Source organism: Pseudomonas sp. YQ_6, from assembly GCF_043103245.1.
GTDB classification, from domain to species: domain Bacteria; phylum Pseudomonadota; class Gammaproteobacteria; order Pseudomonadales; family Pseudomonadaceae; genus Aquipseudomonas; species Aquipseudomonas alloputida.
Map to the genome: position 1 here is coordinate 1 of NZ_JBICJR010000056.1, position 111,531 is coordinate 111,531.

108 protein-coding genes (1 of these 108 only partly in view) are annotated in these 111,531 nt (G+C 63.0%); 59 read left to right on the top strand and 49 right to left on the bottom strand.

Annotated elements, in window-relative coordinates:
* The 3 genes from ACF8FG_RS19345 to ACF8FG_RS19355 form a co-directional block, all read right to left on the bottom strand.
* Positions 1-323: nitronate monooxygenase (locus tag ACF8FG_RS19345; protein WP_392519140.1), on the bottom strand; the 323-nt coding region annotated here is incomplete at its 3' end.
* A 51-nt stretch (positions 324-374) separates the two neighbouring features.
* On the bottom strand, positions 375-545 hold the full coding sequence (locus tag ACF8FG_RS19350) for a hypothetical protein (RefSeq protein ID WP_012051910.1): 171 nt from the start codon (positions 543-545) through the stop codon (positions 375-377).
* Between the two features lie 7 nt (positions 546-552).
* Positions 553-855 carry a DUF1883 domain-containing protein gene (locus tag ACF8FG_RS19355; RefSeq protein WP_003250918.1) on the bottom strand — a complete coding sequence of 101 codons (303 nt, stop codon included), beginning with the start codon at positions 853-855 and terminating at the stop codon, positions 553-555.
* A gap of 159 nt (positions 856-1,014) precedes the next feature.
* Here ACF8FG_RS19355 and ACF8FG_RS19360 point away from each other — a divergent pair, with 159 nt between their 5' ends.
* The 5 genes from ACF8FG_RS19360 (at position 1,015) to gorA (ending at position 5,542) form a co-directional block, all read left to right on the top strand.
* Complete coding sequence (locus ACF8FG_RS19360; protein ID WP_019438771.1) at positions 1,015-1,374, top strand: hypothetical protein; 360 nt, start codon at positions 1,015-1,017, stop codon at positions 1,372-1,374.
* A 77-nt stretch (positions 1,375-1,451) separates the two neighbouring features.
* On the top strand, positions 1,452-2,102 hold the full coding sequence (locus tag ACF8FG_RS19365) for a cytochrome c (RefSeq protein ID WP_019438772.1): 651 nt from the start codon (positions 1,452-1,454) through the stop codon (positions 2,100-2,102).
* Complete coding sequence (locus ACF8FG_RS19370) at positions 2,099-3,013, top strand: c-type cytochrome (protein WP_014590483.1); 915 nt, start codon at positions 2,099-2,101, stop codon at positions 3,011-3,013. The genes ACF8FG_RS19365 and ACF8FG_RS19370 overlap by 4 nt, the downstream gene beginning before the upstream one ends.
* A gap of 236 nt (positions 3,014-3,249) precedes the next feature.
* A complete protein-coding gene (gene galU, locus ACF8FG_RS19375; RefSeq protein ID WP_014590484.1) occupies positions 3,250-4,089 on the top strand; it encodes a UTP--glucose-1-phosphate uridylyltransferase GalU in 840 nt (279 codons plus the stop codon).
* 97 nt (positions 4,090-4,186) lie between these two features.
* Positions 4,187-5,542, top strand: coding sequence for a glutathione-disulfide reductase (gorA, locus tag ACF8FG_RS19380; RefSeq protein WP_003256243.1), 1,356 nt, complete (start codon positions 4,187-4,189; stop codon positions 5,540-5,542).
* A 133-nt stretch (positions 5,543-5,675) separates the two neighbouring features.
* On the opposite strand, the gene ACF8FG_RS19385 is transcribed toward gorA, so the two are convergent.
* The 6 genes from ACF8FG_RS19385 to ribBA form a co-directional block, all read right to left on the bottom strand.
* Positions 5,676-6,983 carry a substrate-binding domain-containing protein gene (locus ACF8FG_RS19385; RefSeq protein ID WP_014590486.1) on the bottom strand — a complete coding sequence of 436 codons (1,308 nt, stop codon included), beginning with the start codon at positions 6,981-6,983 and terminating at the stop codon, positions 5,676-5,678.
* Between the two features lie 155 nt (positions 6,984-7,138).
* Positions 7,139-8,287, bottom strand: coding sequence for an ABC transporter ATP-binding protein (locus ACF8FG_RS19390; RefSeq protein WP_014590487.1), 1,149 nt, complete (start codon positions 8,285-8,287; stop codon positions 7,139-7,141).
* A 17-nt stretch (positions 8,288-8,304) separates the two neighbouring features.
* Positions 8,305-9,111 carry an ABC transporter permease gene (locus ACF8FG_RS19395; protein ID WP_003256236.1) on the bottom strand — a complete coding sequence of 269 codons (807 nt, stop codon included), beginning with the start codon at positions 9,109-9,111 and terminating at the stop codon, positions 8,305-8,307.
* A 6-nt stretch (positions 9,112-9,117) separates the two neighbouring features.
* Positions 9,118-10,035 carry an ABC transporter permease gene (locus ACF8FG_RS19400; protein WP_014590488.1) on the bottom strand — a complete coding sequence of 306 codons (918 nt, stop codon included), beginning with the start codon at positions 10,033-10,035 and terminating at the stop codon, positions 9,118-9,120.
* Positions 10,032-11,057 carry an ABC transporter substrate-binding protein gene (locus ACF8FG_RS19405; RefSeq protein ID WP_004576593.1) on the bottom strand — a complete coding sequence of 342 codons (1,026 nt, stop codon included), beginning with the start codon at positions 11,055-11,057 and terminating at the stop codon, positions 10,032-10,034. The genes ACF8FG_RS19400 and ACF8FG_RS19405 overlap by 4 nt, the downstream gene beginning before the upstream one ends.
* Positions 11,058-11,386: 329 nt before the next feature.
* Positions 11,387-12,508, bottom strand: a complete 1,122-nt coding sequence (gene ribBA, locus ACF8FG_RS19410; protein ID WP_014590489.1) for a bifunctional 3,4-dihydroxy-2-butanone-4-phosphate synthase/GTP cyclohydrolase II — start codon at positions 12,506-12,508, stop codon at positions 11,387-11,389.
* A gap of 78 nt (positions 12,509-12,586) precedes the next feature.
* Between ribBA and ACF8FG_RS19415 the strand changes: the two genes are divergently transcribed.
* On the top strand, positions 12,587-12,880 hold the full coding sequence (locus ACF8FG_RS19415; RefSeq protein WP_014590490.1) for a DUF1330 domain-containing protein: 294 nt from the start codon (positions 12,587-12,589) through the stop codon (positions 12,878-12,880).
* 205 nt (positions 12,881-13,085) lie between these two features.
* Here the strand turns inward: ACF8FG_RS19415 and ACF8FG_RS19420 are convergent, their stop codons facing one another.
* Positions 13,086-14,105 (bottom strand): alpha/beta hydrolase, encoded by a 1,020-nt coding sequence (locus tag ACF8FG_RS19420; RefSeq protein WP_019436714.1) that lies wholly within the window; start codon positions 14,103-14,105, stop codon positions 13,086-13,088.
* 146 nt (positions 14,106-14,251) lie between these two features.
* Between ACF8FG_RS19420 and ACF8FG_RS19425 the strand changes: the two genes are divergently transcribed.
* From ACF8FG_RS19425 to ACF8FG_RS19450, 6 genes are all read left to right on the top strand, one after another.
* Positions 14,252-15,136 (top strand): LysR family transcriptional regulator, encoded by an 885-nt coding sequence (locus tag ACF8FG_RS19425; RefSeq protein ID WP_010954640.1) that lies wholly within the window; start codon positions 14,252-14,254, stop codon positions 15,134-15,136.
* Positions 15,137-15,162: 26 nt separating this feature from the next.
* Positions 15,163-15,564, top strand: a complete 402-nt coding sequence (locus tag ACF8FG_RS19430; protein WP_010954639.1) for a hypothetical protein — start codon at positions 15,163-15,165, stop codon at positions 15,562-15,564.
* Between the two features lie 134 nt (positions 15,565-15,698).
* Positions 15,699-15,920, top strand: a complete 222-nt coding sequence (locus ACF8FG_RS19435) for an MbtH family protein (protein WP_003256222.1) — start codon at positions 15,699-15,701, stop codon at positions 15,918-15,920.
* On the top strand, positions 15,917-16,636 hold the full coding sequence (locus ACF8FG_RS19440) for a thioesterase II family protein (protein ID WP_019436716.1): 720 nt from the start codon (positions 15,917-15,919) through the stop codon (positions 16,634-16,636). The genes ACF8FG_RS19435 and ACF8FG_RS19440 overlap by 4 nt, the downstream gene beginning before the upstream one ends.
* A gap of 57 nt (positions 16,637-16,693) precedes the next feature.
* Positions 16,694-17,245: a hydrolase gene (locus tag ACF8FG_RS19445; protein WP_019436717.1), complete on the top strand. Its 552-nt coding sequence runs from the start codon at positions 16,694-16,696 to the stop codon at positions 17,243-17,245.
* A gap of 26 nt (positions 17,246-17,271) precedes the next feature.
* Positions 17,272-18,324 (top strand): DUF1615 domain-containing protein, encoded by a 1,053-nt coding sequence (locus tag ACF8FG_RS19450; protein WP_014590496.1) that lies wholly within the window; start codon positions 17,272-17,274, stop codon positions 18,322-18,324.
* A 166-nt stretch (positions 18,325-18,490) separates the two neighbouring features.
* Here the strand turns inward: ACF8FG_RS19450 and ACF8FG_RS19455 are convergent, their stop codons facing one another.
* From ACF8FG_RS19455 to ACF8FG_RS19495, 9 genes are all read right to left on the bottom strand, one after another.
* Positions 18,491-19,354, bottom strand: a complete 864-nt coding sequence (locus tag ACF8FG_RS19455) for a metal ABC transporter solute-binding protein, Zn/Mn family (protein ID WP_014590498.1) — start codon at positions 19,352-19,354, stop codon at positions 18,491-18,493.
* Positions 19,351-20,250: a metal ABC transporter permease gene (locus ACF8FG_RS19460; RefSeq protein WP_014590499.1), complete on the bottom strand. Its 900-nt coding sequence runs from the start codon at positions 20,248-20,250 to the stop codon at positions 19,351-19,353. The genes ACF8FG_RS19455 and ACF8FG_RS19460 overlap by 4 nt, the downstream gene beginning before the upstream one ends.
* The gene (locus ACF8FG_RS19465; protein ID WP_014590500.1) at positions 20,250-20,996 is read right to left on the bottom strand and encodes a metal ABC transporter ATP-binding protein; all 747 of its coding nucleotides are present in this window, start codon (positions 20,994-20,996) and stop codon (positions 20,250-20,252) included. The genes ACF8FG_RS19460 and ACF8FG_RS19465 overlap by 1 nt, the downstream gene beginning before the upstream one ends.
* On the bottom strand, positions 20,993-21,895 hold the full coding sequence (locus ACF8FG_RS19470; RefSeq protein ID WP_019436719.1) for a metal ABC transporter substrate-binding protein: 903 nt from the start codon (positions 21,893-21,895) through the stop codon (positions 20,993-20,995). The genes ACF8FG_RS19465 and ACF8FG_RS19470 overlap by 4 nt, the downstream gene beginning before the upstream one ends.
* Positions 21,896-21,911: 16 nt before the next feature.
* Entirely contained in the window at positions 21,912-22,481 is a 570-nt protein-coding gene (locus ACF8FG_RS19475; protein ID WP_014590502.1) for a DUF6162 family protein, read from the bottom strand.
* Positions 22,478-22,798 (bottom strand): hypothetical protein, encoded by a 321-nt coding sequence (locus tag ACF8FG_RS19480; protein WP_014590503.1) that lies wholly within the window; start codon positions 22,796-22,798, stop codon positions 22,478-22,480. Before ACF8FG_RS19480 ends, ACF8FG_RS19475 begins: the two co-directional genes overlap by 4 nt.
* Positions 22,795-23,328 carry a thiamine pyrophosphate-binding protein gene (locus ACF8FG_RS19485; protein WP_119713947.1) on the bottom strand — a complete coding sequence of 178 codons (534 nt, stop codon included), beginning with the start codon at positions 23,326-23,328 and terminating at the stop codon, positions 22,795-22,797. The genes ACF8FG_RS19480 and ACF8FG_RS19485 overlap by 4 nt, the downstream gene beginning before the upstream one ends.
* Positions 23,325-24,518 carry a PepSY domain-containing protein gene (locus ACF8FG_RS19490; protein WP_014590505.1) on the bottom strand — a complete coding sequence of 398 codons (1,194 nt, stop codon included), beginning with the start codon at positions 24,516-24,518 and terminating at the stop codon, positions 23,325-23,327. Before ACF8FG_RS19490 ends, ACF8FG_RS19485 begins: the two co-directional genes overlap by 4 nt.
* 175 nt (positions 24,519-24,693) lie before the next feature.
* The gene (locus ACF8FG_RS19495) at positions 24,694-26,028 is read right to left on the bottom strand and encodes a lysine N(6)-hydroxylase/L-ornithine N(5)-oxygenase family protein (protein WP_014590506.1); all 1,335 of its coding nucleotides are present in this window, start codon (positions 26,026-26,028) and stop codon (positions 24,694-24,696) included.
* 174 nt (positions 26,029-26,202) lie between these two features.
* On the opposite strand from ACF8FG_RS19495, the gene ACF8FG_RS19500 reads away from it, so the two are divergent.
* The gene (locus tag ACF8FG_RS19500; RefSeq protein WP_392519145.1) at positions 26,203-26,649 is read left to right on the top strand and encodes a hypothetical protein; all 447 of its coding nucleotides are present in this window, start codon (positions 26,203-26,205) and stop codon (positions 26,647-26,649) included.
* A gap of 332 nt (positions 26,650-26,981) precedes the next feature.
* Here ACF8FG_RS19500 and pbpG read toward each other — a convergent pair whose 3' ends face one another.
* Positions 26,982-27,908: a D-alanyl-D-alanine endopeptidase gene (gene pbpG / locus ACF8FG_RS19505; RefSeq protein ID WP_019438360.1), complete on the bottom strand. Its 927-nt coding sequence runs from the start codon at positions 27,906-27,908 to the stop codon at positions 26,982-26,984.
* 265 nt (positions 27,909-28,173) lie between these two features.
* Positions 28,174-28,848, bottom strand: a complete 675-nt coding sequence (locus ACF8FG_RS19510; protein ID WP_014590509.1) for a polysaccharide lyase family 7 protein — start codon at positions 28,846-28,848, stop codon at positions 28,174-28,176.
* A gap of 236 nt (positions 28,849-29,084) precedes the next feature.
* Here ACF8FG_RS19510 and ACF8FG_RS19515 point away from each other — a divergent pair, with 236 nt between their 5' ends.
* Positions 29,085-29,408, top strand: a complete 324-nt coding sequence (locus tag ACF8FG_RS19515) for a DUF1654 domain-containing protein (RefSeq protein WP_019438359.1) — start codon at positions 29,085-29,087, stop codon at positions 29,406-29,408.
* Positions 29,409-29,446: 38 nt separating this feature from the next.
* On the opposite strand, the gene ACF8FG_RS19520 is transcribed toward ACF8FG_RS19515, so the two are convergent.
* Entirely contained in the window at positions 29,447-30,271 is an 825-nt protein-coding gene (locus ACF8FG_RS19520) for a S24 family peptidase (protein WP_019438358.1), read from the bottom strand.
* A 164-nt stretch (positions 30,272-30,435) separates the two neighbouring features.
* Here ACF8FG_RS19520 and ACF8FG_RS19525 point away from each other — a divergent pair, with 164 nt between their 5' ends.
* Positions 30,436-30,750 (top strand): hypothetical protein, encoded by a 315-nt coding sequence (locus ACF8FG_RS19525; protein ID WP_014590512.1) that lies wholly within the window; start codon positions 30,436-30,438, stop codon positions 30,748-30,750.
* Positions 30,751-30,839: 89 nt separating this feature from the next.
* Here ACF8FG_RS19525 and ACF8FG_RS19530 read toward each other — a convergent pair whose 3' ends face one another.
* Both ACF8FG_RS19530 and ACF8FG_RS19535 read right to left on the bottom strand, forming a co-directional pair.
* Entirely contained in the window at positions 30,840-31,022 is a 183-nt protein-coding gene (locus tag ACF8FG_RS19530) for a hypothetical protein (RefSeq protein ID WP_014590513.1), read from the bottom strand.
* Between the two features lie 94 nt (positions 31,023-31,116).
* Complete coding sequence (locus tag ACF8FG_RS19535) at positions 31,117-31,467, bottom strand: hypothetical protein (RefSeq protein WP_014590514.1); 351 nt, start codon at positions 31,465-31,467, stop codon at positions 31,117-31,119.
* 161 nt (positions 31,468-31,628) lie between these two features.
* Here ACF8FG_RS19535 and ACF8FG_RS19540 point away from each other — a divergent pair, with 161 nt between their 5' ends.
* Positions 31,629-32,450 (top strand): shikimate 5-dehydrogenase, encoded by an 822-nt coding sequence (locus ACF8FG_RS19540; RefSeq protein ID WP_014590515.1) that lies wholly within the window; start codon positions 31,629-31,631, stop codon positions 32,448-32,450.
* Between the two features lie 56 nt (positions 32,451-32,506).
* Here the strand turns inward: ACF8FG_RS19540 and ACF8FG_RS19545 are convergent, their stop codons facing one another.
* From ACF8FG_RS19545 to ACF8FG_RS19555, 3 genes are all read right to left on the bottom strand, one after another.
* Positions 32,507-32,749, bottom strand: coding sequence for a hypothetical protein (locus ACF8FG_RS19545; protein ID WP_019438356.1), 243 nt, complete (start codon positions 32,747-32,749; stop codon positions 32,507-32,509).
* 97 nt (positions 32,750-32,846) lie between these two features.
* The gene (gene gloA / locus ACF8FG_RS19550) at positions 32,847-33,374 is read right to left on the bottom strand and encodes a lactoylglutathione lyase (RefSeq protein WP_014590517.1); all 528 of its coding nucleotides are present in this window, start codon (positions 33,372-33,374) and stop codon (positions 32,847-32,849) included.
* A gap of 224 nt (positions 33,375-33,598) precedes the next feature.
* Positions 33,599-33,958: a histone-like nucleoid-structuring protein, MvaT/MvaU family gene (locus tag ACF8FG_RS19555; RefSeq protein WP_014590518.1), complete on the bottom strand. Its 360-nt coding sequence runs from the start codon at positions 33,956-33,958 to the stop codon at positions 33,599-33,601.
* A gap of 361 nt (positions 33,959-34,319) precedes the next feature.
* On the opposite strand from ACF8FG_RS19555, the gene ACF8FG_RS19560 reads away from it, so the two are divergent.
* Both ACF8FG_RS19560 and cobF read left to right on the top strand, forming a co-directional pair.
* A complete protein-coding gene (locus ACF8FG_RS19560) occupies positions 34,320-35,609 on the top strand; it encodes an OprD family porin (protein WP_019438355.1) in 1,290 nt (429 codons plus the stop codon).
* Positions 35,610-35,676: 67 nt separating this feature from the next.
* Entirely contained in the window at positions 35,677-36,426 is a 750-nt protein-coding gene (gene cobF, locus ACF8FG_RS19565; RefSeq protein WP_019438354.1) for a precorrin-6A synthase (deacetylating), read from the top strand.
* Between the two features lie 69 nt (positions 36,427-36,495).
* Here the strand turns inward: cobF and ACF8FG_RS19570 are convergent, their stop codons facing one another.
* On the bottom strand, positions 36,496-36,846 hold the full coding sequence (locus ACF8FG_RS19570; RefSeq protein ID WP_019438353.1) for a response regulator: 351 nt from the start codon (positions 36,844-36,846) through the stop codon (positions 36,496-36,498).
* Positions 36,847-37,094: 248 nt separating this feature from the next.
* On the opposite strand from ACF8FG_RS19570, the gene ACF8FG_RS19575 reads away from it, so the two are divergent.
* From ACF8FG_RS19575 to ACF8FG_RS19595, 5 genes are read left to right on the top strand one after another with little or no spacing between them, the layout of a single operon-like run.
* On the top strand, positions 37,095-40,562 hold the full coding sequence (locus ACF8FG_RS19575; protein ID WP_023389376.1) for a response regulator: 3,468 nt from the start codon (positions 37,095-37,097) through the stop codon (positions 40,560-40,562).
* Complete coding sequence (locus tag ACF8FG_RS19580) at positions 40,559-41,380, top strand: protein-glutamate O-methyltransferase CheR (protein WP_010954591.1); 822 nt, start codon at positions 40,559-40,561, stop codon at positions 41,378-41,380. The genes ACF8FG_RS19575 and ACF8FG_RS19580 overlap by 4 nt, the downstream gene beginning before the upstream one ends.
* The gene (locus ACF8FG_RS19585) at positions 41,377-41,952 is read left to right on the top strand and encodes a chemotaxis protein CheB (RefSeq protein WP_014590523.1); all 576 of its coding nucleotides are present in this window, start codon (positions 41,377-41,379) and stop codon (positions 41,950-41,952) included. The genes ACF8FG_RS19580 and ACF8FG_RS19585 overlap by 4 nt, the downstream gene beginning before the upstream one ends.
* Complete coding sequence (locus ACF8FG_RS19590; protein ID WP_010954589.1) at positions 41,946-43,172, top strand: hybrid sensor histidine kinase/response regulator; 1,227 nt, start codon at positions 41,946-41,948, stop codon at positions 43,170-43,172. Before ACF8FG_RS19585 ends, ACF8FG_RS19590 begins: the two co-directional genes overlap by 7 nt.
* A gap of 44 nt (positions 43,173-43,216) precedes the next feature.
* Entirely contained in the window at positions 43,217-43,594 is a 378-nt protein-coding gene (locus ACF8FG_RS19595) for a response regulator (protein WP_003256176.1), read from the top strand.
* A 48-nt stretch (positions 43,595-43,642) separates the two neighbouring features.
* Here ACF8FG_RS19595 and ACF8FG_RS19600 read toward each other — a convergent pair whose 3' ends face one another.
* Genes ACF8FG_RS19600 through ACF8FG_RS19610 form a run of 3 tightly spaced genes read right to left on the bottom strand, consistent with a single transcriptional unit; the run spans position 43,643 to position 46,283 of the window.
* Positions 43,643-44,224 (bottom strand): TetR/AcrR family transcriptional regulator, encoded by a 582-nt coding sequence (locus ACF8FG_RS19600; protein ID WP_010954588.1) that lies wholly within the window; start codon positions 44,222-44,224, stop codon positions 43,643-43,645.
* Positions 44,225-44,236: 12 nt separating this feature from the next.
* Entirely contained in the window at positions 44,237-45,085 is an 849-nt protein-coding gene (locus ACF8FG_RS19605; protein WP_014590524.1) for a 3-hydroxybutyryl-CoA dehydrogenase, read from the bottom strand.
* Between the two features lie 13 nt (positions 45,086-45,098).
* Complete coding sequence (locus ACF8FG_RS19610; RefSeq protein WP_003256172.1) at positions 45,099-46,283, bottom strand: acetyl-CoA C-acyltransferase family protein; 1,185 nt, start codon at positions 46,281-46,283, stop codon at positions 45,099-45,101.
* Positions 46,284-46,451: 168 nt separating this feature from the next.
* Between ACF8FG_RS19610 and ACF8FG_RS19615 the strand changes: the two genes are divergently transcribed.
* Positions 46,452-47,540: an AraC family transcriptional regulator gene (locus tag ACF8FG_RS19615; RefSeq protein WP_144180446.1), complete on the top strand. Its 1,089-nt coding sequence runs from the start codon at positions 46,452-46,454 to the stop codon at positions 47,538-47,540.
* Between the two features lie 79 nt (positions 47,541-47,619).
* Here the strand turns inward: ACF8FG_RS19615 and ACF8FG_RS19620 are convergent, their stop codons facing one another.
* The gene (locus ACF8FG_RS19620) at positions 47,620-48,057 is read right to left on the bottom strand and encodes a carboxymuconolactone decarboxylase family protein (RefSeq protein ID WP_144180444.1); all 438 of its coding nucleotides are present in this window, start codon (positions 48,055-48,057) and stop codon (positions 47,620-47,622) included.
* 200 nt (positions 48,058-48,257) lie between these two features.
* On the opposite strand from ACF8FG_RS19620, the gene ACF8FG_RS19625 reads away from it, so the two are divergent.
* The gene (locus ACF8FG_RS19625) at positions 48,258-49,454 is read left to right on the top strand and encodes a CynX/NimT family MFS transporter (protein ID WP_144180442.1); all 1,197 of its coding nucleotides are present in this window, start codon (positions 48,258-48,260) and stop codon (positions 49,452-49,454) included.
* Here the strand turns inward: ACF8FG_RS19625 and ACF8FG_RS19630 are convergent.
* From ACF8FG_RS19630 to glcD, 6 genes are all read right to left on the bottom strand, one after another.
* Positions 49,447-50,880, bottom strand: a complete 1,434-nt coding sequence (locus ACF8FG_RS19630; RefSeq protein ID WP_076402907.1) for a PLP-dependent aminotransferase family protein — start codon at positions 50,878-50,880, stop codon at positions 49,447-49,449. The genes ACF8FG_RS19625 and ACF8FG_RS19630 overlap by 8 nt on opposite strands.
* Before the next feature lie 91 nt (positions 50,881-50,971).
* Entirely contained in the window at positions 50,972-51,310 is a 339-nt protein-coding gene (locus ACF8FG_RS19635) for a hypothetical protein (protein WP_012051955.1), read from the bottom strand.
* 139 nt (positions 51,311-51,449) lie between these two features.
* Positions 51,450-51,848, bottom strand: coding sequence for a heme-binding protein (locus ACF8FG_RS19640; protein WP_014590529.1), 399 nt, complete (start codon positions 51,846-51,848; stop codon positions 51,450-51,452).
* Positions 51,841-53,076 (bottom strand): glycolate oxidase subunit GlcF, encoded by a 1,236-nt coding sequence (glcF, locus tag ACF8FG_RS19645; RefSeq protein WP_014590530.1) that lies wholly within the window; start codon positions 53,074-53,076, stop codon positions 51,841-51,843. Before glcF ends, ACF8FG_RS19640 begins: the two co-directional genes overlap by 8 nt.
* A 9-nt stretch (positions 53,077-53,085) precedes the next feature.
* Positions 53,086-54,138, bottom strand: a complete 1,053-nt coding sequence (gene glcE, locus ACF8FG_RS19650) for a glycolate oxidase subunit GlcE (RefSeq protein WP_014590531.1) — start codon at positions 54,136-54,138, stop codon at positions 53,086-53,088.
* Positions 54,138-55,637: a glycolate oxidase subunit GlcD gene (gene glcD / locus ACF8FG_RS19655; protein ID WP_019438348.1), complete on the bottom strand. Its 1,500-nt coding sequence runs from the start codon at positions 55,635-55,637 to the stop codon at positions 54,138-54,140. Before glcD ends, glcE begins: the two co-directional genes overlap by 1 nt.
* A 195-nt stretch (positions 55,638-55,832) precedes the next feature.
* Here glcD and glcC point away from each other — a divergent pair, with 195 nt between their 5' ends.
* Positions 55,833-56,597 carry a transcriptional regulator GlcC gene (gene glcC, locus ACF8FG_RS19660; RefSeq protein WP_014590533.1) on the top strand — a complete coding sequence of 255 codons (765 nt, stop codon included), beginning with the start codon at positions 55,833-55,835 and terminating at the stop codon, positions 56,595-56,597.
* Between the two features lie 60 nt (positions 56,598-56,657).
* On the opposite strand, the gene ACF8FG_RS19665 is transcribed toward glcC, so the two are convergent.
* Positions 56,658-56,975 (bottom strand): DUF2388 domain-containing protein, encoded by a 318-nt coding sequence (locus ACF8FG_RS19665; RefSeq protein ID WP_014590534.1) that lies wholly within the window; start codon positions 56,973-56,975, stop codon positions 56,658-56,660.
* 281 nt (positions 56,976-57,256) lie between these two features.
* On the opposite strand from ACF8FG_RS19665, the gene ACF8FG_RS19670 reads away from it, so the two are divergent.
* On the top strand, positions 57,257-57,883 hold the full coding sequence (locus ACF8FG_RS19670) for a glutathione S-transferase family protein (RefSeq protein WP_019438347.1): 627 nt from the start codon (positions 57,257-57,259) through the stop codon (positions 57,881-57,883).
* A gap of 42 nt (positions 57,884-57,925) precedes the next feature.
* On the opposite strand, the gene mrdA is transcribed toward ACF8FG_RS19670, so the two are convergent.
* Positions 57,926-59,821: a penicillin-binding protein 2 gene (gene mrdA / locus ACF8FG_RS19675; RefSeq protein ID WP_014590536.1), complete on the bottom strand. Its 1,896-nt coding sequence runs from the start codon at positions 59,819-59,821 to the stop codon at positions 57,926-57,928.
* Positions 59,822-60,382: 561 nt separating this feature from the next.
* Here mrdA and ACF8FG_RS19680 point away from each other — a divergent pair.
* The 3 genes from ACF8FG_RS19680 (at position 60,383) to ACF8FG_RS19690 (ending at position 64,069) form a co-directional block, all read left to right on the top strand.
* The gene (locus ACF8FG_RS19680; protein ID WP_144180438.1) at positions 60,383-61,723 is read left to right on the top strand and encodes an MFS transporter; all 1,341 of its coding nucleotides are present in this window, start codon (positions 60,383-60,385) and stop codon (positions 61,721-61,723) included.
* Between the two features lie 102 nt (positions 61,724-61,825).
* Positions 61,826-63,079 (top strand): OprD family porin, encoded by a 1,254-nt coding sequence (locus ACF8FG_RS19685; RefSeq protein WP_144180436.1) that lies wholly within the window; start codon positions 61,826-61,828, stop codon positions 63,077-63,079.
* Positions 63,080-63,355: 276 nt separating this feature from the next.
* Positions 63,356-64,069 (top strand): GntR family transcriptional regulator, encoded by a 714-nt coding sequence (locus tag ACF8FG_RS19690; protein WP_003256147.1) that lies wholly within the window; start codon positions 63,356-63,358, stop codon positions 64,067-64,069.
* Positions 64,070-64,075: 6 nt separating this feature from the next.
* Here the strand turns inward: ACF8FG_RS19690 and ACF8FG_RS19695 are convergent, their stop codons facing one another.
* Together ACF8FG_RS19695 and ACF8FG_RS19700 are read right to left on the bottom strand one after the other, a co-directional pair.
* Entirely contained in the window at positions 64,076-65,026 is a 951-nt protein-coding gene (locus ACF8FG_RS19695; RefSeq protein WP_014590539.1) for a PDR/VanB family oxidoreductase, read from the bottom strand.
* A 12-nt stretch (positions 65,027-65,038) separates the two neighbouring features.
* Positions 65,039-66,106: an aromatic ring-hydroxylating dioxygenase subunit alpha gene (locus ACF8FG_RS19700; RefSeq protein WP_019438345.1), complete on the bottom strand. Its 1,068-nt coding sequence runs from the start codon at positions 66,104-66,106 to the stop codon at positions 65,039-65,041.
* Positions 66,107-66,386: 280 nt separating this feature from the next.
* Here ACF8FG_RS19700 and ACF8FG_RS19705 point away from each other — a divergent pair, with 280 nt between their 5' ends.
* Genes ACF8FG_RS19705 through ACF8FG_RS19715 form a run of 3 tightly spaced genes read left to right on the top strand, consistent with a single transcriptional unit; the run spans position 66,387 to position 70,556 of the window.
* A complete protein-coding gene (locus ACF8FG_RS19705) occupies positions 66,387-67,052 on the top strand; it encodes an ABC transporter ATP-binding protein (RefSeq protein WP_041166917.1) in 666 nt (221 codons plus the stop codon).
* On the top strand, positions 67,052-69,511 hold the full coding sequence (locus ACF8FG_RS19710; protein ID WP_318081872.1) for an FtsX-like permease family protein: 2,460 nt from the start codon (positions 67,052-67,054) through the stop codon (positions 69,509-69,511). Before ACF8FG_RS19705 ends, ACF8FG_RS19710 begins: the two co-directional genes overlap by 1 nt.
* Positions 69,501-70,556: a lipocalin-like domain-containing protein gene (locus ACF8FG_RS19715; RefSeq protein WP_076402913.1), complete on the top strand. Its 1,056-nt coding sequence runs from the start codon at positions 69,501-69,503 to the stop codon at positions 70,554-70,556. The genes ACF8FG_RS19710 and ACF8FG_RS19715 overlap by 11 nt, the downstream gene beginning before the upstream one ends.
* A gap of 53 nt (positions 70,557-70,609) precedes the next feature.
* Here the strand turns inward: ACF8FG_RS19715 and ACF8FG_RS19720 are convergent, their stop codons facing one another.
* Entirely contained in the window at positions 70,610-71,356 is a 747-nt protein-coding gene (locus ACF8FG_RS19720; RefSeq protein ID WP_119713936.1) for an enoyl-CoA hydratase-related protein, read from the bottom strand.
* Positions 71,357-71,472: 116 nt separating this feature from the next.
* Here ACF8FG_RS19720 and ACF8FG_RS19725 point away from each other — a divergent pair, with 116 nt between their 5' ends.
* The 17 genes from ACF8FG_RS19725 (at position 71,473) to ACF8FG_RS19805 (ending at position 92,773) form a co-directional block, all read left to right on the top strand.
* Positions 71,473-72,117, top strand: a complete 645-nt coding sequence (locus ACF8FG_RS19725; RefSeq protein WP_119713935.1) for a TetR family transcriptional regulator C-terminal domain-containing protein — start codon at positions 71,473-71,475, stop codon at positions 72,115-72,117.
* Positions 72,118-72,191: 74 nt separating this feature from the next.
* On the top strand, positions 72,192-72,908 hold the full coding sequence (locus ACF8FG_RS19730; protein WP_014590546.1) for a response regulator: 717 nt from the start codon (positions 72,192-72,194) through the stop codon (positions 72,906-72,908).
* A complete protein-coding gene (locus ACF8FG_RS19735; RefSeq protein WP_076402914.1) occupies positions 72,905-73,687 on the top strand; it encodes an ABC transporter substrate-binding protein in 783 nt (260 codons plus the stop codon). The genes ACF8FG_RS19730 and ACF8FG_RS19735 overlap by 4 nt, the downstream gene beginning before the upstream one ends.
* Positions 73,684-75,936 (top strand): ATP-binding protein, encoded by a 2,253-nt coding sequence (locus tag ACF8FG_RS19740; protein WP_076402915.1) that lies wholly within the window; start codon positions 73,684-73,686, stop codon positions 75,934-75,936. The genes ACF8FG_RS19735 and ACF8FG_RS19740 overlap by 4 nt, the downstream gene beginning before the upstream one ends.
* A 196-nt stretch (positions 75,937-76,132) precedes the next feature.
* A complete protein-coding gene (locus ACF8FG_RS19745) occupies positions 76,133-77,539 on the top strand; it encodes an amino acid permease (RefSeq protein ID WP_014590549.1) in 1,407 nt (468 codons plus the stop codon).
* 239 nt (positions 77,540-77,778) lie between these two features.
* Positions 77,779-78,573 (top strand): enoyl-CoA hydratase/isomerase family protein, encoded by a 795-nt coding sequence (locus ACF8FG_RS19750; RefSeq protein WP_014590550.1) that lies wholly within the window; start codon positions 77,779-77,781, stop codon positions 78,571-78,573.
* A 33-nt stretch (positions 78,574-78,606) separates the two neighbouring features.
* Positions 78,607-79,767, top strand: coding sequence for an acyl-CoA dehydrogenase family protein (locus ACF8FG_RS19755; RefSeq protein WP_014590551.1), 1,161 nt, complete (start codon positions 78,607-78,609; stop codon positions 79,765-79,767).
* A gap of 17 nt (positions 79,768-79,784) precedes the next feature.
* The gene (locus ACF8FG_RS19760) at positions 79,785-81,902 is read left to right on the top strand and encodes an acetate--CoA ligase family protein (RefSeq protein ID WP_076402916.1); all 2,118 of its coding nucleotides are present in this window, start codon (positions 79,785-79,787) and stop codon (positions 81,900-81,902) included.
* Positions 81,895-83,502: a 5-guanidino-2-oxopentanoate decarboxylase gene (locus ACF8FG_RS19765; protein ID WP_014590553.1), complete on the top strand. Its 1,608-nt coding sequence runs from the start codon at positions 81,895-81,897 to the stop codon at positions 83,500-83,502. Before ACF8FG_RS19760 ends, ACF8FG_RS19765 begins: the two co-directional genes overlap by 8 nt.
* 34 nt (positions 83,503-83,536) lie before the next feature.
* On the top strand, positions 83,537-84,766 hold the full coding sequence (gene alr, locus ACF8FG_RS19770) for an alanine racemase (RefSeq protein WP_019438337.1): 1,230 nt from the start codon (positions 83,537-83,539) through the stop codon (positions 84,764-84,766).
* 24 nt (positions 84,767-84,790) lie between these two features.
* Positions 84,791-85,981: a pyridoxal phosphate-dependent aminotransferase gene (locus ACF8FG_RS19775; RefSeq protein ID WP_014590555.1), complete on the top strand. Its 1,191-nt coding sequence runs from the start codon at positions 84,791-84,793 to the stop codon at positions 85,979-85,981.
* Between the two features lie 98 nt (positions 85,982-86,079).
* On the top strand, positions 86,080-86,781 hold the full coding sequence (locus ACF8FG_RS19780) for an NAD(P)H-dependent oxidoreductase (RefSeq protein WP_014590556.1): 702 nt from the start codon (positions 86,080-86,082) through the stop codon (positions 86,779-86,781).
* Positions 86,782-87,036: 255 nt separating this feature from the next.
* A complete protein-coding gene (locus ACF8FG_RS19785) occupies positions 87,037-88,140 on the top strand; it encodes a polyamine ABC transporter substrate-binding protein (protein ID WP_019438335.1) in 1,104 nt (367 codons plus the stop codon).
* Positions 88,141-88,174: 34 nt separating this feature from the next.
* Positions 88,175-89,587 (top strand): aminotransferase, encoded by a 1,413-nt coding sequence (locus tag ACF8FG_RS19790; protein WP_019438334.1) that lies wholly within the window; start codon positions 88,175-88,177, stop codon positions 89,585-89,587.
* A gap of 53 nt (positions 89,588-89,640) precedes the next feature.
* Entirely contained in the window at positions 89,641-90,489 is an 849-nt protein-coding gene (locus ACF8FG_RS19795; RefSeq protein WP_318081761.1) for a helix-turn-helix transcriptional regulator, read from the top strand.
* A 194-nt stretch (positions 90,490-90,683) separates the two neighbouring features.
* Complete coding sequence (locus ACF8FG_RS19800) at positions 90,684-91,346, top strand: hypothetical protein (protein ID WP_148236304.1); 663 nt, start codon at positions 90,684-90,686, stop codon at positions 91,344-91,346.
* On the top strand, positions 91,343-92,773 hold the full coding sequence (locus ACF8FG_RS19805) for a tetratricopeptide repeat protein (RefSeq protein ID WP_158284462.1): 1,431 nt from the start codon (positions 91,343-91,345) through the stop codon (positions 92,771-92,773). The genes ACF8FG_RS19800 and ACF8FG_RS19805 overlap by 4 nt, the downstream gene beginning before the upstream one ends.
* Before the next feature lie 45 nt (positions 92,774-92,818).
* On the opposite strand, the gene ACF8FG_RS19810 is transcribed toward ACF8FG_RS19805, so the two are convergent.
* From ACF8FG_RS19810 to catR, 4 genes are all read right to left on the bottom strand, one after another.
* On the bottom strand, positions 92,819-93,550 hold the full coding sequence (locus ACF8FG_RS19810; protein WP_041166920.1) for a hypothetical protein: 732 nt from the start codon (positions 93,548-93,550) through the stop codon (positions 92,819-92,821).
* Positions 93,551-93,672: 122 nt separating this feature from the next.
* Entirely contained in the window at positions 93,673-97,413 is a 3,741-nt protein-coding gene (locus ACF8FG_RS19815) for a hypothetical protein (RefSeq protein WP_076402919.1), read from the bottom strand.
* Between the two features lie 72 nt (positions 97,414-97,485).
* On the bottom strand, positions 97,486-97,809 hold the full coding sequence (locus ACF8FG_RS19820) for a hypothetical protein (protein WP_014590562.1): 324 nt from the start codon (positions 97,807-97,809) through the stop codon (positions 97,486-97,488).
* A gap of 226 nt (positions 97,810-98,035) precedes the next feature.
* Positions 98,036-98,908: an HTH-type transcriptional regulator CatR gene (gene catR, locus ACF8FG_RS19825; RefSeq protein ID WP_014590563.1), complete on the bottom strand. Its 873-nt coding sequence runs from the start codon at positions 98,906-98,908 to the stop codon at positions 98,036-98,038.
* 135 nt (positions 98,909-99,043) lie between these two features.
* Between catR and ACF8FG_RS19830 the strand changes: the two genes are divergently transcribed.
* The 5 genes from ACF8FG_RS19830 to ACF8FG_RS19850 all read left to right on the top strand — a co-directional run bounded on the left by ACF8FG_RS19830 (position 99,044) and on the right by ACF8FG_RS19850 (position 104,329).
* Positions 99,044-100,165, top strand: coding sequence for a muconate cycloisomerase family protein (locus ACF8FG_RS19830; protein WP_014590564.1), 1,122 nt, complete (start codon positions 99,044-99,046; stop codon positions 100,163-100,165).
* Between the two features lie 21 nt (positions 100,166-100,186).
* The gene (gene catC, locus ACF8FG_RS19835; protein ID WP_003256111.1) at positions 100,187-100,477 is read left to right on the top strand and encodes a muconolactone Delta-isomerase; all 291 of its coding nucleotides are present in this window, start codon (positions 100,187-100,189) and stop codon (positions 100,475-100,477) included.
* A gap of 43 nt (positions 100,478-100,520) precedes the next feature.
* Positions 100,521-101,456 carry a catechol 1,2-dioxygenase gene (catA, locus tag ACF8FG_RS19840; protein ID WP_076402920.1) on the top strand — a complete coding sequence of 312 codons (936 nt, stop codon included), beginning with the start codon at positions 100,521-100,523 and terminating at the stop codon, positions 101,454-101,456.
* Positions 101,457-101,571: 115 nt separating this feature from the next.
* A complete protein-coding gene (locus ACF8FG_RS19845; RefSeq protein WP_014590566.1) occupies positions 101,572-102,066 on the top strand; it encodes a GNAT family N-acetyltransferase in 495 nt (164 codons plus the stop codon).
* Between the two features lie 163 nt (positions 102,067-102,229).
* A complete protein-coding gene (locus tag ACF8FG_RS19850; RefSeq protein ID WP_019438328.1) occupies positions 102,230-104,329 on the top strand; it encodes a bifunctional diguanylate cyclase/phosphodiesterase in 2,100 nt (699 codons plus the stop codon).
* Between the two features lie 14 nt (positions 104,330-104,343).
* Here the strand turns inward: ACF8FG_RS19850 and ACF8FG_RS19855 are convergent, their stop codons facing one another.
* A complete protein-coding gene (locus tag ACF8FG_RS19855) occupies positions 104,344-105,168 on the bottom strand; it encodes an aldo/keto reductase (protein ID WP_014590568.1) in 825 nt (274 codons plus the stop codon).
* Positions 105,169-105,412: 244 nt separating this feature from the next.
* Here ACF8FG_RS19855 and ACF8FG_RS19860 point away from each other — a divergent pair, with 244 nt between their 5' ends.
* Positions 105,413-106,291 carry a DMT family transporter gene (locus ACF8FG_RS19860; RefSeq protein ID WP_019438327.1) on the top strand — a complete coding sequence of 293 codons (879 nt, stop codon included), beginning with the start codon at positions 105,413-105,415 and terminating at the stop codon, positions 106,289-106,291.
* A gap of 58 nt (positions 106,292-106,349) precedes the next feature.
* Here the strand turns inward: ACF8FG_RS19860 and ACF8FG_RS19865 are convergent, their stop codons facing one another.
* On the bottom strand, positions 106,350-107,255 hold the full coding sequence (locus tag ACF8FG_RS19865; RefSeq protein WP_019438326.1) for a LysR family transcriptional regulator: 906 nt from the start codon (positions 107,253-107,255) through the stop codon (positions 106,350-106,352).
* A gap of 386 nt (positions 107,256-107,641) precedes the next feature.
* Between ACF8FG_RS19865 and katG the strand changes: the two genes are divergently transcribed.
* From katG to ACF8FG_RS19880, 3 genes are all read left to right on the top strand, one after another.
* Positions 107,642-109,897 (top strand): catalase/peroxidase HPI, encoded by a 2,256-nt coding sequence (gene katG / locus ACF8FG_RS19870; protein ID WP_019438325.1) that lies wholly within the window; start codon positions 107,642-107,644, stop codon positions 109,895-109,897.
* 157 nt (positions 109,898-110,054) lie between these two features.
* Positions 110,055-111,266: a M24 family metallopeptidase gene (locus ACF8FG_RS19875; protein WP_014590572.1), complete on the top strand. Its 1,212-nt coding sequence runs from the start codon at positions 110,055-110,057 to the stop codon at positions 111,264-111,266.
* Positions 111,267-111,428: 162 nt separating this feature from the next.
* On the top strand, positions 111,429-111,531 hold the beginning of the coding sequence (locus ACF8FG_RS19880) for an MFS transporter (protein ID WP_010954505.1). The gene runs 1,232 nt beyond the window's last position; 103 of the gene's 1,335 nt are visible here — the first part of the coding sequence; its start codon is at positions 111,429-111,431; its stop codon lies beyond the right edge, outside the window.

Consider the following 111,531-nt stretch of genomic DNA (forward strand, 5'->3'; position numbering starts at 1 on the left):
GCCGTGAAATCGGCGCCCACTTCGCTGTAATAAGGCTCAAGCGCCTGCTTCCAGCGCGCATCGCGCTCGGCATCGGGCGCTGGCGGCTGGTGGCAGAAGAAGTTCAGGTTCAGCGGGCGCCCCGGGCAGCCGGCGCGGAATGCAGCGATCTCGGCGCGCACCTGTTCGCCGCTGAGCATGGCGCAGGGCAGGGCGCCCAAGCCACCTGCCAGGCCCACGGCAATGGCCATGGCCGAGCCGGTCGCCCCCGCCATGGGTGCCTGCAGAATGGGCAGCTCGATGCCCAGCAGGTCGAGGATACGGCGGTCGGGCCAGTGGCTCATGCGATTCTCCTTGCGTGGGGCGAGCGATGCGGCGGGGGCTTGCGGCGAGTCTTACAGGGCCTTGCTGACCTGGATGTCGCTGATTTTCTCGGCGTCTTCGCCGTGGATCTTGCGCAGGGCCTCAAGGGCTTGCTCCTGCGAGGCATCGGGCATCAGCGCGAAATCCCAGCGACGCTGGCCGTCGAGCTTGTATTTGATGACGTACTTGATGGTCTGGGTCATGGTGGCCTTATCTGAGTTTCGACGACGAGCGACGGATGATCTTGATCTTGTGGGTCAGCGTTGGCTTGCGGGTGACCGAGATCGGGCGAGTGGTGACGGTATCGATGGTGATGTTCCAGAAGCCGGTGCTGGGTACGGTGATCTTCGCCGGAAACTTCTCGAAATGGCCGCCGTGGTAAGTATGACGGCCGCCGTTCTTGAAGCTGCGGAAGTTGGCGTCGTTCATCAGGCGGATATTGCAGCGCTGGGAGCACTCGATGACGACAATATCGTCCTCGTTGAGGTGCTCGCGCTGGTGTACGAATTTCATGTGATGCTCCGCAAGGTTTGGATCTGCAAAAGCAAAAGATACCACGATGTGCCGTTACACTGCCGCGTTGATCGCCGGGCGTAGATAATTCTGCCAAAGCAGGGAGCAAAACCGCCTGGATGTGGTCGAAGCGAATTCTTGAAGGCAGAGGTGCAGCAAATGAAGTGGATGGTGGCGGCGTTGTCGGTGACGCTCGGTGGCTGCGTGAGCGTCGCGGAGCTGGAGCAATCGCGTGAAACGATGGATGTGATCTCTGGCAAGAGCCCACGCGCCTATGCCGATTGCGTAAAGGAGAAGCTTGCCGATACGCGTGACCCGCTGACCGAAGAGCAGCGTGGCGATGGCCTGCGGCTGATCGTACCGCAGAAAATCACCTCAGGTGCCGGCCCGGCCGCGCTGGTGGATATCGACAAGCGCGGCAGCGGCAGCAGCATCAAACTGCACGAGCGGCTGAATAACTTCCCGCTGCGCCTTGGCGATGTGCGCACTGCCGCAACGCAGTGCATCTCCGGAAGTTGATCTGAAGCAACGGGTCCTCCTTTCTCTGCTTATATGTTTTAAGCCTAAACATATAACAAAAGAAAAGGAGATTCGTGATGACACCGTTGAGACGCGTGATGATCGGCAGCTTGCTGATCCTGATCTGGCCCACGGCACATGCCGCTGATGGTCAGAAGGTCTTCACCCAGGGTGGGGCCAACCCCGCCGCCATGGCCTGTCTGGGATGCCATGGCCCGGACGGCAATGGCATTGCGGCTGCCGGCTTTCCACGTTTGGCCGGGCTACCGGCCGGGTACCTTGCCAAGCAGTTGCAGGACTGGCGCAACGGCAGCCGCAAGCAGCCAGTGATGGAACCTTTGGCCAAGGCCCTGAGCGACGACGAAATCAAGGCCGTCAGTACCTACCTGGCCAGCCTGCCGGCAGCGCCCGCTGGCGACCTGCACCGCCAGCAGATTGCCGATGACCCGACTATCCGCATAGCCCTGTACGGCGACTGGAGCCGGCAGATTCCTGGCTGCGTGCAATGCCACGGGCCGGGTGGCGGCGGGGTGGGCGAACACTTCCCGCCCTTGGCCGGCCAGCCCGCCAGTTACCTGGTGGCACAGCTCAATGCCTGGCGCGACGGCAGCCGCAGCAATGACCCCAACCAGCTGATGGTCGGCGTGGCCAAGGCCATGACCGATGAGGAGATCAAGGCCGTTGCCGAGTTCTTCGCCCGCCCCGCCAGTCAGGAGGTCACGCCATGAATAACCTGATTCCCGTCTTGTTGCTGCTGGCCGTGGGCAGCGCCCAGGCCACGCCGATCGCCATGGAAGACCAGTCGCAGTTGAAGGTTCCCGGTGTGCAGGCGACACCGCAGTTCGTGCCGCCTGCTGAGCGTGAGTTGCCCGATAATGCCTTTGGCAAAATGGTGCGTGAAGGCCACGCCTTGTTCGTCGACACCCGCCGACTGATGCCCGAGGCGGTGGGCAACGGCATGAACTGCAGTAACTGCCACCTCGATCAGGGGCGGTTGGCGCACTCGGCGCCGCTGTGGGGGGCCTACCCGATGTACCCGGCCTATCGTAAGAAGAATGACAAGGTCAACACCTTCGCCGAGCGTATCCAAGGGTGTTTTCAGTTCAGCATGAACGGCAAGCCGCCGGCCGCTGACAGCCCGCAGATGACGGCATTGGCGGTGTATTCATACTGGCTGTCGACCAAGGCGCCGACCGGTGTGGAGATTGCCGGACGTGGTTATCCGGAGGTGGCACAACCCAAGGGCGGTTATGACTTCAAGCGCGGCCAGCAGGTTTACCGTGAACAATGCGCGATTTGCCATGGCGATAACGGTGAAGGGCAAAAGGTCGCAGGCGAGTACGTAATGCCGCCGCTTTGGGGCAAGGACTCCTACAACTGGGGGGCCGGCATGCACCGCATCAATACCGCGGCGTCGTTCATCAAGTACAACATGCCGCTGGGCAAGCCGGGCAGCCTCAGCGATCAACAGGCCTGGGACGTGGCGGCGTGGATCAACCGCCACGAGCGGCCACAGGACCCGCGGTTGGTAGAGGGATCCATCGAGAAGACGCGGGTGAAGTTTCATGCCAATGATGGGGTTAACCTGTATGGTCAGCAGGTTGATGGGGTGCTGATCGGGCAAGGGACAGGTAGCTGAGGTAAGCCGGTGGCGGCCTCTTGGCGCGTGAGCCCGTCGAAGAGGCCGCCACCGGCACGCTGATTTTCCTGTCATCCAACGGTCATGTATGACAGCAATATTTACGATCCCTCGGAACTATCTACACTGGGATATCTCTATGATGGCAACGGTCGTTGTCGGGGGCATTGTAAGGTGACTGCCGCCTGATTAGACTGCGCCGAATTCCACAGGCCTAGCCTTTTGTAAGGACGTATATGATCAAAAAATGCTTGTTCCCGGCAGCCGGCTACGGCACGCGCTTCTTGCCTGCTACCAAAGCCATGCCCAAGGAAATGCTGCCGGTGGTCAACAAGCCACTGATCCAGTATGGCGTTGAAGAAGCATTGGATGCGGGTCTGAACGAGATCTCCATCGTTACCGGGCGCGGCAAGCGTGCCCTGGAAGACCACTTCGACATCAGCTACGAGCTGGAAAACCAGATCAAGGGCACCGACAAGGAAAAATACCTGGTCGGTATTCGTCGTCTGCTCGACGAGTGCTCCTTCTCGTACACGCGCCAGACCGAAATGAAGGGCCTTGGCCACGCGATTCTTACTGGCCGCCCACTGATCGGCGACGAGCCGTTCGCGGTGGTGCTGGCGGACGACCTGTGCGTCAACCCGGAAGGTGACGGCGTACTGACTCAGATGGTCAAGCTGTACAAACAGTACCGCTGCTCGATCGTCGCCATCCAGGAAGTCGACCCGCAGGAAACCAACAAGTATGGTGTGATCGCCGGTGAGATGATCCGCGACGACATCTTCCGTGTGACCAACATGGTCGAAAAACCGGCACCGGAAGACGCGCCTTCGAACCTGGCGATCATCGGCCGTTACATCCTGACCCCGGATATCTTCGACATCATCGCCAATACCAAGCCAGGCAAAGGCGGTGAAATCCAGATCACCGATGCCCTGCTGCAGCAGGCGAAGGATGGGTGCGTGATTGCCTATAAGTTCAAGGGCAAGCGTTTCGACTGCGGTGGCGCCGAAGGCTACATCGACGCGACCAACTTCTGCTTCGAGAACTACTACAAGACTGGCAAGGCTTACTGATAAGCCCTGCTGGCCTCAAAGCCATCCTTCGGGGTGGCTTTTTTGTTTGCGGCGGCCAACGGCGGTATGCTGGACGCCTGCCTGGGAGAGTGAATACATGGCCTTCGATTTTGATCTGTTCGTGATTGGCGCCGGGTCCGGTGGTGTGCGCGCAGCGCGTTTTGCTGCCGGTTTTGGCGCAAAAGTGGCAGTGGCTGAAAGCCGCTACCTGGGGGGCACCTGCGTCAACGTCGGTTGTGTGCCGAAAAAACTGCTGGTGTACGGCGCGCACGTTGCTGATGAGCTGGAGCAAGCCGCAGGTTTCGGCTGGACGTTGGAAGAGGGGCATTTCGACTGGGGCACCCTGATTGCCAACAAGAATCGGGAAATCGAGCGCCTCAACGGCATCTACCGTAACTTGCTGGTCAACAGCGGGGTGACCCTGTTGCAAGGCCACGCGCGTCTGACGGGCGCCAACGAAGTGGAAGTGGACGGTCAACGCTACACCGCCGAGCATATCCTTATCGCTACCGGTGGCTGGCCGCAGGTACCGGACATCCCTGGCAAGGAACTGGCCATCACCTCCAACGAAGCTTTCTACCTCAAGGACTTGCCGCGCCGCGTGCTGGTGGTGGGTGGGGGTTATATTGCCGTCGAATTCGCCGGCATCTTCCAGGGCCTGGGGGCCGACACCACACTGCTGTACCGTGGCGACCTGTTCCTGCGCGGCTTCGACGGCTCGGTGCGCACCCACCTGAAGGAAGAGCTGGAAAAACGCGGCCTCGACCTGCAGTTCAACGCCGACATCCAGCGCATCGACAAGCTTGAGGATGGTCGCCTCAAAGCCACGCTCAAGGACGGCCGCGAGCTGGTAGCCGACTGTGTGTTCTATGCCACCGGCCGGCGCCCGATGCTGGACAATCTGGGCCTGGAGAACACCGGCGTCGAGCTGGATGCGCGCGGCTACATCCGGGTCGATGAGCAGTACCAGACCACCGCGCCCTCGATTCTCGCCATTGGCGATGTGATCGGCCGTGTACAGTTGACCCCAGTGGCCTTGGCTGAAGGCATGGCCGTGGCGCGGCGCCTGTTCAAACCCGAGCAATACCGCCCGGTGGATTACCAGAACATCCCCACCGCGGTGTTCAGCCAGCCACCCATCGGTACCGTAGGCTTGACCGAAGAGCAGGCGCTGGAGGCCGGGCACAAGGTGCAGGTATTCGAAAGCCGCTTCCGGGCCATGAAGCTGACCCTGACCGACATTCAGGAAAAGACCCTGATGAAGTTGGTGGTCGATGCCGAGACCGACAAGGTGCTGGGCTGCCACATGGTCGGTCCTGACGCTGGCGAAATCATTCAGGGCCTGGGCATTGCGCTTAAAGCCGGTGCCACTAAGCAGCAGTTCGACGAAACCATCGGCGTGCACCCGACGGCGGCTGAAGAGTTCGTGACCATGCGCACCGTCACCCGCTGATGACGCGGAGCCTGCTGTGCAGCCTGTAGACGCAGCCTTGTGCTGCGACGAGGCCCTTGCAGACAGAGAAACGCTTCTGTCATTCGGGCCTCGTTGCAGCACAAGGCTGCTTCAGGGGGGGTGCAAGGCCGGATCAATACACCCACACCTCGACCCGCCGGTTGCGCAGCCGGCCTTGCTCCAGTTCATTCCCGGCCACTGGCAGTTCATCGCCCATCCCGGTCACCTGCAGCACCTCCACGCCACCGCGCGCCAGTTCGCGGCGCACCGCTTGCGCACGCAGGCGGGAGAGCAGGGCTGCGCGCCCAGGGGTTTCCTTGGGATCGCCGAACCCCACCAGCACCGCCTTGCCCTGCAGCTTCCCGGCCTGGCGTAGGTACTCTGTCACCCGCTGCACGTCGCGCAGGGCCTTGTTATCCAGGCTGGCGCTTCCTTCCTGGAAGCGGAAGTTCACACTCAGCCGCTGCGCCTGCCGGGCCAGGGTACGATAGGGCGGTGGCATGTCGCCTTGGGGGGCGACAGAAAGGGCCTTGATCTGCTGCGAAACGAAACCCTGCTGGGCGATGATCGCCTGGCCGGCCGGGCTCTGGGCAAAATCGACCAGGGCCTTGGCCTGGGGCTTGGGGTTGGCCGGCAGGTAAAAGTACAGGCGCCGTGAGAGCGGGTAGTCCTCGCTGGCCACCCGTGCGCGCTCCGGCAGCATGGCCGGCGCGTCGCCTTCGGCCACCGCCAGCACCTTGGCCCCGTGTGCGGTGGCCAGGCTGCTGAAACCGATGGCCTGGCGGTCGGTACCCACGCGTGCCGCCAATTCGTCACTGGACTCGAAGCGCCTGGCCTTGGCCGAAAGCTCGCCATGCTGAGGTTCCAGCACCAGCGCCTTGAAGGTCTCGAAAGTGCCGGAACGGTCGTCACGGGCATACAGATGAATGGCCCCGCCAGGTATGCCCAGTTGTTCCCAGCGCTGGATCTGCCCAGAGAAAATGTACGCCAGTTGCCGGATGTTCAGTTGGGGTATTGGGTTGTCGGGGTGGACGATGACCGCGACGCCGTCGAGGCCGATCACCTGTTCGGTGCCGGCTGCGCGAAGGTCGCCCAGCGCCTGCAACTGGCGCACTTCACTGTCGTTGATCGGCCGCGAGGCGGCGGCCAGGTCCGCGTCGCCACGGCCCAGCGCGACAAAGCCGGTGCTCGAGCCGTGGGCGGCAATGTCGATGCGCAAGGGCTGGCCGTGCCCGTCGCGGGCGGTAATCACCCACTCGTTGGCGACCTTGCCCGGCTGTTGCTCGATGGCGGTGGCCTGCTGTGCGCGCAATTGCCCCTGTACCAGCGCGGGCAGCAAGGCCGCGCCGATGGTGTTGGAGCCTTGCACGCGCAGGTGCAGGGGCTCAGCCAGGGTCGCGAGTGGTAGCAGGGTGAGCAGCAAGACAAGCAGGCGGAGCATGCCGGGTGACCTGTGGCATAGAGTTGGCCGGCAGATTACGACAGTGGCGTGATGATAATGTGACGGGGCGTACGCCTCCAATAGTGCAGCGCCTGCCAGATCGTGTGCCGCGCGGGCGGCGCTCGATCTGGCAGGCGCTGCAACGCACAAGAGCGTTAATGCGCCCCGGCCGACTTGCTCAGGTCGCTCTCGGCCCATTCGGTATAAATGCAAGCGTCTGCCACTGCCCAACGCACCTTCACGCTGTCGCCCGGCTGCATCGGCATGCCCGCCGCCGACAGTGCCTTCACGGTCAGCTCGGTACCCCCTGCAGTCACCACATGGCAGGTCTGGCTTTCACCCAGGAACAGCACTTCGCCAACCTTGGCAGTGACCTCGTTCCAACCCGCCGGCAGCGGGTCACGCGTGGCCTGTTCGGCGGTCAGGGCCACGGCCTTTTCCGGGCGCACCATGATCAGTGCATCCTGCGAGGCGGCCAGCCCCGGGGTCAAGCGAATGGCCACTGGCTGGCCCTCGAAGCTGCCCGCGCCGTTGCTGCTGGCCTTGATCCGCAGGAAGTTGGAATTGCCCAGGAACGATGCGACAAAGGCATTCGGTGGGTTCTGGTACAGGTCGTAACCGGTGCCCAGGCCGACGATCTTGCCGTGGCTGAAAATGGCGATGCGCTGGGACAGGCGCATGGCTTCTTCCTGGTCGTGGGTGACGTAGACGATGGTGATGCCCAGGCGGCGGTGCAATTGGCGCAGTTCGTCCTGCAGGTCTTCACGCAGCTTCTTGTCCAGCGCGCCGAGCGGCTCGTCCATCAGCAGGATGCGCGGCTCGTACACCAGCGCCCGGGCGATCGCCACGCGCTGCTGCTGGCCGCCCGACATTTGCGAGGGTTTGCGGTGGGCGAACTGTTCCAGTTGCACCAGCTTGAGCATGGCGTCGACGCGTTTGGCGGTTTCGGCAGCACCGAGTTTGCGAATGGCCAGTGGGAAAGCGATGTTGTCACGCACATTCAGGTGCGGAAACAGCGAATACCGCTGGAACACCATGCCGATGTCACGCTTGTGCGGCGGCACGTTGACCAGCGACTGGCCGTCGACCAGGATCTCGCCGCTGCTCGGTGTTTCGAAGCCGGCCAGCATCGACAGGGTGGTGGACTTGCCCGAGCCGCTGGAACCGAGGAAGGTCAGGAACTCGCCGTCCTGGATCTCCAGGTCGAGGTTGTCCACGGCGGTGAAGTCGCCGTAGTGCTTGTTCAGGCCGCGCAGGCTGACGAGGGTTTTGCCGTGCGCGTTGTCTTTGATCACTGCACTCATTGTTGTTTTCTCCGCGCTCAGGCGTTTTCGGTGCGCCGGCGCAAGGCGGCGGCAATGAACATGACCAGCAACGACAGGCCGATCAGCAAGGTCGAAGCCACGGCGATGACCGGGCTCAGGTCCTGGCGCAAGGTGGTCCACATCTTCACTGGCAGGGTCTGCAGGTCGGGGCTGGCCATCATCACGCTCAGCACCACTTCATCCCAGGACACCAGGAAAGCGAACAGGCCACCGGCGATCATGCCGGGGCGGATGGCCGGGAAAGTGACCTTGAAAATGGCCTGCAGGCGTGAGGCACCGCAGATCACCGCAGCATCTTCGATCGACTGGTCGAACAGCTTCAGCGAGTTGATGATCGAGATGATGGTGAACGGCAGGGCGACGATCACGTGGCTGACCACGAAGGCGAACAGCGTGCCGGTGTAACCTAGCTTGAGGAACAGTGCGTATACCGCCACGGCAATGATCACCAGCGGCACGATCATCGGCATGGTAAACAGCCCGTACAGCAGCTCGCGGCCCGGGAAGCGGCCACGCACCAGGGCGAATGCGCTGGGCAGGCCCAGCAGCACGGCGGCGATGGTGGTCAGCACGGCCACCTTAAGGCTGGCCAGTGCGGCGTCCATCCACTCCGGGTTGGAGAAGAACTGGCCGTACCACTTGAAGGTCCAGCCCGGTGGCGGGAACACCAGCCACTGTGACGAGCCGAATGACAGCAACACGATGAACACCACCGGCAGCAGCAGGAAGGCCGCGATGACCCCGGTGGTCAGGTACAGGCCCGTACGCAGCGGGCGGCCCATGGCATTGGGAGACAGGAGCATGGCGGTTTACCTCGCGTTGCCAACCGGGGATTCCGGCTGCAGCTTCAGGTACAGGTAGAAGAGCACCAGAGTGATCGCCACCAGCAGTGCGGCAGCGGCGCTGGCCAGGCCCCAGTTGAGGAACGACTGCACCTGCTGGATGATGAATTCGGGCAGCATCATGTTCTGTGCGCCCCCCAGCAGCGCCGGGGTGACGTAGTAACCGAGCGACATCACGAACACCATCAGCGCCCCGGAGAACAGCCCCGAGCGGCACAGCGGCAGGAACACCTTCCAGAAGTTGGTCCACGGGCTGGCGCCACAGATCGAACCTGCCTGCAGCACCATCGGGTCGATGGCGTGCATGGTCGCCTGCAGTGGCAGCACGATGAACGGGATCATGATGTAGCTCATGCCGATTACCACGCCGGTGAGGTTGTGTACCATTTCCAGCGGGGCATCGATGATGCCCATGGCCATCAACGCCTTGTTGATCACGCCCGAGCTCTGCAGCAGCACCAGCCACGAGTAGGTGCGCGCCAGCAGGCTGGTCCACATCGACAGCAGCACGATGTTCAGCAGCCAACGGCCCCAGCCCTTGGGCACCAGGGTGATCGCCCAAGCCAGCGGGAAGCCCAGCAGCACGCTGATCAGGGTCACCACGCCGGCCACCGAAAAGGTGTTGAACAGCACACGTGCGTAGGCCGAGTTGGCAAACAGCTGCTCGTAATTACCCAGCCCCGGGGTGGGTTCCAGCACCCCGCGCAGCAGCAGGCCGACCAGCGGGGCGAAGAAGAACACGCCAAGGAACAGCAGGGCAGGCAGCAGGTTGCGGCTGCCTTTCCAGCGCTGGCTCAGGCTTGCGCGGCGCGGGGCGGTGCCCGGGGCGCCGGCACCCGTGGGGGTGCCTTGCGCATTATGCAGGGCGTTGATGGCGACTTTCATTTGACCAACCACTCATTCCAGCGGGCCGCGATGGCTTGACCGTTCTTGGCCCAGTAAGCGAAGTCGAGTGTGACCTGGTCCTGGGCGTAGGCAGTTGGCAGGTTTGGCGCGAGGTCTTTGTCCAGTTTGGCCACGCTGTCGACGTTGACCGGCGCGTAGGCGGTCTTGTTGGCGAATTCGGCCTGGCCCTCGGCGCTGCTGGCGTTGGCCAGGAATTTCATGGCCGCTTCCTTGTTCTTGGCGCCTTTGGGGATGACCAGGAAGTCGGCCATGACCAGGTTCTGCTTCCAGCTCACGCCCACTGGTGCACCATCTTGCTGCAGGGCGTAGACACGGCCATTCCAGAACTGGCCGAGCGAGGCTTCACCCGAGGCCAGCAACTGCTGCGACTGGGCACCACCGCCCCACCAGACGATGTCTTTCTTGATGGTGTCGAGCTTCTTGAAGGCGCGGTCCAGGTCCAGCGGGTACAGTTTGTCGGGGGCTACGCCGTCGGCCAGCAGGGCCAGTTCAAGCACGCCGGGGCTGGGCCATTTGTACAGGGCTCGCTTGCCGGGGTAGGCCTTGGTGTCGAACAGCGCGGTCCAGTCCACCGGCTTGTTGGCCCCGAGCTTGCCTTCGTTGTAGCCGAGCACGAAGGAGAAGAAGAATGACCCGACGCCATGGTCAGAGACGAAGCGTGGGTCGATCTTGTCGCGCTTGATCTGGTTGAAGTCGAGGGGTTCAAGCAGGCCTTCGCTGGCAGCGCGCAGGGCAAAGTCCGCTTCGACGTCGACCACGTCCCATTGCACGTTGCCACTCTCGACCATGGCCTTGAGCTTGCCGTAGTCGGTGGGACCGTCCTGCACGACCTTGATGTTCGTGGCTTTGGTGAACGGTACGGCCCACGCTTCTTTCTGGGCGTCCTGGGTCGTACCGCCCCAGCTGACGAAGTTGAGGCTGTCGGCGGCCTGGGCGGCCTGACATGCCAGGGTCAGCAGGCTGGCGGACAGCACTGCGGTTACACGTTTGCTCAACAGCATGGTTACGCCCTCGTTGCTTTTTGTTATTCGAGGCGGGGCTTGTGGTGCGCCCGCCAACTGTGTTCGGGGAGCAGCTAAAACAAAGTGTCTGGTGGCCGTGGGTGAGTGTAGGTGCGGCCTGCAGATTCAAGGTCTACGGGATATCATATTATGGTATTCCAAACTTTTGGCAAGAGGTATGAGGCGACCGGCCATCACTCCGCCCTGTCAAAAGCACCAAGGGCCCTGTAGGAGCGGGTTTACCCGCGAATGCGTCGGTGGTGTCACCCTCGCATTCGCGGGTAAACCCGCTCCTACAGGGCCCCGCTAAATCAATTGCTTATGTGTTCTCAGCCATCCATCCCCGGGTCGAACGGGATGCTCTGCACCACCTCCAGCTCATACCCCGCCAGCCCCGCGTATTTCAGCGGTGGCCCCAGGTGACGCAGCTTGCCCACGCCAAGGTCCTGGAGGATCTGCGCCCCGGTGCCCACTTCGGAATACACCTTGGACTGACCACGTTGATAGGGCCGCACAGGGTGGGTCAGGTGTGGCACGCGCTCAAGCAAGGCCTGGGAGGATTCGTGATTGGCCAGGATCACCACCACGCCAGTACCTTCATCGGCGACCTTCTGCAGCGCCGCCCACAGCGTCCAGTTGGCGGGACCTGCGTATTCGGCACCCACCAGGTCGCGCAGCGGGTCGATCACATGCACCCGCACCAGGGTCGGCTGTTCGCGACGAATGTCGCCCATGACCATGGCCATGTGCACACCACCTTCGATGCGGTCTTCATAGGTGACCAGGCGGAAGGTGCCATGCACCGTCGGCAGTTCGCGCTCGCCGATGCGCTTGATGGTCTGCTCGGTGCTCAGGCGGTAGTGGATCAGGTCGGCGATGGTGCCAATCTTGATGCCATGCCGTGAGGCGAACACTTCCAGGTCGGGGCGACGTGCCATGGTGCCGTCGTCGTTCAGCACTTCAACGATGACCGAGGCCGGGCTGAAGCCGGCCAGGCGTGCCAGGTCGCAGCCAGCTTCGGTGTGGCCGGCACGGGTCAGCACGCCGCCTTCGCGTGCCCGCAGGGGGAAAATGTGGCCAGGTTGCACCAGGTCTTCGGGGCGGGCGTTGGGGGCCATGGCCGCTGCCACGGTGCGTGCCCGGTCAGCGGCGGAAATGCCGGTGGTGACCCCGGTGGCCGCCTCGATCGACACGGTGAACGCGGTGCTGAACACGCTACCGTTGGCCGGAACCATCTGCTCCAGGCCCAGGCGCTGGCAGTGATCGTCGGTCAAGGTCAGGCAGATCAGCCCGCGTGCCTCGCGGGCCATGAAGTTGATGGCCTGGGCGTCGCAGCGCTCGGCGGCGATCAACAGGTCGCCTTCGTTTTCCCGGTCCTCATCATCCACCAGCAGGACCATCTTGCCTTGCCGGTAGTCCTCGAGAAGTTCCTCGATGGTGTTGAAAGCCATGGTGCACGCTCACTGTGGTGGGGTGAATTTTATGGTATACCATCATACACAAATATCGCCGTAACAGGAGAGCTGCACATGAAGGCCTACTGGATCGCCCATGTGGACGTGACCGACCCCGAGCAATACCAGCAGTACACCCAGCGCGCCCCGGCAGCCTTCAAGGCATTCGGCGGTCGCTTCCTGGCCCGTGGCGGGCGTAGCGAGGCGATGGAAGGGAGGGTTACGCCTCAGCGTAGTGTGGTGATCGAGTTCGATTCGTACGAACAAGCGGTGGCTTGTTATCGGTCCGAGCTGTATCAGGAGGCTTGCAGCCATCGGCAAGGTGTGGCGAAGGCTGAGGTGATCATTGTGGAAGGGTTTGAGCCCTGAGCAGGATTTGCCGGCCCTTTCGCGGGTAAACCCGCTCCTACACAGGCCACCACAGAATTTGACGTTTGTGGTGGCCTGTGTAGGAGCGGGTTTACCCGCGAAAGGACCGGACCTGCCGCACCGATGGCAGATTCATTGAAGCCTGCGGGCCGTTTCCGCAAATAGAAGCAAAAGACCCGCCCAGGCGGGTCTATTGCTCATCGCCTCACTGCAGATGCACTTTAAGTTCGTTGCCCGCCTGCCGCAGCGCCGCCTTTACTGCCGGCACTTGGCTCAACGGGTTGAGCAGCCCATAGTCATGAATCATTCCGTTGTAGCGCACCGAGGTTACTGTCACGCCCGCCGCATTCAACTTGCGGGCATACGCCTCACCTTCATCCCGAAGCACATCGAACTCAGCCGTTTGCACCAGGGCCGGTGGCAAGCCCTTCAGCTGTTCGGCGGACGCCCGCAGCGGCGAGGCGTAGATCTGCGCCCGCGCCTTTGCATCAACGGTGTAGTTGTTCCAGAACCACTTCATCATCCCGGTGGTCAGGAAGTGTCCTTCGGCAAACTGCTTGTACGATGCTGTCTCGAAGCTGGCATCGGTCACCGGCCACAGCAGCAGCTGGAAGCGCAGGGCAGGGGTGCCGGCCTCTTTGGCCTTGAGTGCAACAACCGCCGCCATGTTGCCACCAACGCTGTTGCCGGCTACCGCCAGGCGCTTGCCATCCACGCCGATCTCCTTGCCATGCTCGGCCACCCAGCGAGTCGCGGCGTAGGCCTGGTTGATCGCCGTCGGGTAGTGCGCTTCCGGTGACGGGGTGTAGTCCACATAGACCGCCACCGCACCCGAGCCGACCACCAGGTCGCGGATCAGTCGCTGGTGGGTCGGGAAGTCGCCCAGCACCCAGCCGCCGCCGTGGAAGAACATGAACACCGGCAGATCACCTTTGACATTCGTCGGGCGTACCACTTGCAGCTTGATCGACTGGCCATTGGCCTGAATCGTGCGTTCCTTCACCTCGACCCCCGAGAGGTCGACCTTTACCGAGGCCTGGGCGCCGGTCAGTACCGCACGGGCGTCGTTTGGTGTGAGCTGTTCCAGCGGCTTGCCACCCCCTTTCTCCAGGGCTTCGAGGAAGGCCTGGGTGTGTTGTTCGACACCAGGGCTGCCTGCGGCGAAGGCACTGGAAACAGACAGGGCCAGGAGGGAGGCGGTGAGGGCTTTGTGGACAATGTTCATGGGCGAATCCTTTTCTTTGCAAATGTTGGTAGTGGGCGTCTTGCCTGGCCTGAGGGGCCATCGCTGCGACTTGTGCGTAGATTAGGCAGATGCACTCGTGGGAAAAAGCCGCTATAAAGTGTTTGACTGTCAGCAAGAGTGAGACAATGAACCCTTACGAAGACATGCGGATCTTTGCCCAGGTGATGGAGGCCGGCAGTTTCACCGCTGCCGCCGACCGTCTGGGCATGTCCAAGCAATCGGTCAGCCGGCGTCTGATGCAGCTTGAAGAGCGCCTGGGCGTGCGCCTGCTCAACCGCTCCACCCGGCGCCTCGATGCCACGCCACTGGGGCAGCACTACTACCAGTCGGCCCTGCGCCTGCTGGGTGAAGTGCAGCAGGTCGAACACGACATCAGCGGCCAGGCCCAGGTCTTGCGCGGCACCTTGCGCCTCAGCGCGCCGCTGTCGTTTGCCATGGCGCACCTGGGCTGCCTGCTGACCGAGTTTCTGCAGTTGCACCCCCAGGTTGATGTGGAGGTAGACCTGAGCGACCGCGCCGTGGACCTGATTGGCGAAGGTTATGACCTGGCGCTGCGGATTGGTGCACTGGAGGACTCCAGCCTGATCGCCCGGCGTATCGCCAGTGTCGAGCGGGTCTACTGTGCGAGCCCGGCGTATTTGCAAGCACGGGGAGTGCCGGGAAAACCGGATGAGCTCGCCGCGCATGATTGCCTGCCCTATGGGCATTCGCGGCAGGTGCAGTGGCAATTTCACAAAGGTGGCAAAACCCAGGCAATTCAGGTGACTGGACGCATGAGGGCGAACAATGGCGAGTTGCTGCGGGGGGCTGCGATTGCCGGGATGGGGGTCACTTACCTGCCGACCTTTATCGTTGGGCAGGCGTTGGCGGAGGGGCAACTGGTGACGGTTCTGGATGAGTGGCGCCCGCCCGCGCTGCAGCTGTCGGCGGTGTATCCGCAGCACCGGCAGGTGGCGCGGCCGGTGCAGGGTTTTGTCAGCTTCCTGCGCGCGCGGCTGGCGCAGCTCTGACCGTTGCTACAGGCTATGCTTGCCCTATGAGTACACCCGTTCCTTTACGCCAACCTTGCCCCCCTGGCGCCTGCGTCTGCGGCCGCGAGCAACTGGCCGACCATCCGCAGGCCGCCCAGCGCATCCTCTTGCTGACCCGGCAGGAAGAAAAACGCCTGCTCGAACGGCTGGAAAACCTGAAGGACCTGGAAGACCTTCAACGTCTGCAGCAGCGCCTGTACGAAAACCTCGGCATCCGCGTGCACATCGCCCCCGGTTACAACGAGGTACGGACCATGCGCGGCATCGTCATCGAACTGGACGATCAGCCCGGGCTGTGCCGCAAGACCCGGCAATCTATCCCGGCGGCGATCCGGCGCGGGCTGGAGCGTAATCCGCAGGTTGCGTTCCGGTTGCTCGATACGCATGACCTGTTGCGTGATACCTGAGCGTTGATACCGGCATCGGCCGCGCCCACATGGGGGCGCGTCAATTCCGTTAATTTTTACACCGCTTGCTACGTCTACTTGAAAGCCACCCTGCGCCAGGCGCGCAGCGGCATCATCATTTAAGGAGACAGGCAATGACTTCCGTTTTCGACCGCGACGATATCCAGTTCCAGGTAGTGGTCAACCACGAAGAGCAATACTCGATCTGGCCCGACTACAAAGCCATCCCCAATGGCTGGCGAGCTGTGGGCAAAAGCGGCCTGAAGAAGGACTGCCTGGCCTACATCGATGAAGTCTGGACCGACATGCGCCCGCTGAGCCTGCGCCAGAAAATGGCTGAAGCTGCCGCCCAGTGACCGTGTTGAACCTGCTGTGCCTGCCGTACTCCGGGGCCAGCGCCATGGTCTACAGCCGCTGGCGGCGCAAGCTGCCGGCATGGTTGCAGGTGCGCCCGGTGGAATTGCCTGGGCGGGGGGCGCGCATGACCGAGTCGCTGCACACCGACATGCAAGTGCTGGCTCGGCAACTGGCCAGCGAGCAGCGACTGGCGGCAAGCGCTCCTTACGCGTTGCTCGGCCACAGCCTGGGTGCACTGCTGGCCTTCGAGCTGGCCCATGAGCTGCAGGCATTGGGCTGCCCGGCGCCGCTGGCCTTGTTCGCCTGCGGCACCGCGGCACCTACCCGGCGTGAGGACTACGACGGCAACAACTGGCGCGAGCCCAAGAGCGACGCCGAGCTGATCAGCGAGTTGCGCGCGCTGCAGGGCACGCCTGAAGAAGTGCTGGCCAACGCTGAGCTGATGAGCCTGACCTTGCCGACCTTGCGCGCCGATTTTCTGTTGTGCGGCACTTACACATACCGGCAGCGACCGGCGTTGCAGTGCCCACTGCATGTGCTGGGTGGCGTGGAAGACCGGGCCAGCGATGAGCAACTGCGGGCATGGCGCAGTGAAACCCAAGGCGCGTTCTCGCTGCAGATGTTCCCGGGTGGCCATTTCTTCATCCATGAGCAGGAAGACCGTGTGCTCGCTGCGCTGACCGCGTCGCTGCAACCGCTTCGGCTGTCTGCCTGATTGACGTCACCGCTTGCCTGGGGGAGGCTAGGGTTTTTCCCAGGCAAGAGGCAGACAATGCTGATCGATCCACTCAAGGCCACGCTACTGGTCGTCGACATCCAGGAGAAACTGATCGGTGCCATGAGCGACCCCGAAGGCACTCGGGCACGGGCCCGTTGGTTGCTGGCGGCGACTGCCGAGCTGGCGCTGCCGACGGTGATTTCCGAGCAGTACCCCAAAGGCCTGGGTCATACCCTGGCCGAACTGCTGGCCGCAGCGCCGACAGCCGAAGTGGTGGAAAAAAGTCACTTTTCCTGCGTGGCTGCCGAGTGCCTGCCAGCCAGTTTGATGGCCCGCGAGCAGGTGATCGTCTGCGGCATGGAAACCCATGTTTGCGTGCTGCAGACCGTGCTCGGCCTGTTGGCGCTGGGCAAGCAAGTGTTCGTGGTCGAGGATGCCTGCGACAGCCGCACCCCGGCCAGCAAGGCCGCAGGCCTGGCGCGCATGCGTGCTGCCGGCGCGCAGGTAGTGACCCGCGAGATGGTGTTGTTCGAATTGATGGGCAGTGCCGGGCACCCGCAGTTCCGCCACATCAGCAAAACCTATCTGGTCGGTGAACAGCCCTGAACGGCCGGTTACTTGCCATTTCGCTGATGGCCCTGGCGCTGTTGCAAGGCTGTGCCGGGCGCCGCGAAGAAGCGCCCGAAGCGGACCCGGCCAAAATCCGTGCGCAGCTGTTGCGGCTGTTACCCGCCCAGGTCAAGGACCGCGAGGGTTGGGCCAACGATATTCAGGCAGCCTTCGAAGCCCAGCGCATAGCGCCCAGTAAAAGCAACCTGTGCGCAGTGCTGGCGGTGACCGAACAGGAGTCGACCTTCACTGCGGACCCGCAGGTGCCCAACCTTGGGCGTATCGCCCGCCAGGAGATCGACCGCCGCGCTGCGCGCCTGCATATTCCCAAGCTGCTGGTCGACGGTGCGCTGAAAACGCCGTCGGGCAACGGCCAGAGCTACCAGCAGCGTTTGCAGACGGTGCGCAGCGAAAAACAGTTGAGTGAACTGTACGACGAAGTCGTTGCACGCGTGCCGCTGGGCAATACCTTGCTGGACGGGCTGAATCCGGTGCACACCGGTGGGCCGATGCAGGTCAGCATCGACTTCGCCGAAAAGCATGCAAGGGATTACCCCTACAGCCATGAAGGCACGATTCGGCAGGAAGTGTTCAGCCGGCGCGGCGGCATGTACTTCGGTATTGCCCACCTGTTGGGCTACCCGGCCAATTACGAGCGCCAGCTTTACCGTTTCGCCGATTTCAACGCGGGCTGGTACGCCAGCCGCAATGCGGCATTCCAGGCGGCATTGAGCAAGGTCACGGGGGTGAAGTTGGCACTGGACGGCGACCTGGTGGCGCCGGGGGCGATCATGCCGGGGACGACTGAACTGGCCGCGCGCAAGCTGGGGGTGAAGCTGGGGCTGCGTAACCCGCAGATCCGAAGCCAGCTGGAGGAGGCCGACAGCCTGGCGTTCGAGGACAGCAAGCTGTATAGCGGGGTGTTCGCCCTGGCGGATGCCAAAGCCGGCAAACCGGTGCCCCGCGCAGTGTTACCGGGCATCGAGCTGAAGAGCCCGAAGATTACCCGCAAGCTGACCACGGCCTGGTTTGCCGGGCGGGTGGATGAGCGCTATCAGCGGTGCATGAAGCGTTAGCCTGGCAGCAACCGCGATCCTTGAGCGGGTTTACCCGCGAATACGGTGGTGGCGGCAACGGTGATCGGCGGGTGGAAATTGGCCAGCAGGCCCGGCCCTTTCGCGGGTGAACCCGCTCCTACGAACCACCGGTGCGTGTCCACCGCAGCCGCGCGAGCCTGTCCGATCAGCGCCCGCCCAATGCCCCCACCACCTGGTCAACGCTGGCCTCGAGCCCCGCAATCGCATCTTCAGGGTCACTCTCCACCACCACCAGCTTGGCCCCGGCCGCCTTGATCACCTCGGCCACTGCCGCGTCCGGCTGACGATGGTCCAGCACCAGTGCCACGTCCTGCGCCTTCAGGTTGTCCCCTAGCGCCTTTAGGGCGGCTGCATCCCATTCGGCCGGCAGTGGCTGCTCGACCGCATCCAGGTTCAACCCGTTGACCAGATACCCCAGCCGCTCCGACAGGCTCACCACCGTCAGGTTGTCGACTTTGGCCAACCGCGTCTGGCTGCTGGCCGAAAGCTCCAGCAATTGGCGCTTGAGCCCTGCCAGGTTGCCCTGGATCTTTGCCTTGTCGTCAGGCGCCAGGCGCTCCAGGTCATTGGCCACCACGTCGGCCATGCGCCCGAGGTTGGTCGGGTTGAGCCAGGGGTAAGCGTCATAGGCATCGTCACCGCTCACCGCAATGCCCGGCAGGGCACCATCCACCGGTCGTGCGGCATCGATCTCGACAATGCGGATATTGCTGCGCCGAGCCACCGGGTACAGCGGGTCGTCGCGCCAGATCGAACGCACGGCGATCACCGCATCTGCCTGCTGGGCGGCCTTGTGCAGGCCTGCGCCGCCACGCCCGCTGAAATACGACGGTTGGCGGCTGGCAGGCAGGTTGGCCGGTGCCGCCCGCTGGAGTTGCACCGCAGTGCCTTCGAGCAAGGCGCTGGCCAGGCTATGGGTGACGGGCAGGGTCGTCAGCACTTGCGTGGCGAAAGACAGGGACGGCAGGCCGGCCAGTGCCAGCGCCAGGGTCAGGTGTTTGAAGTTCATGCCGGGTTTCCTTGCAGGCGGGGAACGAGCGCGCGGGCCAGGGCGGCCAGGGCAAAGCAGATGCCGGCGACCAGGATGATCGCGGCCCCTGACGGCACCGGCAGGTCGAAAACGATCGGTAGCAGGATGCCGAACAGGGTACTGATGGTGGCAATCAGCACTGACAGGAAGAAAAAGCCCTTGAGCGACTGGCTGACCAGGCGAGCGGCGGCGGCCGGGATGACCAGCAGTGCACCGACCAGGATGGCCCCGATCACCTTTACCGCAGCCACGGTCACCAACGTCACCAGCACGACGAACAGATAGTCCAGGGTCTTCACCGCCACCCCGCGCACAGCCGCCAGCTGCGGATTGAAACTGGCCAGCATGATGCGGTTGTACAGCGGCAGCGCCAAGGCCAGCACCAGCACTGCGACGATGCCCAGCACGAACAAGTCCTGGGCGCTGACGGTCAGCACCGAGCCGAACAGCACGTTCTCGAGGATGTGTACGTTGATCTTGCCCGCCAGCATCAGCAGCAGGCTGGCGCCCAGCGCCAGCGACACCGACAGGAACACGCCAATCAGTGTGTCCGGCGACAGCCCGGTACGGTTGCGCAGGAAGTTGAGCAGGATGCCGAACAGCAGGCAGTAGCCGAACAGGCTGCCGTAAGGGCCGGTATAGGGCTCACCCAGCAGGATACCGATGGCCACGCCGGTCAGCGCCGCATGGCCGACCGCCTCAGAGAAGAACGCAAATCGCTTGACCACCACCAAGGTGCCCAAGCCGCCCAGCACCGGGCCGATCATCAGGCCGGCCAGCAAGGCATTGACCACGAAACCGTAGGCCAGCGCCTCGGGCAGATAACCGGCAGTGGCCCAGCCCTGGACCGTTTGGCGAAAGATTTCAAAACTCATCAGGCAAGGCTCTCGCTACGCGGGTGAACGGAGAACAGGCCGAGCAGGCGCTCCGGGGTCAGGGCCTGGGCAGGCGGCGCATCGAACAGCACCTGGCGGTTCAGGCCTGTTACCCGGTCCGCCAGACGCAACACGGCTTCCAGGTCATGCTCGATCCACAGAACGGTAGTGCCGGCCTGGCGCCAGCCCTGCAATAACTGTTCGAACACCTGGATTCCGGCTTCATCGAGGGCCGACATCGGTTCGTCAAGCACCAGCAACTGCGGCTCGGGGATCAGGCCCTGGGCCAGCAGCACGCGCTGGCGCTCACCGCCGGACAGTGCCCCCATGCGCCGCGTGCGCTTGTCGAGCATGCCAACCTTTACCAGGGCTGCATCAATGGCCGGCTTCACGCGCCGCGACAGGCCGAGGAAGGCCGGGCGGCGCTGGCACATGGCGGCCATGAAATCGTCCACGGTCATGGGCAGGCCGCGGTCGAACTCCAGTGCCTGCGGCACGTAACCAATCACTTCGTGCTCACCTGGCCAATGCAAGGTCAGCTGGCCCTGGTGTGGCATCTGCCCGAGCAGGGTTTTGATCAACGAGCTCTTGCCACCGCCGTTGGGGCCGACGATGGCGTGCACGCTGCCTGCTGCCACGCTGAAACTGACCTGTTCGAGGATACGCGTGCGCCCCAGGGTCAGGTCGATGCCAGTGAACTCGATGCGCGGCCCGCAGGCTGTCGCCAGCTTGGCGGCAGCGGTCATGCGCGGTTCTCCTGAATGGCGCGGACCACCGTGTCGAGGTTGCGCTTCATTTCCACCTCGTACTTGTCCTTGGTGTACTCGCCGTAGGAGATATGCGTCAACGGATACAGGCGCACACCGGACTCACGCTGAATGGTTTCGACATAGGCCGACGGGAAGTCCATTTCCGAGAAGATCACCCGCACGTCCAGCGCCTTGAGCTGGTCGATGGTCTTTTTCAGCTGCGCCGGGCTGGGCTCGATGCCATGGGCCGGCTCGACGACAGCGGTCACCTCCAGGCCGAAATCGCGCACCAGGTAGTCATAGGCGGCATGGATGGTAGCGACCCGGAACGTTGCGCCAGGGGCTTCGGTGACCTTGGCCAGGGCCTCGGCACGCAGGGCGCGCAGGCGTTTGGCGTAGGCACGGGCGTTTTGCGTGTACAACTTGGCGTTGTCCGGGTCGAGTTTGCCCAGTTCACGGGCGATGTTGTTCACCTGGGCGATGGTGGTGCTGATCGACAGAAAGGTGTGCGGGTTGACCACCTTGCCGGCACCGCGCGCGGCAATGCCGGTGGCCGCCAGCAGCGGCACGTTCTGATTGGCTTCGATTGTGGCGATGTCGGGTTTTTCGCTGGTGGCGATCATGCGGTCTGCGAAATCGTCATGGCCAACACCGTTGAGCACCACCACGTCCAGTGTGCCGATGCGCTTGATGTCCTCGGCCCGCGGCTCGTAGGCGTGCGGGTTGAAGCCCGCCGGAATCAGGGGAACCACCTCGGCCTTGTCGCCGACAATATTGCTCACGTAGCTGTAGTAGGGGTGCAGGGTGATGCCGATTCGCAGCGGCTTGCTGTTATCGGCCAGGGCCAGTGCCGGCAGGGCAAGGGTCAGGAGCAGGGCGAGGGCGGAGCGAAACATGGGCGGGTCCTTGGGTTCAGTGACGGTGTTCGCGGGTAACACCGGCGTCGTAGTGGCTGACCACCTGCTGCCAGCCAGCGGCGATCAGGGCGGCCTGGCCGAGGTCGTCCGGGATAACGGCGGCGCTGTCGCGGCGCAGCCAGACATCGGCTTGGCCTGTGCTGTCGGGTGGCAGGATCAGCAGCAGGCTGCCGGCAACTTCCGGGGCCTGGCTGCGACCCAGGTAGGCGCCGGGTTCCAGCCATGACCATTGGTGGGCGCCACGGCTCTGGCTGCCGGCATCGACCACGAACGGCGGCAGGCCTTCTTCGGCCAGGGCCTTTACGCTGGGTGTGACGGCGTTTTCTTCGCGCAGTAGCTGGATCTCGTCGAAGGCTACCCGCAGGTCGGTGTACAGGCCTTGTTCGGCGGCGGTGAGGTCGCGGCGGGCGTCGATCTGGTAGCTGGCGATGGCCTGTTCGTCCTCGCGCTCACCGCGCAGCAGCACCACGCTGGCGGCGAGTACCACGATAAGCAGGCTTGCCAGCAGCACGTACAGGGTTTCGTGCCCGGCACCGGCCGGGCGAATGACTTGGGCGCGGCTCATGGTTGGGCGATATCGGCGTAGTCCACTTCCACCACGTGCCCGGGGCCTGCATCGAACAGCACATAGAATTCACCGTCCGGGCGCTTGAAGGTCAGCGTCGAGTCGTCGCCAAGCTTGCCGCCGACCAACACCTGTTCGTCATAACCGATCACGTCCAGGGTCACCCCGGGGGCACCGCTGCCGTCCGAGAAACCGCCGGTGCACTTGACCTGGCCGTTGGCCAGTTCCTCGCATTCGCACATCGGGTTGTGCGCCAGCGCCGGGCTGGCGGCCAGTACCAGGAAGGGCAGCGTCAGGGTGCGCATCAGGTGTTTCATTTGTTGCCTCCTTGTTTCTCGAGCCATGCAACGGTGGCTGGCGATGCCTTGGCCAGGGGGACCGACGCCTGGTGCATGCTGCCGTCCCAGCCTTCCAGGGTGATCCAGATGTGCGCATCGGGTTTGGTGCGCGGCGGGATCGGCAACGAGGTGCCCATGTTGTACGGTGCACCGAAGAAGATGGTGCCGGCGGCGCGCAGGCTGCGTGGCTTGCCGATGCGCAGGTAGGCGGCCTTGACGTCCTTTATGCAGGCCTTGCACAACGCTGCATTGAACGATTTGAAGTAGCCGGCCGGGCCGTCGGCGCGTGGCGCCTCGTCACGCAGTTCGGCTAGGTCGAGGCTGTAGGGGCCGACCTGGATGTCACTGATCACGTTGGCGCCAAGGCCCGCCTCGCCGCGGAACAGCCTGGCGTCGGCGAAGTACTTGGGCATGAAGCCCAGCGGGATCAGGATCAGCAGGATGTTCAGGTGAAAACGCCACTTCAGCCAAAGCTGCTTCAGCGGGCTGGCGGGCAGGGCCTGGCTCATGAGTGGATCTCCACGGTGGTTTCACTGTGTGCCGCACGTGGAGCGCGCTCGCTGCGCTTGAGGGCCGCGGCGGTGGCCTGGGCGGTGCGTTTGGTCCAGATCAGCAGGCCGCTAAGCACCATCAGGGTGAGGATCAGGCCGAAGAAGAACCACACCAGCTTGATCGGCAAACCGCCAAAGTCGCCGGTGTGCAGCGGGCGCATGGACTCGGTGACGAACTCCAGGGCCGAACGGTCGCTGATCAGGAACTGGCTGTCGACATTGCGTGTGTACGGATTCACCGAAGCACTCTGGAACATCAACGGGTACCAGCCCGGGCCAGACAGCGTGACGTGGCTGTAGGCAGTGGCGGGGAGCGAGATGGAGGTCACTTCCAGCCCCGGGATCGCCAGGCCGGCAAGGCGCGCCGCTTCGTCCAGGTCGATGCGCGAGGCGGGGCTGCCATCTGGCGTTTGCGGTACCTCCTCACGGGCGATCACCGGCACGATGGGTCGGCTGGAAATGGTGATGTGGTTGTCGAACAGGATCGCCTGGATCAGGAACCAGGTGCCGGTGATGGAAATGACCGCAATGAACCATATTGACCACACCCCGGACAGACGGTGCAGGTCACCCCAGAAGATTCGCGAACCATGGCCGGTACGCACGGGTTTGAAAAAGCCTTTCCAGAACTTCTTGTAAACCACCAGGCCGGTGACCAGCGAGGCCAGCATCGGCAGGCCGAGCAGCGATACCAGGTACCAGCCCCAGCTGAAACCGTTGGTGAACGGCACTAGCCACCAGCCGTGCAGGGCGCGGGTGAAGGCTTCGAAGTTGAAGTCTGGGGTCTTCCCCTGAATGGTTCCGGTGTAGGGGTTTACATACAGCGTCGGGCTGGTGCCATCAGGCAGGGTTACATTAGCTTTTACCGCGAAGTGCGAACCATCCGGCTGGCTCAGGCGCTCCACCACCATGTCCGGCTCGGCCTTGTTCAAGGCCTCCAGTACCTGCTGAAAGCTCATGCGCTCGGTGTTCGCGTCTGGCTTGTTGGCGCGCACGGCCGGATCGGCGAGCCAGACGATTTCCTGACTGACCACGGCGAGCATGCCGGTGAAACAGACGATCAGGACAAAGAACCAGATCGGCAAGGCGAGCCAGCTGTGGACCAGGAACCACAGCCTGGATTTGGATTTTTTCGGTGATTTGGCCATCAGACGGTCTTCTGCTATTGGTGGTCGAGCGTGTGCCAACCAAAGAGTGCTGTACTGATAAGGACGAATGAGAATTGAAAACCTGCAGGTTAAAATGAAACCAAATGTTTCAAAGCACAAAAACCGGACTGCGCACGAGGCATCAGTCCGGCCTTGATGGCGGGTTGCAGAGGGGTCAGGCGCGGGTTAGCGCCACTGCTGCTTGGGGTTTTTCGTGCAGCTGCTCCAGATCCTGGTACAGCGCTCGGCCAATTTCCGCAGCGCGGGTTGGCAGGACCGAAAGCAGGGTGTCACTCAGGCCGTGGCTGTTTTCGCAGAAGCCCTGCAGGTACACCGAGGCTTGCAGGTCGGGGCTGGCCAGTACGCGGTAGTTGCGGTCGACGCTGAAGTCCTCCAGGTAATCGGCCAGCGGCGCCAGCAATTCACGGTGCGAGCGGCGCTCGTAGCCGGTGGCGAGGATAACGGCATCGTAGCGGTGGGTTTGCTGCTGGCCGGTGGCGAGGTCGCGCAGGGTCAGTTCCAGGCCTTCGCGGGTGGCCACCACAGCTTCCACCTGGCGCCGGCACAGCACGTTATGGCGGTGCTGATGGGCAACCTTCTGCCGGTAGAGGATGCCGTAGATGCGCTCGATCAGGTTGAGGTCGACCACCGAGTAGTTGGTGTTGTGGTATTCGCCTAGCAGTTTGCTGCGCTGGTCGGCCGGTTCGTTGTAGACCAGGTCGGTGTAGTCGGGCGAGAAGATCTCATTGACGAAGGGGCTGTCGTCGGCGGGCTTGAGAGCCGAACCGCGCAGAATCATGTCGACCTTGACTGACGGATAGCTGTCGTTGAGGTCGATGAACGCCTCGGCGGCGCTCTGGCCTGAGCCGATCACGGCAATGCGCATGGGTTTGCCAGCCGTGCACGGCAGTTTGGTCAGGCTGCTCAGGTACTGCGAGTGGTGGAAGACCCTCGGGTCGTCCTTGAAGGCGCCGAAGTTTTCCGGAATTTTCGGTGTGCCACCGCTGCCCACCACCACCGAGCGGGTGGGGCGGCTGTATTCGCGGCCTTGTCTGTCACGCGTGATCACGCACAGGTGTTGGACCCGGCCTGCATGCAGGTGCGGTTCGATGCGCAACACTTCCTGCCCATACACCGCCTGAGAGGTGAAATGCTCGGCGGCCCAGCGCAGGTAGTCGTTGTACTCCAGGCGGCAGGGGTAGAAGGTGCCGAGGTTGATGAAGTCGGCCAGGCGCTGCTTCTGGTGCAGGTAGTTGACGAAGCTGTACGGGCTGGTCGGGGTGCGCAGCGACACCAGGTCCTTGAGGAACGAGATCTGCAACTCGCTCTGGGTAGCCAAGGTCTCGCCGTGCCAGTGGTAGTCTTGCTGCTTGTCGATGAACAGTGCGTCGAGCGCATGGCCCCGGGATTCGGCGAGCTCTTCCAGGGCGATGGCCAAGGCCAGGTTGGAGGGGCCGAAGCCCACGCCGATCATGTCTTTGATGGTTTCCTGCTGTGAGGACTGGCTCATGGCTGCGATTCCCTGAATGGTCGAATATGGACGCCCGCCGGGGCTCCGGCTCCTGCGCAAGTACATGAGTTGGAACGAGCCAGCCGAGGGGGAATTTAAGCGGGCTAAAGAACAGCGTGAGGCGGCCGATGTGTTGGTTACGGCAAGGACCAATCCTTCAGGCAGGGAATCGACATGAGCGGCATCACGGCAAGCAACCTGATGATCAATGGTGTTTCAGCACAGACGCTGAGCGCGAATGCAGCAACCGAGCGTGAACAGGCGAAACAGGCCGGTGAGGCGGTGGGGCCGTTGAGCATCAGCAGTGACAGCATGAGGGTGTCGGAGGGTAGCCAGGCGCAATCCACCGACACTGAAGGCAGTGGCGAATCGGGGGCTGTGAGCGAGCTGCGTCAATTGATCAAGGATCTGCAGAAGCAGCTGGCAGAAGAGCAGAAACAGTTGGTGGCATTGCAGAATAGCAAGATGGACGAGACTGCCAAGGCGGCAGCGATAGGTGCCAAGCAGGCGAGCATTGCCACCCTCAACGGGCAGATCATGGCGGCCACGGCGCAGTTGCTGGAGCTGTTGCAGCAAGAGGGCGGCAGCAGTGCGGGAGGCATGGTCAGCGCTACGGCCTGACAGCGGTCTTGCTCAAAATTTAAAAGCCTGCGCAGTCGCCTGTAGGCGCGGGGGTGGACATACAGGGGGATTGGGCGCAGGCCGTCGTGTAGGAGCGGGTTCACCCGCGAAAGGGCCGGGCCTGCTGGCCAATTTCACCCGCCGTTCACCGTTGCCGCCGCTACCGTATTCGCGGGTAAACCCGCTCCTACACCTATTGAGGGTGGACATACATTGGTGATTGGGCGCAGGTCGTCGTAGGAGCGGGTTTACCCGCGAACACGGGCGAAGCCCGTGCTATCCGCCGCGTTGTCTGTTTCGCGAACAAGCCCGCTCGTTCCAGGATATGGCGGTCATTCGGCCGCCAACCGCCCCTTGTTCTGCCGGTCGGCCTTGTACTGCATGGCCACCGCCGGTGCCGGCTTGGCGGTACCGGTTTCCAGCCATTGACGCATGCGGCTGGCATCGGCGAAGTGGGTGTACTTGCCGAAGGCATCGAGAATGACCATGGCCACCGGGCGGTTATCCATGCGGGTCAGCAGTACCAGGCAGTGCCCGGCCTCGTTGGTGAAGCCGGTCTTGGTCAGCTTGATATCCCAGTTGCTTTTGTTCACCAGGTGGTCGGTGTTACGGAAACCCAGCGTGTAGTTGGGCTTGCGGAAGGCGACGGTCTTTTCGCGGGTGGTCGACAGCTCGCTCAGCATGGGGTACTTGCGCGAGGCCATCAGCAGCTTGGCCAGGTCGCGGGCAGTGGATACGTTCTGCGTCGACAGGCCGGTCGGCTCAACATAGCGGGTATGGGCCATTCCCAGGCTGCGGGCTTTGGCATTCATTGCCTTGATGAACGCCGGATAACCGCCGGGATAGGCGTTGGCCAAGCTATTGGCCGCACGGTTTTCCGACGACATCAAGGTAATCAGCAGGGTTTCGCGACGGTCCAACTGGCTGCCCAGGCGCACGCGCGAGTACACGCCTTTCATTTCCGGGTTGTTGGCAATGGTCATGGTGAGCATTTCATCCATGGGCAGCTTGGCATCCAGCACCACCATCGCCGTCATCAGTTTGGTTACCGAAGCGATCGGCACCACGCGGTCGGCATGGCTCGAATACAGCTCCTTGTTGCTGTTCAGGTCGATCAGCAGAGCGCTGCCTGAAGCCAGATGCAGTTTGGATGGGTCACGTTGAACCTGGGCCGGGGGTTGTGCAGCAGCAGTCGACGGAAGGGTCGCGGTACCTGTGAGCAACAGCAGCAGGCTGAGGATGGACAGGGAAGTTTTCACGTTGAGGCTCACTAAAAGTTGGTATGTCGTTGGCTGTGCAAGGGTTTTCCCCCTAAAAACCGATGCATTCTGGAGTATGGCTGAATTACTGTCGAATGCCTTATGACTAAAGGGCGCAAAGTGAACGATATTTAATCCTGTACCCATTCTTCACCCATCAGATAGGGATGGGATGGACCCCGTGTTGGGTTTTTGCATACCTGCAACAGCATCAGGGCTTTCGATATCAGGGCAGGGCATCGGGATGCCCTGCCGGCCTTCGCGTTCAGCGATGGATGAGCGAGAGTTCGCTGATGATGCAGATCGAGCCATCCTCGGCGGGCGTTGCGTCGGTGTAGTCGACCTGGTTGTAGACCCCGCCGTGGAACTCGAACAGGCGTGAAGCCCAGGTACTGTCGAGCTGCAAATCGCCCGACGAAGCGGATACCCCGTTGCATTCGGCCGTCACGGTTACCACACCTTCAGACGTGGTGTGAATGCTGATGTGGAAGGTCGCACCCAGTGGCACCCCCTTCAGGATTGGGGAATTCACCGGGTCGGTCTGGTTGAAGGTGCGCCGAAACCCCAGGGTGATGTTGCCCTTGTTCCAGAACACCTTTACCGGCGGGCCGTCGTCCCCGCGTACGTGCATCTGGGCGATGACCACCTTCTGCGCCGAGTTGACCTTGGTCAGCGTCATTGTCTGGCGATTCCAGTGATCCTGGGCGCTGGCCAGCGTCCAGTCTTGCGTTTCTGTCCATTCGCAGCGTGTCCTGTGGGTGCTTTTGCTCGAAGCACCTTTGGTTGGGGCTGAGAACTGGATCGAGCCATCGCTGAGCACCGTCACGATGCTGGGAAAGCGGGCAATCGCTTCAGCACCGTTCAGCTCCAGAGCAACGGGGTTGGTTGAGGAGACGGCTACCGGCGTGGCGATGGTGAGGTGGCTGATATCTACGGCCATGGGGGAACTCCTGGCGAAAAGGTTTGAGTGGCATAGCAGCCGTACAAGCGACGGCTGAACACAAAGTTAGCCTCAAGCTAAATAACGGTCAATAGCTTATGGCTAAATTATTTTCGCTCCACGGGAAATTACCTACTGGCGAAATTTTTCCGCAATGGGGGGCTTTACGCAGGATTTGGCAGTGAGCTAAGCTTTCGCTGAGTACTGTACGAATATACAGCTATCAGGATGAGAATATGGCAAGCCACATGAAGTCGGAACCCCAACAGCGCCAGGAGATGACCGGAATAGAGCGGCTTAGTCTGCGGGTATCGTCAATGATCAACCACCCGCTCGCACAGACGCAGCGCTGGGTAGTGGTGCATCGTCTGGATACCGACGGTGAAGCGGAATGGGAGGAGGTGATGGGCCAGCTGCTGGAAATGCCCGAGTTGCAGCTGACGTTCAATGATGACGCTAGCGTGACGGTGCGATGGGCGCGCAGTAGCGTGGAAGAGCGTGATGATTTTATCGTCGAACGCGACTGCGAGGCGCAGGTCGGGGAGGCTGCACCGTTCTGAGCTTCAGCAAAAGCCCGCCGGTCAGGGCGGGCTTCGGTTTATACAAGGTGGGCATTCCACACCAGCAGGACCCTGGCCTGTATGTAGGTCTCTTCCCGACGAATCATACGGTCTTTGTGCCGCGAGTTGTCGGAGATCATCTCGAAGTGGTCCTCGTCCGCGATCTGTAGCCGCTTGATGTAGATGTGATCGCCCCAGGAAAAGAAGTAGATGCCATCGCCGACGAATTCGCGGATGCTGACGTCGACGATCAGCGGGTCGCGGTGCCTGATGGTCGGCTCCATCGACTGGCCCCAGCCGGTCACCATCTTCAGGTGATGGTGCTCGCTGAACGTCACGCCCAGTTCGCGCAGGTGACTGGGGCTGACGCGAACGTCCTTGAACATCTCGGGGTAGTCGTGGGGGATCTGGCCACCGCCCATGGCTGCCCGTACGTCATAGTGGGCGATCCACACTTCGTCACCGACCAGGCCGGGGCGAAGCGGCTCGGCTTCCAGCAGCGTGGCATCTGCAGGCTCTTGCGCCGCTGCCAGCAGCCTTTGCCGGGTCTCTTCGGAGATGCCTTTGCCGCTTCGGGCAAGCATCTGTCTGACCAGGTCGGCTGCAGAGAGCTTGTTGTCACCTGGCTCGACAGCCGCTTGCATGTGTTCGCCTGGCGACAGCGCGTCGAACCAGCCCCGTGGCAAGCCTTCGATGCCCTCGATGCGACGGGCCACGTCATCGCCCAGATTTTTTACAGTCTTGTCGGAAAGGATCTGGCTCAGGTGTGCAGGCGCCATCCCCCAGCGCTCTGCGCAGGTCCCCTTTCTCTGGCTGCCGATCAGTTTCACCAGGTTGTGCTTGCGAATTTGGTAGATGTCCATGGGGTGAAGCATGCCAGTGTTTAGCTTGCTGCTAAATGTGCGCATGGCTAAATCTGCTCTTGTCGTGTTGTTAGCTGTAGGCTAAATTAAGCGCACGAACAAGGAAAGCTAGCGAGACATTTTTCTCCACGGCTGATCACATCATCATCTGTAATGAGGTTCACATGGATCCGACCGACCTCGGCCCGGGCACCGTCACTTGGCTGGGCGGTACGGGGACTGTATTGCTGGGTGCGTTTTTGTGGCTGCGCAAATGGTTGTCGAGGGATGCAGTCGACCGCGCAATGGACACTGCAGAAATTGCCGTCATCCGCCACCTGACAGAGCTGCTGGACATCGAACGGGATGCGAGAAGGGAGGCGCAGGCAAAAGCTGATCTGCTCACCAAGGAGCGAAACGAGCTGGTGATGACCGTAGGCCGGCTGCAAGGCAAGGTCATGGTGCTGACCAGTAAGCTGGGCAGTAGCGGCCAAACATGAGGTGGCAGCCCGGTCAAACCGTGAAGAAAAAAAGCCCGCCAAATTGGCGGGCGACAAGGGCGCAGGGAGCAACGCACAACAAATTTGGTTCAGGCAACCAAGGTGCCTGGTTGCAACTGTTCGACCAGTGCCTGGGCTGAGGCGCGGGTCGGCATCGGGCCGCTCACGGCTTCGCCGTTGCGAACCAGGTACCAGCACGCCAGCAGGCCCTGCTCACGCAGTGAGGCGGGAACGGCGCTACCGACAACGGACATGATCTGGATAGTGGCCATTGGGACCTCCTTTAAAACATGGCTCTACCATACGCAGCAGCCGGATATGTTTGAAATCAACTTCCTCAATAGTGATCATTGGTCCTGTCAACCATTACCAGCGCGGTGGCCCGTAATACACCGGTGGCGGCCCATAATAGGTGCGGTAGCCCGGTGGCGGCGGAGGAGGCGCGTAGTAGGGCTGGTAGTACACCGGCTGTGGAGGCGGTTGTACGTACACCGGCGGGGCGTAGTAGACCGGCTGGCGCTCAACATACACAGTACGGTCATGGCCGCCATAAACCGTCGCCCCAACCACCGCGCCGGCCACTGCCGCACCCAGCAGGGGCCCCGGCCCATACCAACCACCGTGCCCATGGCTGCCATAGCCACCGTGAGCTGCTGCAGGCCCGCTGATGGCCAGGGCACCGACCAGCAGGACGATTCCGGGAATGAGACGGTTCATAAAACAACCCCGCAGGAAAACCCCACGTCCGGGGCCCTGTTACTATGACTCCGGTGTCTGTCAGCTGAGCACAGGGGAACGGTAAAGGTTGTGTAAGGGACGACCAGTGGCTGACTCTGTTACGCTGAATAAACGTTTCAGTCATGACCAAGGAGCCTCTTATGCCGACAACTCCCAGCCGGGACACCGTGCTTTGCATCTCTCTGGCCGGTCGCCCTGGCACCTTCGGCGTGCGCTTTCACAACCACCTGTACCAGCAGTTGGGCCTGGACTTCTACTACAAGGCCATGCGCACCGATGACCTGCCGGCGGCCGTGGCAGGGATCCGCGCCTTGGGTATTCGCGGCTGCGGGGTGTCGATGCCGTACAAGGAGGCCTGCATGGCCTTGGTCGACGAAATCGATCCCTCGGCGGCGGCCATCGAGTCGGTCAATACCCTTGTCAACTGCAATGGGCACCTGAAGGCTTACAACACCGATTACCTGGCCGTGCGCCAATTGCTGGTGCAGCATCAGGTCGATCCGGGCACGGCCTTTGCCCTGCGAGGCAGCGGTGGCATGGCCAAGGCCGTGGCCAGCGCCTTGCGCGATGCCGGGTTTGCCGAAGGCATCATCGTTGCACGCAACGAGCAGGCCGGGCGTCAGTTGGCGGATGTCTGTGGTTATCGCTGGGTGCCTGAGCCAGGTGACCTCTGCCCGCCGATGCTGGTGAACGTGACGCCGATCGGTATGGCAGGCGGGCAGGAGGCAGAAGAGCTGGCGTTTCCCGAGAACGCCATCTCGGCGGCGGAGCGGGTGTTCGATGTAGTGGCGATGCCGGCGCAGACGCCGTTGATTCGCCGGGCTCAGGCGTTGGGCAAGCCGGTGATCACTGGGCTGGAGGTCATTGCGCTGCAGGCGCTGGAACAGTTCGTGTTGTACACCGGGGTCAGGCCGTCGCAGGAGCAGGTGGATGCGGCGGTGGCATACGCGCGGGCGACCTGATGACGCCTACCCCCTTCGCGGCATCAGCCGCGAAGGGGGTACAGGTGAAACCCGGATCAGAACACGTCGTGCCCGTTATCCAGCTGTTTGTCGACCAGTGCCCGGCCATGGGCCAGCGACACACGCTGTGCATTCTCAAGGTCGGAGAAGAACTGCATTGGCATCGACATGCGCTTGCTGGTGTGCCCGTCCGGTGCCGTGATCAGGCAGCCGGCGGCATAGGGCAGGGGGGAGTCGGGATGGGGCATTACGCTGGCGGTGATAGTGTGCTCGCGGTATTCACAGTGAAGAGATTGCATCGTCCTTACCTCGCTGTGGTTTGTGAAGCAGTTACCTTCATATACCACAGCAAGAGGCCGGGAGTTCCCGGCCTGACGAGCGCGCCGCGACGAGCACTTAGCCTTCGAGCTCGGTTGGCTGGATCACTTCGATCCAGTAACCGTCCGGGTCCTTGACGAAGGCCAGATGGTTCATGCGGCCGTCCTGCAGGCGTTTCTGGAACGGCACTTCCAGTTCCTCGAAACGCGCGCAAGCGGCGCGGACATCGGGTACCGAAATGCAGATGTGGCCAAAACCGCGTGGGTCGGTGTTGCCATTGTGGTAGGCGAACTCGGCATCGTTTTCGGTGCCATGGTTGTGGGTCAGCTCCAGCACGCCGGGGATCGCCTTCATCCACTGGTGGCGGGCGGTGTCGTCAGCGGGGATCTGGGCAGGGTCGACCAGGGCCAGGAAGTACAGGCTGAAAGCGGCTTCAGGGAAGTCACGCTTGTCCACCAGGCGGAAGCCCAGCACGCGGGTGTAGAAGTCCAGCGACTTCTCGATGTCCTTGACCCGCAGCATGGTGTGGTTGAAGACGAACTGGGCGGTGGCGGCGTCAGGTTGCGCGGTGACGCCAGGCAGGGTTTGCAGATCGTGCAGGCTCATGGGAACTCCTGAGACGGGGCCGGGCACAGGGCGCCGGCAAAACAGACAGGCTGGCCATGATACGGCAGTGCGCCGATTGCGCAAATGAAAGCGCCCTGCGAAGGCAGGGCGCTGAAATTAGAGGCCCGCATGTGCGGGCGCGTGATGGGGTCGCTAGTCCTTTAGCTGTTTCGATACTGAGCCAGCCCTTGTGAAAAAAGTGTGAAGCCTGTGTGGGCATTTCATCAGCGTACCCAGCTTTCTACCGTGGCGGCCCCATACTGTTCTTTCCAGGCCTTGAGGCCGCGGTGGTTGCCGCCTTTGGTCTCGATTCGCTCGCCGGTGTGCGGGTTCTGATAGACCTTGACCACCCGCGGGCGGCGTTGTTGCTTGGGCGATGTGCTGGAAGCGCGGGCCACAGCCTTCGGGTCGAGGATGGCGATGATATCGCGCAGGCTCTTGTCATAGCTTTTCATCAGGCCGACTAGTTTCTGCTCGAATTCGATTTCGCGTTTGAGGCCGGCATCCTTTTTCAACGCTTCCAGTTGTGCCATCTGTTCCTGGAGCGCTTTTTCGGCAGCACGAAACTCTGCAAGTCTGGACACTGTAATCACTCCTGTACGTCGGTCGTGGCAGGGCGTGACGAACATTGAAGACGCGTAAAAACGCCGGCCACGCAGTTGGGTTCCACTGTTCGCTGATATCGAGTGTAGTCATTCATCGCTACTGGGTAAACTGCTAACTTTTTGCAAGTAAGGCGGGAACTTTCCTAGTTTTGCGCGCGGTATTTGCCGGTTTTTCTGCGGTTGCACGACAGGGGGCCTAGACCATGGTCCAATGGCCCGCGCCAGAGCCTTTGCGCGATCATTTCAGATGATGGCTGACTCATGTTCGGACCTGCCGCAGTACCGTGGCCAACACGTGCCACAGGTTGTTAAATCGTCTTCATTCTGGATGTTTCCTCGCATGTTTTCCCCTTTCCCCCTCGCCCCTGGGCGCCGTGTTACCGGCCTGTTTCTGTTGTGTGCCGGTGTCAACGTCCAGGCTGCCGGGTTTCTTGAAGACGGCAGTGCAAAGGTCGAAGCACGCAATGTCTATTTCAACCGCGACTTCCGGGACGGTTACAGCAGTTCCAGCCAGGGCGCATCCAAGCGCGAAGAGTGGGCGCAAGGCTTTATCCTCAATGTGCAATCGGGTTATACGCAAGGTCCGGTAGGTGTTGGTGTGGATGCGCTGGGCATGTTCGGCTTCAAACTGGATTCCAGCCCGGCCGACAGCAACAGTGGATTGCTGCCCTCGTCTGGCCACGACCCCCGGCACTCGGCCGACCAGTATGCGAAGATGGGCCTGGCGGCCAAGATCAAGGTGTCCAATACCGTGCTCAAGTACGGTTCGATGATGCCGGATGTCCCGTTGCTCAAGTACAACGATGGCCGTCTGCTGCCGACCCTGTTCCAGGGTGCCATGCTCACCTCTGAAGAACTGCACGACCTGAAGTTCACCCTGGCTCGCCTGGACAAATACACCGCTCGGGATTCCACCGATCGCCAGGACATCCGCGTGCACTGCAAGAACAAGCGTTATGCCTGCGATACCGACGCCGACCACTTCGACCTGGCCGGTGTCGACTACCGTTTTAACGAGCGTTTCAGCGCCCAGTACCAAGTGGCCAAACTGGAGAATATCTACCGTCAGCACTTCCTCGGCCTGGTGGCCAGCCAGCCGCTGCCGGTGGGCAGCCTGTCGGCTGACGTGCGCCTGATCAAGAGTGATGACATCGGCAATGCCCATGCGGGTGAAATCGACCATCGCGCCTTCAGCGGCATGCTTGGCTACAGCCTCGGTGGCCACAAGCTCAGCGCCGGCTGGCAGCGCATGTATGGCAACAGTGCCATGCCGTACCTGGATGGTAGCAACCCGTACTTGGTCAACTACGCCCAGGTCAATGATTTCGCCGCTGCACAGGAGCGCTCCTGGCAAGTTCGCTATGACTACGACTTCAAGGCGCTGGGTGTACCCGGCCTGACCTTCTTCACCCGTTATATCAACGGCGACAATATCAAGGTGCCGGGCAGCAGTGCCGAAGGCAAGGAGTGGGAACGCGACACCGAGTTCAAATACCAGGTGCAAAGTGGCACCTTCAAGGATGTCAGCGTACGTCTGCGTAATTCCACTTACCGCAGTAACTATGAAAGGTGGGCGCGTGACATGGATGAGACGCGGGTCATTGTCAGCTACAACTTCTCGATCTTCTAAGCGGCTGCTTTGCCAAATACCGGTAGCCGCCTGACAATGGTGGCGGGTTCCCGCAAAGGGCAGGGCAATGAAAGACCTGTTGTTGATCGGCATCGGCGCGGGTGACCCGCGCCAGGTCACCTATGAAGCGGTCGATGCGCTGCGCAGTGCCAGCGTGTTCTTCGTGCTCGACAAGGGCGACGACAAAGATGAACTGGTGCGCCTGCGCAAGGCCATTCTGCAGCGCTATCGCCCCGAAGGTGGTTATCGCCTGGTGCCGGTGGTCGACCCGTTGCGCGATGTGCAGGCGGATGACTACCTTGGCGCGGTGCAGAACTGGCACCGGCAGCGTGCTGCGCTGTATGCGCGCCTGATCGAGGAGGAAATTGGCGACGGTGAAACAGGTGCCTTCCTGCTGTGGGGCGAGCCCACCCTCTACGACAGCACCCTGCGCATACTCGACCTGGTCCGCGAACAGGGCGTGACGCTGCGCTTGCAGGTCATCCCTGGCATCAGCAGTGTGCAGGCGCTGGCGGCGCGGCACCAGGTGCCGCTCAACCGCATCGGCGAGCCCCTGACCGTGCTGCCGGGGCGACGCCTGGCCGAGCAGGGGCCTGTGGACAATGTGGTGGTGATGCTCGACGGGCAGTGCGCCTTTGCCGGGCTCGATGACCCGGCGTTGACCATCTACTGGGGCGCGTACCTGGGGACCGAGGATGAAGTGCTGATTGCCGGGCCGCTGCAGGCGGTGAAGGTGCAGATACTGGAAGTGCGCGAGCGGGAGCGGGCGCGCAAGGGGTGGATCATGGATACCTATCTGCTGCGCAGAGAGCTGTGAGGTGGGTTGCATGTGCCTGCCTCTTCGCGGGCAAGCCCGCGCCTACGAGCGAAACAGGCGACGCGGTGCTCAAGGGGTACCCAGAATACCCACCACCGTGTTCCGCAACTGGTCGATGCTGAACGGCTTGCCGATCAGGTGCATGCCCTCCGGCACATTGAGACTGTCGGCGTAGCCGCTGGCGAACAGCACCGGTAATAACGGCCGCAGTTCGCGCGCTTTACCCGCCAGCACCTCACCTCGCATGTCCGGCAGCCCCACATCGGTCATCATCAGTGCCAGCGCCTGGCTGGGGTCTTCAAGTACACGCAGGGCGGCTGTGGCGTCTTCTGCCTCGATGACCTTGTAGCCCAAGTCGTCGAGCACTTCGACCATCAGCATACGTACGATGTCGTCGTCTTCGACTACCAGAAGGTGCATGGTTCAAATCCTGTACAAATCAGTGTCTTTAATCTGTGCACCGCGCGGCATCAGAAGTTCCCGAGGATACCGCTCCATGCAAATAGATGGAACGATTGCCGAAAGCAACCTTCAAATACTGGCTAAATGCCCTGCCAGAGCTGTCAAAGCTGGTTAGACTCGCTTATCAGGACAGCGCAGTGGCAGATAACAATAACGACTGATCGGCCACTCTTTTCAATGGACTTTTCTAGCTCGGGCGTCTTCTCATGATTCAAGCAGCCACGATGGACCAGCGAAGCTTTCGCAAGCTGTTGAGCCGTAACATCGGCCTCCCCCTGGGGGTTGGCCTGCTGGGGGCAGTGGCCTTCGTCGCGGTGATCAACTACCTGCTTTCGGCCATGCAGTGGGTCGAGCACACCGACCGGGTGATCGGCAATGCCAACGAAACGGTCAAGCTGTCGATCGACATGGAAACGGGCATGCGCGGTTTCCTGATCACGGGCGACGAGCGCTTCCTTGACCCTTACGAGGTGGCCAAGCCACGCATTCTCGGCAGCCTGCAAAGCCTGCGCAGCATGGTCGAGGACAACCCGCAGCAGGTTGACCGTATTGACCGGCTGATGGCCTTGCAGCAGGCCTGGAACGACTTCGGTAACGAGATGATCAGCCTGCGCCGCAGCCAGGGCGATTACCAGGCCTCGATCGGCAATGGCCGGGGCAAGCGCATCACCGATGAAATCCGCAAGGAGTTCGATGACCTGATCATTACCGAACAACAACTGCGCATGGCCCGTAACGAAAAAGTCAGTGCCGTCACTGTGACGGCGATTTCGGCTTTCGTGCTGTTCATTGTCGGCCTCAGTGCATTGCTGGCCTACCTGGGCCGTCGTGACCTGCTGGCACTTTCGGCCAACTACGCTGAAAACCTGCAAGCCCAGCAACGCTCGGCGCAGCGCCTGGAGCACCAGGCCTGGTTGCGCACCGGCCAGACCCAGCTGACGCAGCAGGTGCTCGGGCAGCTGACCTTGCCCATGCTTGGCGAGAACATCCTGCGCTTCTTTGCCTCTTATCTGGGCAGCGTGGTGGGCGCCGTGTACGTGCGCGACGAGCATGGCCGGCTGGTGCGCGTGGCCTGTTATGGCCTGAGTACCGAAGAGCAGGCCCGCGAGCAGATCGAGTCGGATCACCATGGCCTGTTGGCCCAGGCGGTCCGCGAAGGCCGCTTGCTGCGCCTGGAGGAACTGCCCGAAGATTTCTATCGCCTCAGTTCCGGCCTGGGCAGTGGCTTGCCGCGCAGTGCATTGCTGATGCCGGCGACCGAAGACGGGCAGATCAACGGGGTGATCGAGCTGGGTTTCCTGCGCCCCTTGCAAGAACGGGATGAAGAGCTGCTGGAGCGGGTCGGCGGCAACCTGGGCATGTCGATCGAGAGTGCCCGTTATCGTCAGCGCTTGCAGGAAGTGCTGGCTGAAACCCAGCAACTCAATGAAGAGCTGCAGGTGCAGCAGGAAGAACTCAAGACTGCCAACGAAGAGCTCGAAGAGCAGTCACGGGTGCTCAAGGAGTCTCAAGCCCATCTGGAAACCCAACAGGCCGAACTCGAGCAGACCAACGAGCAGTTGTCGGAACGCACCGATGCGCTGGACCGCAAGAACGATGAGCTGAGCCAGGCGCAGCTGGAGCTGCAGGCCCGTGCCGACGACCTGCAGCGATCGAGCAAGTACAAGTCCGAATTCCTCGCCAACATGTCCCATGAGCTGCGCACGCCGCTCAACAGCTCGCTGATCCTGGCCAAGTTGTTGGCTGAGAACGGTGAAGGCAACCTCAGTGAGGAGCAGGTCAAGTTCGCCGAATCCATCTACTCGGCCGGTAACGATCTGCTCAACCTTATCAACGACATTCTCGATATCGCCAAGGTCGAGGCCGGCAAGCTCGAAGTACGGCCCGAAACCACCCAGGTCGAGCGCCTGGTCGAGGGCTTGCGCGGCATGTTCCAGCCGCTTGCCGGTCACAAGGGCCTGGCCTTCGAGGTCAAGGTCGAGCCGCAGGTACCGGTCACGCTGTTCACCGACCGTCAGCGCCTGGAGCAAATCCTCAAGAACCTGCTGTCCAACGCCCTCAAGTTCACCGAGCGTGGCCAGGTCAGCATGAACGTCAGCTTCCAGGCTGGCAGCGGTATCGTGTTCGCAGTCCGTGACACCGGCATCGGCATTGCGGCCGATCAACAGCAGGCGATCTTCGGCGCCTTCCACCAGGTCGATGGCACCAGCAATCGCCGTTATGGTGGCACTGGCCTGGGTCTGTCGATCTCCCGTGACCTGGCGCATTTGCTCGGTGGCCAGATCAATGTCGACAGCAGCCCCGGGCAAGGCAGCGTGTTCAGCCTGATTCTGCCGGAGCGCTATGCCGCCGAGGCCGAAGACATCGAGCCGCAAAGCCTGCGCCCGGCCGTCGATGCGTTGCCGCCTGCACCGCAAGTGCCGCTGGCCGCCACTGTCATGCGCCCGGCGCCGGCCTTTGCCGACGACCGCGAGCGGGCCCCTTTCGATACCCGATGCATTCTGGTGATCGAAGACGAGCCCAACTTTGCCCGCATCCTCTTCGACCTGGCCCATGAGCTGGGCTATAGCTGCCTGGTGGCCCATGGCGCCGACGAAGGCTTCGAGCTGGCAGCCCAGTACATTCCGGATGCGATCCTGCTGGACATGCGCCTGCCCGACCACTCAGGCCTGACCGTCCTGCAGCGCCTCAAGGAGCAGGCCAGCACCCGCCATATCCCGGTGCACATCATTTCGGTGGAAGACCGCGTCGAGGCGGCCATGCACATGGGGGCGGTGGGGTATGCGGTCAAACCCACCAGCCGCGAGGAGCTCAAGGAGGTGTTCGCTCGCCTGGAAGCCAAGCTCACGCAAAAGCTCAAGCACATCCTGCTGGTGGAAGACGACGACCTGCAGCGCGAGAGCATCGCCCGGCTGATCGGCGATGACGATGTCGAGATCACGGCCGTCGCCATGGCCCAGGATGCACTGGCGCTGTTACGCCAGAACATCTACGACTGCATGATCATCGACCTCAAGCTGCCAGACATGCTCGGCAACGAGCTGCTCAAGCGCATGACCGCCGAGGATATCCGCGCCTTCCCGCCGGTGATCGTGTATACCGGCCGCAACCTCACCCGCGAGGAAGAAGCCGACCTGCTCAAGTATTCACGCTCGATCATCATCAAGGGCGCACGTTCGCCGGAGCGCCTGCTCGACGAGGTAACGCTGTTCCTGCACAAGGTCGAATCGCAGCTGTCCAACGAGCGTCAGCGCATGCTCAAGACCGCGCGCAGCCGCGACAAGGTGTTCGAGGGCCGCAAGGTGCTGCTGGTGGACGACGATGTGCGTAATATCTTCGCCCTGACCAGCGCCCTGGAGCACAAGGGCGCCATTGTCGAAATCGGCCGCAACGGGCGCGAAGCCATCGAGCGCCTGGAGCAGCACGACGACATCGACCTGGTGCTGATGGACGTGATGATGCCGGAGATGGACGGCTTCGAGGCCACCCGCCTGATCCGTCAGCAACCGCGCTGGCGCAAACTGCCGATCATCGCCGTGACCGCCAAGGCCATGAAAGATGACCAGCAGCGTTGCCTGCAAGCCGGTGCCAATGATTACCTGGCCAAGCCGATCGACCTGGACCGCCTGTTCTCGTTGATCCGTGTCTGGCTGCCGCAACTGGAGCGAATTTGACTAGCGAACGCAACACCGACATTGAGATCCGACTGCTGATCGAGGCGATCTACCTCAAGTACAGCTACGATTTCCGCAATTATTCCGGCGCTTCGATCAAGCGCCGGATTCTCCACGCGCTGCGTCAGTTCGATTGCCTGACGGTGTCTGCGTTGCAGGAACGTGTGCTGCACGACCCGGGCATGTTCATGCAACTGCTGCAATACCTGACGATCCCGGTCAGCGAGATGTTCCGTGACCCTGACCACTTCCTTGCCGTGCGCAACGAAGTGGTGCCGCTGCTGCGCACCTGGCCGTCGATCAAAGTCTGGATCGCGGGCTGCAGCACGGGGGAGGAGGTGTATTCCATGGCCATCCTGTTGCGTGAGGAAGGGCTGCTTGAACGCACCATCATCTACGCCACCGACATCAACCCGCATTCGCTGGACAGGGCCAAGCAGGGCATCTACTCGATGCAGAGCATGCGCGAGTACGAGGAAAACTACCGCCTGGCCGGTGGCCGGCGTGACTTCGCCGAGTACTACACCGCCGCCTATGGCAACGCCATCATGGACAGCAGCCTGCGCGACAATGTGACCTTCGCCGACCACAGCCTGGCCACCGACAGCGTGTTCTCCGAGACCCAACTGGTGTCGTGCCGCAATGTGCTGATCTACTTCAACAAGGACCTGCAGGATCGGGCGCTGGGCCTGTTCCATGAGTCGCTCTGCCACCGCGGTTTCCTGGTGCTGGGTAGCAAGGAATCGGTGGACTTTTCGGCCTACAGCGATCGTTTCGAGCCGCTGGTCAAGCCCCAACGGATCTTCCGTAAATCATGAGCGGCGTACGCGCAGTGGTGATCGGCGCCTCGGCGGGAGGCGTGGCGGCATTGTTCCAGGTGCTCGGCACGCTGCCATCGGCGTTCGCCATACCGGTGCTCTGCGTGCTGCACCTGCCGGACGACCGCCACAGCCAACTGGCTGGCGTGCTGCAGCGGCGGCTGCATCGGCCGGTATGTGAGGCACGTGACAAGGAGAGCATCAGCAGCGGGCAGATCTATGTGGCGGGGCCGGGTTACCACTTGTCGGTGGAGCGCGACCTGACGCTGTCGCTGAGCCAGGAAGAACCCGTGCACTTCTCGCGCCCGGCGATCGATTTCCTGTTCATCTCGGCGGCCGATGCCTATGGCGATGGCCTGCTGGGTGTGCTGCTCACCGGGGCCAACGAAGACGGCGCCAGGGGCCTTGCCTACATCAAGAACAATGGGGGGCGCACGATCGTCCAGGACCCTCGTGACGCACAGGTTGCCCTGATGCCGGAGGCCGCCCTGGCCCAGCACCAGCCCGACCATATCCTTACTCTGAGCGGTATCGGGCAGTTGCTCGCGACCCTGGAATACAGCGCATGCTAAGCCACACCACCGCCAAACTGCTGATTGTCGACGACTTGCCGGAAAACCTGCTGGCGCTCGATGCCCTGATCCAGGGCGAGGACCGTGAGGTGCACCAGGCACAGTCTGCCGAGGCAGCCTTGTCGTTGCTGCTTGAGCACGAGTTCGCACTGGCCATTCTCGATGTGCAGATGCCGGGCATGAACGGTTTCGAACTGGCCGAGCTGATGCGCGGTACCGACAAGACCAAGCACATCCCGATCGTCTTCGTCAGTGCGGCGGGACGCGAGATGAATTATGCCTTCAAGGGCTACGAGAGCGGGGCCGTGGACTTTCTACACAAGCCGCTCGACACCCTGGCGGTAAAAAGCAAGGTCTCGGTGTTCGTCGACCTGTTCCGCCAACGCAAGGTGCTTGGCCGTCAACTAGAGGCCCTTGAGCAGAGCCGCCAGGAACAGGAGCTGCTGCTCAGCCAGCTGCAGGTGGCAAGGTGTGAGCTGGAGCACGCCGTGCGCATGCGTGACGACTTCATGTCGATCGTCTCCCACGAGGTGCGTACGCCGCTCAATGGCCTGATCCTGGAAACCCAGTTGCGCAAGATGCACCTGGCACGGGGCAACCTGGACGCGTTCAGTGTCGACAAGCTGCAGGCCATGGTCGAGCGCGACGAACGGCAGATCAACAGCCTGATCCGGTTGGTAGAGGACATGCTCGATGTTTCGCGCATCCGTACCGGTAAACTGTCGCTGCGGCCCAAACTGTTTGACCTGGGCCAACTGGTGCGTGGGCTGGTGGAAAACTTCACGGCGCAGGCCATGGCCCTGGAAACACACATCGAATTGCAGCGTTGCGAAGCGCTGAAGGGGGAGTGGGACGAATTCCGGATTGAACAAGTAGTGGCCAACCTGTTGTCCAATGCAATGCGTTACGGCGAGCGCAATCCGGTGCAGGTACGGGTGTTCGAGCAGGGCGGCATGGCCTGGGTGCAGGTGCAGGATCACGGCATCGGTATCAGCGCCGCCAACCAGCAGCGGATCTTCCAGCAGTTCGAGCGGGTCGCGGCCCAGCAGGCCAGCGGAGGTCTGGGCTTGGGGCTGTACATCTCCGAGCAGATCGTCCAGGCGCACGGTGGTCGGATACAGGTTGAAAGCGAGGAGGGCAAGGGTGCCACATTCACCCTGCAATTGCCGCTGGCAACATTCAAAGAACAAAACGACCAGGCGCGGGCAACCTCTGTGTAAGCCTGGGGTCTGATGGCCAACTGTAAGTATTTCAAGGCGTTAACATGAGTGAAGATGCACAAGATGTGGTTCTGGTCGTCGAGGATGAGCCGGCGATTCGCATGATTTTGCGCGATTACCTGGCGGGTGAGGGGTACCACGTCCTGGTGGCCGAAGATGGCGAGCAGGCGTTTGCCATCCTGGCCAGCAAACCGCACCTGGACCTGATGGTGACAGACTTCCGTTTGCCGGGGGGGATCTCGGGCGTGGACATTGCCGAGCCTGCGGTGAAGTTGCGGCCCGACCTGAAGGTGATTTTCATCAGCGGCTACCCGGCGGAGATTCTCGAATCTGGCAGCCCGATCACCCGCAAGGCCCCTATCCTGGCCAAGCCGTTTGACCTGGACACCTTGCACGAGCAGATCCAGTCGCTGTTGCGCTGAGGCATCCGGTCTTTTCGCGGGGCAAACCCGCGAAAAGACCGTTGCAGGCTATCGCAGCGTCCGCTCAATCCCCCCGACCAGCAAGTTTTCCATCAGCTCCAACCCCTGCTCTTCAGGCATTGCTTTGAGCAATCCCGGCAACTGGTTGAGAAGCGTCGCCAGTACATGCGCTGTGGCGTCCAACGCTTGCCCCGGCAGTTTCGCTTGCGGTGCGATCAGGCGCAACAAACCTGCCTCATAGCGCTTGCGCAACGACGCCAGGTGCGCCTGTTGCGCCTCACTCAAACAACACAAATCCCGTTCGGCCAGCCGGAACTGCAGAGGCCGCTCGGCATGCAGCTGCCAGTGCGCAGCAATCAGGCAGCTCAACGCCGATGCCCCACGGGCCATGGCCCGGCGGGCCTGGTCCAGGGTGGCCTGCAGCTCTTCGTACAACTCTTCGATCAAGTCGTACAGCAGGTCCTGCTTGCTGGGAAAGTGATGGTACAGCGAGCCGGCGGTCAGCCCCACATGGGCCGCCAGCTCGCGCATGCTGACCTGGCCAAAGCCCTTTTCGGCAAACAATGCCATGGCCCGGTCACGTCGCTCCTCAAAGTTGGCACAGCGCATTGCGGCATTGACCGGGGGCATGGCGCTTGGTCCTCAGTAGGTGAAGAAACCGCGACCGCTCTTGCGCCCCAGCCAGCCGGCCGCGACCATTTCCTTGAGCAGTGGAGCAGGGCGGTACTTGCTGTCGTTGAAGCCTTCATGGAAGGCCTCCATGATCGCCAGCAGGGTGTCCAGACCGATCAGGTCAGCCAAGGCCAGCGGGCCGATCGGCTGGTTGCAGCCCAGGCGCATGCCGGTGTCGATGTCCTCGGCACTGGCCAGGCCTTCCTGGCGCACGAAGATCGCCTCGTTGATCATTGGCACCAGGATGCGGTTGACCACGAAGCCCGGGCGGTTGCCGGCGGTGATCGGGGTCTTGCCGACTTTTTCGGTCACCACCAGCGCTTGGGCGTAGGTGTGGTCGCTGGTCTGCAGGCCACGAATGATCTCCACCAGCGCCATCATCGGTACCGGGTTGAAGAAGTGCACACCAATGAAGCGCTCGGGGTGCTCGATGCTGGCGGCCAGTTGGGTCACCGACAGCGACGAGGTGTTGGTGGCGATCAGGCAGTCGGCGGCAACGTTGGCTGCCACCTGCTGCAGGATGCGCTGCTTGAGCTGCAGGTTCTCGGTCGCCGCTTCGATCACCAGGTGTGCAGCGCTGAGCTGGGTGTAGTCGGTACTGGTGCGAATGCGTGCTTTGGCGGCTGCGGCCTTGTCGGCGTCGAGGGTGCCTTTGCTGACCTGGCGCTCGAGGTTCTTGCTCAAGGTGGCCACGCCGCGCTCGAGCGCAGCGTCGGAAACATCCACCAGCAGCACCTGGTAGCCGGCAATGGCGCACACCTGGGCAATGCCGTTGCCCATGGTGCCCGCGCCGATCACGGCGATCTGTTCAATGCTCATGTGTCAGCCTCCCTCAGACGCGCTCGAACACGACGGCGATGCCTTGGCCACCGCCGATACACATCGTGGCCAGGGCGTAGCGACCCTGGATACGCTGCAGTTCATGGATGGCCTTGGTGGCAATGATCGCACCGGTGGCACCCACCGGGTGGCCCAGTGAGATGCCCGAACCGTTGGGGTTGACCTTTTCCGGGTCGAAGCCCAGCTCGCGGGCGACGGCGCAGGCCTGGGCAGCGAAGGCTTCGTTGGACTCGATCACATCCAGGTCTTGCAGGTTCAGGCCGGTTTTTTCCAGCACTTTGCGGGTGGCCGGGATCGGCCCAAGGCCCATCAGTTCGGGTTCCACCCCGGCGTGGGCATAGCCCACCAGGCGTGCCAGTGGCTTAAGGCCCAGGCGGCGCACCGCGTCACCGGTGGCCAACACCAGGCCGGCGGCGCCATCGTTGATACCGCTGGCGTTGCCGGCGGTGACGGTGCCGTCTTTCTTGAACACCGGCTTCATGCCGGCCAGTTGTTCGGCGGTCACATCAGCACGCACATGCTCGTCGACACTGAACTGCACGCTGCCCTTGCGGGTTTTCAGTTCCAGCGCAACGATCTGGCTGGCGAAGCGGCCCTCGGCAATCGCACGAGCGGCGCGGCGCTGGCTGGTCAGGGCCAGTTCGTCCTGCATTTCGCGGGTAATGCCGTGCTTGGCCGAAACGTTCTCGGCAGTGATGCCCATGTGGAAGTGCTGGAACGGGTCCTGCAGCACGCCGACGGTATAGTCGATGCCTTGCAGGTCACCCATGCGTGCACCCCAGCGCGCCTGTGGCAGCAGGTAAGGGCCACGGCTCATGGATTCGGCGCCGGCCGCGACGGCCACATCGGTGTCGCCCAGCAACAGGCCCTGGGCCGCAGAGACAATAGCCTGCAGGCCAGACCCGCACAGGCGGTTGACGTTGAATGCCGGCGTTTCCTTGGGGATGCCAGCGTTCATTGCCGCAACCCGTGCCAGGTAGGCGTCACGCGGTTCGGTGGGGATTACCGTGCCCATCACCAGGTGGCCGACTTGCTCGGCGGCCAGGCCCGAACGCTCGATGGCGGCGCGGGTCACGGCGCTGGCCAGGTCGGCCAGCGGCAGGTCCTTGAGGGAACCGCCAAAGCCACCAATGGCTGAACGGACGGCACTGACGACGTAGATTTCTGCGCTGCTCATAAGGGCTCCGATTGCGAAGGCGTGGCGGGACCGGGCCAGGCTCTGCGAGAATGGTTGGCGGCCCCGAAGTGGGTTCGAGTCTAGGCAAAGGCTCTGTTGCAGCCTATGCCGAATCTGTTCAAACAACCTGGCACTTTTTGCCACTCAGCATAGACAGCGAAAACCGCCATGCGCGAAAGCGATTCAGTCGCCGTGTACTTCCTCAACGCCATGCTCCACGCCCTGCGCGACACCCCCGCCGAGCGTGATGCCCAGCTGCGTGCGGTGGGCATCGCCCCGCAGCTGCTCGATCAGCCTCAGGCGCGAGTGCCGGCCAGGGCGTTCGCCCAGCTGTGGCTGGCGTTGATCCAGCGCCTGGACGATGAGTTCTTTGGCCTCGACAGCCACGGCATGCCGCTGGGCAGTTTTGCCCTGATCTGCCGGGGTTTGATCCTCGAGCCGAACCTTGAAAAGGCCTTGCGCCAGTGCATGGGGGGCTTCGGCCTGTTCCTGCGTGACCTGCGTGGCAGCCTGACGATACGTGGCGGCCGGGCGTTGATCAGCGTGCAGTCGAACATTGCCGACCCCTTGACCCAGGTCTATGCCGAAGAAACCTACCTGGTGCTGATGATCGGCATGCTGTGCTGGCTGGCCGGGCGGCGGATTGCCATCGACCGCACGGAGCTCGCGGTGTCGCGCCCGGCCCAGGAGGACGACTTGCTGCTGTGGGGGCCGGACCTGCGCCTGGGCAGCGGACGCACCGAGGTGGAGTTCGACAGCGCCTACCTGCGCCTGCCGGTGGTGCAGGACCGGGCAGCCCTGAAGACCTTTCTGCGCAGTGCACCTCAGGGGCTGGTGATCCGCTTTCGCAATCAGAACGGGCTGGTGGCTGAGGTGTATCGGCACCTGCGGGCATTGCGCTATGGACAGTGGCCGACATTGGCCGCACTGGCGCAGCAACAAGGGATCAGTGCCAGTACCTTTCGCCGACAGTTGGAGCGGGAGGGGCGTTCGTACCAGCAAATCAAGGATGAAGTGCGCCGGGCCATGGCCTTCGAACGGCTGCGCGACGGCGCGTTGAGCATTGCCGAAATTGCCGAGCAGGCGGGGTTTCAGGAACCAAGTGCGTTCCACCGGGCGTTCAAGAAATGGACCGGGCAGAGCCCAGGGAGCTACCGGGCGCGGCTGGCCGGCCTGCGTTCTACCTGTGGGAGCGGGCATGCCCGCGAAGAAACCAACGCGGTGGATGGCACCGGCTCTGCCGGTGTTCGCGGGTAAACCCGCTCCTACAGGGCACGCACAGAATTGTAGGAGCGGGCTTGCCCGCGAATAGGCCAGCACAGGCCACCCGAAAGGATCAGGCCGGCAGCATGGCAAAGCCGACGCCGAACCGGTTCCAGGCATTGATGGTGGCAATTGCCAAGGTCAGGTTGGCCACCTCGGCCGGCTCGAAGTGTTCCTGCAGGGCTTCATATTGCTCCTGCGGCGCACCCCGTTCAGGCAAGCGGGTCAGGCTCTCGACCCAGGCCAGGGCAGCACGTTCACGCGGCGTGAAGTAGCTGGTGTCCTGCCACACGCACAAGGCCTGCAGGCGTGCTTCGGTCTCACCGGCCTTGCGCGCATCGTTGGCGTGCAGGTTGACGCAGTAGGCGCAGCCGTTGATCTGCGAAGCGCGCAGGCGTATCAGCTCCAGCAGCGAGTGTTCAAGGCCGCTGTTAGCCAGCGCCTGCTCCAGGCCGACCATGGCTTTGTAGGCTTGCGGCGCTTGTTTGGCCCATTCGATACGGTTGTGCATGGCAGTCTCCAAAAGTGTGGTATGGACATGGCGCTACTGTAGCGCCGCTCTTTGGCCACCCCGATAGCCAATTTTGCGCATAAGCGGGAGGCCAACCGTCCATTCAGGTGGCCACTGACCTGCATCCAATCTCTTCATTTCTGCCAAGCCAGCCGAGCCGGGATAATGGCCAGTTCCTGCTACAAGAGAACCGACTCACAATGAGAGCTGTACTGAACCTGCTGCTGGTGATCCTGCTGGCGTTGAACCTGCGGCCGATCCTGACCAGTATCGGCCCCTTACTCGAACCCATGCGCGCCAGCACCGGCCTGGGTTACCAGCAGGCCGCCTTGCTGGCGGCGCTACCGGTGCTGTGCATGGGCCTGGTGCCCTTGTTGCAACCGTGGCTGCGACGCTGGGTCAGCGAGCACGGCGGCATGCTTGCGGGTCTGGCCGCGATTGCCCTGGCCTGCCTGTGGCGCCTGCAGCTGGACAGTGCCTGGGCGCTGATCGCCAGTGCGCTGGTCGCCGGCCTGGGCGTGGCGGTGGTGCAGGGCATGATGCCGGGGCTGGTCAACCGCTGGTTCCCCGGGCGTCTGGCCGGGGCGATGGGGCTGTACTCGGCGGCGCTGATGAGCGGCGGCGGCCTGGCTGCAGTACTCGGGCCGCACATCAGCGGCCATTTCGGTTACTGGCAGGCGGGCCTGGGCGTTTGGGCGATCCCGGCCGTGCTGGCGGTGCTGGCCTGGGCCGTGCTGCGGCCAAGGCAGGAGGCGCCAAAACTGGCTGGGGTCGCAGGCGGGCACTGGTTCGGCACCCGCCGGGCGTGGTTGCTGGCCCTGTACTTCGGGCTGATCAACGGCGGCTATACCAGCATGGTGGCCTGGTTGCCGGCTTACCACATCGAGCATGGCGGCAGCGCTCAGGGCGGTGCCGACCTGGTGGGCCTGATGACCGTCTTCCAGGTGCTCGGTGCGCTTGGCCTGCCGCTGCTTCTGCGACGTTGGGCCGATAGACGCCCGGGTTTGTGGCTGGCGTTGGCGATTCAGCTGGCGGGCTTCCTGGGGCTTTTGCTGGTGCCTGCGGCGGCTTCCGGGCTTTGGGTCGCCATGATCGGCTTTGGCTTGGGCGCCTGCTTCAGCCAGTGCCTGACGTTGACCCTGGAACACCTGAAAACGCCTGCCGAAGCCGGCAGCCTGGCGGCGTTCGTACAGGGGATCGGCTTCATCATCACCGGCATCGTGCCGTATATCACGGGTTGGCTGCGGGATGTCAGTGGCGACTTCCAGGCTTCGTGGACGCTGTTGACCGTGACCGTGATGGCAATGCTGCTGGTGACCGCGTGCTTCAACCCGCGCGGCTATGCGGCGGCTATCGCCCGGCCGGCCGCAACCGGCAAGGCCGCACCGGTCAACTGAGGCGTTGCAGGGTATCGCGCACCCGGTCCAGCGCCGGGTCGATGTCCAGCAGTTCGATGGCGCCGAAGCCCATCAATAGCCCCGGGCGTAACGGCGCCTCGTTGAAGAAGGGAGCCAGTGAATACAGGCCGACCTCTACCTTGCGCGCGAGATTGGCCAACAGCTCCACATCCACCCCGGGTGTGGCCAAGGCACTGAGGTGGAAGCCTGCGCTGGCGGGGATGGCGCTGAACCACGGTGCCAGATCGCCGCCCAGGCGCGCCAGGATGCGCTCGCGGCGTGCGCTGTAGACCTCGTGGCAGCGGCGGATGTGCTTGTTCAGGTGGCCTTCGCCAAGGAAGCGCGCCAGCGCCCACTGCAGCAGGGTAGGGCTGTGCCAGTCGCTAAGGTGCTTGGCCACGCAAGCCGCCTGCAGTACGGCAGGCGGTAACACGGCATAGCCCAGGCGCAGCTCGGGCAGCAAGGTCTTGGAAAAGGTCCCGACATAGGCGACCAGTCCATGCCGGTCCAGACGCTGCAGCGGGTCCGAGGCTGGCCCGTGGTAGCGGAACTCACAGTCGTAGTCGTCTTCGATGATCAGTGCACCCAGCTCGGCGGCCCGCGCAAGCAGGGCATGCCGGCGTGGCTCGCTCATCGGCATGCCCAGCGGGAACTGGTGCGAGGGTGTGACGTAGATCAGCCGGGTGCCGTCGGCGATCTGTTCCACGCACAGGCCCTCATCATCCACCGGCACCGATTGCAGGCGTGCACCCAGGGCCAGGAACAACTGCCGTGCCGGCGGGTAGCCAGGATCTTCCATGGCCACCTGGCAGCCCGGTTCGACCAGCACCCGGGCGATCAGGTCCAGCGCCTGCTGGGCGCCGTTGCACACCAGCAGGTCGGCTGCGCTGCAGTGCACCCCGCGCGAGTAGGCGATGTGGTGAGCAATGGCTTCGCGCAGTTCCGGCAAGCCCTGGGCCGGGAATTGCCGCTCATGGTGGCGCTGGCTACGGCGCAGGGCGTAGTTCAGGCAACTACGCCACTGGTCGAACGGGAACTGTGCCTTGCTCGAAGCACCACCGACGAAGTCATAGCGCGATGGCGCCTGCAACTGGCGTTGGCTGAGCACGGTGGCGCGCTGCTGCCAGCGCTCGAGGGAGGCGGCGCCGGCCAAGGGGAGGGTGGCTGATTCATTACTGCGCAGCGGATGGCGTGGGGTGACGAATGTGCCACGGCCGACCACGCCGCTGAGCAGGTTATCGTAGGTCAGCCGCGAATAGGCCTCGGCCACGGTCTTGCGCGATACGCCCAGTTGTTCAGCCAGCAGACGGGTAGGCGGCAGTTGGGTGCCGGCGGCCAGGTGGCCGCTGTCGATACCATCGCGCAGTTGCTGGTAGAGCTGATCGGCCAGGCCTTTGCGGCCATCCAGGCGAATGTGCAGTTCCATGGGCGGGTCCGGAGCGGAGGATTGCTCAGGATAGCGGATTGGCTGCGACTCAGGTGCTTGTCACAGGCTACGAAGAGGCCGAGCCAACCGCTCAGAGCCGAGCGGTGCTGACGGTGATATAGCCTTTTTCTGCCAGGGCAATGCGTATCACGGTTTCGTCTTCCGGCGCGTTGCGGTTGCGCTTGATGCGCACGCCTTCAACCGTCGAAGCTTTCATATGCTCTGAAATGGCCCGCCCGTTCGCGTCGAAGAACACCTCGCTGGCCAGCAACTCGATGCGTTCGATCAATTGACGGGAATGTTCATCGGTGGCGCAGAAGAACATGACCCCCGACAAGTGCGGGTCGTTGTCGGGGTTGGTCATGTCATGGGCCAGCATTTCGCGCAGGCTGCTGCGCAGTTCGGCGATGGGGCGGGCGTACGGGTGCATGCGGAGCCTCCTCTGGGTCGCGACCTTGCGTCCTCCAGTGCCGATCATGTTTTCTGTGGGCAGGGGCGGCAAGTAGGGCGCTTCTGAGGGAGGCGTAGGAAACTTCTTAAGATGCTGGGCGGTGGTCGAACCCCAGGGTCTACAAGGCAGCAGCCCCCGCCTTGGCCACCTGGGCATCCTGTTCGGATTTGACGCCGGATACACCAATGGCGCCCACCACCTGGCCTTTCACCCGCAGCGGCACGCCACCTTCAAGGCTGGTCAGCAGGGGGGCGGTCACAAATGCAGTACGGCCACCATTGACCATCTCTTCATAATCCCGCGTCTCTTTGCGCCCCAGTGCGGCGCTGCGGGCCTTTTCCAGCGCGATGTAGGCACTGGCCGGTGCGCAGCCGTCCAGGCGTTCCAGGGCCAGCGGGTGGCCACCGTCGTCGACCACGGCGATGGTCACGCTCCACTGTCGGGCCTGGGCTTCCTGGCGGGCGGCGGTCAATACACGGGCGATTTCGGTCTGACCGATAACGAACTTGCTAAGCATGGTCGGGCTCCGGGTTCAAGGCTGCTTCGACGATTTCGATCCAGTGGCGCACGGGCGTGCGACCAGCTCCGTCGAGGTGGGCCTGGCAGCCTATGTTGGCTGTGGCAATGAGGTGCGGTTTACCGCTTTCCAGCGCATTCAGACGATTGTCGCGAAGTTGCAGTGACAGTTCAGGCTGGGTCAGCGAATAGGTCCCCGCCGAGCCGCAGCACAGGTGGCCATCGGGCACCGAGGTCAGGGTAAAGCCAAGCCGCGTCAGCAACGCTTCTACCGCGCCGCCCAGTTTCAGGGCGTGCTGCAGGGTGCATGGACAGTGGAAGGCCAGCCGCTGTTCAGCGCACAGGGCCAATTGTTCGATCGGCTCATCGCGCAGGATCTCCACCAGATCGCGGGAAAGGGCGCTGACCCGTGCCGCCTTGGCAGCGTAATGGGGGTCTTTCTCCAGTAGGTGGCCATAGTCGCGGACAAACGCGCCGCAGCCGCTGGCGGTCTGCACGATAGCCTCGGCACCCGCTTCGATGGCGGGCCACCAGGCATCGATATTGCGCCGTGCCCGCTGCAGGCCTTGCTCCTGAGCATTCAGGTGGTAGTCCACCGCGCCACAGCATCCGGCCTGCCGGACCGGTTGCACACTGATACCCAGGCGGTCGAGCAGGCGCGCAGCAGCGGCATTGGTGTTGGGTGACAGGGCCGGCTGCACGCAGCCTTCCAGCATCAGTATCCGGCGCGCATGGCGCACTGCCGGACGCTGGCCGGGTGTGGTGACCTGCGCCGGCAACTTGCGTTTGACTGAGGCCGGTAGCAGCGGGCGCAGCACCTGGCCGCTGCGGGTCAGGGCCTTGAACAGTGCCGGGCGCGGTACCACCGCAAGTAGGCCCTGGCGCAACAGGCGCTGGCCGAGCGGGCGTGGCACCTGCTGCTCGACCACTGCGCGGCCGATGTCCAGCAGATCGTGGTACTTCACCCCGGATGGACAGGTGGTTTCGCAGTTGCGGCAGGTCAGGCAGCGGTCCAGGTGCAATTGCGTGCTGGCGGTGACCGGCTCGCCTTCGAGCATCTGCTTGATCAGGTAGATGCGCCCGCGCGGGCCGTCCAGTTCGTCGCCCAGCAACTGGTAAGTGGGGCAGGTGGCAGTGCAGAAACCGCAATGTACGCAGGTGCGCAAGATGCGCTCGGCTTCGTCGGCGCGGGCCAGACGGCGCGATGTTTCGCTAAGGTTGGTTTGCATGGGCTGGCCTCACAGGTCCGGGTACAGGCGACCAGGGTTGAACACCCCCTGGGGATCGAGCTGCTGCTTGAGGGCGCGGTGATAGCGCATCAGTGCAACCGGCAGCGGCGGGCTGCTGGCTGCACCGGGGGCGTAGCAGGTGGCGTGGCCGCCCACCTTGGCGACCTGGTCGCGAATGGCCTGCGCCGGTGCACAGGTCTTGAGCCAGCGCTGAGCACCCCCCCAGTCGATCAGTTGCTGGCCGGGTAGGTCCAGCTCGCCGGTAACGGTGGGTACGGACAGGCGCCACAGAGGGGCGTCGTCGGCAAAGAACGTCAGGCGCTGTTCGCGCAGGTCGGTCCAGAAGCGGTTATCGAGCGTTTCGCCCCCCAGCCGCTGGCGTGCCGACTGCACTGACCCTTCGCCGCCTTCCAGGCGCAGGTACAGCGTTTCGCCGTCATGGCAGGCGGCGCTGATCGGCAGTGGTTGCTGGCCCCATTCGGCCAGCTCGACCAGCGCTTCATTGCGGCCCATCGCCAGGCGCAGGCTCAGGCACAGGCGCGGCCGTGGCAGCACTTTCAGCGAAACCTCCGTCAGCAGCCCCAGGCATCCGAAGCTGCCCGCCATCAGGCGTGACACATCGTAGCCGGCGACGTTCTTCATCACCTCGCCACCAAAGCGCAGCAGCTTGCCGTGGCCGGTGATCACCCGTGTACCCAGTACAAAGTCGCGCACCGACCCGGCCCACGGCCGTCGCGGGCCAGACAACCCGGCCGCGACCATGCCGCCCAAGGTGGCCTCGGGGCCCAGGTGGGGTGGTTCGCAGGGCAGCATCTGGCCGGCCTCGTGCAGGGCTGCCTCGATCTCGCGCAGGGGAGTACCAGCGCGGGCCGTGAGTACCAGCTCGGTGGGGTCGTAGCTGACGATGCCGCGGTGGTTGCGGGTGTCGAGGACTTCGCCAGCCACCGGGTTACCCAACATCGCTTTGCTGTTGCTGCCCTGGATACGCAGCGGCGTACCTTCGTTCAGCGCCTGGTTGACCTGCTCCAACAGCGTCTGGCTCATGTCGCGGTCCATGCTCATCAGAAGCGCTCCAGCTCGGGGAAGGGCAGTTGCCCCTGGTGCACGTGCAGGGCGCCGAATTCGGCGCAGCGGTGCAGGGTGGGAATGTTCTTGCCGGGGTTGAGCAGGCCCTGGGGGTCGAAGGCGGCCTTCACCGCGTGGAACAGGGTAATTTCGTCGCTGTTGAACTGCGCGCACATCTGGTTGATCTTCTCGCGCCCCACGCCGTGTTCACCGGTGATGCTGCCGCCCACTTTCACACACAGCTCCAGAATCTTGCCGCCGATCGCTTCGGCACGCTCCAGCTCGCCGGGCAGGTTGGCATCGAACAGGATCAAAGGGTGCATGTTGCCGTCGCCAGCATGGAACACGTTGGCCACCCGCAGGCCGTACTCCGCGGACAGGTCGCTGATGCCCTTGAGTACCCGTGGTAACTCGCGGCGCGGGATGGTGCCGTCCATGCAGTAGTAGTCGGGGGAGATGCGCCCTACGGCCGGGAAGGCGTTCTTGCGCCCGGCCCAGAAGCGAACGCGCTCGGCTTCGTCGCAGGCCAGGCGCACCTCGCGGGCCCCGGCTTGCGTCAGCACGGCGGCGACGCGCTCGCAGTCGTCGTGAACATCGGCTTCCACGCCATCCAGTTCGCACAGCAGGATCGCCGCCGCGTCCACCGGGTAGCCGGCATGGATGAAGTCTTCAGCGGCGCGGATCGCCAGGTTGTCCATCATCTCCAGGCCACCAGGGATGATGCCGGCAGCGATAATGTCGGCGACTGCCCGGCCAGCGTCCTCGACGCTTTCGAAACTGGCCAGTATCACCCGCGCCACCTGGGGCTTGGGCAGCAGCTTGACGGTGACTTCGGTGACGATACCGAGCATGCCTTCGGAGCCGGTGAACAATGCCAGCAGGTCGAAGCCGGGGCTGTCCAAGGCATCGCTGCCCAGGCTCAGGCGTTCGCCCTCGACCGTGAGGATGTCCACCTTGAGCACATTGTGTACGGTCAGGCCGTACTTGAGGCAGTGCACGCCACCGGCGTTTTCGGCGACGTTACCCCCGATTGAGCAGGCAATTTGCGAGGAAGGGTCTGGTGCGTAGTACATGCCATGGGGTGCGGCGGCCTGGGAAATGGCCAGGTTGCGTACGCCCGGTTGCACGCGGGCGTAGCGCCCCTGCGGGTTGACCTCGAGGATGCGGTTGAAGCGCGCCATCACCAGCAGGATGCCCTTGGCCAGCGGCAGGGCACCACCGGACAGGCCGGTACCGGCGCCACGCGCAACCACCGGTACGCCGCGCTGGTGGCAAAGCTTCAGCAGCGTTTGCACCTGCTCCAGGTGCTCGGGCAGCACCACCAGCAATGGCACTGTGCGGTAGGCCGACAGGCCGTCGCATTCGTACGGTTTGAGGTCTTCATCGCGGTGCAGGATTTCAAGGTCCGGCAGGGCATCGCGCAGCGCCTGCAACAGGGCGGCCCGGTCCACGTCAGGCAGCACGCCATCGACGCGTTCGTCGTACAAGATATTCATCGGCTCACTCGGCAACGGTTTTTATTGTTGTTGGCAAAGCGGTCACTGATGCAGCGTGCGCCTGCTAGCGGCCGGGGTCGAGTGAGATGTTGACTGGTCCTACCAGTTTCTTCGAACAGTGCTGTTTACTCACGGCTCTGTCCGGCTAGATTGGCGCTATAAGTCAAAGTGGTCCTACCAGCAGGAGTGTGTGCAGTGGGTACTGAAGGCAAGGTCAAGGTCGCCGACCAGGTGGCCGAACGGGTCGAGCGGCTTATCGTCGAAGGCGTGCTCAAGGTGGGCCAGGCGCTGCCGTCGGAGCGGCGGCTGGTGGAAAAGCTTGGCTGTTCACGTTCGGCCTTGCGCGAGGGCCTGCGCGTTTTGCGTGGGCGCGGCATCATCGACACCGAACAGGGGCGGGGTTCGTTCGTCGCCGATCTCACCGGGCAGGCGGGTGCTACGCCTTTGATGCACCTGTTCAGTTCGCAACCGCGCACGCTGTTCGACCTGCTGGAGGTCCGGGCGTTGCTGGAGGCTGAGTCGGCGCGGCTGGCGGCGTTGCGGGCTACCGACGTCGACCGCCTGCTGATCCGCCGGCGCTACGAAGAAATGCTGGCTGCGCACGAGGCTGCGCAGGCGCTCGATGCCCGTGAGCATGCCCGCCGTGACCATGCCTTTCACCGGGCGATCAGTGAGGCGTCGCATAACCCGGTGCTGGTGCATACCCTGCAATCGCTCAGTGACCTGACGTTGAGCACTGTGTTTGCGTCGGTCAACAACTTGTACTGCCGGCCAGCGCAGAAACGCCAGATTGATCGGCAGCATGCGCGGTTGTATCACGCGGTCATGGAGCAACTGCCCGAACAGGCGCAGCGGGCGGCGCGAGAGCATATCAACGGCATACGCGACAGTTTGCGGGAGATCGAGCAGGAAGAGCAGCGCCTGGTCAGGGCGACCATGCGTATGGATGGCTGGGGGTGAAGCGGCCTTGTATCGGCCCTCTCGCGTCGAACCGCCGCGAAAGGGCCGGTACAGGTTTACTCAATGGTCAGCCACAGGGTCATCTTGCGACAGGATGGCCCGGGCCAGCTCTTCATCGTTGGCCTGCAGCCCAGGATGGTCCTTGCGGGCCTGTTCAAGCGCCGACTCCACATAGGCGCCGCGGATGGCACCGCCGCTGGCGACGAACGCTGAAAGTTCGTCACGGGCCGGGATGATCCGTTTGTCATCCTTGAAGGTCGAATACAGCGAAGCGGAAACACCGGCCGAGGTGGCGACGTCGCCCGCATCGACGCGGGCCAGGGCAGCACCGGCAGGCATCAGGAGCAGCAGCGCAGGGGCGAGCAGTAGGTGGCGCATGTCGTGTTCTCCAATAACGTGAAGTACAGGGAAATAAACCACTCAGTGTCTAAGACGGTTGAGGCGTTCGGGTAGTTCCGTTCTGCTGGCAGGAGCGTGTCGGGGATGAAGGTGCACCTGCCGCTGACGATATGGCTGAACGCACGGTTTTCAAGGTGTCGACGGAGCGCGTCATGGATTGACCGCGTCGGGACGCGCGTGATTTGCTTGAGTGGATGGGCTTCGCGGGCAAACCCGCAGAGCGCCCTGCCGATCATTCAAAGGAAACTGAAGGTTCGCCCATGTCCGAGTACAAGCTGCACTGCTTCGCCGAATCCGGTAACGCCTACAAGGCTGCGCTCATGCTTGAACTCACCGGCCAGAACTGGCAGCCGGTGTTCGTCGACTTCTTCCATGGCCAGACGCGTGAGCAAACCTGGCGCGATGAGGTGAACGAGCAGGGCGAGGTGCCGGTGATGGAGCATGCTGGCAAGCGCTTCACCCAGTCTGCGCTGATTCTGCAATACCTTGCCGAACAGACCGGCCAGTTCGGGCCCCGCGATGAAGATGAAAAGCGTGAGATCTGGCGCTGGATGCTGTTCGACAACCATAAGTTCACCAGCTATTACGCTGCGCTGCGCTTTCTGTTCTGCCTGAAGAACACCGGCGAAACCGATGTCACGCGGTTCCTGCGCGAGCGTGCCACGGCGGCTTACCGTATTGTCGACGCACACCTGGCGAAGACGCCATTCATGGTCGGTGGCCGGTTGACCATCGCCGACCTGTCGTTGGCGGGGTATGTGTTCATGCCAGAAGACACCGGTATCCCGTTGGCAGAGTTCACGCACATCGAGGCCTGGAAAGCCCGGATCCAGGCGCTGCCGGGGTGGAAACACCCGTATGAGCTGATGCCGCGCACGGCATCCTGACTCATTCGCGACTAAAGCCGCCTCCACAGCGGCCACGCCAAATCATGTGTGTGGCACACCCCGAGTGGGTGCGCCGCCCGCATACTCCGGCTTCAGGTGCCCTTGCTCATCCAGCAGATAAGCATCCATCACCTCCCGCACCACCGGCCCTGCGACCCGGCCTCCAGCCTCGCCGTTCTCGATCATGACCGCCACCACCACACTGGGGTGCTCAGCCGGAGCGAAGCCGACAAACAGGGCGTTGTCGCGGTGGCGCTCCAGGGTCTTGTTGCGGTTGTAACGCTCACCCTGCTTGATCGCCACCACCTGCGCTGTACCGCTTTTGCCGGCAATTCGGTACTGGGCACCGGCGGCCGCAGCGCGGGCAATGCCGCGCGGGTCGTGCATGACCATCTGCATGCCCTGGCTGACCTGGTCCCAGGCATGCTTGTCGTGCAGCACGATGTCGGGCATGGGGTTTGGGTCGATCGGCGTATCGCCGCCCACGGTCATGGCCAGGTGCGGGCGGTGCCACACGCCCTTGCTTGCCAGCAGGCTGGTGGCCTGGGCCAGTTGCAGGGGGGTGACCTGCATGTAACCCTGGCCAATGCCAAGGATCAGCGTCTCGCCCGGGAACCAGGCCTGGCGTCGCGTGGCGCGCTTCCACTCGGCCGAGGGCATCAGCCCGGAGGCTTCCTCGAACATGTCCAGTGACACCTTCTGGCCCAAGCCGAACTCGGCCATGTAGTCGTGCAGCCGGTCGATGCCCAGCTTGTGCGCCAGGTCGTAGAAGTAGGTGTCGTTGGAACGCATGATGGCGGTGTACATGTCCACCCAGCCGTCGCCGCTGCGGTTCCAGTTACGGTACTTGTGGTCATAGTTGGGCAGTTCGTAGTAGCCCGGGTCGAATACCCGGCTGCCAGGGGTGATCACCCCGCTGTCGAGGCCAGCGATGGCCACTTCAGGCTTCACGGTCGAGCCAGGCGCATACAGGCCGCGCAGGACGCGGTTGAACAGTGGGCGGTCGATGGAGTCGCGCAGCGCGGCATACTGCTTGAAGCTGATGCCCTTGACGAACAGGTTGGGGTCGAAGCTGGGGTTGCTGACCATCGCCAGTACGTCACCATTGGCCGGATCCAATACCACCACCGAGCCACGGCGGTCACCCAGCGCTTTTTCTGCGGCTATCTGCAAATGGGCGTCCAGGGTGAGGACTATATCCTGCCCAGGGGTCGGGTCCTTGTGGTTGAGCACGCGCATCACCCGCCCCTGAGCGTTGGTCTCGACCTCTTCGTAGCCCACGTGGCCATGCAGCTGGCTTTCGTAAAAGCGCTCGATGCCGGTCTTGCCAATCGATTGGGTGCCGCGGTACTCAGTGCTGTCGAGCGTCTTGGCTTCTTTCTCGTTGATGCGCCCCACATAGCCCACTGAATGCGCGAAATGCCCGGCCAGTGGGTACTCGCGGATGAACTGCGGCTCCACCTCCAGGCCCGGCAGGCGGAACTGGTTCACCGCTACCAGGGCGATCTGCTCCTCGCTCAGACCCACCATAAGGGTCACGGGCTCGAACGGTTTGCGGCCACGGCGCAGGTCCTTGTCGAACTGCTTACGGTCGTCTTCGGTCAGGCCCAGCACCTGCGTCAGGGTGTCGAGCACCTTGGCCGAGTCGCTGCCTGCTCGCTCGCGGGTCATCGTCAGGTCGAAGCTGGGCTTGTTGTCGGCCAGTACCACGCCGTTGCGGTCGTAGATCAGCCCGCGTTCGGGGGCGATGGGCAGCACGTGCACGCGGTTGTTTTCCGACACGGCCGTTTGTTGGTCGTGCTGCAGCACTTGCAGCACATAGAGCCGGCCCACCAGGACGGCACACAGGCTGAACACCATGGCAGCGCAGGCCAGAAGCCGACGGTTGACCAGGTGCTTTTCCTTTTCGTGGTCCTTTAGCGGGATGGGTTGCGGCATCTGTGAATCGATCCAGAGGGGTGGCAATACGCGCGCGATCGGGCCGCGGATGCTACGCAACCCGTACCGCACCCTCAAGACGAGTCCCGGCTGCCCGCTGGCTGGCATCGGCTGTGCCCCCCATGATCAGGGCGCTGAGGTGGAATATGAAGATTTGTTCATTGCGGAGTCATGATGGCGAGTCAGGGGGGGGGGTTTTATGATTTGTGGATCCACAAATCGATTCTGTTCGGTAACCGAACATCAAGTTTCGGTGGTTGCGAATTTTTAACCTATTGAATTTATTAACAATAACTATGATTTTTGCTGGCGATGAACTGGAATTGGTCACGCCTGATTGATTGATAGTGCTTTCGTCACGTTGTCTGTGGATCCATTATCTGGTTGATTAGCGCCTGACAACGGCCGGAGCCCTCCTGCCGTATGCGATAACAATTACAAAAAGGGTCCAGTCATGAATGGCTATCCAGCGGCACTGAACCGTCAGGGTTCCTCCCGTTGCGCCTGCGCGTGCGCATCGTTCCTCTCGCCTGTGGCCAAGCCTGGCCGGCAGGTGACCCCATGAATACCGATCTCAAGCAACGTCTGGACAACGACCCGATGGGTCGCTTTCAGTGCCTGGCCATTGGTATTTGCATCATCCTCAACATGATCGATGGCTTCGACGTGCTGGTCATGGCCTTCACCGCCGCCTCGGTGTCTGCCGAGTGGAACCTGAACGGGGCGCAGGTGGGGCTTCTGCTCAGTGCCGGCTTGTTCGGTATGGCGGCCGGGTCATTGTTCATCGCGCCGTGGGCTGATCGCTTTGGCCGACGACCGCTGATCCTGCTGTGCCTGGCGCTGTCCGGTATCGGCATGCTGCTCTCGGCACTGAGCCAGAGCCCGTTGCAACTGGCGCTGCTGCGTGGCCTGACCGGGCTGGGCATCGGTGGCATCCTGGCGAGCAGCAATGTGATTGCCAGTGAATACGCCAGCAAACGCTGGCGCGGCTTGGCGGTGAGCCTGCAGTCCACTGGCTATGCGCTGGGTGCGACCCTGGGCGGTTTGCTGGCGGTATGGCTACTGGGGCATTGGGGCTGGCGCTCGGTATTTCTGTTTGGCGGCATCGTCACCGTACTGGTGATCCCGCTGGTACTGCTGTGGTTGCCAGAGTCGCTGGACTTTCTGCTGGCACGCCGGCCGGCCAATGCTCTGGTCCGGGTCAACCGGCTGGCTGTGCGCCTCGGCCAGCCGGCATTGGCGCAACTGCCGGCTGTTGCCGCAAGGGCAGAAGGTGTCAGCAGCGGTTTCAAGCAGCTGCTGACACCGGACATGCGCCGCACCACGCTGGTGATCTGGTTGCTGTTCTTCCTGGTCATGTTCGGCTTCTATTTCGTCATGAGCTGGACGCCGAAACTGTTGGTGGCCGCCGGCTTGTCGGCCCAGCAAGGCATCACCGGCGGGGTGCTGTTGAGCGTGGGCGGCATCCTTGGCGCGGCGCTGATCGGCGGCCTGGCTTCGCGCTGGCCACTGACCCGCGTGCTGGCGTTGTTCATGCTCATCACTGCGGCGCTGCTGGTGCTGTTCGTGGCCAATGGTGCCTCGGTCACTGCGGCGCTGGCGTTGGGCCTGCTGATCGGGCTGTTTTCCAACGGCTGCGTGGCTGGGCTGTATGCCTTGTCGCCGGTGGTCTATGACGCGTCGGTACGCGCCACCGGCGTGGGTTGGGGGATCGGCATCGGCCGCATGGGCGCGATCCTGTCGCCGACCGTGGCTGGCGTGCTGCTCGATGGTGGCTGGCAACCCCTGCATCTGTACGGCGTGTTCGCCAGCGTGTTCGTGCTTGCCGCGGGTTGCCTGCTGCTGTTGCGCCCAACGACCAAGCCTGCGTCCGCCTTGCCTGCTGATGCACTGAGTCACTGAGTGCAACCCGGCCTTGCCGGGTATCTGAATGCAACTTACTGCTCCGGGTCATGCTGGCCTGGGGCGGTCTGCTGCGCCTATTGAACGTGGAGAACAATAATAATGATGGACACAACTTGCACGCTGGCCCGTTCGGTCCTGGCAGTTTCGCTGGCGTTTGGCCTTGGTTTGCCGGCCTGGGCGCAAGAGGGGGGCTTCTTTGAAGATGCCAAGGGTGGGCTGACACTGCGCAACTACTACTTCAACCGTGATTTCCGTGACCCAGGGGCGGCCAAGGGCAAGGTTGAAGAATGGGCCCAGGGTTTCATCTTCAAGTTCAGCTCTGGCTACACGCCGGGGCTGATCGGTTTTGGCCTGGACGGTATCGCCATGTTCGGCGTGAAGCTGGACAGCGGCCGCGGTACCAGCGGCTCTGAACTGCTGCCGGTGCACGATGACGGGCGTGCGGCCGACGACTACGGCAGGGCGGGGCTGGCGGCGAAGCTGCGTATTTCCTCGACCGAGCTGAAGGTGGGGGAGTTGTTGCCGGATATTCCACTACTGCGTTACGACGATGGCCGCCTGCTGCCGCAGACCTTCCGTGGCGCCATGCTCGACTCGCGCGAAATCGAAGGCCTGAGCCTGCAGGCCGGCCAGTACCGCGAGGTGAGCTTGCGCAACTCTTCGGACATGCAGGACCTATCTGCCTGGGCCGCGCCCGGGGTCACTTCGGACGGCTTCAACTACGCCGGCGCCGAGTACCGCTTCAACCAGCAGCGCACACTGATCGGCGCCTGGCACTCGCAGTTGGAGGACATCTACCAGCAAAGCTACTTCAACCTGCTGCACAGTCAGCGGGTAGGGGAGTGGACGTTGGGGGCCAACCTTGGCTACTTCATCGACCGGGATGACGGGCAGGCGCGCATCGGCGACATCCAGAGCCGCACCGGCTACGCCTTGTTGTCAGCTTCGCACAGTGGCCACACGCTGTACCTGGGGTTGCAGAAGGTCAGTGGCGACAGTCAGTGGATGTCGGTCTACGGCAGCAGTGGGCGAACCCTGGGCAACGACATGTTCAACGGCAACTTCAGCAATGCTGACGAGCGTTCGTGGCAAGTGCGTTATGACTACAACTTTGCCGCGCTTGGTGTGCCAGGGCTGCTGGCCATGGTGCGGTACGGGCATGGCGAGAACGCCACCACGGCGGCGGGCAGCAATGGCAAGGAGTGGGAGCGCGATACCGAGGTGAACTACACCTTCCAGAGTGGGTTATTGAAGAACCTCAACATCCGGCTGAACAACGCGACCAACCGGCGCAGCTTCAACAGCGACTTCGACCAGACGCGACTGATCGTCAGCTACCCGCTGACCCTGTAGGAGCGGGTTCACCCGCGGACACCGGCGCAGCCAGTGCCATGCCCCGCGTTGCCTGCTTCGCGGGTAAACCCGCTCCTACATTTACAGCGCATGTCTTGCGCCAGGTTGGCTTCTTGGCGCGCCCCCCCGTAGGAGCGGGTTCACCCGCGAACACCGGCGTAGCCGGTGCCATGTTCCGCGTCGCCTGCTTCGCGGGTAAACCCGCTCCTACACAGGCCTGCTGCAACCCCTCGGCTTGCGCTAAGATGCCCGTTCATGTCTTTGGAAGTCGCCTGGATGAGCAAACCCGGTCAGATGGTGCTGGTTGCGTTGCGCAAGATGATCGCTTCGGGCGAGCTGGCGGCCGGCGAGCGCTTGATGGAAGTCCCAACCGCCGAACTGTTCGGCGTTTCACGCATGCCGGTGCGCATGGCATTTCGCACCCTCGAACAGGAAGGCCTGCTGGTGCGCTTTGGTGGCCGGGGGTTTCAGGTGCGCTCGGTCAGCGCCGATGACATCGCGGGTGCGGTCGAGGTGCGCGGTGTGCTGGAGGGGTTGGCGGCGCGTCAGGCTGCAGAACGTGGCTTGTCGGTGCAAGCACGCGCTGCGCTGCAACAGTGCCTGGTCGACGGCGATCAGCTGTTCGACAAGGGCTTTGTGAGCGAAGACGACTTGCAGGTCTATCATGACCTGAACATGCGCTTTCATCAGGTGATCATCGACGCCAGCCACAACCCGGCCATTGCCGTTGCCCTGGCGCGCAACGACCACCTGCCATTCGCCTCGGTCACCGCACTGGCGGTGGACCGCCATGATCTGGCTCGCGAGTACCGGCGCTTCAACTTCGCCCACATGCAGCACCACGCCGTGTTCGACGCCCTGGTCAACCGCCAGGGTGCCCGCGCCGAAGCGATCATGCGCGAGCACGCCAATGCCACCTTGCGCTATGCCGAAACCTTTGGCGGGGCTGCGGCGGACGCGGGCATGAAAGTCATCCTGCCCTCGTCGTAAGCCGGGTCAGATGTCCAGCACCAGCAGCGGCGTCTTCGAGCGCGAGCAGCAGGGCGTGAACTGATCATTCAGGGCCTGTTCCTCTTCGGTGAGAAACAGGTCGCGATGGTCCGGTGTACCCTGCAGCACGCGTGTCAGGCAGGTGCCGCAAATACCCTGCTCGCACGACATGGCGATCTCGATACCGTTCTCTTCCAGCACCTGCACCACGGTCCGGTCGGCTGGCACCTCGAACACCTGTCCCGTGCTGCCCACCTGCACCGAGAAACTGCCATCGTTGCTGGCATCCACCGGTGCTGCGGCGAAGTACTCGCGATGGAGGTTGGCCTCCTGCCAGCCCAACCCCTTCGCGCTGTCCAGCACATGCTGCATGAACCCGGCCGGTCCGCATACATACAGGTGCACATCATCTTGCGGGTTGCCCAGCACCTGGGCGATGTCCAGCGCCGTTTCCGGCTGCTCGTCAAAATGCACGAACAGCCGATCAGCGAACGGCGCGCTGCGAATCCGCTCGACAAACGCCGCACGCTCGCTGGAGCGGGCACAGTAGTGCAGCTCGAAGGCCTGGCCGCTGTGGGACAGCTGCTCGGCCATGCACAGGATCGGGGTAATGCCGATGCCGCCGGCAAACAGCACACTGCGCTGCGCCCCCTCGGCCAGCGGGAACAGGTTGCGCGGCGCACTGATACGCAACCGGGCACCGGCCTGCACCTGCTCGTGCAGGCTACGTGAGCCGCCCCGCGAAGCCGGGTCGTTGAGCACGCCTATCAGATAGCGATGGCGTTCTTCGGGGTGGTTGCACAGCGAATACTGGCGCACCAGCCCGTCGGGCAGGTGCACGTCGATATGGGCGCCGGCGCTGAACGCCGGCAGCAGGCTGCCATCTGCCGCTGCCAGCTCGAAGCTGCAGATACCCTGGGCTTCATCGTTACGGGAGACCACTACGGCATCGATCATGTCGGCTGTTCCTCAGGCAGGGGTGGCGCTGGTGGCGATCAGTTGCGGCTGCGGCGCACGCTCTCTGGCGATGATCCGCTCCAGCACTTTGCGTGACTGCACGCCGCCGGCATCGATGTTCAGCTTCAGCAAGTTGCGCTCGGGGTAGGCCAGCAGGTTCTGCTGCTGGCGTTCGAGCATTTCCAGGTCTTCGCTGAAAATCTTGCCCTGGCCCTCACGAATGTTGTCGGTCAGAGTCTGGTCGTGCGCAGCGAAATTGCGCGCCATGCCCCAGAAGTACCAGATAGAGGTATCGCTCTCAGGGGTGATGAAGTCGACCACAATGCTCGACGCCTTGTGCTGTGCCTCGGCGTGGTAGCCGCCCTTGCCGGCATGCGCTACACCCACTTCGATCAGCACATGGCTAGGTGGGGTGAAACGGCAGATCTGCCAGCGGTCCACCGGCACATCGTCGGCCAGGCCGTTGCCACGCAAGGCCATGCGCCAGAACGGCGGTGCCATGATGTTTTCCATGTGCCGGGCGGTGACCACTTCGTCGCCGGTGACGGTGGTGACCGGCGGTGCCTCGTCGATCTCCTTCTGGCCGATGCTGGAGGCGTGCACATAGGTTTCATGGGTGAGGTCCATGAGGTTGTCGATCATCAGGCGGTAGTCGCAACCAATGTGGAACAGCCCGCCGCCGTAGGCCCACTCATCATTCACCGCCCATTCCAGATGCGGAATCAGCGCCGGGTCGGCCAGCGCCTGGTCGCCGGGCCAGACCCAGATGAAGCCATAGCGCTCGACCGCCGCAAAGGTCTTGTTGCAGGGGAAGCCACGCACCCGTTGGCCCGGCATCGACACGGTCTTGCCGTCGCAACCCATCACCAGGCCGTGGTAGCCGCACACCAGGTTGCCGTCCTCGACATAGCCCAACGACAACGGTGCGCCGCGGTGCGGGCAGAAGTCCTCGACGGCGGCTACTTGGTTCTCTCGGGCGCGGTAGAAAACGATTTTTTCCCCGCAGATCTGCCGGCCCAGGGGTTTGGTGGCGATTTCGTCGGGGGTGCAGGCGACGTACCAGGTGTTTTTAGGGTACATGGGAGGCTCTCCGGGTTTTGTTTTTATTTAATGGATCCATTAAGGCTGCGATGGGCGTGCTAGGTCAACGAATTTTGCTTGGGTAATGCGAATTCTGTGCGATTATCGGTTCTTAGTGGATCCATTATTGGAGGGACCCTGCGATCAGAGGGGGCGGCTGCAGCAGCACGTCGTTTGAACAGGAGGGCACCGGCGAGATCGATCAATGCGGCCGGTGCAGGAGCAGCCTTGGCCGAACCTGCTATGCCTAAAGGGACACCCAACCCATCAAGGCCACTCGATGCTAGCCATCGAACATCTCTACAAATCATTCCCCACCCCCCAAGGCCCGCTCCCCATTTTGCAGGGGGTGGACATGCGCCTGGCGCGGGGCAGCAGCCTGGCGCTGATGGGCGAGTCGGGCAGCGGCAAGAGTACTTTGCTGCACCTGGTGGCTGGCCTGGACCGAGCGGACAGTGGCCGTATTCTGATCGACGACGTTCCGCTCGATGGCCGTTCGGAAGCGTCGCTGGCGCAGTGGCGGCGGGAGGGGATCGGCCTGGTGTTTCAGCAGTACAACCTGATCAGCAGCCTGGACGTGGGCCTGAACCTCACTTTCCAGGCCCGCCTCGCCGGGCGGCATGACCCGCATTGGGCGGCTTACCTGGCGCAGCGTCTTGGCCTGGCGGACCTGCTCGGGCGTTACCCGGAACAACTGTCTGGCGGCCAGCAGCAGCGCGTCGCCATCGGCCGTGCGCTTGCCGGGCGCCCGGCCTGGCTGTTGGCTGACGAACCGACCGGCAGCCTCGATGAAGCCAGCAGTGACGAGGTGCTGAGTTTGTTGCTGCAGTTGGTCGCCGAAGCCGGCAGCGGCGTACTGATGGTGACCCACAGCCCGCGGCTGGCGGCGCGTTTGCAGCACCGGTGCTACCTGCAGGCCGGCCGTGTTCGGCCCGAGCAGGGTTGATGAAGCTTTTGTCGCTGGCCCTGTTGGCGCTGCTCAGCCACTGGCGGCGCCATCGTGTGCAGTGCTTCAGCATCTTCACTGGCCTGTGGCTGGCCACGGCGTTGTGGACCGGCGTGCAGGCGTTGAACAGCCAGGCACGCAGCGACTATGCCCGGGCCAGCGCGGTATTGACCGGGCCGTTGCAGGCGCAACTGATCGCGCGCAATGGCGAGCGCTTTGATCAGGCGTTGTACGTGCAACTGCGCAGGCTGGGCTGGGCTGTTTCGCCGGTGCTGGAAGGGCGCTTGCGCTTGCCGGGCGAGCCCGCACGCAGTGTGCGCCTGATCGGCATCGAGCCGTTGAGCCTGCCGCCTGCCAGCAGCGTTGCCGGAGTGCAGGTGCAGGCATTCGACCTGCAAGCGTTCGTCGGCTCGCCCGGGCAAGCCTGGGTTGGGCCAGACACCTTGCGTCAACTGAACACAAGCCCCGGGTCGCCGACCCGCGACAGTGAAGGGCAGTTGCTGCCGCCTATGGTTTTGCAGCCTGCGTTGGCACCCGGGGTCATCGTGGTGGACATCGGCCACGCGCAGACGTTGCTGAACGCACCGGGGCAGTTGTCTCGTCTGCTGCTGGCCGATACGCCCGGGCCGTTGCCTGCAGATATCGCCCGCTACCTTGAACTGCAGCCGCGGCAGGACGATGGTGGCTTGCAGCGCCTGACCGACAGTTTCCACCTCAACCTGACCGCGCTCGGCCTGCTGGCGTTCGTCGTCGGCCTGTTCATTGCCCACGCCGCAATCGGTCTGGCGCTGGAGCAGCGCCGTGGGCTGATCCGCAACCTGCGCGCGTGCGGCGTCAGCCTGAAGACCCTGCTGGGTGCCCTGGTGCTGGAGCTGGGCCTGTTCGCGGCACTGGGTGGGCTGGCCGGGGTGGCCAGTGGTTACGCATTGGCCGCGTGGCTGCTGCCCGACGTGGCCGCCAGCCTGCGTGGCCTGTATGGCGCCCAGGTCGCCGGCACGTTGAGCCTGCCGGCGGGCTGGTGGCTGCTGGGTGTGCTGGTGAGTGTCCTCGGGGCATTGCTGGCCGGCATGGAGAGTGTAATGCGCGCTGCCCGGTTGCCTTTGCTGGCGCTGGCGCAACCCCAGGCCTGGCGACTGGCGCAGGGGCCATGGTTGCAACGGCAGGCTTTGCTAGCGGGCCTGCTGCTGTTGCTGGCCTTGGGCTGTGGTGTCTTCGGGGCTGGCTTGCTTAGCGCGTTCGGTATGCTGGCAGGGTTGCTGCTGGCGGCGGCACTGCTGTTGCCGGCGTTGCTCGATCGGGTACTGGCCTGGCTGGCGCGTCGTTGCCACCGGCCATTGGCGCAATGGTTCGTGGCTGACAGCCGCCAGCAGTTGCCAGCGCTGAGCCTGGCGTTGGTCGCCCTTTTGCTGGCCCTGGCTGCCAGTGTTGGCGTGGGCAGCATGACCGAGGGTTTTCGCAAGACGTTTGTCGGTTGGCTTGACCTGCGTCTCTCCGCCGACCTGTATGTCACCCCGCGGGACACGGCCCAAGGCTTGCAGATAGTCGAGTGGCTCAAGCAGCAGCCCGGGGCCAGCGTGGTCCTGCCCGGCTGGCGCGCAGACATGCATCTGCAAGGTTGGCCGGTGCAAGTGCAGGGCATTGTCGATCACCCTGCCTATCGTACGCGCTGGCCATTGCTGGAACAGCATTCGCGCGCCTGGCAGCAACTGGCCAGCGGACAAGCCGTAATGCTCAGTGAGCAGTTGGCCAGGCGATTGAACCTGCAACTGGGTGACAGCCTGAAGCTGCCCGCAGGCATGCCAGCCTTGCCCGTGGTGGGGATCTATGCCGATTACGGCAACCCCAAGGGGCATGTACTGGTCAATGCCGACTGGTTGCGCGCCCACTGGCCACAGGCAACCCTGGCCGGCTTGAGTGTCGACCTGAGCGCTGAAGGGGTGGCATCGCTCAAGGCCGCGCTGCAACGGCACTTTGCCCTGGATGACAGCCGGGTGGTCGAGCAGGCGCGCCTGAAACGCTGGTCGACCGACGTGTTCAACCGCACCTTTGCCGCCACCGCAGCCCTCAACAGCCTTACCCTTGGCGTGGCCGGTGTGGCGTTGTTCATCAACCTGCTGACCCTGGGTCAGGCGCGGCTGGGCCAGTTGGCACCGCTGTGGGCGCTGGGGGTGCGGCGCATGCAACTGGTCTGGTTGAGCCTGGGGCAGACACTCATGCTCAGCAGCTTCACCGTGCTGCTGGCAATTCCGCTTGGGCTGCTGCTGGCCTGGTGCCTGGTCGCGGTGGTGAACGTGCAGGCCTTCGGCTGGCGGTTACCGCTCTATGTGTTCCCCATGCAACTGCTGCAGTTGACCGTGCTGGGCATGCTCACCAGCCTGCTGGCCTGCGTCTGGCCGCTGTGGCAGCTGGCGCGCCGCCAGCCGCGTGAACTGTTGAGGCCGTTGTCCGATGAAGCTTAATGCGTGGCTGTTGCTGAGTGGTTTGTTGTGCGGCTGTGATCAGCCTGCACCGCAGAGCTATGCCGGGCTCGGGCAGCAGGCTGGCGAGTTCAGCCAGGTGACCCGCGATCATCGTCTGGTCTTCCCGCATGACCACGGCCCCCACGACGGCTTTCGTATCGAGTGGTGGTATGTCACCGCAAACCTCGAGGACGCCCAGGGCCGTGACTGGGGCGCCCAGTGGACACTGTTCCGCTCGGCCTTGCGCCCCGGTCCGGAGACCAGCGGCTGGAACAGCCCGAACCTGTGGATGGGGCATGCAGCACTGACCGGGCCGGGTGGCCATCAGGCTGCTGAAACCCTGGCGCGGGGGGGGATCGGCCAGGCCGGCGTGCAGGCCCAGCCGTTTCGCGCATGGATCAATGACTGGGTGTTGCAGGGCCAGGGCGGTATTGAACAGCTACAGATGGGCGCAAGTGGCGATGGTTTTCGCTATGACCTGCAGTTGCACAGCGATCTTCCCTTGGTGCTGCATGGTGAGCAGGGCTACAGCGAAAAATCAGGTAAGGGCCAGGCTTCGTACTATTACAGCCAGCCTTTCTACCGCGTACAGGGGCACGTCCAGCGTGGCAGCCTGTGCATCGCGGTGACCGGGCGGGCCTGGCTGGACCGGGAATGGAGCAGCCAGCCGTTGGCCCCCGGGCAGACCGGCTGGGACTGGTTCTCCCTGCACCTGGACAGTGGCGCCAAGCTGATGCTGTTCCAGGTACGGGAGGCCCACGGGGAACCTTATCGCGCCGGGACCTGGGTCGGGCCACAGGGTGAGGTGGTGGCGCTGGACGCAGCACAGATCCAGCTGCAGGCGCTGGCCTGGTCTGCGCAGAAAAACGGCAAGCAGGTGCCGACGCGCTGGCGGGTGCAAGTGCCGGAGCATGGGGTGGATGTGCAGGTCGATGCCGTGGAGCCGCAGGCATGGATGCAGACACGGTTCCCGTATTGGGAAGGGCCGGTACGCTTGAACGGGAGTGCGGGCGGGCGCGGGTATCTGGAGATGACCGGGTACTAGTGCAACAACATTTGAGCAAGACAGTTGTTCCCATAAAGACCGCGCCCGACCCTTCAATCCTTGATAAGCCCTCGCAGCACTGCCCGCGCTTCTTCAGTGCGCAAGCACTCGATGAACAACTGGCTTTCCCGCGCCACCGTGGCCTCCAGCTCCGCCCGCTGGCTGTCCTTGAGCAGCCGCTTGCTGATCCGCAGCGCCGCTTGCGGGTAGCCTTGCAGCTGCCGCGCCAGCGTGCGGGCAGCTTCCAGGCACTGTTCGCCGTTTTCATGCAGCTCATTGGCCAGCCCCCAGGCCACCATCTGTTCGCCATCGAGCAATGCGTTGGCCAGCAGCAAGCGTGCCGCCCGGGCCTGGCCAAGCACACGAGGCAGCAGCAGGCTGGAACCAAACTCCGGGCACACACCCAACGGCGCGAAAGGCATGCGCAGCTTGGTCGAACGGCTGACCAGTACCTGGTCGCAATGCAGCAACAGGGTGGCCCCGATGCCGATCGCCGCACCACTGACCGCTGCGATCAGCGGCTTGTCCAGGCCCATGATCACCCGCATCAGGCGGAACACCGGGCTGTCCAGGTCGCTGGGCGGGTTGTCGAGGAAGTCGCGAAGGTCGTTGCCAGCGCTGAAGCAGTGCGGCCCACCGGTGATGATGATGGCATCGACAGCGGGGTCTTCATCTGCCGCCAGCAATAGGTCGCCCAGCAGCTGGTACATGGCAGTGTTCAGGGCATTGAGCTTGTCGGGGCGGTTGAAGGCCAGGGTCAGCAGGCCTTGGTCCAGCTCGCGTGTGATCAGGTCGTTCATGGCAGCCGCTTTTGTTGTTGTGAGGGGGCCCTGCCGGGCAGTGGCGCTTAGGGTTTATCACGCAGTCCGGCTTGTTGTACAGTCGTTCAGTCCAGCCCCTAACCAGAGACCCACCGATGACTCAGGAAGCCCGCTACCACCGCATGCTGCCGGAATTGCGCAAAGCCAACCTGGTCGAGGCGACCCTGGTGTGCCTCAAACGCCATGGTTTCCAGGGGGCTTCGATCCGCAAGATTTCGGCCGAGGCCGGGGTCTCGGTCGGGCTGATCAGCCACCATTACGCGGGCAAGGACGAACTGGTGGCAGAGGCTTACATGGCCGTCACCGGTCGGGTGATGAGCCTGTTGCGCGAGGCCATGGCCCAAGCTGCGCCCAATGCCCGCGAGCGGTTGTCGGCGTTCTTCCGTGCCTCGTTCTGCGCCGAGCTGCTCGACCCGCAATTGCTCGATGCCTGGCTGGCTTTCTGGGGGGCGGTGAAGACCGCCGACGCGATCAACCAGGTGCACGACCACTCCTACGGCGAGTACCGCAACGAACTTGGCCAGCTACTGGCCAGGCTGGCCGAGGAGGAGGGCTGGCAGGGCTTCGATGCCGACCTGGCGGCCATCAGCCTGAGCGCCTTGCTTGATGGCCTGTGGCTGGAGTCGGGCCTGAACCCCGGCACCTTCACCCCCGAGCAGGGCGTGATCATCTGCGAGGCCTGGGTCGACGGCCTGCAGGCCGGTGGCCGGAGGCGCTTCAGCCTGTCCGAGGGCTGTTGATCACCTGTTCAGTAACGAGTACGCTGCTGTCGCGAGTGTGTAGAACAACACCAATAAAAAAGAGACAACACGCAATGACGCCTCGGGTATTGATCGTCGATGACGATCCGCTTATTCGTGACTTGCTGCAGGCCTACCTGTCCCGGGAGGGCTACGACGTACACTGCGCCGACACCGCGGAAAGGGCCGAAGCCCTGCTCGCCAGCCAGGATGTCGACCTGGTGCTGCTGGACATCCGCCTGCCCGGCAAGGACGGCCTCACCCTGACCCGCGAACTGCGGGTGCGCTCGGAGGTTGGCATCATCCTCGTCACCGGGCGCAATGACGACATCGATCGCATCGTTGGCCTGGAATGCGGCGCAGATGACTACGTGATCAAACCGCTCAACCCCCGCGAGCTGGTGTCCCGGGCGAAAAACCTGATCCGCCGCGTGCGCCATGCCCGCGAGGCGCACCCCGCCCCGGCCTGCCCGCAGTCGCTGAAGCAGTTCGCCGACTGGGCACTGGATACCGACCGCCGGCGCCTGATCGACGCCTGTGGCGGGCAAACCCTGCTGACCCACGGTGAGTTCCAGTTGCTCAGCGTGTTCCTGCGCAACAGCGGCCACACCCTCAGCCGCGACCAGTTGATGGACCAGATTCGCAACCGCGAGTGGGTGCCCAACGACCGCTCCATCGACGTGCTGGTCGGCCGCCTGCGGCGCAAGCTGCATGACGACCCGGCCGAACCGCAGTTGATCATCACCATTCACGGCACCGGCTACCTGTTCACCGCCAGCGTGGCAGCATGATTCCTCGCGCCTGGCGGTTGGCGCTGGCCTTGACGTTGCCCACCCTGCACGCCAGTGCCAGTGAGCCGGTGCGCTACTGTGACTATCCGGTGTACCCGCCCATTTCCTGGAGCGACGGCCACCAGGTGCGCGGCCTGGCCCCCACCGTGGTGCGCGAACTGTTCGCGCGCATGGGCTACGAGGTGCAAACCGTGGTGCTGGGCAACTGGAAGCGCTGCCTGATGGACGCCGCCGCCGGGCGGGTGGACGTGGTCCTGGCCTACAACAGCGACCAGCGTGACCAGCGCATGCGTTTTTCCACGGAGCCGGTGTTGCGCGAGGAAGTGGCCGTGTTCTACAACCGCAAGCGACCGGTGCAATTCCAGCAGCTGGAGGACCTGGCGGGTTACCGCGGCGGCCTGCTGTACGGTGAAAGCTATGGCGCCGAATTTGATTGCTTCGTCGCCCGTCACCAGAACATCGAGCGGGTGTCGTCCAGCCAGCAGAACTTCGGCAAGCTGATCCGCGGGCGCATTGACTATGTGATTCAGGAGCGGCGCACCGGCCAACTGTTCATCGAGCACCTGCTCGGCGCGCAGGACATCCGCGTATTGCCCACGGCACTGAGCGTCGACTACCTGCGGGTGGCGGTATCGCGACAGTCACCCTTGAGCCAGCACATGGGTGAAATCGACGCGCAGTTGCAGCGGATGAACCAAGCGGGCGAGATCGCGCGTTGGCTGGAGCAAAGTGAAGTCACTTACCGCGACATGATCAACCTGCCGGCGGATGCACGATGATCCGCCTGCGCACAGATGGCCTGCTGCGCCGCCTGCTGCTGTTCATCCTGCTGTTCAGCTTGTGCTTCACGGTGCTGGCCAGCGGCGTGCAGCTTTACTTCGAGTACCGTCGCGAAATGCGGGATATAGAGGCACGCATGGCGTTGATCCGCGCCGGCTACCTGGCCAGCCTGGAGCGCAGCCTGTGGGACCTCGACGAGGCGCAGCTGGATGTTCAGTTGCGCGGCCTGGTGGACTTCTCCGATGTGGCGCGGGTGCGTCTGGTCAGTGAGGATTTCCCATTGTTACGCGGTGAGCCCGAGCCCCAAGGGCCGCTGCGCATCGAGCGCTTCCCCCTCGACTATCAGCCGCCCTCAGGGCCGGTCAGGCACCTGGGTGAACTGGAAGTCAGCATCGACCTTGGCGCGGTACACCGGCGGCTTTACGCCACGGGCCTTGCCAGCCTGTTGTGGATGGGCGTGTTTCTGTGCGGCCTGGCAGTGGCGCTGTCAGGGCTGTTCTACCGCCTGGTCACCCGCCACCTGCAAGTGATGGCCGAGTTCGCCCGCCGCATTGGCGCCGGCCAGTGGCAGGAGCCGTTGCGCCTTGGCCGCCGCCGATCATCGCGCCCCGACGAAATCGACACTGTGGCCAATGCCTTGGACGATATGCGTCGCGCCATCCTCAGCGATATCGAGCGCCGTGAGCGCGACCGCCTGGAACTGCAGGGTAAACGCGACGAATTGCAGGCCATGGTCGAGCGGCGTACAGCCAGCCTGGCTCGTGCCAAGGACGAGGCCGAGGCTGCCAACCTGGCCAAGTCGCGCTTTTTGGCGACGATGAGCCATGAATTGCGCACGCCGCTCAACGGTATTCTGGGCATGGCCGAACTGCTGCGCGGCGGGCGCCTGGAGGTCGCCGACCGCCAGCGTGTCGAGGCCTTGTACAAGGCTGGCGAAGGGCTGTTGGCGATTCTCAACGAAGTGCTGTATTTCGCCCGGCTCGAAGAAGGCGAGAGCCGCGCCGAACGGGTGGTGTTTTCCTTGCGTCAGTTGTGCCAGGAGGTGCTGGCGTTGCTCGAACCCATGGCCATGGAGAATGCCGACACCCTGCAACTGCAGGTCGATGAGCAACTGGCCGCGTACCAGTACGGCGCAGAGCAGTACCTGCGACAGGTGCTGAGCAATCTGCTGGCCAACGCCATCAAGTTCACTGAGCACGGCCAGGTACAGCTGACGGTACAGGTGCTTGCCAATAACGAGTGCTCGCAGCGCTTGCGGCTGTCGGTCCGTGACAACGGTATCGGCATCGAACCCGCCGTTCAGGCGAAGATCTTCGACCGTTTCGTCCAGGCCAGCGAAGCTGTGACCCAGCGCTATGGCGGCACTGGCCTGGGCCTGGCGATCTGCAAGCACCTGGTGGAAAAACTGGGCGGTAGCATCGGCCTTGAGAGCGTTCAAGGGCAGGGCAGCTGCTTTTGGTTCGAGCTCGACATGGCTCGCGGGCAGCCTGTCTCAGCGGGGTCACCAGCTCCTTCGCCCTTGCCCAGCCTGGATATCCTGGTGGTCGAAGACGTTGCCCTGAACCGTGAGGTTGCCGGTGGCCTGCTGCTGCGCGACGGTCACCGGGTAAGCTTTGCCGAAGACGCCAGCCAAGCCCTGCAGGCATGCGCGCAGCGGCGCTTCGACCTGGTTCTGCTGGACGTGCACTTGCCGGGCATGAGCGGGGTGGCGTTGTGCCGACAGCTGCGTACCTCGCCTGGGCCGAACCGCCACAGTCGGATCCTGGCGCTGACGGCCGGCGTGCAACCGGGCCAGGTAGCGGGTTATCTGGACGCTGGCATGCAGGGCGTACTGGCCAAGCCTTTGCGGCTGGACAACCTGCGCAAAGCGTTGGCTGACGTAGCACCCGGTGAAGTGGCCAGCGCTGGCGCAGACATGGACTGGTCATTGCTCGACACCCACCGTTCACTGCTGGGGGAGCAGAAGTTGCAAGGCCTGCTGAAGGTCCTGCGCCAGTCACTGCAGCAGTACGCCACGGCGCTGGCCGAGGCGCTGCCAGCCCAGGACTTCACCGAAGTGCTGCACCTGGCCCACCGCCTGGCTGGCAGTTGCGATTCCCTGGGGTTTACCGGGCTGGCGACGGTGTTGCGTGGTCTGGAGGCGGCGGCCCGGCAGCATGACGTACAGGCCATGCAAGCCCTCGGTGAGCCGTTGGCTACCCAGCTAGGTCAGGCCAGTGCCACGCTGGAACAGTTGATTCAGAGCTGACGTACAAAAAGCTTACGACTTTTTACATCTTCGATCCGTTCGTACAACGGCGCCTTACATCCGTTTCCAATAATCCATGGCAACCGTGTTGCACACGGTCCATGAGGCTTATTGGAGACAAGAATAATGACATGCCGTAGCGCTCAGCCCCTCATTCGAACCCTCCCACGCACCGGCCGCAATGGCGAGGTGTGCCATGACTGACAGCGTTGAAAAAATCCAGCTCACCCGCGCCCTGAAAAGCCGGCACATCTTCATGCTGTCGCTGGGTGGGGTTATTGGAACCGGCCTGTTCATGGGCTCGGGCGTAACCATCAATCAGGGCGGGCCGGTGGGCGCGATCCTGGCTTACCTGGTCGCGGGCTTGCTGATGTACCTGGTGATGGTCTGCCTCGGCGAGCTGTCGGTGCAGATGCCAGTGTCCGGTTCGTTCCAGGCCCACGCCACCAAATACATTGGCCCGGCCACCGGGTTCATGATCGGCTGGGTGTACTGGATGAGCTGGGCCACCACCGTAGGCCTGGAGTTCACCGCTGCCGGCATGTTGATGACCCGCTGGTTCCCGGAGGTGCCGATCTGGTACTGGTCGGCGCTGTTCGTGGTGGTGCTGTTCGGGCTCAACGCCCTGGCCACGCGTGCCTTTGGCGAGGCCGAGTACTGGTTCTCGGGCATCAAGGTGGCAACCATCCTCGGCTTCATCGTCATTGGCCTGCTGGTGATTTTCGGTGCCATCCCCCTGAGCAGCGGGGCACCCGCACCGATGCTGAACAACCTGGTGGGCGAGTCGCTGTTCCCCCATGGCCTGTCGGCAGTGTTCGCGGTGATGATGACCGTGGTCTACGCCTTCCAGGGATGCGAAATCATGGGGGTGGCGGCTGGCGAGACCGAGCACCCGGAAAAGAGCATCCCGCGGGCGGTGCGCAATGTGGTGTTCCGCGTGCTGATCTTCTATGTGCTGGCGATTGCCGTGCTGTCGGCGATTGTGCCGCACGAGCAGGCCGGGCTGATGGAAAGCCCGTTCGTGCAGGTGTTCGACATGGTCGGCATCCCTTACGCCGCCGACTTGATGAACTTCGTCATCCTCACGGCCATCCTCTCGGTGGGCAACTCCGGGTTGTATGCCTCCACGCGCATCCTCTGGGCCATGTCCAAGACTGGCATGGCACCGAAAAGCCTGTCGCCGCTGAGCAAGCGTGGCGTGCCGCTGCGGGCGCTGAGCATCACCCTGTGCTTTGCGCTGATCTCGCTGATGACCAGCTTCGTCGCGGCTGACACGCTGTTCATGGTGCTGATGGCGGTGAGCGGCATGTCCGGCACCGTGACCTGGATCGTCATCGCCCTGGCGCAGTACCGTTTCCGCAAGGCATGGCTGCGTGACGGCGGGCAACTGCAGGACCTGAAGTACAAGGCGCCGCTGTACCCCCTGGTGCCGCTGCTGTGCATCACCCTGTGCAGTTCGCTGTTCGTGTTCCTGGCGCTGGATGAAACCCAGCGGCCGTCGCTGTACTGGGGCTTTGGCTTCATTGCCCTGTGCTATGCGGCGTACTTCTTCGTCAACCGCCGCCGGCAGGGGGCCTTCGAGCCCAGCGCACCAGGGGTTTGACACCGCAGCTCGTCGTCGGCAGGTGTTGGTCGCTGCATTTTCAGCGCCTGTGAGGTCGAGCGCCGCCTGTGCGGTGCGCGATCTCACAGGCCATAAAGCCGTCAGGACGAACGCCCTTGTGTAACGCCAGACACCGAGTTGTGCGAAGTTGTAACAGCCCATCCCGCCTTGCTGAACACTCGTTTAGTATCTCCCTCGTCAAGCCCTCCAACACCATCACAACAACACCGAGGCCCCCCATGACCACCCCGTCGTCGTCACTGTTGAGCAAGGTCGAAGCCGGCGTTGCCTGGATCACCCTCAACCGCCCCGAGCAGCGCAACGCGCTGGACATTCCCACCCTCAAGCAACTGCACGCCTTGCTCGACAGCCATGCCGACGACCCCGCCGTACGCGTGGTGGTGCTGACCGGCAGCGGCCGCAGCTTCTGCGCTGGCGCCGACCTGGCCGAATGGGCAGCCGCCGAAGCGGCGGGCACCCTGGAAAGCTACGGCTGGACCGAAACTGCCCATGCCCTGATGTTGCGCCTGCACAGCCTCGACAAACCCACCATCGCCGCCATCAACGGCACCGCCGTGGGCGGTGGCATGGACCTCAGCCTGTGCTGCGACCTGCGCATCGCCGCCGCCTCGGCGCGCTTCAAGGCCGGCTACACCAGCATGGCCTACAGCCCCGATGCCGGCGCCAGCTGGCACCTGCCACGGCTGATCGGCAGCGAGCAGGCCAAGCGCCTGCTGTTCCTGGACGAATTGTGGGGCGCCGATCGCGCCCTGGCCGCCGGGTTGGTCAGCGAAGTCTGCGCCGACGAGCAGTTGCCTGCCGTTGCCGCCGAACTGGCCGGGCGCCTGGCCAATGGCCCGACCTTCGCCTATGCGCAGACCAAGCGGCTGATACGCGACGGTGCCCGGCGCACGCTGGCTGAACAGCTGGAAGCCGAGCGCCACGCCGGCCTGCTGTGTGGCCGCAGCCAGGATGGCGCCGAGGCCCTGCAAGCTTCGGTGGAACGTCGCGCCCCCCGTTTTACCGGCCAGTAATCCGATACCCGACCCTCATCAGGACCTTCGCAGATGAATTTCCAACTGACCCAAGAACAAGAAATGTTGGTGGAAGCGGTACGCAGCTTTGTTGCCAAAGAACTGTTGCCCCATGAGGAAGCGGTGGACCGCGCCGACGCCGTGTCACCCGAACTGGCCGCGCAGATCCGTGGCAAGGCCATCGCTGCCGGGTTCTATGCCTTCAACATGCCCGAGGAAGTGGGAGGGGGCGGCCTGGACTACCTGTCCCAGGCGCTGATCGAACGTGAGCTGTCCAAGGTGTCCTGGGCGCTGCATGTCTTCGTTGCACGGCCGTCGAAAATCCTCATGGCCTGCAAGGACGAGCAGATCAACGACTACCTGTTGCCGTGCGTGCAGGGCGAGAAGATCGACTGCTTCGCCCTCACCGAACCGGGCGCCGGCTCTGATGCCAATGCCATCAAGACCCGCGCCGTACGTCAGGGCGATGACTTTGTCATCAACGGTAGCAAGCACTTCATCAGCCACGCAGGCCACGCCGATTTCGCCATCGTCTTCGCTGTCACCGACACCTACGAGCACAACGGGCGCAAGCGCAATGCGGTCACCGCCTTGCTGGTCGACCGGGGTACGCCGGGCATGACCATCCGCCGTGGTCCCAAGTGCGTGAGCAACCGTGGTTATCACACCTACGAGCTGTTTTTCGACGACTGCCGGGTGCCGGCCAGCAAGGTACTGGGCGAAGTCGGCAAGGGCTGGGAAGTGGCCAACGCCTGGCTTACCGCCGGTCGGGTGATGGTCGCCGCCAACTGCGTGGGCCAGGCCCAGCGCGCCCTCGACCTGTCGCTGCAATGGGCCGCCGACCGCAAGCAGTTCGGCCAGCCCATCGGCAGCTATCAGGGGGTGTCGTTCAAGCTGGCCGACATGGCCACGCAGATCCGCGCGGCCGAGATGCTCACCCTGCACACCGCCTGGAAGATGGACCAGGGCAACATGACCGACGGTGAGGCCGGCATGGCCAAGCTGTTTGCAAGCGAGGTGCTGGGCAAGGTCGCCGACCAAGCCGTGCAGATCTTCGGTGGCATGGGCCTGATGGATGAAGGGCCAGTTGAGCGCATCTGGCGCAACGCGCGTATCGAGCGCATCTGGGAGGGCACTTCGGAAATCCAGCGGCATATCATCGCCCGCGAACTGCTGCGCCCGCTGCTGCGCTGAGCGCCAGGAGAACACCCATGTCGCAATCGATTCGTGACAACCTCAAGCGCCTGCTGGCGCCCCGACACCTGGCCTTCGTCGGCGGGCGCAGCATGGCGCGGGCGCTCAAGCGCTGCGCCGAAGGTGGCTTTGCCGGTGAGCTGTGGCTGGTCAACCCGCAGCATGAAAGCCTCGAAGGCATCCCCTGCGTGGCCCGGGTGGTCGACTTGCCCTACGCCCCGGACGCGGTGTTCATCGCCACCAACCGTGAGCTGACCCTGCAGTGCGTTGCCGAGCTGGCTGCACGTGGCGCCGGTGGCGCCATCTGCTACGCCTCGGGCTTTGCCGAAAGCGGCGAGGAGGGCTGCCAGTTGCAGCAACGCCTGCTCGACGTCGCCGGCAACATGGCCTTGCTCGGCCCTAACTGCTATGGCCTGCTCGACTACCTGCACGGTGCCGCCCTGTGGCCGGTGGCGCATGGTGGCCAGCAAGTGGAGAAGGGGGTGGCGATCCTCACGCAAAGTGGCAACTTCGCCTACAACCTGTCCATGAGCGACCGCTCCCTGCCGGTGGCCTACATGGCCTCGGTCGGCAACCAGGCGCAACTGGGTGTGGCCGAGCTGATGGACGTGCTGCTCGACGACCCACGGGTAACGGCCATCGGGCTGCACCTGGAAGGCTTGAAGAACGTGCCGGGCTTTGCACGCGCCGCCTACAAGGCATTGCAGCAGGGTACGCCGATCATTGCCCTTAAGACTGGCGTTTCGCAGATCGGCGCTGAACTGGCGCTCAGCCACACCAGCTCGTTGTCCGGCTCCGATGCGTTGTACGACAGCCTGTTCCAGCGCCTGGGCGTAATCCGCGTCAGCGGCCCGGTGAGCTTTGTCGAAACGCTCAAGGCCGCAGCCTGCGGACGCTTGCCGGCAGATGGCGAGCTGATTGCGCTGGCCTGCTCAGGCGGCGATGCCGGCCTGATTGCCGACTATGCCGAACGCAACCAGTTGCAACTGCCGAAGCTCGCGCAAGGGCAGGTGGCGGCACTGGCCGAGGTGTTGCCGGGCTATGCCAACCTGGTCAACCCACTGGACTTCACCACGGCCATCTGGGGCGATGAAGCCGCCCTGCAACGCATGCTCGACAGCACCCTGAGCGGCGCCGCGGGCGCGGCGATGCTGGTGCTGGACTACCCGGCGGCGTTCACCGGCGAGCGCAAGGAATGCGACCTGCTGCTGGGGCTGTACTGCGATGCCGTTGAACGCCACGGCAAGATCGGCTTCGTCACCTCGGCTTTCCCGGAACTGTTGCCTGCCAGTACGCGTGAGCGCCTGCATGCGCGGGGTATCGCTGCCCTGCAGGGCGTGGAAGACGGCCTGGCGGCCTGGGGCCGTATCGTCGCTTACCAAAGGAACCGCCAGCGGTTGCTGGACCAGGGCGAGGCTGCGCGGGTACCGCTGTGCCCGCAGGCCCTCACGGGCGAAAGCCGACTGTTGGACGAATGGCAATCCAAGCAGGCCCTGCGCGCCTTCGGTCTGCCCGTGCCTGCGGGCGTGCTGAGTACGCCCGAACGCGCCGTGGCAGACGCTGCCCGCGTCGGTTACCCCTTGGTACTGAAGGCGGTCAGCGCGCAGCTGCCGCACAAGACCGAAGCTGGCGCTGTGGCGTTGAACCTGCGCGATGCCCGTGCCCTGGAAGCTGCACTGGTGCAGATGCGCCAGTGCATCGCTGACTACGCCCCGCAGGTTGCGTTTGATCAGGTGCTGCTCGAGCCCATGGCCGAGCCGCCCTTGGCCGAGCTCATAGTGGGCATCAAGCGTGAACACGACTTTGCCCTGGCCTTGGTGATCGGTGCCGGCGGCGTGCTGGTCGAACTGCTCAAGGACAGTGTCAGCCTGTTGCTGCCCACTACCGACAGCGCCATCCGGGCAGCGCTGCTGAGCCTGCGCAGTGCCAGCCTGCTGCAAGGCTTCCGTGGCCGTCCGGCCGCCAACCTCGATGCCTTGGTCTCGGCCATCCGCGCAGTCGCCGATTACGCCTGCGAAAACGCCGGGCATTTGCTGGAGCTGGATGTGAACCCATTGATGGTCGGTGCCGACGGCACCACCGCGGTCGACGCGCTGATCCGCCTCGGCCAGACGCAAGGAGAACGACATGAATGACCTTACCCTGACGGCCGGCCAGGCCCTGGTGCGGTTGTTGGCCAACTACGGCGTTGAGACCGTGTTCGGCATCCCCGGCGTGCACACCCTGGAGCTTTACCGTGGCCTGCCGGGCAGCGGCATTCGCCATGTATTGACCCGCCACGAGCAAGGCGCCGGCTTCATGGCCGACGGTTACGCGCGGGTCAGTGGCAAGCCCGGAGTGTGCTTCGTCATTACCGGCCCAGGCGTAACCAACGTCGCCACCCCCATCGGCCAAGCCTATGCCGACTCGGTGCCGATGCTGGTGATCTCCAGCGTCAACCACACCGCCAGCCTGGGCAAGGGCTGGGGCTGCCTGCACGAAACCCAGGACCAGCGCGCCATGACTGCGCCGATCACCGCGTTCTCGGCCGTGGCGTTGCGCGGCGATGACCTGCCCGAGCTGATCGCCCGCGCCTGGGCCGTGTTCGACAGCGAACGACCGCGCCCGGTGCATATTTCGGTGCCCCTGGACGTGCTGGCGGCACCGGTCAGCCGGGACTGGAGCGGTGAGGTGGTACGCCGTCCCGGGCGTGGCCAGCCGCGCCGCGAAACCCTCGAGCAGGCTGCCCTGAAGCTTGCCGCCGCCCAGCGGCCGATGATCATTGCCGGGGGGGGCGCGTTGCACGCGGCTGAGCAGTTGCAGCAACTTAGTACACGGCTGGCAGCGCCTCTGTTCACCAGCGTGGCCGGCAAGGGCTTGCTGCCGCCAGACGCGCCACTCAATGCCGGCGCCAGCCTGTGCGTCGAACCCGGCTGGCAGTTGATCAGCCAGGCTGATGTGGTGCTTGCTGTAGGCACCGAAATGGCCGACACCGACTTCTGGCGCGAACGTCTGCCGATCCGCGGCGAGCTGCTGCGCGTCGACATCGACCCGCGCAAGTTCAACGATTTCTACCCCTGTGCCATTGCCCTGCAGGGCGATGCCCGGCAAACCGTGGACGGTTTGCTCGAACACCTGCCCGCACTTCAGCGTGACCCGGCCCAGGCCAGCGCGGCGGTGGCCACCCTGCGCCAGGCCATCCGCAATGGGCATGCCCCGTTGCAGGCCACGCACCAGGCCATTCTGGACCGTATCGCCGCCGTACTGCCCGACGATGCCTTCATCAGCAGCGACATGACCCAGCTGGCCTATACCGGCAACTACGCCTTCTCCAGCCGGGCACCACGTAGCTGGCTGCACCCCACCGGCTACGGCACCCTCGGCTACGGCCTGCCGGCTGGCATCGGTGGTATGTTCGCCAGCGACCACCGCCCCGGCCTGGTACTTGTGGGTGATGGCGGCTTCCTGTACACCGCCCAGGAACTGGCAACTGCCGTCGAGGAGCTGCACCGGCCGCTGGTGGTGTTGCTTTGGAACAATGACGCCCTCGGCCAGATCCGCGACGATATGCTCGGTCTGGATATCGAGCCGGTCGGCGTGCTGCCGCGCAACCCGGATTTCATCGGCCTGGCCCGCGCCTTCGGCTGCACCGTGCACCAGCCACGCGACCTGGACGCATTGCAGGCCGACCTGGCCAGCGGCTTCGCCACCCCCGGCGTGACGTTCATCGAACTCAAACACACCTGCGTCTGTTAAGGCGCGCACAACGACAAGAACACGAGTAACCACCATGCCCTTTCGCCGTACCCTTCTGGCTGCATCCCTGGCACTTCTGATCACCGGACAGGCCCCCCTGTATGCGGCCCCCCCGTTGTCGATGGACAACGGCACCAACACCCTGACCGTGCAGAACAGCAACGCCTGGGTTGAGGTCAGTGCCAGCGCTCTGCAACACAATATCCGCACCCTGCAGGCCGAGCTGGCCGGCAAGTCCAAGCTGTGCGCTGTGCTCAAGGCCGATGCCTATGGCCACGGTATCGGCCTGGTAATGCCATCGATCATCGCCCAGGGCGTGCCCTGCGTGGCGGTGGCCAGCAACGAGGAGGCCCGCGTGGTCCGCGCCAGTGGCTTCACCGGGCAACTGGTGCGGGTACGCCTGGCCAGCCTCAGCGAGCTGGAAGATGGCTTGCAGTACGACATGGAGGAGCTGGTGGGCAGCGCGGAATTCGCCCGCCAGGCCGATGCCATCGCCGCGCGCCATGGCAAGACCCTGCGCATTCACATGGCGCTCAACTCCAGCGGCATGAGCCGCAACGGGGTGGAGATGGCCACCTGGTCCGGCCGTGGCGAAGCGCTGCAGATCACCGACCAGAAGCACCTCAAGCTGGTCGCGCTGATGACCCACTTTGCCGTGGAGGACAAGGACGATGTCCGCAAGGGCCTGGCAGCCTTCAACGAGCAGACCGACTGGTTGATCAAGCACGCGAAGCTCGACCGCAGCAAGCTCACCCTGCACGCCGCCAACTCGTTCGCTACGCTGGAGGTGCCGGAAGCGCGCCTGGACATGGTGCGAACGGGGGGCGCGCTGTTCGGCGACACCGTGCCGGGGCGCACTGAGTACAAGCGTGCGATGCAGTTCAAATCGCATGTGGCGGCGGTGCACAGCTATCCGGCTGGCAACACCGTGGGCTATGACCGCACCTTCACCCTGGCCCGTGATTCGCGTCTGGCCAACATTACGGTCGGGTACTCCGATGGCTACCGCCGGGTATTCACCAACAAGGGCCATGTGCTGATCAACGGCCACCGTGTGCCGGTTGTGGGCAAGGTGTCGATGAACACGCTGATGGTCGATGTCACCGACTTCCCTGATGTGAAGGGGGGCAACGAAGTGGTGCTGTTTGGCAAGCAGGCCGGGGGCGAAATCACCCAGGCCGAGATGGAAGAAATCAACGGCGCGTTGCTCGCCGATTTGTACACCGTATGGGGCAGTTCCAACCCGAAGATGCTCGTCGACTGAAATTGCCATTGAAAGGAGATTGCCATGCGCTACGCCAAGCTCACCCAACGCATCGCCGGCGACGGCGCTGCGGCCTGGGACATCCACTACCGCGCCCTGGCGCTGCAGGCCGAGGGCAAGGACATCCTGCTGCTGTCGGTGGGGGACCCGGACTTCGACACTCCCGCGCCTATCGTCGAGGCGGCCATCGACAGCCTGCGCGCTGGCCATACTCATTACGCCGATGTACGCGGCAAGCTGGCGCTGCGCCAGGCCATCGCCAACCGTCACCGGCAGCGCAGTGGCCAGGCGGTGAGCGTCGACCAGGTGACCGTGCTGGCGGGTGCCCAGTGCGCGCTGTTCTGCGTAGCCCAGTGCATACTCGACCCAGGCGATGAGGTGATCGTTGCCGAACCGATGTATGTCACCTACGAGGCTGTGTTCGGTGCCTGCGGCGCCAAGGTGGTGCCGGTACCGGTCAAGCCCGAGAATGGCTTTCGCGTGTGCCCGCGTGACGTCGCCGAGCGCATTACCCCGCGCACCCGCGCGCTGGCCCTGAACAGCCCGCACAACCCTTCAGGGGCGAGCCTGCCGCGCGCCACCTGGGAGGCGTTGGCCGAACTGTGCGTTGCCCATGATCTGTGGCTGATCTCTGACGAGGTCTACAGCGAGCTGCTGTATGAAGGTGAGCATGTCAGCCCCGGCAGCCTGCCGGGCATGGCCGAGCGGACTGCAACGCTGAACAGCCTGTCCAAATCGCATGCCATGACCGGCTGGCGCATGGGGTGGGTGGTCGGCTCGACAGCACTGGCCACGCATCTGGAAAACCTCGCCCTGTGCATGCTCTACGGCTTGCCGGACTTCGTCCAGGATGCCGCCGTGGTGGCGCTGGAGCACCCGTTGCCCGAACTGGACGCCATGCGCGAAGCCTACCGCCAGCGGCGCGATCTGGTGTGCGAGCAGCTGGCCGGCTGCCCGGGTTTGAAGGCGTTGAAGCCCGATGGTGGCATGTTCGTGATGGTCGACATCCGTGAAACCGGCCATAGCGCCCAGGCTTTCGCCGACTACCTGTTGGATAGCCAAGGCGTGTCGGTGCTCGCCGGCGAGGCATTCGGCCCTAGCGCTGCCGGGCATATCCGCCTGGGCCTGGTGCTGGGCAACGAGGCGCTGGTCGATGCCTGCCAGCGCATTGCCCGCTGCGCCGGCGAACTGATGCGCGGGCAGACGGATGCGTGAACACACCGTCCAGCGTACGCGTCGCCCGGGCCAGGAGGACGGCGCGCGCTGCTGAACCACTGCGGCAAGATAACCTGTTTTGTGTGAGGAGAATGTTTGTGAATGTACTGATCGTCCACGCTCACCCCGAGCCGCAATCGTTCACGGCAGCCCTGCGTGACCAGGCTGTGGAAACCTTCCGCGCCCAAGGCCATCAGGTGCAGGTCAGTGACTTGTACGCCATGGGCTGGAACCCGGTGGCCAGTGCCGATGACTTTACCCAGCGCGAGAACCCCGAGTACCTCGTGTATGCGCTGGAGCAGCGTCAGGGCGTCAAGCGTGGCGCCATTGCCGCGGATATCCAGCAGGAGCTGGACAAGTTGTTGTGGGCCGACTTGCTGGTGCTGAACTTCCCGATCTTCTGGTTCTCGGCCCCGGCCATGCTCAAGGGCTGGATCGACCGGGTGCTGGTGTCGGGGGTGTGCTATGGCGGCAAGCGCTTCTACGACCAGGGCGGGTTGGCCGGCAAGAGGGCGCTGGTGACCGTGACCCTGGGCGGGCGAGAGCACATGTTTGGCGACGGCGCGATTCACGGGCCGCTGGAAGACATGCTGCGGCCGATCCTGCGGGGCACGCTGGCCTATGTCGGGTTCGAGGTGCTGCCGCCGTTCGTGGCGTGGCATGTGCCGTACATCAGTGCTGATGCGCGACAGGACTTTCTGCAGCAATACCGGCAGCGTCTGGAGCAGCTCTCGGACGACCAGCCACTGGTGTTCCCGCGCCTGGCGCAGTTCGATGAAGCGTTGTACCCGCTGACGTGACCTTTCTCCTGTACTGAACACTGGGGCCGCGTTGCGGCCCTTTCGCGACACAAGGCCGCTCCCAGGATTACCGTCAGCTTCGAAGGCTGCGCCGTCCTTGTGGGAGCAGCCTTGTGTCGCGAAAGGGCTGCAAACCTTCCAGCGCCACCTGCCAAAAAACGACCACCCACACATTCGGGGTATGTCACCCCTGGACCAATCCACCGATAGTGAACCCATCGGCTCGATCCGGAGCACTCACACGATGGAGTTGCCATGCGCAAGGTACTGAAGGTGATTGGCGGTCTGCTGCTGGCGTCTGGCGCCAGCCTGGCCCAGGCGGCAGAGGTGGACAGCGGTAACACGTTACGGTTGTACAACTGGACCGACTACATCGGTGAAACTACCCTGGCCGACTTCGAGAAGGCCACCGGCATCAAGGTCATCTACGACACCTTCGATGGCTACGAAACCGTGCAGACCAAGCTGCTCACCGGCCGTTCCGGCTACGATCTGGTCATGCTCAACGCCTCGCTGGTACCCCCGCTGATCAGCGCCGGTGTGTTCCAGGCCCTGGACAAGCAGCAACTGCCCAGTTGGCACAACCTCGACCAGCAGGTGGTGAACGACCTGCAGGGCTACGACCCTGGCCTGAAGTATTCGGCGCCCTACACCTGGGGCAGCTCGGGGGTCACCTACAACGTCGACAAGATCACCGCGCGCATGCCCGACGCGCCGATCGGTTCGCTGGCCATGCTGTTCGACCCCAAGATCGTCTCGCGCTTCGCCGACTGCGGTGTCACCCTGATGGACGCGCCCACCGAGGTCATCCCGCTGGCCTTGCAGTACCTGGGCAAGGACCCACGCAGCGCGTCGCCGGCCGACCTCAAGGCGGCCGAACAACTGTTACTGGGCATCCGCCCCTACATACGCAAGTTCGATTCGGTGAATTATCTCACCAGCCTGCCCAATGGTGATGTCTGCCTGGCGCTGACCTGGTCCGGTGACTATGCCACCGCCCAGGCCCGCGCAGTGGAAGCGAAGAAGGACATCAAACTGTCGTTCTTCATCCCCAGGGAAGGTTCGCTGATCTGGTTCGACAACCTGTACATCCCCAAGGATGCGCCGCACGCGGCCAACGCGCACCGTTTCATCGAGTTCTTGTTGCAGCCGCAGACCATGGCCAAGGTCACCGACTACATCCACTACGCCAACAGCAACGCTGCCGCTACCGCGCTGGTGCGTGATGACATCCGCCAGGACCCGGCCATCTACCCCGACGCACAAACCCGTGAGCGCCTCTTCGCGCAGAAAACCCAGAGCCCCAAGGACATGCGCGCCATCACCCGGGTCTGGAGCACGGTCAAGACCGGTTTCTGAACACTGCCCAAAAATTCCCGCCAAGGAGCTGCCCATGGCCACCCCAAGCAAAGCATTCGCCATTGCCCACGACCCGCTGGTGGAAGCCGACAAGGCCCACTACATGCACGGCTACCATGTGTTCGACGAACACCGCGAGCAAGGTGCGTTGAACATCGTCGCCGGTGAAGGCGCCTACATTCGCGACACCCACGGCAACCGCTTCCTCGATGCCGTCGGCGGCATGTGGTGCACCAACATTGGTCTGGGCCGTGAGGAAATGGCCGTGGCCATCGCCGACCAGGTACGCCAGCTGGCCTATTCCAACCCGTTCTCCGACATGGCCAACGACGTCGCCATCGAACTGTGCCAGAAGCTCGCGCAGCTGGCGCCGGGTGACCTGAACCATGTGTTCCTCACCACGGGCGGCTCGACCGCGGTCGATACGGCTTACCGGCTGATCCAGTACTACCAGAACTGCCGAGGCAAGCCGCACAAGAAGCACATCATCGCCCGTTACAACGCTTACCATGGCTCCACCACCCTGACCATGTCGATTGGCAACAAGGCCGCCGACCGGGTGCCGGAGTTCGATTACCACCACGACCTGATCCACCACGTCTCCAATCCCAACCCGTACCGCGCGCCAGATGACATGGACGAGGCGGAGTTCCTCGACTTCCTGGTGGCCGAGTTCGAGGACAAGATCCTCTCGCTGGGTGCCGATAACGTGGCGGCATTCTTCGCCGAGCCGATCATGGGCTCGGGCGGGGTGATCATTCCGCCCGAGGGGTACTTCCAGCGCATGTGGCAGCTGTGCCAGACCTACGACATCCTGTTCGTCGCCGACGAAGTGGTGACCTCGTTCGGGCGCCTGGGCACCTTCTTCGCCAGCGAGGAACTGTTTGGCGTCATCCCTGACATCATCACCACCGCCAAAGGCCTGACCTCGGCGTACCTGCCGCTGGGTGCGTGTATTTTTTCCGAGCGTATCTGGCAAGTGATTGCCGAGCCAGGCAAGGGCCGTTGCTTCACCCACGGTTTTACCTACAGCGGCCACCCGGTGTGCTGCACGGCGGCGCTGAAGAACATCGAGATCATCGAGCGCGAGCACCTGCTCGATCATGTCAAGGACGTGGGGGGTTACCTTGAGCAACGCTTGCAGAGCCTGCGCGATCTGCCGCTGGTGGGGGATGTGCGCTGCATGAAGCTGATGGCCTGTGTCGAGTTCGTCGCCAACAAGGCCAGCAAGGCACTGTTCGCCGATGAGGTGAACATCGGCGAGCGCATCCACAGCAAAGCGCAGGAAAAAGGGTTGCTGGTGCGCCCGATCATGCACCTGAACGTGATGTCGCCACCATTGATCATCACCCATGCGCAGGTGGACGAGATCGTCGAGACCCTGCGCCAGTGCATCCTCGAAACCGCGCGTGAACTCACGGCGCTTGGCCTGTACCAAGGCCGATGAACCTGGCGCAAAGGGCTGTGCGCGGGCGTGCCTGGCAGGCTAGACTGCCGGGCATGACCCAGGCCTCTCCCGATACCCCGCTTACCCTCACAATGGGCGCGCTGCAGCAGTGGCACGCGGCGTTGCAGCGCGCCCTGGCCCATGGCGAAACCGCCGAGGCGCTGGAGTATGTGGCCGCAGCCATCGGCCAGTTGGTGCGGGTGGAGTCGATGATGATCAGCCTTGAGTGCCAGGGGCGGGCGCCGCAGTTGCTGTACCAGCAAGGCATTCCCGAACGGCATCGGGCTGCCGTGCTGGAGCGCTATTTCAGCGCCGGCTACCTGCTGGACCCTTTCTGCCTTGCCGTGCAAAGCGGCCTGGCCGAAGGCTTTTACCACCTGCAGGAAATCGCCCCCGACAACTTCTTCGACAGCGACTACTACAAGGCCTATTACCTGGGTACAGGTTGCAGTGAAGACAGCTACTACATCGTCGACATCAGCGCAGGCCGCAAGCTGTCGCTGAGCCTGTTCCGAGGCTGCAGCGGCACGCGTCTGAACGCCGGGCAGGTCGACCTGTTGCGTGCGCTGGAGCCGATGGTGCGCGAACTGCTGGTGCGCTATGCCCGGCACAACCTGGAACCGGGCACTGCATCAACCGAGCGCGGCAGCCTGCAGGCAGCGTTCGACAGCTTTGGCTGCCAGGTGCTGACCGACCGCGAGCGGGAAGTGGCGCACATGATCCTGCGCGGGCACTCGGTGAAATCTACTGCGCAGGAGCTGGGTATCTCGCCGGAGACCGTGCGCATGCACCGCAAGAACCTGTACATGAAGCTTGGTATCAACTCGCAATCGGAGTTGTTTGCACGGTTTATCGACTGGTTACGCGGTGATCAGCTGGAAATCCATAGCGTAACGCGGTGAACAATACCCAATGGCTGACGTACATGCCGTCGGGCGTTTCCCAAGGCGCACCGGCAGCGACTGCACAGCACCAACCCGCTCGAAGGACAATGGCATCTTCTTCGCTGCTCAGCCCTCGCGGAACAATGTCCGGCTGAGGGCCTTTCTTGGCTACTTGGAGTCACTCGTCGCCTGCCCTGGCTAGTGGCGCTATAGTGGCTAAGCTGAGCGTTCAGCACTCTGCTCAACTGAGCAATCTGGTGCGCAATTACAAGGACGAAGTCATGGACGCTGAAAGGGATAGCAGAAACATTACCGGTGTCATTCGGGCCTACGGCGGGAGCGCGTTGTCGTTGTCTCCCGGTCAAAATGCCGGGGTACAAAGCCCGGGCATCTATGTGATCTATTTTGTCACGGACAGCAGGCAGGGCACTTGTCTCCCCTTCTACTGCGGGTTCACTTCGCGCTCAATCAGGCAAAGGCTTTATGAACACTCCCAGCCTGGTGGCCAGATCTACAAAATGCGTACTCTTGGCGGGGTCGAGACTAACAACGGCCTAGAGATTGCGACTGCTGGAGGCGAGGTCTATGTTGGCTACGTCGAATGCCAAGGCATGCTTGGGAAATTGATCGAAAGCAGCTTGCTCCTAAACTACGACTTCTTACTCAACGCGTCGGAAAATGGGCAACGGCGCCTACTCGATGTCACCGGGCTTCTGGATACCGAGTCCACCTGGGCTGCGCTCACGGATACCGATGTAGCCAGAGCTGCGATTGGTGATGACTGGAATGACGGTGTTGAGAATACTGTCAACGAAGCTATCGATGATGCGAGGATGATGAGGCTTTACCTGGAACAATTCAGGGGCCTTGCGTGAGTGTGCGAGACCCGATTGCGAAATATGGTGTGCTCCGGCACCTCCCGCAGAGCTGCTCGCAGGAGGCGATATCGGTCCGACTGGCGGAGGGCTGTAGCCTCTGCGACCAGGGGGATTATGAGGCCGCTGAGACCTGCTTTCGCGCCATTGTGCAGCAGATCCCTGACTCGGCTGCTGGCCACAACAATCTTGGTTGGGCCTTACAGCAGTTGGGGCGCAATGAGGATGCGATTTCGAGCTACAAAGTTGCGATCAGCCTGCAGCCAACGTTCAACCTGGCCAGGGCTAACTTGGCTTTTCTACTTGCAACACTATATGGCTACATAGGGCAGCATGACTCGGCCCGAGCAATGTGGAGGATGCTCGAAGAACTGTACCCGCGCGATCCAGAAATCCTGGATAACCTCGTCAGCACCTCATTGCGGGCTCACGATCTTGTCGACGCGGGTGTGTGGGCCGCGCACTATGCCACTGCAACTCGCGGGGTTGAGCGGACGTTATCTCAACCCGACACTTCCCAGCGTTCTGATGTTCCTCCTAGGGCTTCGCGGGCGAAGCTGGCCCACGACCTCGAGCAGTTACGCTATTTGCGAGACCATGGGCTGATTGGTCCGCAGCTTGTGGCGGAAATTGGCGCGTATGAGGCAGTTCTCCAACGATACGATCAAGCTGACAATTCTTTGAAGCCACCGGTCGTGGACGCGCCACTGCCAGCGTCCTACGGGCGGAATGTCCACCAACTGAACGCGCCGCGCCTGCCCGAAGGGGCCTTGAACCTGAGCCCGGCTCTGCTCCAGGCAGAGCGGGATTACCAGGAAAGCCCGCTGGGCCTTGTCGTGATCGATGACTTTCTGTCAGTAGATGCGCTGGCGCTCCTGCAGGCGTTCTGTTTGCAATCCACCATCTGGCACACCGACCGCTATGCACATGGTCGACTAGGGGCGTTCTTCAGGGATGGCTTCAACTGCCCGCTATTGCTGCAGGTCGCAGAGGAAATTCGGCGTTTCTTCCCCGAACTGATAGGCGTGCATCACCCACTCCTGCAGATGTGGGGATTCAAGTACCAGCATGATCAGCCAGCGACAAACCCACACGCCGACTTCGCCGCGGTGAACGTGAACTTTTGGATTACACCTGACGAGGCCAATCTTGATCACGATTCTGGAGGGCTTGTGATCTACGACGTCCAAGCGCCCCCGGACTGGGACTTCGAAACCTACAATCGGCACGGTGACCGGATTGTGGCGTTCCTGGAAGAGTCTGGGGCTCGCCCAGCGATCATTCCCTACCGTTGCAATAGAGCGATCATCTTCAATTCCGACCTGTTCCACGCGACCGCGCCACTGGCTTTTCGCACGGGCTACGTCAACCAACGGGTGAATGTGACCCTGCTCTATGGCGAGCGTGACCGATCATTGGGGCACTGAGACTGCCGAGCCCGGTTGGGGAGGGCACCGGGCTGGCAGTTTCGGTCATTCGCTTTGTGTCTCGATCTTCACCTGCAGACTACCCTGGTTGTCTTTTAGGCCTGCCCCATAAATCCCGTTGATGTCATCGTTGATACACAGCAGCAATGGACCAGACTGTCCTGCCGGCAATTTGATCTGCGGTCCAACCAAGAACGGAGCGTTGGTCCCGAGGCGACCGATCAACGCCCCCTCGAATGCACCGGGCAACGTGTAGCCTTCTTTTGCGCGGTAGCTAGTGTTGCCAGCGGGGCCTACCTTCCCTGTGGCAGGGTTGGCCGTCCAGGAGCCCTGCGCAGTTATCAGGGTGACTTGACGACCTGTCAATGTGACTCCAGTTTCCTGCCAGGCTTGGTTAGCCTGGATGGTCACGGCGACCGGGTACAGGATGTTGACCGCATCGCTGACGCTCTCTGCGCTGAAGCCTGCTTTCGTGAGTGCTTCAGTCATCTCAGTAGCCGGAGTGGCTGGCAAAACCTTTGGGCTGAGAATGGTCGTCCCGACCTCAAGTGCGGTCATGGCGGGATAGAGCGAATGCAGGATGGTTGCCAGCTGAGTCGCGGTCAGGGGGGAGAAGACTTCAATCACGGCTTCAGCCACGGTGGTACTGTCCTCGGTTGATCCAAGGGCCCGAGACTGCGACTGGGGCTGGGAAAGAGCGGTTCTTATCGCATCTAAAGGGCTCAGGCCTTGCTGTTTCAACGACTGCAGGATGCTGATCAAAGACTCGATGCTCATGTTGGATTCCTTTCGTAGACACTGACTGGGTGAGTGATGCATGTGAACGGGTAGATCCTGTTGCTCGTTGTAGCGATACAGCGGTGCGCATGAATGCTCAGGAGCGTCAAAAGCTCCCGCCTTTACCGATATGCGCTGACTAGCGCAGTTGATAGCTCCGCGGGCGAGATGTCGCTGAAGGCAGCCCTGAGTCCGGTTGCCGTGTCTGTCACGAGGTAGCCTGCTTTTGCCATAGCGCTTGCCAGTTCTGCAGCGCCAAGGTGGGGGAATGCTTTCAACAGATTGACTGCACACGCTTCACCCATGATGCCTTGGGCATACTGAGAGGCTGCAAACTGCACCGGGTCCGGGTACGCCAGGGCAAGCGCAGCTGCCAACTCAAGCGGGGGGGTGCCCGGCCATACAGCGAGCAGTGCCTTACTGGTTTCTAAGGATGTGTATCCACCTTGGGCCAGGGCATTGGCCAATGAACTCAGCGTGAGGGATTTGAACCTCTGCACCAGCTGACTCGCGCACTCAGTAGCTGGAACACCCTGGGCGAACATGCGTCGCGCCCAGTCCACTGGGCCGGAGTATGCGAAGGCCAATGCCGCGGCAAGGTCCGAGGGTGAAGTCTTTGGCCAGACGGCAATCAGGCCCTGGCTCGTGTCTTGCGCAGCGTAACCGCCTTGTGCCATTGCGCTGGCCAAAGTGTTCGGGGTGAGCGCCGGGAACGCCGCGAGCAACCGAGTGCCGCATTGGCTGCCTTCGATATGGAGGGCGTTGAGCGCTGCCGCCATTTCTGCTGCGGTCGAATAAGACGTGATCGTCACGTCGACTACAGCCGATGGCACACCCGCGACGTAGTCGACCTGGCCGGCGCCGGGCAGGGCCTGGACCTGCAGATGATAGACAACAGGGGTGTTCGACACACTGGCCAAGGCGAACTCGGCATGCACTACGCCACCTTCGTCGCGGGTTTGCAGATCGATGACCAGAAGAGAAGATCCCTCCCTCTTGGCCAAAACCTGGTAGCGGAATACTTGGGCCACGGCGCGCCAGCGCAACACTACGCTGCTGCCGGCACTGCTGGCTTGCAGCTCCTGAGGCTGATCTGGACGAACCAGTGTCAGCGTCTGGCTGTCAGGGCTGTCTACGGACGTATTCCCGCCTTGTGCCGCAACGCTGAAACCGTAATCACCTGCCGGCGAAGCCTCGTTGAAAATGAACGCGTATGTCGTGGGCGGAAGGGGCTGTTGCTGGTCAGGCCTGATTGGTTCTTTTTCGATTCCGCTTCCTGGTTGGGTAATTGAAAGCTCGTAGGACGAGGCACCCGCAACGGCAGGCCAGTTCAGTTGCACGCCGTAATCCGGCGCATTGACGGCTGGGGTTTGTTGAGCGCGTGGTTGGTCTGGCGCAGTCAGTCGATTGAATGGGGCCCCCGCCCAATCGGTGGCTGATTCACCACGAACACCTTGGACCTGTGCTTTGTAGGGGCCGGACGGCCACTGCACGTCAAACTCGAACGCACTATTGCGGGTGGCGCCATCTAGGCCCGGTCTATCGAGCAGGACCTTCGCAGCGCTGTCGAGCAATTGCGCGTGATAGCCTGCGTTGCCTTGGCCTCCACCCCAGGTCAGGGTAACGACGCGATTGCTGATGCTGACTCGCGGATTGTCGGGTGGGCTCTGTGTCGCGGTACCGGTACCGGTGCCAGTCCCAGTCCCAGTCCCAGTGCCAGTGCCAGTGCCAGTCCCACCGAAGAAACTGGTGACAGCGGCTACAGCGCCGGCCACCAATGCTCCGGCTGCGGCGCCGCCGGCCTCGGCGGCCGTGGCCGCTGCAAATGCCTCGGCCGCGGTCGCAACAACGGCATCTGCTGCTGCGCCGTCTATCAATGACTGGCATGCAAGGGTGGCCGCATAGGACGCTGCGGCCTTGCCCGCCGTCAGGCCGATGACGGCAGCAATGGCCTCACGGTTCTTCAGCAGGCCTCGGACAAATGACTCTGCTGCTGACGCAAGCGCGCGCTCTATGTAGTCGCCAAGTTCCGAGAACTCAATTGTGTTTGGTAGGGGGAAGCTCACGATCTCAGGAAAGGGTATTGCCACGGCGGTGAGTGAGGTATCCGCGACGGAAAGGGTGTAGGTCCCGTTGAGTAGCAGGTTCACGCCCTTATCATTCTCCTGAGTACTGAACGAGACACTCATCTTGAATTTTGACTGCAGCAACTTCTCGAATGCGAATCCGACCAGCTTGCCGCAACCGGGGCTGCCTTCCTTGGACAGTTCTTGTAAGGTCTTGATGAAGTCGATGGCTTTGGTCAGGTACTCGAAGCTCGGCCAGTTCGTGACCTGGAAACCTCCGTCCTTGCTGTATCGAAGCCCTAGGGAAGTGCCCTTGGGCAGAAACGGCGAATGATCGGACAGGGCCGTGAGCGCGCAGTCGATCTGTGAGTTGCCCTTGGCATTCTTGATGGTCTTCACACTGACGTCGACACCGAATGGCGCCTGCATGAACCAGATGCTGCCGACGAACCCCATCGATGACTTACCCTCGACTGTGGACAGCTCGAAGGCCGGCCCGCCGCTGGGTTCGCTGGCGTGCGCGGCAGCGATGGTGACGATGAAGAGGTTGATGGGCTTCCCTAGGCCGATGTCGGCAGTGACGCCATCCTTACCAATCTGGATAGTGCCGATCACTTCCAGGGTCTCGACCAGCTTCAGTTCGAACAACGCTCTGATGTTGAACCCGTTCTGATAGTCAATGCTGCTCGCGAGGGGGGCTGAGGGAAGTTCACCTGCGGCAGGGCAGGCGAATGTCTCCAGCCTTTCAGGCTGCTTGTCGCTTGCTAAGCGGTAGTACAGCTCGGTGCCCGCCATGAATGTGATGTCGATGAGGGAAGTGGGCCACAGCGCTCCGGGGATGCATTGGTTGAACACATCGCCGATCGACAGGGTCTTGTCGACCTTGACGCTGGCCACCTGGGGTTTGCCGTTCTGTAGGTAGATGTACCCGGTAAGCTGGGCGGAGCCGACCTGAACTGTACCCTGCACCTGGATGCTTCTCTGCGCGTCGGTGCTGCCATACTTGGCGAACACCCCGAAGACCAGGCGCCGGAACGAAATACCGCGCATCTGGCCATCGAAAAGCCGGGGGACGCTTTCGTCTGGCTCGACGCTCTGCAGGCAGGCCGAGAACGTCTTATTGACATCGTCTGAAATCAGCGCCCCTTGGAACAGATACTCCTTCTGATCGAAAAGTGATACACGCAGCAAACCTTTGACAGCGAGCTGTCTGGCAGTGCTGAAGCGGTAACGGACCTCGACGTTCTCGAAGCCGAAAATCTTGAACAGGCGGATGTTGGGCAAACTTGCCGAATAGATGGCCTCTTTGACTGCGGTGCCGGCAACGGTCCCTTTGGACAGCACCGCCGACAGTGAAAGCTTGTCCCCCGCGCCTGCTGGCGAGTCGTAGCCGATTTCAATCAGACTACCGAATAGCTCGATGTCCTTTAGGCTAACCGTCAGCCAAAAGCCCGCGGTATTGTCCATCGGCGCGGTGGTCCCGGATACGCTGGATGGGACCGGTGACTGCGGGAAAATACTATCCAGGTAGGTTTTAGGGGGGGGCGATCCTTCGCCGAAGTGGCTGAAGGTAAAAAAACCGGCATCGTTGACCCGTAGATGTCCGGTGGGAAGGTCAGTTTTGAAGGCTCTGTTTATTACGGCCAAAACATCCCATCCCTCTGCTAACCCTGTTCCCAAGTCTGCATAGATCAGGCTGTACTGACGTGACAGGTCAAGCTGGCACTTGCTCTGGGTGGCAAACATGCCACCAAAAATCTCCGACCAGGCAAAGTGCGCCGTAATGCGGATATCCATGGGCAAGGTGCCCTCCCGCAGGCTGGTGAATCAAAGCGGTGGGGCACAGAAGTATGCCCCACCGAGAAGGGGTCAAGGCGTGACGACGAATTTCCCGTCTTTGTAGGTGCCTTCGGAGACTTCCACGTTCAGCGCCTGAACGACCTTGGCGTCACCGCCAATGGCATCAGAGATGAGGTCCATTGGTGGTGCAACTGCAACGTATACCTGGTTAGTGGCACCCACAGCGACTTCGAGAAGCTTCTGTTCTACCGCCCCTGCTTCAGGGCCCTTCGAGGTAACAGTGAAAGTGAACGGCTTATCGGCAGTGGGTGCGGAGTCAGGGATGGTGAGCGAAGCCTCGTAGGTCTTCTTGTCGATCAAAAATTCAGCGTTAACTTTGGCACTGATAGCCATTCTGAGAACTCCATTCTGCATTGATTGGCGGGTATGAGGGGCCACCTTCCTGGTGACACGATGGCGGCGCTCAAAGAATCTAGTAGGCATTGGGAGATGTAGCAAATGGCCATGTTCATTTTGACAATGATTGCAAGCTCATTGGCCCCAAAACCTCATTGACCGCCGAAGCCTTGAAATTGCGCTGCCCGTGTTCGCGGGCGCGCCCGCGAGGGGCATGGTGTGTTCATATGGCCTGTTGCCCGATCAACGCCAGGCACCGCTGCACGATCGGGCTTACATCACCCTTGCGCCGGCTGAGGATGATGGGGCTGACGGCGCCGCTATCAAGCAGGCCGACATACTCGATATCGGTACGGTGCTGCTGCTGTACCGATGCTGGCACCAGGGTCACCCCGACGCCAACCGCTACCAGGCCGATGGCGGTCTGCAGTTCGTTGGCCCATTGGCTGACACGAATGCTCATGCCGTGGTGGGCGAACAGCGCCAGCACGTGGTCGGCATAGCTGGGCCGGGGATTGGCTGGGTAGAGGATGAACGCTTCGCCAGCCAGCTGGGCCAGAGTGAGGGGGCTGCCCGCCAGGGGGTGGCCCTTGGGCAGCACGGCCACCAGCGGGTCCTCGCACAGCACCTGCTGGTGAATCACCGGGTCGTCGATGCGAATGCGCCCGAAGCCAATGTCGATACGCCCGCTTTTCAGCGCCTCCACCTGTTGCAAGGTGGTCATCTCGTTCAGGCCCAGTTCCAGCTCGCTGTCCTGGCGCAGTTCGCGGATCAGCTCCGGCAGCACGGTGTACAGGGTAGAGGGCGCAAAGCCGATGCCCAGCCACTGGCGTTGGCCCTGGCCGATGCGGCGGGTGTTGTCGCTGATGTTCTGCAACTGCTGCAGCACGGTGCAGGTCTGCTCGTAGAAGAAGCGGCCGGCTTCGGTCAGCCGCAGCGGACGTTCGCGCACCACCAGCAGGGTGCCGAGCTGGTCCTCCAGCTGGCTGATCTGCCGGCTCAGGGGTGGCTGGGCGATGTGCAGCAGCTCGGCGGCGCGGGTGAAGTTCAGGGTCTCGGCCAAGACTTTGAAGTAACGCAGGTGGCGCAGCTCCATCAGACCTCCAGGGTATGGTGGGAGATTCATTTGATATTGGACGGTCGTCAGGGTCTCGCGCAATCCTTCAACAATCAAGTAAACGCATCACACGGGCCTGCGACTGGAAGCCCGACCTGACGGGACCTGGCAACAATGACAAGCGCGCTGATTGAACACATAGATGCAATTATCGTCGATCTCCCAACCATTCGCCCGCACAAGCTGGCGATGCACACCATGCAGCAGCAGACCCTGGTGGTATTGCGACTGCGCTGCAGTGATGGCGTGGAAGGCATCGGTGAAGCCACCACCATCGGTGGCCTGGCGTATGGCTACGAAAGCCCCGAAGGCATCAAGGCCAACATCGACGCGTACCTCGCCCCGGCGCTGATCGGCCTGCCGGCAGACAACATCAATGCCGCCATGCTCAAGCTGGACAAGCTGGCCAAGGGCAACACCTTCGCCAAGTCCGGCCTCGAAAGCGCCTTGCTCGACGCCCAGGGCAAACGCCTGGGCCTGCCGGTCAGCGAACTGCTGGGTGGCCGCGTACGTGACAGCCTGGAGGTGGCCTGGACCCTGGCCAGCGGCGACACCGCCCGCGACATCGCCGAAGCTCAGCACATGCTGGACATTCGCCGGCACCGGGTGTTCAAGCTGAAAATCGGCGCCAACCCGGTGGCGCAGGACCTCAAGCACGTGGTCGCGATCAAGCGCGAGCTGGGTGACAGCGCCAGCGTGCGGGTCGACGTCAACCAGTACTGGGACGAGTCCCAGGCCATCCGCGCCTGCCAGGTATTGGGCGACAATGGCATCGACCTGATCGAGCAGCCGATTTCGCGTATCAACCGCGGTGGCCAGGTCCGCCTGAACCAGCGCAGCCCGGCACCGATCATGGCCGATGAGTCGATCGAAAGCGTCGAGGACGCCTTCAGCCTGGCCGCCGACGGCGCCGCCAGCATCTTCGCCCTGAAAATCGCCAAGAATGGTGGCCCGCGCGCGGTGCTGCGCACTGCACAGATCGCCGAGGCCGCTGGCATCGCCTTGTACGGCGGCACCATGCTCGAAGGCTCGATCGGCACCCTGGCTTCGGCCCATGCATTCCTCACCCTGCGCCAGCTCACCTGGGGTACGGAGTTGTTCGGGCCGCTGCTGCTGACCGAGGAGATCGTCAACGAACCGCCGCAATACCGCGACTTCCAGCTGCACATCCCCCACACCCCAGGCCTGGGCCTGACGTTGGACGAACAGCGCCTGGCGCGCTTCGCCCGTCGCTGATCAGCAAGCAAGGAGATAACCATGTTGTTCCACGTGAAGATGACCGTAAAGCTGCCGGTCGACATGGACCCGGCCAAGGCCGCCCAGCTCAAGGCCGACGAAAAGGAACTGGCCCAGCGCCTGCAGCGCGAAGGCACCTGGCGCCACCTGTGGCGCATTGCCGGGCATTACGCCAACTACAGCGTGTTCGATGTGCCCAGCGTCGAGGCATTGCATGACACGCTGATGCAGCTGCCGCTGTTCCCGTACATGGACATCGAGGTCGACGGCCTGTGTCGGCATCCCTCGTCTATTCACAGCGACGATCGCTGATTCGCACCTGTATGCCTGACAAGAACAATACGAGGTAAGCACGATGACCGTGAAAATTTCCCACACTGCCGACATTCAAGCCTTCTTCAACCGGGTAGCTGGCCTGGACCATGCCGAAGGAAACCCGCGCTTCAAGCAGATCATTCTGCGCGTGCTGCAGGACACCGCCCGCCTGATCGAAGACCTGGAGATTACCGAGGACGAGTTCTGGCACGCCGTCCACTACCTCAACCGCCTGGGCGGCCGTAACGAGGCAGGCCTGCTGGCTGCTGGCCTGGGTATCGAGCACTTCCTCGACCTGCTGCAGGATGCCAAGGATGCCGAAGCCGGCCTTGGCGGCGGCACCCCGCGCACCATCGAAGGCCCGTTGTACGTTGCCGGGGCGCCGCTGGCCCAAGGCGAAGCGCGCATGGACGACGGCACTGACCCAGGCGTGGTGATGTTCCTTCAGGGCCAGGTGTTCGATGCCGACGGCAAGCCGTTGGCCGGTGCCACCGTCGACCTGTGGCACGCCAATACCCAGGGCACCTATTCGTACTTCGATTCGACCCAGTCCGAGTTCAACCTGCGCCGGCGTATCATCACCGATGCCGAGGGCCGTTACCGCGCGCGCTCGGTCGTGCCATCGGGGTATGGCTGCGACCCGCAGGGCCCAACCCAGGAATGCCTGGACCTGCTCGGCCGCCATGGCCAGCGCCCGGCGCACGTGCACTTCTTCATCTCGGCACCGGGGCACCGCCACCTGACCACGCAGATCAACTTTGCGGGCGACAAGTACCTGTGGGACGACTTTGCCTATGCCACCCGCGACGGCCTGATCGGCGAACTGCGTTTTGTCGAGGATGCGGCGGCGGCACGCGACCGCGACGTGCAGGGCGAGCGCTTTGCCGAGTTGTCATTCGACTTCCGCTTACAGGGTGCCCAGTCGCCTGACGCCGAAGAGCGAAGCCACCGGCCGCGGGCGTTGCAGGAGGGCTGAGTCCGAGGTTTTGTCACTGTGATTTTGCCTGGGGCTTTCCGTGCGGGGAGGTCCCGGGCTTTTTGCTGCAAGGGCCTGGTGATCTAGAATCGTCTTTTTGCTCAGGCCCCACACCATGCTCCCCCTCGCGCTGCTGCCAACCACCATCGACCAGGCTCCGCTGATCCGCAACCTCTACCAGTTCTATTGCTACGAGTCCTCCGACTGGGAGCAGGAAGACGTCGAGGCGGACGGCCGTTTCTACATCCACGAGGAGCACCTGCACCGCTACTGGCAGGACGACGGCTGGGGCGCGTATCTGGTGCTGGTGGACGGATTCATCGCCGGCTTCGTGCTGGTCGAGCGCAGCGAACTGCCTGGCATCGATGCGCACGAGCTTGCCGACCTGTTCATCTTGAAGAAGTACCGTCGCCAGGGCATCGGCCGAGCGGTGGCGTTGCAGTTGCTGGGGGGGGAGGGTGACTGGCTGCTGCGTTGCTACGCACAGGATCTGCCCGCCGTGGCTTTCTGCAATGCCGTGCTGGCGAGCCTGCCGCGGCCGGCGCAGGCTATCGCCTTGGGGGATGAGCCGGACTTGCTCAATTTTCTGGTGACCGGCACCCGCCATTGAGGGGGGGGGCGCCTTTTCGTGGGGTGGATAAGGGATAGCGCCATTTTTGTGATGTGCTTCACAAAACGCTCGTGAGCGGCATAATGCCACCATCGCTTTCCAAGACCCGGCCGCCGCGTGCCGGGGTCCGTTTTCATGCGCTTCGAAGGTTCAGGTAAAGTTCATGTCGCTCGCAGCAAACCCCGACATCATGTACCGGCTGTTGATCCAGAGCGTGGTGGATTATGCCATCTACCTGCTCACCCCTGAAGGTATCGTCGCCAACTGGAACCCCGGCGCCCAGCGCGCCAAGGGGTACCGTGCCGAGGAAATCGTCGGTCAGCATTACTCGTTGTTCTACACCGATGCCGAGCGCGTAGCCGGGTTGCCGGCGTTAAACCTGGAGCAGGCGCGCAGCACCGGACGCTTTGAAGAAACGGGCGCACGCCTGCGCAAGGACGGGACGGTCTTCCACGCCCATGTGGTCATCGAAGCGGTTTACGACGATGCCGGGCAACTGGTGGGTTTCGCCAAGGTCACCCGCGACATTTCCGAACGTCACCGCCAGGAGCTCGAACTGCTGCAGGCCAAAGAGCTGGCCGAGCAGTACAGCCAGGAAATGGCCAAGCTTTCGCAGTTTCTCGATTCGGTGATTGCCAACATTCCCGCGAGCGTCATCGTCCAGGACCTGGAAACCCAGCGCATCCTGTTGGCCAATCAGCAGGCCGAACGTCTGTTCGGCGGGCCTCAGCGCAGCATGATCGGCCAGTTGCCCAGGGAATGCCTGGCACCGGCTGCCGGTGACTACCTGGAACAGCAACTTGTGCGTGGTGCCCGCAGTACCAAAGGGCACGCCGCCGAAACGCGCGTCGACACCGCCCGTGGCCCTCGCACCCTGCGCAGCCGTACCCTGCTCAGCCAGAGCCGCGAGGGGCAGGCCGATTACGTGTTGTTCGTGGCTGAAGATGCCACCGAAGAGCTGGCCGCCCATGCGCAGATCCATCACATGGCGCACCATGACGCGCTCACCGGGCTGCCCAACCGTACGCTGTTCCACGAACGGCTACGCCAGGCCCTGTTGCGCGGCAGCGAAAACGCCAAGCTGACGGCTGCCCTGTGCCTGGACCTGGACAACTTCAAGAACATCAACGACTCCCTGGGCCATGCCTTTGGTGACAAGCTGCTACGCGAGTTGGGCAAGCGTCTGCGCCGCGAACTGCGTGAGCACGACACCTTGGCCCGCCTGGGTGGCGACGAGTTCGCCGTGGTGCTGACGGGCCTGGAGGGGCGGGATGCCGCGTGTAATACCGCCCAGCGCCTGATCAAGGCCATCAGCCCGCCATTCCAGATCGAAGGGCATCAGTTCGTGGTGGGGGTGAGCATCGGCATCGCCATCGCGCCTGATGACAATGACCAGGCAGAGCAACTGTTGGGTTACGCCGACATGGCCCTGTACCAGGCCAAGCGTAACGGCCGTAATCGTTATGAATGCTTTGATGTCGAACTGGACGTTGCTGCCCGTCAGCGCCGCCTGGTGGAAACCGACCTGCGCACAGCGTTGCACCTGGGGCAGTTGCAGCTGCACTACCAGCCGGTAGTCGATCATCAGACCAGCAGCGTTACCGGTTATGAGGCGCTGCTGCGCTGGGAACACCCGACCCGTGGCATGGTCATGCCGATGGACTTCATCCCCATTGCCGAAGAAACCGGGTTGATCCACGAGCTGGGCAACCGTGCGCTGAATCTGGCTTGCCAGGAGGCGGCCAGTTGGGACAGTGAGCAGACGGTGTCGGTCAACCTGTCGGCGGTGCAGTTCAAGAACGGCGACCTGGTGCATTCCGTCGCCCTCGCGCTGGCCGACTCGGGCCTGCCGCCGCAGCGGCTGGAGCTGGAAATTACCGAGTCGGTACTGCTGGGCAACAGCGAGGAAAACGTGCGTACCTTGCGCGCACTGAAAGACCTGGGCGTGTCCATTTCACTGGATGACTTTGGTACCGGCTACTCATCGCTGGGCTACCTGCGTTCATTCCCGTTCGACCGGATCAAGATCGACAAGTCGTTCGTGCATGACATGTGCGACAGCCGCGAGGCCATGTCGATCATTCGCGCCATTACCGAGCTGTCCAACAGCCTGATGATCAAGACCACGGCCGAAGGCGTGGAGTCGGAGGAGCAGATGCGCCGGCTCGCGGCGGAAGGCTGTTCGCACTTCCAGGGCTACTTTTACGGGCGGCCGGCACCGGCGGGCGAGCGGTTGAAGCAGGTCATCACCCAAGAACAATGACTAGCGCGGCGGCCTCAGCTGTTCCAGTCCGGGGCAAACGGCGGGCTAACCACGCGTTGGTCTTTCGGCAGCCCGGCAATGGCTGCGCGGTCTTCGTCATCCAGCTGCACGGTCAACGCGGCCAGGTTGGCCAGCTGGTTATCGCGGCTGCTGGCTTTGGGGATCGCCGCCACGCCGTCCTGGTCCAGCAGCCATTTCAGCGCCACCTGGCTGGGCAGCACACCATGCTTGCGGGCAATTGCCTGGATCACCGGCTGCGCCGCTGCCTGGCCGCGTGCCAGCGGGGTGTAGGCGGTGAGCAACAGGTCATGGCTGCGGGCGAAGTCGAGTAGCGGTTGCTGGCTGAGCAGAACATGGTATTCCACCTGAATCGCCGACAACGGCGCGCCCAGGGTTTCCACCACCTGGCGCAGTAACCCCAGCGGGAAGTTGGCCACGCCAATGTGGCGCGCCTTGCCTTCGTCACGCAGCGCTACCAGGGTGTCGATGCTGCGGGCCAGGTCCCAGTCCGTGCCTGGCCAGTGGATATGGAACAGATCGACCTGTTCGGTACCCAGCGCGCGCAGGCTGTCTTCCAGCGATTGACGCATGGCGTTGGGCTCCAGGCGGTCCCACCAGACCTTGGTGGTCAGGTGGATCTGCTCGCGTGGCACGTCGCTGTCACGCAGCGCCTGGCCAACGGCCGCTTCGTTTTCGTAGGCGGTGGCAGTGTCGATGTGCCGGTAACCCACGTCCAGTGCCTGGCGCACGGCCTGGGTGCATTCACTGCCGGTCATTGGCCAGGTGCCCAGGCCGATGGCGGGCAGGTCCAGGCCGGTGCGGGTGCTGAGCCTTTGCATGTAAATTCCTTGTAGGGTGTGCAGGGTCGGTCGATGGTCGGCGATCAACCGTGCACGGACCATGCAGACAACGTGGAAAGTGGTCGATCAGCGAACAGAAATTGCACTTGGCCGGGTCAAGCGGCAAATGAACTTCCTTATTCTGCGCCATCTCTTCTAGAATCCCAGCTGTTACATCCGCCAGGCAATGCCTGCGCGGCCTTCCTTGGGCGGGGCATGCTGCCGCGCCGTCATCGAGAGAGCCATGAGTTCCAGCACACCGCTGTCCGGCGTCAACCAACCTCTGCGCGGCATCGCGTTGGTGGTGGTGGCGACGTTCCTGTTCGCCAGCCACGATGCCTTGTCCAAATTCCTGGGTGGCCTGTACCCGATAGTCATGGTGGTGTGGGCGCGTTATGTGGTGCACACGCTGCTGATGGCCGGTATCTTCCTGCCCAAGTCTGGGCTCAATGTATTGCGCACACGCCGGCCGGTATTGCAGACCTTGCGGGCCCTGAGCCTGCTGAGCACCAGCCTGCTGTTCACGACCGGTTTGCAATACCTGCCACTGGCCGAGGCCACGGCCGTCAACTTCCTTGCCCCGGTGCTGGTCACCGCGCTGTCGGCGCCGCTGCTGAAAGAGCGAGTGACAGTGGGGCAGTGGGTGGCGGTGGTGATGGGCTTTATCGGCGTGCTGGTGGTGGTGCACCCTGGCGGGGCGATGTTTACCCCGGCCATTCTGTATCCGTTCGGTTCGGCATTGGGCTTCTGCTTCTATCAGTTGCTGACGCGGATTCTGGCGGCGCATGACAGCCCGACCACCAGCAACTTCTATGCGGGTTTGTGCAACACCTTGGCAATGAGTGCCCTGGTGCCGTTCTTCTGGGAGGTGCCGCGCTGGGACCATGCCCTGTTGATGCTGGCACTGGGCGGCTTTGGCATGACTGCGCATCTGCTGTTGACCCAGGCCTTCCGCCATGCAGCGCCGGCGTTGCTGGCGCCGTTCAGCTATTGCCAGATCGTCTTTGCCGGGTTGCTTGGCTTCGTGGTGTACAGCCAGGTGCCGGATACCCTGAGTCTGGTGGGGATTTCGGTGATCTGCCTCAGCGGGCTTGGCGCCGCGTGGATGCAGCGGAGCAAATAGCAGCCGCGTACTTCAGGCCGTACGACCCGCAGGAGCAGCGTTGCGCTGCGAGAGGGCATCACTGCGTGGCCATGAACTGCAGGATGCGTTCGCGCAGCCAGCGCTCGGCGGGGTCGTTGTCCTGGGCGCCGCTCCAGACCATCGACAGCTCGGCCTCGGTGATGTCGAACGGCGCCGGGTCGGCGCGCAGGCTGCCGTCGTCGGCGAGGGCACAAGCGGCATAGTCCGGCACCGTGGCGATCAGCTCGGTGTTGCGCAGCAGGGCGCGCAGGCTACCGAACTGCGGCACCGCCAGCACCACCTTGCGGCAACGCCCGATGCGTGCCAGGTCGAGGTCGATGTTGCCGCTCATGTCACCGGAGAACGACACCATCACGTGCGGGCGGGCGCAGTATTCGTCGAGGGTCAGCGGCCCCGGGCGGTCGTCGGCGCGCAGCACCCGTACACCGATGTCGCGCAGCTTGCGGCGCTTGGCGGTGGCCGGCAGGTCGGTGGTATAGCTCACACCTACCGAGATCTCGCCGCTGGCCAGCAGGCCAGGCATCAGCAGAAAATTGGCCCGCCGCACGACCACGCTAATGTCCGGGGCCTCTTCACGCAGGGCCTGTAGCAGGGCCGGAAACAGGCCGAACTCGGCATCGTCGGAAAGGCCCAGGCGGAACACGTTGCAGCTGTTGGCCGGGTCGAACTCGCGGGCGCGGCTGATGGCGGCGGAAATCACGTCCATGGCCGGGCCAAGCTCAGCAAAGATCTGCATGGCCCGTGGGGTGGGTTCCATGGCCCGGCCGCTGCGGATCAGCAGCGGGTCGTCGAACAGCTCGCGCAGGCGGGCGAGGGCGGCGCTGACGGTGGATTGGGTGATAAACAGTTTTTCACCCACTCGGGTCAGGTTGCGTTCGATCATCAGGGCTTCGAACAGCACCAGCAGGTTCATGTCGACGCGGCGCAAGTCGTTGCGGTTCATGAGGGCTCGGCGTCCTGGGCAAAGGGTATGGCTGTGTATTGAAGCATGGTGCAGGGCCTTGTGCCTTGTATGGATGTGCCGGCCTCATCGCGGGCCTGACCACGATGCGGCCAATACAGGCCTGCGCCTGACAGAGTCAGCCTATCAGGCACCAACAGCCACTCTATTAGAACTCTGCCCAAGCTCGGCTAGTCTTTCTCGTGGCCCCGCGAATTCCGCGACAGGGCAGCGCGTCAGCACCTGCGTGCAAGACCGTGCCCCCCCGCCGTGACAGCTTCGCAAGCCCCGTGTACACCTGATGAGGGGTAGTACGAGCCCACCCGCTCGGCTGAAAGAACACTGGCATAGACCGGAAATCTGGATAACCGACCCAAAGGTACCCGCAGATGTCGAACGAATCGAAATGCCCGTTCCATCAAACCGCAGGTGGCGGCACCACCAACCGTGACTGGTGGCCTGACCAGCTCAACCTGAGAATTCTTCACCAGCATTCCTCCAAGTCCAGCCCCGACCCGGACTTCGACTATGCCAAGGCGTTCAAGAGCCTCGACTTCCAGGCCCTGAAGAAAGACCTGACCGCCCTGATGACCGACTCGCAGGATTGGTGGCCGGCCGACTTCGGCCACTACGGCCCGCTGTTCATCCGCATGGCCTGGCATAGCGCCGGCACCTACCGCATTGGTGATGGCCGCGGTGGTGCGGGCTCTGGCCAGCAACGCTTCGCCCCGCTCAACAGCTGGCCGGACAACGTCAGCCTGGACAAGGCCCGGCGCCTGCTGTGGCCGATCAAGCAGAAGTACGGCAACAAGATTTCCTGGGCCGACCTGATCGTACTCACCGGTAATGTTGCCCTTGAGTCCATGGGCTTCAAAACCTTCGGCTTCTCCGGCGGGCGTGCCGATGTGTGGGAGCCGGACGAAGACGTGTACTGGGGGTCGGAAAAGGTCTGGCTGGGCGGCGATACCCGTTACGGCAAGGACCAGGTCAAGGCGCAGCCGCCGGGGCAGGGTGACCTGGTGGCCGAGCCGGCCAAGCATGGTGAAGAGCAGAATCGCGACCTGTCGGCCGAGCGTAACCTGGAAAACCCGCTGGCCGCCGTGCAGATGGGCCTGATCTACGTGAACCCGGAAGGCCCGGAAGGTAACCCCGACCCCGTGGCCTCGGGCAAGGACATCCGTGAAACCTTTGGCCGCATGGCCATGAACGATGAAGAAACCGTGGCCTTGATCGCCGGTGGCCACGCGTTCGGCAAGACCCATGGTGCCGGCCCCGCCGACAACGTCGGCCCCGAGCCGGAAGCGGCAGGCCTGGAGATGCAGGGCCTGGGCTGGCACAACACGTTTGGCTCCGGCAAAGGCGGGGATACCATCACCAGTGGCCTGGAAGTGACCTGGACCTCCACCCCGACCCGTTGGAGCAACGAGTACCTGAATAACCTGTTCGACTTTGAGTGGGAGCTGACCAAAAGCCCGGCCGGCGCGCACCAGTGGCGGCCGAAAGATGGCAAAGGCGCAGGCATGGTGCCCGATGCACATGATCCCGGTAAAAGGCACGCACCGTCGATGTTGACCTCCGATCTGGCATTGCGCTTCGACCCCATCTACGAGCCGATCGCCCGCCGTTTCAAAGAAAACCCTGAGCAGCTGGCGGATGCTTTTGCCCGTGCATGGTACAAGCTGATCCACCGCGACATGGGCCCGCTGGCGCGCTATCTGGGCCCGGAAATGCCCAATGAAGAGTTGCTGTGGCAAGACCCGTTGCCCAAAGCCGACCCATCCACGATCAGCGAGCAAGACATCGAGGCCCTCAAATCCAGGGTCCTGGCCTCGGGTTTGAGCGTGGGCGAACTGGTCTCCACCGCCTGGGCATCCGCGTCGACCTTCCGCGGCTCCGACAAACGCGGTGGTGCCAACGGCGCACGTTTGCGCTTGGCGCCACAGAAGGACTGGGCTGCAAACCAGGGCGTGGACAAGGTGCTGGCGGCATTGGAAAAGATCCAGGGCGAGTTCAACAACGGCGGCAAAAAGGTTTCCCTGGCCGACCTGATCGTGCTGGCCGGTACCGCGGCAGTCGAAAAAGCTGCCAAGGATGCGGGTTACAGCGGCAGCGTAGGGTTCCGCCCGGGACGAGTTGATGCGTCCCAGGAGCAGACCGACGTCGAGTCGTTCGCCGTGCTGGAACCACTGGCCGATGGCTTCCGCAACTTCACCAAGGCACGCTACAGCATCAAGGCCGAGAAACTGTTGTTGGACAAGGCGCAGTTGCTGACCTTGACCGCGCCGGAGCTGACCGTGCTGATCGGTGGCCTGCGGGTGCTCGGTGCCAACCATGGTGGCAGCAAACTCGGCGTGTTCACCGACAAGCCGGGGACGCTGAGCAACGACTTCTTCCGCAACTTGCTGGATATGAGCGTGGAGTGGAAACCGACCTCGGCGGACAACGAGACCTTTGAAGGCCGCGACCGCAAGACCGGGCAGGTGAAGTGGAGCGGTAGCCGGGTAGATCTGGTGTTTGGTTCGCATGCCCAGTTGCGGGCGTTGAGCGAGGTGTATGCCAGCAGTGATGGCGGTGACAAGTTTGTCCGCGACTTTGTGGCCGCCTGGCAGAAGGTCATGGAGCTGGACCGCTTTGATTTGAAATAGCGTTACCTGGCGGGGGGCGCTTAGCGTCCCCTTGGCCAGTGGTTATCCCGCCAATTCCAGGTCGGATAGATACAAAAGTGTCCTCGTCGGTTCTGTTGCAATGCTTCTCAGGCGGCCGGCCTGAACAGCGTGCTCACAACGACAAGGAACCCCGACCATGCAAATGCCCAAGACCCTGAAAATCCGCAATGGCGACAAGGTACAGCCAACCTTCTCCGCTCAGGAATACGCTGCTCGCCACGCCCGGTTGCGGGCCTATATGGCCGAGCAGGACATCGAGGCGGCAATCTTCACCTCGTATCACAACGTCAACTATTACAGCGATTTCCTCTACTGCTCGTTCGGCCGCCCTTATGCGCTGGTGATTACCCAGGACAAGGTAGTCTCGATCAGCGCCAATATCGACGGCGGGCAACCCTGGCGGCGCACGGTGGGCACTGACAACATCGTCTACACCGACTGGCAGCGCGACAACTATTTCGTCGCCATCCAGCAGGCGTTGCCGCTGGCCTCGCGCATCGGCGTGGAATACGACCACCTGAACCTGCAGAACCACGGCAAATTCGCCGCCTGCTACCCCAAGGCCGAGCTGGTGGACATCGCTGCGCCGTGCATGCGTATGCGCATGATCAAGTCGGCCGAGGAGCAGTCGCTTATCCGTCACGGTGCACAGGTGGCCGACATCGGCGGAGCGGCAGTGGTCGAGGCCCTGCGTGAGCAGGTGCCCGAGTACGAGGTGGCATTGCACGCCACCCAGGCGATGGTGCGCGAAATTGCCAAACGCTTCCCCGACGCCGAGCTGATGGACACCTGGACCTGGTTCCAGTCCGGGCTCAACACCGATGGCGCACACAACCCGGTCACCAGCCGCCGTGTGGGCAAGGGCGAGATCCTCAGCCTCAACTGTTTCCCCATGATCGCCGGCTACTACACCGCGCTGGAGCGCACCCTGTTCCTTGACCACTGCCCGGACGAGTACCTGCGTCTGTGGCAGGCCAACGTCGAAGTGCACGAAGCCGGGCTGCAACTGGTGCGCCCAGGCATGCGCTGCAGCGATATCGCCCGCGAACTGAACGAGATCTTCCTGCGCCACGACCTGCTGCAGTACCGCACCTTCGGATATGGCCATTCGTTCGGCACGCTCAGCCATTACTACGGCCGCGAGGCGGGGCTGGAGCTGCGCGAGGACATCGATACCGTGCTGGAGCCGGGCATGGTGGTGTCGATCGAGCCGATGATCATGCTGCCTGAAGGGCGACCGGGGGCGGGCGGTTATCGCGAGCATGACATTCTGATCGTCAACGACAGCGGCGCCGAGAACATCACCAGGTTCCCGTATGGGCCGGAGCACAACATCATTCGCAAATAAGCATCGGCGTCGGCTGCTTCGCGGGCAAGCCCGCTCCTACAAAGATTTCACCGTTGTCGTAGGAGCGGGCTCACCCGCGAAAAGGCTGGCCCAGACAACAACAAGATCCCTGTATGACCACCAGACCCTGCCTCCAATTAAAAGAACCAGAGGGTACCCGTCATGTCCAGCACCACCCTAGACCCATCCGCCATCGCCGGCCCCGCGCACAACGCCGAACGCCAGGCGCTGCGCAAGGCCGCCCGGGCCAGCTTCATGGGCAACT

Coding starts and splice junctions, on each gene's coding strand:
- ACF8FG_RS19350 (WP_012051910.1), bottom strand. CDS start 545: ATGACCCAGACCATCAAGTACGTCATCAAATACAAGCTCGACGGCCAG.
- ACF8FG_RS19355 (WP_003250918.1), bottom strand. CDS start 855: ATGAAATTCGTACACCAGCGCGAGCACCTCAACGAGGACGATATTGTC.
- ACF8FG_RS19360 (WP_019438771.1), top strand. CDS start 1,015: ATGAAGTGGATGGTGGCGGCGTTGTCGGTGACGCTCGGTGGCTGCGTG.
- ACF8FG_RS19365 (WP_019438772.1), top strand. CDS start 1,452: ATGACACCGTTGAGACGCGTGATGATCGGCAGCTTGCTGATCCTGATC.
- ACF8FG_RS19370 (WP_014590483.1), top strand. CDS start 2,099: ATGAATAACCTGATTCCCGTCTTGTTGCTGCTGGCCGTGGGCAGCGCC.
- galU (WP_014590484.1), top strand. CDS start 3,250: ATGATCAAAAAATGCTTGTTCCCGGCAGCCGGCTACGGCACGCGCTTC.
- gorA (WP_003256243.1), top strand. CDS start 4,187: ATGGCCTTCGATTTTGATCTGTTCGTGATTGGCGCCGGGTCCGGTGGT.
- ACF8FG_RS19385 (WP_014590486.1), bottom strand. CDS start 6,983: ATGCTCCGCCTGCTTGTCTTGCTGCTCACCCTGCTACCACTCGCGACC.
- ACF8FG_RS19390 (WP_014590487.1), bottom strand. CDS start 8,287: ATGAGTGCAGTGATCAAAGACAACGCGCACGGCAAAACCCTCGTCAGC.
- ACF8FG_RS19395 (WP_003256236.1), bottom strand. CDS start 9,111: ATGCTCCTGTCTCCCAATGCCATGGGCCGCCCGCTGCGTACGGGCCTG.
- ACF8FG_RS19400 (WP_014590488.1), bottom strand. CDS start 10,035: ATGAAAGTCGCCATCAACGCCCTGCATAATGCGCAAGGCACCCCCACG.
- ACF8FG_RS19405 (WP_004576593.1), bottom strand. CDS start 11,057: ATGCTGTTGAGCAAACGTGTAACCGCAGTGCTGTCCGCCAGCCTGCTG.
- ribBA (WP_014590489.1), bottom strand. CDS start 12,508: ATGGCTTTCAACACCATCGAGGAACTTCTCGAGGACTACCGGCAAGGC.
- ACF8FG_RS19415 (WP_014590490.1), top strand. CDS start 12,587: ATGAAGGCCTACTGGATCGCCCATGTGGACGTGACCGACCCCGAGCAA.
- ACF8FG_RS19420 (WP_019436714.1), bottom strand. CDS start 14,105: ATGAACATTGTCCACAAAGCCCTCACCGCCTCCCTCCTGGCCCTGTCT.
- ACF8FG_RS19425 (WP_010954640.1), top strand. CDS start 14,252: ATGAACCCTTACGAAGACATGCGGATCTTTGCCCAGGTGATGGAGGCC.
- ACF8FG_RS19430 (WP_010954639.1), top strand. CDS start 15,163: ATGAGTACACCCGTTCCTTTACGCCAACCTTGCCCCCCTGGCGCCTGC.
- ACF8FG_RS19435 (WP_003256222.1), top strand. CDS start 15,699: ATGACTTCCGTTTTCGACCGCGACGATATCCAGTTCCAGGTAGTGGTC.
- ACF8FG_RS19445 (WP_019436717.1), top strand. CDS start 16,694: ATGCTGATCGATCCACTCAAGGCCACGCTACTGGTCGTCGACATCCAG.
- ACF8FG_RS19450 (WP_014590496.1), top strand. CDS start 17,272: ATGGCCCTGGCGCTGTTGCAAGGCTGTGCCGGGCGCCGCGAAGAAGCG.
- ACF8FG_RS19455 (WP_014590498.1), bottom strand. CDS start 19,354: ATGAACTTCAAACACCTGACCCTGGCGCTGGCACTGGCCGGCCTGCCG.
- ACF8FG_RS19460 (WP_014590499.1), bottom strand. CDS start 20,250: ATGAGTTTTGAAATCTTTCGCCAAACGGTCCAGGGCTGGGCCACTGCC.
- ACF8FG_RS19465 (WP_014590500.1), bottom strand. CDS start 20,996: ATGACCGCTGCCGCCAAGCTGGCGACAGCCTGCGGGCCGCGCATCGAG.
- ACF8FG_RS19470 (WP_019436719.1), bottom strand. CDS start 21,895: ATGTTTCGCTCCGCCCTCGCCCTGCTCCTGACCCTTGCCCTGCCGGCA.
- ACF8FG_RS19475 (WP_014590502.1), bottom strand. CDS start 22,481: ATGAGCCGCGCCCAAGTCATTCGCCCGGCCGGTGCCGGGCACGAAACC.
- ACF8FG_RS19480 (WP_014590503.1), bottom strand. CDS start 22,798: ATGAAACACCTGATGCGCACCCTGACGCTGCCCTTCCTGGTACTGGCC.
- ACF8FG_RS19485 (WP_119713947.1), bottom strand. CDS start 23,328: ATGAGCCAGGCCCTGCCCGCCAGCCCGCTGAAGCAGCTTTGGCTGAAG.
- ACF8FG_RS19490 (WP_014590505.1), bottom strand. CDS start 24,518: ATGGCCAAATCACCGAAAAAATCCAAATCCAGGCTGTGGTTCCTGGTC.
- ACF8FG_RS19495 (WP_014590506.1), bottom strand. CDS start 26,028: ATGAGCCAGTCCTCACAGCAGGAAACCATCAAAGACATGATCGGCGTG.
- ACF8FG_RS19500 (WP_392519145.1), top strand. CDS start 26,203: ATGAGCGGCATCACGGCAAGCAACCTGATGATCAATGGTGTTTCAGCA.
- ACF8FG_RS19510 (WP_014590509.1), bottom strand. CDS start 28,848: ATGGCCGTAGATATCAGCCACCTCACCATCGCCACGCCGGTAGCCGTC.
- ACF8FG_RS19515 (WP_019438359.1), top strand. CDS start 29,085: ATGGCAAGCCACATGAAGTCGGAACCCCAACAGCGCCAGGAGATGACC.
- ACF8FG_RS19520 (WP_019438358.1), bottom strand. CDS start 30,271: ATGGACATCTACCAAATTCGCAAGCACAACCTGGTGAAACTGATCGGC.
- ACF8FG_RS19525 (WP_014590512.1), top strand. CDS start 30,436: ATGGATCCGACCGACCTCGGCCCGGGCACCGTCACTTGGCTGGGCGGT.
- ACF8FG_RS19530 (WP_014590513.1), bottom strand. CDS start 31,022: ATGGCCACTATCCAGATCATGTCCGTTGTCGGTAGCGCCGTTCCCGCC.
- ACF8FG_RS19535 (WP_014590514.1), bottom strand. CDS start 31,467: ATGAACCGTCTCATTCCCGGAATCGTCCTGCTGGTCGGTGCCCTGGCC.
- ACF8FG_RS19540 (WP_014590515.1), top strand. CDS start 31,629: ATGCCGACAACTCCCAGCCGGGACACCGTGCTTTGCATCTCTCTGGCC.
- ACF8FG_RS19545 (WP_019438356.1), bottom strand. CDS start 32,749: ATGCAATCTCTTCACTGTGAATACCGCGAGCACACTATCACCGCCAGC.
- gloA (WP_014590517.1), bottom strand. CDS start 33,374: ATGAGCCTGCACGATCTGCAAACCCTGCCTGGCGTCACCGCGCAACCT.
- ACF8FG_RS19560 (WP_019438355.1), top strand. CDS start 34,320: ATGTTTTCCCCTTTCCCCCTCGCCCCTGGGCGCCGTGTTACCGGCCTG.
- cobF (WP_019438354.1), top strand. CDS start 35,677: ATGAAAGACCTGTTGTTGATCGGCATCGGCGCGGGTGACCCGCGCCAG.
- ACF8FG_RS19570 (WP_019438353.1), bottom strand. CDS start 36,846: ATGCACCTTCTGGTAGTCGAAGACGACGACATCGTACGTATGCTGATG.
- ACF8FG_RS19575 (WP_023389376.1), top strand. CDS start 37,095: ATGATTCAAGCAGCCACGATGGACCAGCGAAGCTTTCGCAAGCTGTTG.
- ACF8FG_RS19585 (WP_014590523.1), top strand. CDS start 41,377: ATGAGCGGCGTACGCGCAGTGGTGATCGGCGCCTCGGCGGGAGGCGTG.
- ACF8FG_RS19590 (WP_010954589.1), top strand. CDS start 41,946: ATGCTAAGCCACACCACCGCCAAACTGCTGATTGTCGACGACTTGCCG.
- ACF8FG_RS19595 (WP_003256176.1), top strand. CDS start 43,217: ATGAGTGAAGATGCACAAGATGTGGTTCTGGTCGTCGAGGATGAGCCG.
- ACF8FG_RS19600 (WP_010954588.1), bottom strand. CDS start 44,224: ATGCCCCCGGTCAATGCCGCAATGCGCTGTGCCAACTTTGAGGAGCGA.
- ACF8FG_RS19605 (WP_014590524.1), bottom strand. CDS start 45,085: ATGAGCATTGAACAGATCGCCGTGATCGGCGCGGGCACCATGGGCAAC.
- ACF8FG_RS19610 (WP_003256172.1), bottom strand. CDS start 46,283: ATGAGCAGCGCAGAAATCTACGTCGTCAGTGCCGTCCGTTCAGCCATT.
- ACF8FG_RS19615 (WP_144180446.1), top strand. CDS start 46,452: ATGCGCGAAAGCGATTCAGTCGCCGTGTACTTCCTCAACGCCATGCTC.
- ACF8FG_RS19620 (WP_144180444.1), bottom strand. CDS start 48,057: ATGCACAACCGTATCGAATGGGCCAAACAAGCGCCGCAAGCCTACAAA.
- ACF8FG_RS19625 (WP_144180442.1), top strand. CDS start 48,258: ATGAGAGCTGTACTGAACCTGCTGCTGGTGATCCTGCTGGCGTTGAAC.
- ACF8FG_RS19630 (WP_076402907.1), bottom strand. CDS start 50,880: ATGGAACTGCACATTCGCCTGGATGGCCGCAAAGGCCTGGCCGATCAG.
- ACF8FG_RS19635 (WP_012051955.1), bottom strand. CDS start 51,310: ATGCACCCGTACGCCCGCCCCATCGCCGAACTGCGCAGCAGCCTGCGC.
- ACF8FG_RS19640 (WP_014590529.1), bottom strand. CDS start 51,848: ATGCTTAGCAAGTTCGTTATCGGTCAGACCGAAATCGCCCGTGTATTG.
- glcF (WP_014590530.1), bottom strand. CDS start 53,076: ATGCAAACCAACCTTAGCGAAACATCGCGCCGTCTGGCCCGCGCCGAC.
- glcE (WP_014590531.1), bottom strand. CDS start 54,138: ATGAGCATGGACCGCGACATGAGCCAGACGCTGTTGGAGCAGGTCAAC.
- glcD (WP_019438348.1), bottom strand. CDS start 55,637: ATGAATATCTTGTACGACGAACGCGTCGATGGCGTGCTGCCTGACGTG.
- ACF8FG_RS19665 (WP_014590534.1), bottom strand. CDS start 56,975: ATGCGCCACCTACTGCTCGCCCCTGCGCTGCTGCTCCTGATGCCTGCC.
- ACF8FG_RS19670 (WP_019438347.1), top strand. CDS start 57,257: ATGTCCGAGTACAAGCTGCACTGCTTCGCCGAATCCGGTAACGCCTAC.
- mrdA (WP_014590536.1), bottom strand. CDS start 59,821: ATGCCGCAACCCATCCCGCTAAAGGACCACGAAAAGGAAAAGCACCTG.
- ACF8FG_RS19680 (WP_144180438.1), top strand. CDS start 60,383: ATGAATACCGATCTCAAGCAACGTCTGGACAACGACCCGATGGGTCGC.
- ACF8FG_RS19685 (WP_144180436.1), top strand. CDS start 61,826: ATGATGGACACAACTTGCACGCTGGCCCGTTCGGTCCTGGCAGTTTCG.
- ACF8FG_RS19690 (WP_003256147.1), top strand. CDS start 63,356: ATGAGCAAACCCGGTCAGATGGTGCTGGTTGCGTTGCGCAAGATGATC.
- ACF8FG_RS19695 (WP_014590539.1), bottom strand. CDS start 65,026: ATGATCGATGCCGTAGTGGTCTCCCGTAACGATGAAGCCCAGGGTATC.
- ACF8FG_RS19700 (WP_019438345.1), bottom strand. CDS start 66,106: ATGTACCCTAAAAACACCTGGTACGTCGCCTGCACCCCCGACGAAATC.
- ACF8FG_RS19705 (WP_041166917.1), top strand. CDS start 66,387: ATGCTAGCCATCGAACATCTCTACAAATCATTCCCCACCCCCCAAGGC.
- ACF8FG_RS19710 (WP_318081872.1), top strand. CDS start 67,052: ATGAAGCTTTTGTCGCTGGCCCTGTTGGCGCTGCTCAGCCACTGGCGG.
- ACF8FG_RS19715 (WP_076402913.1), top strand. CDS start 69,501: ATGAAGCTTAATGCGTGGCTGTTGCTGAGTGGTTTGTTGTGCGGCTGT.
- ACF8FG_RS19720 (WP_119713936.1), bottom strand. CDS start 71,356: ATGAACGACCTGATCACACGCGAGCTGGACCAAGGCCTGCTGACCCTG.
- ACF8FG_RS19725 (WP_119713935.1), top strand. CDS start 71,473: ATGACTCAGGAAGCCCGCTACCACCGCATGCTGCCGGAATTGCGCAAA.
- ACF8FG_RS19730 (WP_014590546.1), top strand. CDS start 72,192: ATGACGCCTCGGGTATTGATCGTCGATGACGATCCGCTTATTCGTGAC.
- ACF8FG_RS19735 (WP_076402914.1), top strand. CDS start 72,905: ATGATTCCTCGCGCCTGGCGGTTGGCGCTGGCCTTGACGTTGCCCACC.
- ACF8FG_RS19740 (WP_076402915.1), top strand. CDS start 73,684: ATGATCCGCCTGCGCACAGATGGCCTGCTGCGCCGCCTGCTGCTGTTC.
- ACF8FG_RS19745 (WP_014590549.1), top strand. CDS start 76,133: ATGACTGACAGCGTTGAAAAAATCCAGCTCACCCGCGCCCTGAAAAGC.
- ACF8FG_RS19750 (WP_014590550.1), top strand. CDS start 77,779: ATGACCACCCCGTCGTCGTCACTGTTGAGCAAGGTCGAAGCCGGCGTT.
- ACF8FG_RS19755 (WP_014590551.1), top strand. CDS start 78,607: ATGAATTTCCAACTGACCCAAGAACAAGAAATGTTGGTGGAAGCGGTA.
- ACF8FG_RS19760 (WP_076402916.1), top strand. CDS start 79,785: ATGTCGCAATCGATTCGTGACAACCTCAAGCGCCTGCTGGCGCCCCGA.
- ACF8FG_RS19765 (WP_014590553.1), top strand. CDS start 81,895: ATGAATGACCTTACCCTGACGGCCGGCCAGGCCCTGGTGCGGTTGTTG.
- alr (WP_019438337.1), top strand. CDS start 83,537: ATGCCCTTTCGCCGTACCCTTCTGGCTGCATCCCTGGCACTTCTGATC.
- ACF8FG_RS19775 (WP_014590555.1), top strand. CDS start 84,791: ATGCGCTACGCCAAGCTCACCCAACGCATCGCCGGCGACGGCGCTGCG.
- ACF8FG_RS19785 (WP_019438335.1), top strand. CDS start 87,037: ATGCGCAAGGTACTGAAGGTGATTGGCGGTCTGCTGCTGGCGTCTGGC.
- ACF8FG_RS19790 (WP_019438334.1), top strand. CDS start 88,175: ATGGCCACCCCAAGCAAAGCATTCGCCATTGCCCACGACCCGCTGGTG.
- ACF8FG_RS19795 (WP_318081761.1), top strand. CDS start 89,641: ATGACCCAGGCCTCTCCCGATACCCCGCTTACCCTCACAATGGGCGCG.
- ACF8FG_RS19810 (WP_041166920.1), bottom strand. CDS start 93,550: ATGAGCATCGAGTCTTTGATCAGCATCCTGCAGTCGTTGAAACAGCAA.
- ACF8FG_RS19815 (WP_076402919.1), bottom strand. CDS start 97,413: ATGGATATCCGCATTACGGCGCACTTTGCCTGGTCGGAGATTTTTGGT.
- ACF8FG_RS19820 (WP_014590562.1), bottom strand. CDS start 97,809: ATGGCTATCAGTGCCAAAGTTAACGCTGAATTTTTGATCGACAAGAAG.
- catR (WP_014590563.1), bottom strand. CDS start 98,908: ATGGAGCTGCGCCACCTGCGTTACTTCAAAGTCTTGGCCGAGACCCTG.
- ACF8FG_RS19830 (WP_014590564.1), top strand. CDS start 99,044: ATGACAAGCGCGCTGATTGAACACATAGATGCAATTATCGTCGATCTC.
- catC (WP_003256111.1), top strand. CDS start 100,187: ATGTTGTTCCACGTGAAGATGACCGTAAAGCTGCCGGTCGACATGGAC.
- catA (WP_076402920.1), top strand. CDS start 100,521: ATGACCGTGAAAATTTCCCACACTGCCGACATTCAAGCCTTCTTCAAC.
- ACF8FG_RS19845 (WP_014590566.1), top strand. CDS start 101,572: ATGCTCCCCCTCGCGCTGCTGCCAACCACCATCGACCAGGCTCCGCTG.
- ACF8FG_RS19850 (WP_019438328.1), top strand. CDS start 102,230: ATGTCGCTCGCAGCAAACCCCGACATCATGTACCGGCTGTTGATCCAG.
- ACF8FG_RS19855 (WP_014590568.1), bottom strand. CDS start 105,168: ATGCAAAGGCTCAGCACCCGCACCGGCCTGGACCTGCCCGCCATCGGC.
- ACF8FG_RS19860 (WP_019438327.1), top strand. CDS start 105,413: ATGAGTTCCAGCACACCGCTGTCCGGCGTCAACCAACCTCTGCGCGGC.
- ACF8FG_RS19865 (WP_019438326.1), bottom strand. CDS start 107,255: ATGAACCGCAACGACTTGCGCCGCGTCGACATGAACCTGCTGGTGCTG.
- katG (WP_019438325.1), top strand. CDS start 107,642: ATGTCGAACGAATCGAAATGCCCGTTCCATCAAACCGCAGGTGGCGGC.
- ACF8FG_RS19875 (WP_014590572.1), top strand. CDS start 110,055: ATGCAAATGCCCAAGACCCTGAAAATCCGCAATGGCGACAAGGTACAG.